The organism is uncultured Streptococcus sp., assembly GCF_905372115.1.
Taxonomy (GTDB): domain Bacteria; phylum Bacillota; class Bacilli; order Lactobacillales; family Streptococcaceae; genus Streptococcus.
In genome coordinates this window covers 1-114,537 of the sequence record NZ_CAJPNR010000002.1, presented here as the reverse complement: position 1 = coordinate 114,537, position 114,537 = coordinate 1, and the positions used below count along the sequence as shown (strand labels likewise).

At 43.9% G+C, this 114,537-nt stretch carries 108 protein-coding genes, 1 tRNA gene and 3 pseudogenes (1 of these 112 only partly in view); 77 read left to right on the top strand and 35 right to left on the bottom strand.

The window, feature by feature from the left end:
• Positions 1–1,372 carry the 5' portion of a DUF1846 domain-containing protein gene (locus QZ169_RS01475; RefSeq protein WP_295504406.1) on the bottom strand. It extends 113 nt beyond the left edge of the window, so 1,372 of the gene's 1,485 nt are visible here — the first part of the coding sequence; it begins with the start codon at positions 1,370–1,372; its stop codon lies off the left edge, out of view.
• 119 nt (positions 1,373–1,491) lie between these two features.
• On the bottom strand, positions 1,492–2,556 hold the full coding sequence (gene pepA, locus QZ169_RS01470; protein WP_295504405.1) for a glutamyl aminopeptidase: 1,065 nt from the start codon (positions 2,554–2,556) through the stop codon (positions 1,492–1,494).
• Positions 2,557–2,726: 170 nt separating this feature from the next.
• On the opposite strand from pepA, the gene QZ169_RS01465 reads away from it, so the two are divergent.
• The 3 genes from QZ169_RS01465 to ytpR are packed head-to-tail and all read left to right on the top strand — an operon-like array spanning position 2,727 to position 3,969.
• Positions 2,727–3,014, top strand: a complete 288-nt coding sequence (locus QZ169_RS01465; protein WP_004190230.1) for a DUF4651 domain-containing protein — start codon at positions 2,727–2,729, stop codon at positions 3,012–3,014.
• On the top strand, positions 3,011–3,328 hold the full coding sequence (locus tag QZ169_RS01460; protein WP_295504403.1) for a thioredoxin family protein: 318 nt from the start codon (positions 3,011–3,013) through the stop codon (positions 3,326–3,328). Before QZ169_RS01465 ends, QZ169_RS01460 begins: the two co-directional genes overlap by 4 nt.
• A 14-nt stretch (positions 3,329–3,342) precedes the next feature.
• Positions 3,343–3,969, top strand: coding sequence for a YtpR family tRNA-binding protein (gene ytpR, locus QZ169_RS01455; protein ID WP_295504402.1), 627 nt, complete (start codon positions 3,343–3,345; stop codon positions 3,967–3,969).
• A 500-nt stretch (positions 3,970–4,469) separates the two neighbouring features.
• Here ytpR and QZ169_RS01450 read toward each other — a convergent pair whose 3' ends face one another.
• Complete coding sequence (locus QZ169_RS01450; protein ID WP_295504401.1) at positions 4,470–5,057, bottom strand: hypothetical protein; 588 nt, start codon at positions 5,055–5,057, stop codon at positions 4,470–4,472.
• A 128-nt stretch (positions 5,058–5,185) separates the two neighbouring features.
• Between QZ169_RS01450 and QZ169_RS01445 the strand changes: the two genes are divergently transcribed.
• The 6 genes and pseudogenes from QZ169_RS01445 to QZ169_RS01420 all read left to right on the top strand — a co-directional run bounded on the left by QZ169_RS01445 (position 5,186) and on the right by QZ169_RS01420 (position 12,072).
• Entirely contained in the window at positions 5,186–5,581 is a 396-nt protein-coding gene (locus QZ169_RS01445) for a single-stranded DNA-binding protein (RefSeq protein ID WP_002896737.1), read from the top strand.
• Between the two features lie 282 nt (positions 5,582–5,863).
• Positions 5,864–5,938: pseudogene (locus QZ169_RS01440) on the top strand (DUF202 domain-containing protein); the annotation flags it as partial.
• Between the two features lie 216 nt (positions 5,939–6,154).
• Positions 6,155–6,436 carry a co-chaperone GroES gene (gene groES, locus QZ169_RS01435; RefSeq protein WP_295504400.1) on the top strand — a complete coding sequence of 94 codons (282 nt, stop codon included), beginning with the start codon at positions 6,155–6,157 and terminating at the stop codon, positions 6,434–6,436.
• A 23-nt stretch (positions 6,437–6,459) separates the two neighbouring features.
• Positions 6,460–8,082, top strand: coding sequence for a chaperonin GroEL (gene groL, locus QZ169_RS01430; RefSeq protein ID WP_295504399.1), 1,623 nt, complete (start codon positions 6,460–6,462; stop codon positions 8,080–8,082).
• A gap of 466 nt (positions 8,083–8,548) precedes the next feature.
• Positions 8,549–10,393, top strand: a complete 1,845-nt coding sequence (locus tag QZ169_RS01425; protein WP_295504398.1) for a Cna B-type domain-containing protein — start codon at positions 8,549–8,551, stop codon at positions 10,391–10,393.
• Positions 10,394–10,968: 575 nt separating this feature from the next.
• On the top strand, positions 10,969–12,072 hold the full coding sequence (locus QZ169_RS01420; RefSeq protein WP_295504397.1) for a hypothetical protein: 1,104 nt from the start codon (positions 10,969–10,971) through the stop codon (positions 12,070–12,072).
• Positions 12,073–12,164: 92 nt separating this feature from the next.
• On the opposite strand, the gene QZ169_RS01415 is transcribed toward QZ169_RS01420, so the two are convergent.
• A tRNA-Lys gene (locus tag QZ169_RS01415) sits at positions 12,165–12,237 on the bottom strand.
• A gap of 265 nt (positions 12,238–12,502) precedes the next feature.
• The gene (locus QZ169_RS01410; RefSeq protein ID WP_295504396.1) at positions 12,503–13,771 is read right to left on the bottom strand and encodes a replication-associated recombination protein A; all 1,269 of its coding nucleotides are present in this window, start codon (positions 13,769–13,771) and stop codon (positions 12,503–12,505) included.
• 87 nt (positions 13,772–13,858) lie between these two features.
• Between QZ169_RS01410 and QZ169_RS01405 the strand changes: the two genes are divergently transcribed.
• The 5 genes from QZ169_RS01405 to QZ169_RS01385 all read left to right on the top strand — a co-directional run bounded on the left by QZ169_RS01405 (position 13,859) and on the right by QZ169_RS01385 (position 17,109).
• Positions 13,859–14,329, top strand: coding sequence for a DUF3013 family protein (locus tag QZ169_RS01405; RefSeq protein WP_295504395.1), 471 nt, complete (start codon positions 13,859–13,861; stop codon positions 14,327–14,329).
• Positions 14,330–14,338: 9 nt separating this feature from the next.
• A complete protein-coding gene (locus QZ169_RS01400) occupies positions 14,339–14,791 on the top strand; it encodes an NUDIX hydrolase (protein ID WP_295504394.1) in 453 nt (150 codons plus the stop codon).
• Entirely contained in the window at positions 14,788–15,258 is a 471-nt protein-coding gene (locus QZ169_RS01395) for a GNAT family N-acetyltransferase (RefSeq protein WP_295504393.1), read from the top strand. The genes QZ169_RS01400 and QZ169_RS01395 overlap by 4 nt, the downstream gene beginning before the upstream one ends.
• A gap of 144 nt (positions 15,259–15,402) precedes the next feature.
• Positions 15,403–16,356 (top strand): 50S ribosomal protein L11 methyltransferase, encoded by a 954-nt coding sequence (gene prmA / locus QZ169_RS01390; protein ID WP_367113034.1) that lies wholly within the window; start codon positions 15,403–15,405, stop codon positions 16,354–16,356.
• A complete protein-coding gene (locus tag QZ169_RS01385; RefSeq protein ID WP_295504391.1) occupies positions 16,357–17,109 on the top strand; it encodes a 16S rRNA (uracil(1498)-N(3))-methyltransferase in 753 nt (250 codons plus the stop codon).
• A gap of 43 nt (positions 17,110–17,152) precedes the next feature.
• Here QZ169_RS01385 and QZ169_RS01380 read toward each other — a convergent pair whose 3' ends face one another.
• A complete protein-coding gene (locus QZ169_RS01380) occupies positions 17,153–19,564 on the bottom strand; it encodes a bifunctional 2',3'-cyclic-nucleotide 2'-phosphodiesterase/3'-nucleotidase (protein ID WP_295504390.1) in 2,412 nt (803 codons plus the stop codon).
• Positions 19,565–19,878: 314 nt separating this feature from the next.
• Between QZ169_RS01380 and QZ169_RS01375 the strand changes: the two genes are divergently transcribed.
• From QZ169_RS01375 to dtd, 8 genes are all read left to right on the top strand, one after another.
• The gene (locus QZ169_RS01375; RefSeq protein ID WP_295504389.1) at positions 19,879–20,007 is read left to right on the top strand and encodes a hypothetical protein; all 129 of its coding nucleotides are present in this window, start codon (positions 19,879–19,881) and stop codon (positions 20,005–20,007) included.
• Between the two features lie 66 nt (positions 20,008–20,073).
• The gene (locus QZ169_RS01370; RefSeq protein ID WP_295504388.1) at positions 20,074–20,466 is read left to right on the top strand and encodes a DUF1310 family protein; all 393 of its coding nucleotides are present in this window, start codon (positions 20,074–20,076) and stop codon (positions 20,464–20,466) included.
• Positions 20,467–20,511: 45 nt separating this feature from the next.
• The gene (locus QZ169_RS01365) at positions 20,512–20,913 is read left to right on the top strand and encodes a DUF1310 family protein (RefSeq protein WP_268682789.1); all 402 of its coding nucleotides are present in this window, start codon (positions 20,512–20,514) and stop codon (positions 20,911–20,913) included.
• 94 nt (positions 20,914–21,007) lie between these two features.
• Positions 21,008–21,400 carry a DUF1310 family protein gene (locus tag QZ169_RS01360; RefSeq protein ID WP_295504386.1) on the top strand — a complete coding sequence of 131 codons (393 nt, stop codon included), beginning with the start codon at positions 21,008–21,010 and terminating at the stop codon, positions 21,398–21,400.
• 45 nt (positions 21,401–21,445) lie between these two features.
• Entirely contained in the window at positions 21,446–21,838 is a 393-nt protein-coding gene (locus QZ169_RS01355) for a DUF1310 family protein (protein WP_295504383.1), read from the top strand.
• A 131-nt stretch (positions 21,839–21,969) separates the two neighbouring features.
• Positions 21,970–22,824 carry a hypothetical protein gene (locus tag QZ169_RS01350; protein ID WP_295504379.1) on the top strand — a complete coding sequence of 285 codons (855 nt, stop codon included), beginning with the start codon at positions 21,970–21,972 and terminating at the stop codon, positions 22,822–22,824.
• Positions 22,825–22,942: 118 nt separating this feature from the next.
• Positions 22,943–25,162 carry a bifunctional (p)ppGpp synthetase/guanosine-3',5'-bis(diphosphate) 3'-pyrophosphohydrolase gene (locus tag QZ169_RS01345; protein WP_049543311.1) on the top strand — a complete coding sequence of 740 codons (2,220 nt, stop codon included), beginning with the start codon at positions 22,943–22,945 and terminating at the stop codon, positions 25,160–25,162.
• Positions 25,163–25,218: 56 nt separating this feature from the next.
• A complete protein-coding gene (gene dtd / locus QZ169_RS01340; RefSeq protein ID WP_295504375.1) occupies positions 25,219–25,662 on the top strand; it encodes a D-aminoacyl-tRNA deacylase in 444 nt (147 codons plus the stop codon).
• Between the two features lie 93 nt (positions 25,663–25,755).
• On the opposite strand, the gene QZ169_RS01335 is transcribed toward dtd, so the two are convergent.
• A complete protein-coding gene (locus QZ169_RS01335) occupies positions 25,756–26,553 on the bottom strand; it encodes a DUF4037 domain-containing protein (RefSeq protein WP_295504372.1) in 798 nt (265 codons plus the stop codon).
• A 500-nt stretch (positions 26,554–27,053) separates the two neighbouring features.
• On the opposite strand from QZ169_RS01335, the gene QZ169_RS01330 reads away from it, so the two are divergent.
• Positions 27,054–27,668, top strand: a complete 615-nt coding sequence (locus tag QZ169_RS01330; RefSeq protein WP_295504370.1) for a CPBP family intramembrane glutamic endopeptidase — start codon at positions 27,054–27,056, stop codon at positions 27,666–27,668.
• A gap of 45 nt (positions 27,669–27,713) precedes the next feature.
• Here QZ169_RS01330 and QZ169_RS01325 read toward each other — a convergent pair whose 3' ends face one another.
• The 3 genes from QZ169_RS01325 to QZ169_RS01315 all read right to left on the bottom strand — a co-directional run bounded on the left by QZ169_RS01325 (position 27,714) and on the right by QZ169_RS01315 (position 29,346).
• Positions 27,714–28,139 (bottom strand): EVE domain-containing protein, encoded by a 426-nt coding sequence (locus tag QZ169_RS01325; RefSeq protein ID WP_295504368.1) that lies wholly within the window; start codon positions 28,137–28,139, stop codon positions 27,714–27,716.
• The gene (locus QZ169_RS01320; protein WP_295504365.1) at positions 28,132–28,593 is read right to left on the bottom strand and encodes a MarR family winged helix-turn-helix transcriptional regulator; all 462 of its coding nucleotides are present in this window, start codon (positions 28,591–28,593) and stop codon (positions 28,132–28,134) included. The genes QZ169_RS01325 and QZ169_RS01320 overlap by 8 nt, the downstream gene beginning before the upstream one ends.
• Before the next feature lie 105 nt (positions 28,594–28,698).
• Positions 28,699–29,346 (bottom strand): metal-dependent transcriptional regulator, encoded by a 648-nt coding sequence (locus QZ169_RS01315; protein ID WP_295504363.1) that lies wholly within the window; start codon positions 29,344–29,346, stop codon positions 28,699–28,701.
• A gap of 228 nt (positions 29,347–29,574) precedes the next feature.
• Here QZ169_RS01315 and QZ169_RS01310 point away from each other — a divergent pair, with 228 nt between their 5' ends.
• A complete protein-coding gene (locus QZ169_RS01310; RefSeq protein WP_295504360.1) occupies positions 29,575–32,148 on the top strand; it encodes a GBS Bsp-like repeat-containing protein in 2,574 nt (857 codons plus the stop codon).
• Between the two features lie 84 nt (positions 32,149–32,232).
• Positions 32,233–33,330, top strand: a complete 1,098-nt coding sequence (locus tag QZ169_RS01305) for a DUF3114 domain-containing protein (protein WP_295504358.1) — start codon at positions 32,233–32,235, stop codon at positions 33,328–33,330.
• Between the two features lie 20 nt (positions 33,331–33,350).
• On the opposite strand, the gene tpx is transcribed toward QZ169_RS01305, so the two are convergent.
• The 4 genes from tpx to QZ169_RS01285 form a co-directional block, all read right to left on the bottom strand.
• A complete protein-coding gene (tpx, locus tag QZ169_RS01300) occupies positions 33,351–33,842 on the bottom strand; it encodes a thiol peroxidase (RefSeq protein ID WP_002896683.1) in 492 nt (163 codons plus the stop codon).
• Between the two features lie 151 nt (positions 33,843–33,993).
• A complete protein-coding gene (ssaB, locus tag QZ169_RS01295) occupies positions 33,994–34,923 on the bottom strand; it encodes a metal ABC transporter substrate-binding lipoprotein/adhesin SsaB (protein ID WP_223310438.1) in 930 nt (309 codons plus the stop codon).
• Positions 34,924–34,942: 19 nt separating this feature from the next.
• Positions 34,943–35,791, bottom strand: a complete 849-nt coding sequence (locus QZ169_RS01290) for a metal ABC transporter permease (RefSeq protein WP_009659779.1) — start codon at positions 35,789–35,791, stop codon at positions 34,943–34,945.
• Position 35,792: 1 nt separating this feature from the next.
• Positions 35,793–36,512, bottom strand: a complete 720-nt coding sequence (locus QZ169_RS01285) for a metal ABC transporter ATP-binding protein (protein WP_295504351.1) — start codon at positions 36,510–36,512, stop codon at positions 35,793–35,795.
• 149 nt (positions 36,513–36,661) lie between these two features.
• On the opposite strand from QZ169_RS01285, the gene QZ169_RS01280 reads away from it, so the two are divergent.
• Both QZ169_RS01280 and QZ169_RS01275 read left to right on the top strand, forming a co-directional pair.
• Complete coding sequence (locus QZ169_RS01280) at positions 36,662–38,554, top strand: M13-type metalloendopeptidase (protein WP_295504349.1); 1,893 nt, start codon at positions 36,662–36,664, stop codon at positions 38,552–38,554.
• A 231-nt stretch (positions 38,555–38,785) separates the two neighbouring features.
• Complete coding sequence (locus QZ169_RS01275) at positions 38,786–39,682, top strand: hypothetical protein (protein ID WP_002910768.1); 897 nt, start codon at positions 38,786–38,788, stop codon at positions 39,680–39,682.
• Positions 39,683–39,771: 89 nt separating this feature from the next.
• Here QZ169_RS01275 and QZ169_RS01270 read toward each other — a convergent pair whose 3' ends face one another.
• Positions 39,772–40,968, bottom strand: coding sequence for an ROK family protein (locus QZ169_RS01270; protein WP_295504347.1), 1,197 nt, complete (start codon positions 40,966–40,968; stop codon positions 39,772–39,774).
• 204 nt (positions 40,969–41,172) lie between these two features.
• On the opposite strand from QZ169_RS01270, the gene QZ169_RS01265 reads away from it, so the two are divergent.
• From QZ169_RS01265 to QZ169_RS01240, 6 genes are all read left to right on the top strand, one after another.
• Positions 41,173–41,490 carry a PTS sugar transporter subunit IIB gene (locus QZ169_RS01265; RefSeq protein ID WP_295504346.1) on the top strand — a complete coding sequence of 106 codons (318 nt, stop codon included), beginning with the start codon at positions 41,173–41,175 and terminating at the stop codon, positions 41,488–41,490.
• A gap of 8 nt (positions 41,491–41,498) precedes the next feature.
• A complete protein-coding gene (locus tag QZ169_RS01260) occupies positions 41,499–41,816 on the top strand; it encodes a PTS lactose/cellobiose transporter subunit IIA (RefSeq protein ID WP_002898520.1) in 318 nt (105 codons plus the stop codon).
• A 5-nt stretch (positions 41,817–41,821) separates the two neighbouring features.
• Positions 41,822–43,183, top strand: coding sequence for a PTS sugar transporter subunit IIC (locus tag QZ169_RS01255; protein ID WP_125346852.1), 1,362 nt, complete (start codon positions 41,822–41,824; stop codon positions 43,181–43,183).
• Positions 43,184–44,962: a beta-galactosidase family protein gene (locus QZ169_RS01250; RefSeq protein ID WP_295504341.1), complete on the top strand. Its 1,779-nt coding sequence runs from the start codon at positions 43,184–43,186 to the stop codon at positions 44,960–44,962.
• 9 nt (positions 44,963–44,971) lie between these two features.
• Positions 44,972–45,901 carry an aldo/keto reductase family oxidoreductase gene (locus tag QZ169_RS01245; RefSeq protein ID WP_295504339.1) on the top strand — a complete coding sequence of 310 codons (930 nt, stop codon included), beginning with the start codon at positions 44,972–44,974 and terminating at the stop codon, positions 45,899–45,901.
• A 118-nt stretch (positions 45,902–46,019) separates the two neighbouring features.
• On the top strand, positions 46,020–47,435 hold the full coding sequence (locus QZ169_RS01240) for an LPXTG cell wall anchor domain-containing protein (RefSeq protein ID WP_295504337.1): 1,416 nt from the start codon (positions 46,020–46,022) through the stop codon (positions 47,433–47,435).
• Between the two features lie 48 nt (positions 47,436–47,483).
• On the opposite strand, the gene QZ169_RS01235 is transcribed toward QZ169_RS01240, so the two are convergent.
• Positions 47,484–48,464: a nuclease-related domain-containing protein gene (locus QZ169_RS01235; RefSeq protein WP_295504334.1), complete on the bottom strand. Its 981-nt coding sequence runs from the start codon at positions 48,462–48,464 to the stop codon at positions 47,484–47,486.
• A gap of 210 nt (positions 48,465–48,674) precedes the next feature.
• Here QZ169_RS01235 and QZ169_RS01230 point away from each other — a divergent pair, with 210 nt between their 5' ends.
• Positions 48,675–49,544: a glycosyltransferase family 2 protein gene (locus QZ169_RS01230; RefSeq protein ID WP_295504331.1), complete on the top strand. Its 870-nt coding sequence runs from the start codon at positions 48,675–48,677 to the stop codon at positions 49,542–49,544.
• A 71-nt stretch (positions 49,545–49,615) separates the two neighbouring features.
• Here QZ169_RS01230 and QZ169_RS01225 read toward each other — a convergent pair whose 3' ends face one another.
• Entirely contained in the window at positions 49,616–50,392 is a 777-nt protein-coding gene (locus tag QZ169_RS01225) for a glycyl-radical enzyme activating protein (protein WP_185755048.1), read from the bottom strand.
• A 124-nt stretch (positions 50,393–50,516) separates the two neighbouring features.
• On the opposite strand from QZ169_RS01225, the gene QZ169_RS01220 reads away from it, so the two are divergent.
• From QZ169_RS01220 to QZ169_RS01125, 20 genes and pseudogenes are all read left to right on the top strand, one after another.
• Complete coding sequence (locus QZ169_RS01220; RefSeq protein ID WP_002910752.1) at positions 50,517–51,260, top strand: DeoR/GlpR family DNA-binding transcription regulator; 744 nt, start codon at positions 50,517–50,519, stop codon at positions 51,258–51,260.
• 16 nt (positions 51,261–51,276) lie between these two features.
• Complete coding sequence (locus QZ169_RS01215; RefSeq protein ID WP_295504326.1) at positions 51,277–52,248, top strand: sugar-binding transcriptional regulator; 972 nt, start codon at positions 51,277–51,279, stop codon at positions 52,246–52,248.
• A 114-nt stretch (positions 52,249–52,362) separates the two neighbouring features.
• A pseudogene (locus QZ169_RS01210) lies at positions 52,363–52,843 on the top strand (hypothetical protein).
• A 333-nt stretch (positions 52,844–53,176) separates the two neighbouring features.
• The gene (locus QZ169_RS01205; protein WP_002916106.1) at positions 53,177–53,515 is read left to right on the top strand and encodes a PTS lactose/cellobiose transporter subunit IIA; all 339 of its coding nucleotides are present in this window, start codon (positions 53,177–53,179) and stop codon (positions 53,513–53,515) included.
• Positions 53,516–53,519: 4 nt separating this feature from the next.
• Positions 53,520–53,831, top strand: a complete 312-nt coding sequence (locus tag QZ169_RS01200; protein ID WP_002896658.1) for a PTS sugar transporter subunit IIB — start codon at positions 53,520–53,522, stop codon at positions 53,829–53,831.
• A gap of 17 nt (positions 53,832–53,848) precedes the next feature.
• The gene (locus QZ169_RS01195; protein ID WP_295504323.1) at positions 53,849–55,150 is read left to right on the top strand and encodes a PTS sugar transporter subunit IIC; all 1,302 of its coding nucleotides are present in this window, start codon (positions 53,849–53,851) and stop codon (positions 55,148–55,150) included.
• A 168-nt stretch (positions 55,151–55,318) separates the two neighbouring features.
• The gene (locus QZ169_RS01190) at positions 55,319–57,760 is read left to right on the top strand and encodes a glycyl radical protein (protein ID WP_295504321.1); all 2,442 of its coding nucleotides are present in this window, start codon (positions 55,319–55,321) and stop codon (positions 57,758–57,760) included.
• A 14-nt stretch (positions 57,761–57,774) separates the two neighbouring features.
• Positions 57,775–58,443, top strand: coding sequence for a fructose-6-phosphate aldolase (locus QZ169_RS01185; RefSeq protein WP_295504319.1), 669 nt, complete (start codon positions 57,775–57,777; stop codon positions 58,441–58,443).
• Between the two features lie 46 nt (positions 58,444–58,489).
• Positions 58,490–59,584, top strand: a complete 1,095-nt coding sequence (locus QZ169_RS01180; RefSeq protein WP_295504316.1) for a glycerol dehydrogenase — start codon at positions 58,490–58,492, stop codon at positions 59,582–59,584.
• Between the two features lie 165 nt (positions 59,585–59,749).
• Positions 59,750–62,251 (top strand): leucine--tRNA ligase, encoded by a 2,502-nt coding sequence (gene leuS, locus QZ169_RS01175; RefSeq protein WP_295504313.1) that lies wholly within the window; start codon positions 59,750–59,752, stop codon positions 62,249–62,251.
• 178 nt (positions 62,252–62,429) lie between these two features.
• On the top strand, positions 62,430–63,119 hold the full coding sequence (locus tag QZ169_RS01170; protein ID WP_295504311.1) for a VIT family protein: 690 nt from the start codon (positions 62,430–62,432) through the stop codon (positions 63,117–63,119).
• Positions 63,120–63,363: 244 nt separating this feature from the next.
• Positions 63,364–64,560 (top strand): phosphoglycerate kinase, encoded by a 1,197-nt coding sequence (gene pgk / locus QZ169_RS01165; RefSeq protein ID WP_295504309.1) that lies wholly within the window; start codon positions 63,364–63,366, stop codon positions 64,558–64,560.
• A gap of 318 nt (positions 64,561–64,878) precedes the next feature.
• Positions 64,879–69,444, top strand: coding sequence for an antigen I/II family LPXTG-anchored adhesin (locus tag QZ169_RS01160; protein WP_295504307.1), 4,566 nt, complete (start codon positions 64,879–64,881; stop codon positions 69,442–69,444).
• Positions 69,445–69,616: 172 nt separating this feature from the next.
• Positions 69,617–70,282: a CHAP domain-containing protein gene (locus tag QZ169_RS01155; RefSeq protein ID WP_295504305.1), complete on the top strand. Its 666-nt coding sequence runs from the start codon at positions 69,617–69,619 to the stop codon at positions 70,280–70,282.
• 183 nt (positions 70,283–70,465) lie between these two features.
• Positions 70,466–70,990, top strand: coding sequence for an aromatic acid exporter family protein (locus QZ169_RS01150; RefSeq protein ID WP_002903432.1), 525 nt, complete (start codon positions 70,466–70,468; stop codon positions 70,988–70,990).
• Positions 70,991–71,070: 80 nt separating this feature from the next.
• On the top strand, positions 71,071–71,436 hold the full coding sequence (locus QZ169_RS01145; RefSeq protein ID WP_295504302.1) for a MerR family transcriptional regulator: 366 nt from the start codon (positions 71,071–71,073) through the stop codon (positions 71,434–71,436).
• A gap of 31 nt (positions 71,437–71,467) precedes the next feature.
• Positions 71,468–72,814, top strand: a complete 1,347-nt coding sequence (gene glnA, locus QZ169_RS01140) for a type I glutamate--ammonia ligase (protein ID WP_002896640.1) — start codon at positions 71,468–71,470, stop codon at positions 72,812–72,814.
• Between the two features lie 54 nt (positions 72,815–72,868).
• Positions 72,869–73,288, top strand: coding sequence for a GNAT family N-acetyltransferase (locus QZ169_RS01135; protein WP_295504300.1), 420 nt, complete (start codon positions 72,869–72,871; stop codon positions 73,286–73,288).
• A 45-nt stretch (positions 73,289–73,333) separates the two neighbouring features.
• Positions 73,334–73,543: pseudogene (locus QZ169_RS01130) on the top strand (TetR/AcrR family transcriptional regulator); the annotation flags it as partial.
• Positions 73,527–74,273: a DNA alkylation repair protein gene (locus QZ169_RS01125; RefSeq protein ID WP_295504298.1), complete on the top strand. Its 747-nt coding sequence runs from the start codon at positions 73,527–73,529 to the stop codon at positions 74,271–74,273. The pseudogene QZ169_RS01130 and the gene QZ169_RS01125, both read left to right, overlap by 17 nt.
• Before the next feature lie 27 nt (positions 74,274–74,300).
• On the opposite strand, the gene QZ169_RS01120 is transcribed toward QZ169_RS01125, so the two are convergent.
• The 3 genes from QZ169_RS01120 to QZ169_RS01110 form a co-directional block, all read right to left on the bottom strand.
• The gene (locus QZ169_RS01120; RefSeq protein WP_295504296.1) at positions 74,301–75,983 is read right to left on the bottom strand and encodes a ribonuclease J1; all 1,683 of its coding nucleotides are present in this window, start codon (positions 75,981–75,983) and stop codon (positions 74,301–74,303) included.
• 3 nt (positions 75,984–75,986) lie between these two features.
• The gene (locus QZ169_RS01115) at positions 75,987–76,217 is read right to left on the bottom strand and encodes a DNA-dependent RNA polymerase subunit epsilon (RefSeq protein WP_002903426.1); all 231 of its coding nucleotides are present in this window, start codon (positions 76,215–76,217) and stop codon (positions 75,987–75,989) included.
• A gap of 347 nt (positions 76,218–76,564) precedes the next feature.
• Positions 76,565–77,617 (bottom strand): SDR family oxidoreductase, encoded by a 1,053-nt coding sequence (locus tag QZ169_RS01110; RefSeq protein ID WP_295504294.1) that lies wholly within the window; start codon positions 77,615–77,617, stop codon positions 76,565–76,567.
• Positions 77,618–77,749: 132 nt separating this feature from the next.
• Between QZ169_RS01110 and QZ169_RS01105 the strand changes: the two genes are divergently transcribed.
• The 11 genes from QZ169_RS01105 to QZ169_RS01055 all read left to right on the top strand — a co-directional run bounded on the left by QZ169_RS01105 (position 77,750) and on the right by QZ169_RS01055 (position 86,849).
• Positions 77,750–78,214 (top strand): MarR family winged helix-turn-helix transcriptional regulator, encoded by a 465-nt coding sequence (locus QZ169_RS01105; RefSeq protein WP_000225125.1) that lies wholly within the window; start codon positions 77,750–77,752, stop codon positions 78,212–78,214.
• A gap of 9 nt (positions 78,215–78,223) precedes the next feature.
• A complete protein-coding gene (gene tsaB / locus QZ169_RS01100) occupies positions 78,224–78,910 on the top strand; it encodes a tRNA (adenosine(37)-N6)-threonylcarbamoyltransferase complex dimerization subunit type 1 TsaB (RefSeq protein ID WP_295504292.1) in 687 nt (228 codons plus the stop codon).
• Positions 78,907–79,359, top strand: coding sequence for a ribosomal protein S18-alanine N-acetyltransferase (gene rimI, locus QZ169_RS01095; RefSeq protein WP_295504290.1), 453 nt, complete (start codon positions 78,907–78,909; stop codon positions 79,357–79,359). Before tsaB ends, rimI begins: the two co-directional genes overlap by 4 nt.
• Positions 79,349–80,359, top strand: a complete 1,011-nt coding sequence (tsaD, locus tag QZ169_RS01090; RefSeq protein ID WP_295504288.1) for a tRNA (adenosine(37)-N6)-threonylcarbamoyltransferase complex transferase subunit TsaD — start codon at positions 79,349–79,351, stop codon at positions 80,357–80,359. The genes rimI and tsaD overlap by 11 nt, the downstream gene beginning before the upstream one ends.
• A 9-nt stretch (positions 80,360–80,368) precedes the next feature.
• Complete coding sequence (locus tag QZ169_RS01085) at positions 80,369–81,064, top strand: AzlC family ABC transporter permease (protein WP_295504286.1); 696 nt, start codon at positions 80,369–80,371, stop codon at positions 81,062–81,064.
• The gene (locus tag QZ169_RS01080) at positions 81,054–81,392 is read left to right on the top strand and encodes an AzlD domain-containing protein (RefSeq protein WP_295504284.1); all 339 of its coding nucleotides are present in this window, start codon (positions 81,054–81,056) and stop codon (positions 81,390–81,392) included. Before QZ169_RS01085 ends, QZ169_RS01080 begins: the two co-directional genes overlap by 11 nt.
• Positions 81,393–81,515: 123 nt before the next feature.
• Positions 81,516–82,262: a class I SAM-dependent methyltransferase gene (locus tag QZ169_RS01075; protein ID WP_295504282.1), complete on the top strand. Its 747-nt coding sequence runs from the start codon at positions 81,516–81,518 to the stop codon at positions 82,260–82,262.
• Between the two features lie 123 nt (positions 82,263–82,385).
• Entirely contained in the window at positions 82,386–82,928 is a 543-nt protein-coding gene (locus tag QZ169_RS01070; RefSeq protein ID WP_295504280.1) for a PadR family transcriptional regulator, read from the top strand.
• Between the two features lie 212 nt (positions 82,929–83,140).
• The gene (locus QZ169_RS01065; RefSeq protein WP_295504279.1) at positions 83,141–84,313 is read left to right on the top strand and encodes an MFS transporter; all 1,173 of its coding nucleotides are present in this window, start codon (positions 83,141–83,143) and stop codon (positions 84,311–84,313) included.
• Positions 84,314–84,328: 15 nt separating this feature from the next.
• Complete coding sequence (locus QZ169_RS01060) at positions 84,329–86,029, top strand: ABC-ATPase domain-containing protein (RefSeq protein ID WP_295504277.1); 1,701 nt, start codon at positions 84,329–84,331, stop codon at positions 86,027–86,029.
• Positions 86,030–86,108: 79 nt separating this feature from the next.
• Positions 86,109–86,849 (top strand): MerR family transcriptional regulator, encoded by a 741-nt coding sequence (locus tag QZ169_RS01055; protein WP_295504274.1) that lies wholly within the window; start codon positions 86,109–86,111, stop codon positions 86,847–86,849.
• 30 nt (positions 86,850–86,879) lie between these two features.
• Here QZ169_RS01055 and QZ169_RS01050 read toward each other — a convergent pair whose 3' ends face one another.
• Both QZ169_RS01050 and QZ169_RS01045 read right to left on the bottom strand, forming a co-directional pair.
• Positions 86,880–87,335, bottom strand: coding sequence for an 8-oxo-dGTP diphosphatase (locus QZ169_RS01050; protein WP_295504272.1), 456 nt, complete (start codon positions 87,333–87,335; stop codon positions 86,880–86,882).
• Positions 87,336–87,379: 44 nt separating this feature from the next.
• Positions 87,380–88,555 (bottom strand): NAD(P)/FAD-dependent oxidoreductase, encoded by a 1,176-nt coding sequence (locus QZ169_RS01045; protein ID WP_295504269.1) that lies wholly within the window; start codon positions 88,553–88,555, stop codon positions 87,380–87,382.
• 300 nt (positions 88,556–88,855) lie between these two features.
• Between QZ169_RS01045 and QZ169_RS01040 the strand changes: the two genes are divergently transcribed.
• Together QZ169_RS01040 and QZ169_RS01035 are read left to right on the top strand one after the other, a co-directional pair.
• Complete coding sequence (locus QZ169_RS01040; protein ID WP_002896624.1) at positions 88,856–89,350, top strand: DUF536 domain-containing protein; 495 nt, start codon at positions 88,856–88,858, stop codon at positions 89,348–89,350.
• An 89-nt stretch (positions 89,351–89,439) separates the two neighbouring features.
• Positions 89,440–91,194, top strand: coding sequence for a glycerophosphodiester phosphodiesterase (locus QZ169_RS01035; RefSeq protein WP_295504268.1), 1,755 nt, complete (start codon positions 89,440–89,442; stop codon positions 91,192–91,194).
• A gap of 117 nt (positions 91,195–91,311) precedes the next feature.
• Here the strand turns inward: QZ169_RS01035 and QZ169_RS01030 are convergent, their stop codons facing one another.
• The 7 genes from QZ169_RS01030 to QZ169_RS01000 all read right to left on the bottom strand — a co-directional run bounded on the left by QZ169_RS01030 (position 91,312) and on the right by QZ169_RS01000 (position 96,296).
• Positions 91,312–91,611 (bottom strand): YbaB/EbfC family nucleoid-associated protein, encoded by a 300-nt coding sequence (locus tag QZ169_RS01030; RefSeq protein WP_002919734.1) that lies wholly within the window; start codon positions 91,609–91,611, stop codon positions 91,312–91,314.
• A gap of 77 nt (positions 91,612–91,688) precedes the next feature.
• A complete protein-coding gene (locus QZ169_RS01025) occupies positions 91,689–92,840 on the bottom strand; it encodes a site-specific integrase (RefSeq protein WP_295504265.1) in 1,152 nt (383 codons plus the stop codon).
• Entirely contained in the window at positions 92,827–93,087 is a 261-nt protein-coding gene (locus tag QZ169_RS01020; protein WP_002919731.1) for a DUF3173 family protein, read from the bottom strand. The genes QZ169_RS01025 and QZ169_RS01020 overlap by 14 nt, the downstream gene beginning before the upstream one ends.
• A gap of 71 nt (positions 93,088–93,158) precedes the next feature.
• The gene (locus QZ169_RS01015) at positions 93,159–94,409 is read right to left on the bottom strand and encodes a replication initiation factor domain-containing protein (protein ID WP_295504262.1); all 1,251 of its coding nucleotides are present in this window, start codon (positions 94,407–94,409) and stop codon (positions 93,159–93,161) included.
• Between the two features lie 316 nt (positions 94,410–94,725).
• Complete coding sequence (locus tag QZ169_RS01010; RefSeq protein ID WP_295504261.1) at positions 94,726–95,469, bottom strand: cell division protein FtsK; 744 nt, start codon at positions 95,467–95,469, stop codon at positions 94,726–94,728.
• Between the two features lie 12 nt (positions 95,470–95,481).
• Positions 95,482–95,952 carry an RNA-binding protein gene (locus tag QZ169_RS01005; protein ID WP_295504259.1) on the bottom strand — a complete coding sequence of 157 codons (471 nt, stop codon included), beginning with the start codon at positions 95,950–95,952 and terminating at the stop codon, positions 95,482–95,484.
• A gap of 47 nt (positions 95,953–95,999) precedes the next feature.
• Complete coding sequence (locus QZ169_RS01000) at positions 96,000–96,296, bottom strand: hypothetical protein (RefSeq protein WP_032913012.1); 297 nt, start codon at positions 96,294–96,296, stop codon at positions 96,000–96,002.
• Positions 96,297–96,545: 249 nt separating this feature from the next.
• Here QZ169_RS01000 and QZ169_RS00995 point away from each other — a divergent pair, with 249 nt between their 5' ends.
• Both QZ169_RS00995 and QZ169_RS00990 read left to right on the top strand, forming a co-directional pair.
• Positions 96,546–97,220 (top strand): epsilon-antitoxin, encoded by a 675-nt coding sequence (locus tag QZ169_RS00995; RefSeq protein ID WP_295504256.1) that lies wholly within the window; start codon positions 96,546–96,548, stop codon positions 97,218–97,220.
• A gap of 374 nt (positions 97,221–97,594) precedes the next feature.
• A complete protein-coding gene (locus QZ169_RS00990; protein ID WP_185756512.1) occupies positions 97,595–98,008 on the top strand; it encodes a glycosyltransferase in 414 nt (137 codons plus the stop codon).
• Between the two features lie 38 nt (positions 98,009–98,046).
• Here QZ169_RS00990 and QZ169_RS00985 read toward each other — a convergent pair whose 3' ends face one another.
• Positions 98,047–100,335: a Xaa-Pro dipeptidyl-peptidase gene (locus QZ169_RS00985; RefSeq protein ID WP_295504253.1), complete on the bottom strand. Its 2,289-nt coding sequence runs from the start codon at positions 100,333–100,335 to the stop codon at positions 98,047–98,049.
• A 104-nt stretch (positions 100,336–100,439) separates the two neighbouring features.
• On the opposite strand from QZ169_RS00985, the gene gla reads away from it, so the two are divergent.
• From gla to fni, 8 genes are all read left to right on the top strand, one after another.
• Complete coding sequence (gla, locus tag QZ169_RS00980; protein WP_002914417.1) at positions 100,440–101,303, top strand: aquaglyceroporin Gla; 864 nt, start codon at positions 100,440–100,442, stop codon at positions 101,301–101,303.
• Positions 101,304–101,366: 63 nt separating this feature from the next.
• Positions 101,367–102,650, top strand: coding sequence for a DUF308 domain-containing protein (locus QZ169_RS00975; protein ID WP_295504251.1), 1,284 nt, complete (start codon positions 101,367–101,369; stop codon positions 102,648–102,650).
• Between the two features lie 95 nt (positions 102,651–102,745).
• Complete coding sequence (locus QZ169_RS00970) at positions 102,746–103,480, top strand: CppA N-terminal domain-containing protein (protein ID WP_295504249.1); 735 nt, start codon at positions 102,746–102,748, stop codon at positions 103,478–103,480.
• The gene (locus QZ169_RS00965; RefSeq protein WP_295504247.1) at positions 103,477–104,412 is read left to right on the top strand and encodes a serine hydrolase domain-containing protein; all 936 of its coding nucleotides are present in this window, start codon (positions 103,477–103,479) and stop codon (positions 104,410–104,412) included. The genes QZ169_RS00970 and QZ169_RS00965 overlap by 4 nt, the downstream gene beginning before the upstream one ends.
• 150 nt (positions 104,413–104,562) lie before the next feature.
• The gene (gene mvk / locus QZ169_RS00960; protein WP_295504245.1) at positions 104,563–105,441 is read left to right on the top strand and encodes a mevalonate kinase; all 879 of its coding nucleotides are present in this window, start codon (positions 104,563–104,565) and stop codon (positions 105,439–105,441) included.
• Complete coding sequence (gene mvaD, locus QZ169_RS00955) at positions 105,423–106,370, top strand: diphosphomevalonate decarboxylase (RefSeq protein ID WP_295504243.1); 948 nt, start codon at positions 105,423–105,425, stop codon at positions 106,368–106,370. The genes mvk and mvaD overlap by 19 nt, the downstream gene beginning before the upstream one ends.
• Positions 106,360–107,379: a phosphomevalonate kinase gene (locus QZ169_RS00950; RefSeq protein ID WP_295504241.1), complete on the top strand. Its 1,020-nt coding sequence runs from the start codon at positions 106,360–106,362 to the stop codon at positions 107,377–107,379. Before mvaD ends, QZ169_RS00950 begins: the two co-directional genes overlap by 11 nt.
• On the top strand, positions 107,360–108,367 hold the full coding sequence (gene fni / locus QZ169_RS00945; RefSeq protein ID WP_295504239.1) for a type 2 isopentenyl-diphosphate Delta-isomerase: 1,008 nt from the start codon (positions 107,360–107,362) through the stop codon (positions 108,365–108,367). Before QZ169_RS00950 ends, fni begins: the two co-directional genes overlap by 20 nt.
• Before the next feature lie 39 nt (positions 108,368–108,406).
• Here fni and QZ169_RS00940 read toward each other — a convergent pair whose 3' ends face one another.
• The 5 genes from QZ169_RS00940 to pflB form a co-directional block, all read right to left on the bottom strand.
• Positions 108,407–109,681 (bottom strand): hydroxymethylglutaryl-CoA reductase, degradative, encoded by a 1,275-nt coding sequence (locus QZ169_RS00940; RefSeq protein WP_295504236.1) that lies wholly within the window; start codon positions 109,679–109,681, stop codon positions 108,407–108,409.
• Complete coding sequence (locus QZ169_RS00935) at positions 109,678–110,856, bottom strand: hydroxymethylglutaryl-CoA synthase (protein WP_295504234.1); 1,179 nt, start codon at positions 110,854–110,856, stop codon at positions 109,678–109,680. The genes QZ169_RS00940 and QZ169_RS00935 overlap by 4 nt, the downstream gene beginning before the upstream one ends.
• 145 nt (positions 110,857–111,001) lie before the next feature.
• Positions 111,002–111,469 (bottom strand): threonine/serine exporter family protein, encoded by a 468-nt coding sequence (locus QZ169_RS00930; protein WP_002916038.1) that lies wholly within the window; start codon positions 111,467–111,469, stop codon positions 111,002–111,004.
• Positions 111,470–111,473: 4 nt separating this feature from the next.
• Positions 111,474–112,250 (bottom strand): threonine/serine exporter family protein, encoded by a 777-nt coding sequence (locus QZ169_RS00925; protein WP_002901514.1) that lies wholly within the window; start codon positions 112,248–112,250, stop codon positions 111,474–111,476.
• Positions 112,251–112,409: 159 nt separating this feature from the next.
• The coding region (gene pflB, locus QZ169_RS00920) for a formate C-acetyltransferase (protein WP_295504231.1) at positions 112,410–114,537 on the bottom strand (2,128 nt) is incomplete at its 5' end.

Sequence of the window (114,537 nt, the reverse complement as noted above, 5' to 3'; positions counted from 1 at the left end):
CGCTGCCCTTGAGATTACCGAGTTGCTGCATAGCATTTGCTGCATCTTGATTTTCCATGGCTGTGATTGCCAGAGCCATTAAGATTTCGTTTGAGTGGAGGCGAGGATTGCGGCTGCCCAGATGATTGATTTTCAGGCCTTGGATTGGCTTGACATACTCAGGTTCAATCAGCTTGGTCTCTTTGGCAATATTGGCTAATTTCTTTATGGCATTAATCAATACAGCTGCCGTAGGACCAAAGAGTTCAGAGGTTTTACCGGTTACGATTTGACCGTTTGGCAATTCCAAGGCCAGAGCTGGCTCACCAGTGCTTTCAGCCTTGGTACGAGCAGCAACTGTTACCTTACGGTCCAGCGGTGTGATACCCAGATCGTTCATCAAGAGTTCGATTTTCTTGACAGCAGATTCAGAAACGCGCTCTGCCTTGAAGTCCAGAATGGTCTGGTAGTAGCGACGGATGATTTCCTGTTGAGATGCTTCAATGGCAGCCTCATTGTCCACAATAGCAAAGCCGACCATGTTGACGCCCATGTCTGTTGGAGAAGCATAAGGAGACTTACCTAAGATACGTTCTAGCATGCGCTTGAGGACTGGGAAAATCTCAATATCACGGTTGTAGTTGACTGTGGTCTTGCCATAAGTCTGCAGGTGGAAAGGGTCAATCATGTTGACATCGTCGAGGTCTGCTGTCGCTGCCTCATAGGCTAGATTGACCGGATGGTGCAGGGGCAGATTCCAAACGGGGAAGGTTTCAAACTTGGCGTAGCCTGACTTGATGCCATTGATTTGGTCGTGGTACATGTTGGACAAGCAAGTAGCCAATTTACCAGAACCAGGACCAGGTGCAGTCACTACGACTAGATTACGGCTAGTTTGGATGTAGTCGTTTTTCCCCATACCTTCAGGTGAGATGATATGGTCCATGTCGGTCGGATAGCCCTTGATCGGGTAGTGGATGTAGGAGTCAATCCCATTTTTTTCTAGCTGAGAACGGAAGAGGTCAGCTGCTGGCTGGCCAGAATACTGGGTGATGACCACTGAGCCTACATAAATATCCAGCTCGTTAAAGGTATCGATTAGTCGTAGCACTTCCTGGTCATAGGAAATACCCAAATCACCACGCGCCTTAGAGTGCTCAATGTTGTTGGCATTGATAGCAATGACAATCTCCACTTGGTCCTTGAGCTCTTTGAGCAGTCTGATTTTATTGTCTGGCTCATAGCCTGGCAGGACGCGGGCAGCATGGAAGTCTTCCAGCATTTTACCGCCGAATTCCATGTAAAGTTTGCCCTCAAATTGATTAATGCGCTCCAAGATATGGTCGCGCTGCAGGTTTAAGTATTTCTCAGAATCAAAAGCAATTTTTTTCATGTATATGTTCACCTCTGCTAAGCATTATAACAAAATTTTCTTCAAATTGGAAAGTTGAAAGGGAAAGTATTAGACAAAAGAGATAGCAGCCCGAATGAAGAACGGACTGCCTTTTGAAATTAATAGTTGGTAATCGTGTCCACCGTTGAGCGATCCAGCTTTTTGACCAAAGCTTGCAGGAAGGCTTGGGCTTGCAGGAAATCGTCCATGGCATAGAGAGTTTGGTGGGAATGGATGTAGCGGGCGCAGACACCAATGGTAGTAGATGGTACGCCGCCGCTTTGGAGATGGGCAGCACCAGCGTCCGTTCCGCCCTTGCCACAGTAATATTGATACTTGATGCCAGCTTCCTCAGCAGTTGTCAAGAGGAAGTCCTTCATAGCTGGCAGCATGAGATGACCAGGATCAAAGAAGCGAATCAACGTTCCGTCTCCGATGGCTCCTTGACCACCATAGATGTCGCCCGCTGGGGAGCAATCTACAGCCAGAAAGACCTCAGGAGCAAATTTTGTTGTTGAAGCATGAGCACCACGCAGGCCAACCTCTTCTTGAACATTGGCACCGACATAGAGTTGGCTGCCTAGTGGTTGACCAGACAAGGCTTGAGCCAATTCGCTGACCATAAGGACGCCGTAGCGGTTGTCCCAGGCTTTGGAGATGATGTTCTTGCCGTTAGCTGTGAGAATAGCAGAGCTGTCTGGCACGATCGTGTCTCCTGGCCGAATGCCGTAGCTTTCAGCTTCCGCCTTATCTGCAAAGCCACCGTCAAAGACAATATCAGCAATTTGTGGCATAACTGGTCCGCCAGATCCGCGCGTCAGATGAGGAGGGACAGAGCCTGAGATAAGAGGGATTTCCCGACCTTCACGGGTAAAGAGTTTGAAGCGTTGGCTGCTAACGACCAGGGGGTTCCAGCCGCCGATTTCCACCACGCGGAAGGTCCCGTCCGGCTTAATCTCGCTGACCATAAAGCCAACCTCATCCATGTGGGCCGCTACCAATACACGGGGAGCATTTTCAGCTTGAGAATGCCGAACCCCGAAGATACCGCCCAGACCGTCGGTGACGACCTCATCAACATGGGGAGCGATTTTTTCTCGCAGGTAACTGCGAACAGGTGCCTCGTGACCCGAAATAGCAGAAAGCTCTGTTACTTCCTTGATTTTTGAAAATAATGTTGTCATAAACTTACCTTCTTTCTGCCCCCTATTTTATCACTTTTTGCGGTAAATGAGTAGGAAAATCTTATAGCTTGCCTGAATCAAGAGGACTGCCCGCCCAAGAATCCAGCTTCTCCCAGGAAAATCTGGAATATTGTTTGTCGCCTCTGCTCTTTTGTGTTAAAATATTCTACATGAAAGCTAAAAAAATCATTTTAACCACAACTGCCCTCTTGGGGGCTGGAGCGCTGGCTTTTGGGGCAGCCAAAGTCGTACAGGAACAGAAAAGACTGCGTAATCGGGAGGAAATCGTCGAGCTTGTGCGAGATTTCTTTTCCAGTCAGGGTACTATTTCCTGCCTTTATGTCAAGCTCTACGAGTCCACAGATGACCGCTTGGTTGGCGGTCTGGTCTTAGAGGACGACCGCCATTTTGCTTTTGTCTATGAAAATGGTCAGCTAAGCTACGAGGAAGAAGTATGATTGTTCCTGTAAATATAGAGGAATTGGCTTCTTATGTCAATGATGGGGAGAAGACTGTCTTCTTTTTCACGGCTGACTGGTGCGGAGATTGCCGATTTATCAAACCTTTTCTGCCAGAGATAGAAGCGGAAAATCCTGACTATCGCTTTATCCAGGTGGACCGGGATGCCTATTTGGATCTGGCCAAAGAGTGGGACATTTACGGGATTCCCAGCTTAGTAGTGCTAGAAAAGGGACAGGAGATTGGCCGTCTGGTCAATCGTGAACGCAAGACCAAGGGTCAAATCAATGAATTTTTAGCGAGTATAAGATAAAAAGGGAGCGTAAAATGATTTTTACCTATAATAAAGAATATGTCGGCGACGTGCTGATGGTTATTGCTGCGGACAATCAAGGAGCTAAACTGGCGGCTGAGCGCAAGGGACGGGTAGCGCGTGTTTACCGTGAAGATAATGACCAGACTGTAGCTTGGAATATTTTTGAGCAGTCTGACCTTTTTGAAATAGCAGAGCGCGGCCAGGTCTTTTTGACAGATGAGCAAGTGGCTATTCTCAATCAGGAGCTGAGCAAGGCAGGCTTCCCAGCGGACTTGGTTAATGACAGCCAACCGAAGTTTGTGGTTGGCCAAATCGTTGATATGGTAGCTCATCCAGATAGTGACCACCTGAATATCTGCCAAGTGCAGGTAGCTGCTGATAAGACTGTTCAAATCGTGGCCGGTGCTCCTAATGCCAAAGTCGGCCTCAAAACGATTGTGGCTCTGCCGGGTGCCATGATGCCCAAAGGGAATTTGATTTTTCCTGGAGAACTTCGAGGCGAAAAGAGTTTTGGTATGATGTGCAGCCCACGGGAACTTCAGCTGCCGAATGCGCCTCAAAAACGCGGCATCATTGAATTAGCCGATAGCGAACTAGTTGGAACTGCCTTTGACCCAGCCAAGCATTGGCAGGGATAAAGGTGAGGAATTAACATCATAAAAAGCTCAGAAATGGGCGAGGTATCCTAATAACATCCGAAATATAAAATAGAGCGAATTGATTTGTGTAGTCGTTTCGCTCTTTTTTTTTATAGTAATAAATTTAGCGTTATAAATCTATCTCATGCTAATGGTAGAGAAGATAAATAATTAACAGATGAAAAATCAATCTAACACAATGATGAGTATAATGAATCTGCTTCTTACTCATTTTTCTGTCATAGAAAAAGCTTACTGAGATTAAAATTAAAAGTATAGATATTAAAGCTTTCAGTAAAAAATTGAAGAAAAATAAATTCAGAAGAGTTAGGAAAAATAAAAACAAACTGATGATTAATGAGATTTTGGAGCTACTCATTTTCTTTTTATAAGCGAAATAGGTTGAAAATAATAAAAGAATGGAGTAAACAAAAGCTATATAATTCATTAGATATCCTCCGTAATCTAAAGTGTTTTGTCTTAACAATCACCACATTGTCTCAAAAGAAGACGCTGTCGCTATTACTTTGTGAGTCGGTTGTTGATTGAGGAGTGGCTGTGGGGCTCTGGTTTGGAGTGCTGTAGTTGTATTGGTAAATAAGGTTGTTTAGGCCTTGGTCTTCCAATACTTTGAGGCGCTTTCTCTTGAAAACAATGCCGATGAGTTGGCTGTCAGGATAGGCATAAATCTTGTGGCGGGGATGGTTAAAGGCTGCAAAGTCATGGAAACCGTCCTCCATCCAAAGACTAATCTCGGATTCTTCACTGTCTCGGCTGTAGCGAGCATGACTAATCTGCTGCATGGGAATGCAGTAGGTGGCTGCTGATAAGAGTCCGCTATAATGGTAGGTCACATAGTCGTGGTCAAAGGAGAGGATAGTCGCATGAATGCTTAGCCTGCGAATAGCAAAGATAAGGAGTAGTAAGAAGAAAGCAGCAACCAGCAGACTAAGGGCAAAGAAAATAGTGTCTTTGTAGGGGTTGGAGCTAGTCAGATAGTCTACGGCAGTCCAAGCAGAAAAGCCTCCGAACCAAAGAGAAATCAGTATAAAAAGAAGATTTTTCACAGGCGAATGTTTAATGGTCATCGGAGCCTCCGTTGTACAAGTCAAGTAGGAAAGGGACAGAAGCTGCAATTTTCCTTTTTATCCATACTATACCACATTTTTTTCATTTTTTGTCTCCTATTACGAATGATAAGTTAGGAGGATATAAAATGTATAATAAAGTAATTGTAATCGGCCGGCTGACGGCTACGCCTGAACTGCACAAGACTGCGAATGAAAAATCTGTGGCCCGCGCAACGGTCGCGGTTAATCGCCGTTATAAATCTCAGAGCGGTGAGCGTGAGGCGGATTTTGTAAATGTGGTTGTCTGGGGGCGTCTAGCTGAGACTTTAGCCAGCTATGCAAGTAAGGGCAGCTTGATTTCTCTGGATGGTGAGCTGCGGACTCGTCGCTATGAAAAGGAGGGGGCAACTCATTATGTGACAGAGGTGCTCTGTCATAGCTTCCAGCTGCTGGAAAGTCGGGCTCAGCGTGCCCTGCGTGAAAATAATAGCGGAGCTGATTTGGCAGATTTGGTGCTGGAAGAGGAGGAACTTCCCTTTTAAGCAAGGAGCAAAGACTGGGAAATGACCTTGCTCTAAAAAATCATCATTCAGTTTTGCAGGATGCAAGATCTGTTTGACTGAAAGTCTATTTCTATCAAGCTTTTAAAAGTTTAATTATGATTGTCGAGGTGGGACCAAGAATCAAAAATCATGGATTTTTTAGATTCTGTCTCGCCTCTTTTATTATAGCCGTTTCTGGAAAGATTTTGCTTTTTGGCGGCTTTGTAATATAATAATCCTATATGTTTCATAAATGCGCTTGCGGTATAGGGGGTGAAAAATGGTATCTATAGAGGACGCCTAAATCTGCAAAAAGTGATTGATGATTTTGAAGCAAAACTAAAACTTGCAAGATAGACATTCCCCCCTAAAGACAAGTCTGAGAGGATTTTAGCTCGGACTTGTTTTTTATTTTTTTTTTGACTTTAGGAGTAAGTAATGCAAAAAAATAAAATTTTTCTTTCATCTAGCCGGTTTTTTTCTTGACTATTTCTGACCAAGTGATAAAATAATAACTATAGATTAGCACTCGATAGTTTAGAGTGCTAAAAATTCAATCTTTGGAGGAAAACCATGTTAAAACCATTAGGAGACCGTGTGGTCCTGAAAGTAGAAGAAAAAGAGCAGAAAGTTGGCGGATTTGTCATTGCAGGCAACGGCCAAGCAGCGACTAAGACATCAGAAGTTGTCGCAGTCGGTCAAGGCATTCGTACTTTGAACGGTGAGCTGGTAGCCCTGAGCGTTAAGGAAGGGGACAAGGTTCTCGTAGAAAGCCATGCAGGCGTGGAAGTTAAGGACGGAGATGAAGCTTATCTCTTAGTCAGTGAAGCCAATATTCTAGCAGTTGTCGAGTAAGATTAGAAGAGAGGAATAATAAAATGGCAAAAGATATTAAATTTTCAGCAGATGCAAGAAGCAGTATGGTTCGTGGGGTTGACATCTTAGCAAATACGGTCAAGGTAACTTTGGGCCCTAAAGGCCGCAATGTCGTTTTGGAAAAATCCTTTGGCTCACCGCTTATCACCAATGACGGTGTAACCATTGCCAAGGAAATTGAACTGGAAGACCATTTTGAAAACATGGGCGCTAAGCTGGTGTCAGAAGTTGCTTCAAAGACCAACGATATCGCTGGTGATGGAACAACAACAGCAACTGTTTTGACACAGGCTATCGTCCGCGAGGGGATTAAAAATGTTACAGCTGGTGCTAATCCAATCGGTATCCGCCGTGGGATTGAAGCAGCCGTTGCGACAGCTGTTGAAGCCCTGAAATCTAACTCAGTACCAGTTTCTAACAAGGAAGCTATTGCTCAGGTTGCTGCCGTATCTTCTCGCAGCAAGAAAGTCGGTGAATATATCTCTGAAGCTATGGAAAAAGTTGGAAATGACGGTGTCATTACTATCGAAGAGTCCAAAGGAATGGAAACTGAGCTGGATGTGGTTGAGGGGATGCAATTTGACCGTGGCTACTTGTCTCAATATATGGTAACTGACAATGAAAAAATGGTAGCCGAACTGGACAATCCTTACATCCTGATTACTGACAAGAAAATTTCTAACATTCAAGAGATTCTGCCATTATTGGAAAATATCTTGAAAACCAACCGTCCGCTTTTGATTGTGGCGGATGATGTGGACGGAGAAGCTCTGCCAACGCTGGTTCTTAACAAGATTCGCGGAACCTTTAATGTCGTGGCTGTTAAGGCACCTGGCTTTGGCGATCGTCGTAAGGCTATGTTGGAAGACATCGCTATCTTGACGGGCGGTACAGTGATTACAGATGATCTTGGCCTAGAGCTCAAAGATGCTACGATTGAAGCGCTTGGACAAGCTTCTAAAGTCACTGTTGATAAGGACAGCACTGTGATTGTGGAAGGTTCTGGAAATCCTGAAGCTATTGCTAACCGTGTGGCAGTCATTAAGTCACAGATTGAAAGCAGCACTTCTGAGTTTGACCGTGAAAAACTGCAAGAGCGTCTGGCTAAATTGTCCGGTGGTGTAGCTGTGATTAAGGTCGGAGCTGCCACAGAAACAGAACTCAAAGAAATGAAACTCCGCATCGAAGATGCCCTTAATGCAACGCGTGCAGCGGTAGAAGAAGGAATCGTATCCGGTGGTGGTACGGCCTATATCAACGTTCTGAACGCTGTCGCAGGTCTTGAGTTGGCAGGGGATGAAGGAACTGGTCGCAACATTGTTCTTCGCGCCTTGGAAGAGCCTGTTCGTCAAATCGCTTTGAATGCAGGCTTTGAAGGTTCAATCGTCATTGACCGTCTGAAAAACTCTGAAGCTGGTACAGGCTTCAATGCCGCGACTGGCGAATGGGTTAACATGATTGAGGCTGGAATCATTGACCCAGTTAAGGTGACCCGTTCAGCCTTACAAAATGCCGCTTCTGTTGCTAGTCTTATCTTGACAACCGAAGCAGTGGTGGCTAATCAACCAGAACCAGCTAGCCCAGCTCCAGCTATGGATCCAGGCATGATGGGCGGTATGATGTAGAAAAATAACGGGATTATATACTCGTATAAATTAGATATAATTTTTGTCTTATATTTATCAATTAGAAAACTGAGCATATTTGTTCAGTTTTTTTATTGTGACTAGTTATGTAGCAAGCATTAATAATTATGCTTATCTTTAAAAACAAATTTATATATATGAATATTTATGGTCATATAATTCATATTTGTTCATTTATTATGCAGCCAAATATTACATTTTTGTTTCAAGAAAATACAAGGAGATGACGGAGGAAACTGTTTTCAATTCTTATATGACAAGGTTTTTGGAGAAATAAAATGGTTTACAACCTGTGTACCAAACCGGAACCGGTTAAGGTAATTAGTTGACTTATGGTCAATCGTATGCTAGTCTAATATATGTAGTAAATTGGAAATGTAAAGAAATCTTAATGTTTTTTACATGTTCAGTAAAAAGGAAAAAAGGAAAAATGGAGGGATTATTTATGAAAAAAATATCTCATACTATTGCGCGCTTTTTCTCAGTAGCCTTTGTGCTCCTCTTTAGCCTGTTTTCTAGCAGTCAATCTGCCAGAGCTAACACGGTAGATGATGTTATCACATCAATCAATGTCTACAATCAGAAAGGTGAAGAACTGACTGACGGCCTTTCCCCTTGGGAAAAATTTCAAATTGACGCAAATTTTGCCTTCAATTATGGCAAGGTTCAGCCAGGAGATACTACTACCATTGGACTTCCTGCTGAGTTTGCCTTGGAGGGAGCTGATTTTGAAGTCAAAGATGATGACGGCAATCTCGTAGCGACAGCTGTTGTTGATGCAAGCTCTAAGCAGCTTACACTGACTTATACAGACTATGTCCTGACTCGCTCTCATATTGAAGGGAAAGTTCATCTCTTGGCTCGCGTTGATCATACAGTAGCTAGAGATAAAGGTTCAATTCCTCTGAAACTTATCGTTGGCAAGAAGATCATTGAGTATGGAAAAATCGACTATAAAGGTCTTCCTGGCCAAGCAACTCCTTATACTTTCATAAAATACGGCTGGAATAATGCGGATAATATCAAGAGCATTACTTACAGTCTGAATATCAACCAACAAAATCAAGAGCTGGATAATGTTGTTATTTCAGATACTCTGGGCTTTAATACCGGAGAAATTGATCTTAGCAGCTTCCAAATTCTTAAAGGTTCATGGGTTGTTGACCCAGCTGATAACTCTTATCGACTAAGTCAGCAACGCGAGGATGTGACAGCAAATTATACGATTAATCTTGCTGCTGACAAGCGTTCCTTTACCATTAACATGGGGCATATCGGTGCCAATGAAGGCTTCTATGTTCGCTATCGTGTTAACTTCCCTACAGTTCCGGCTGATGGAACAGTCTTCCCGAATGAAGCAATCATGCGAGCAGACAATATCGAAGAACAAAAATCATCAGTTGCTGTCCGTTACCAACGTGCGAACGGCTATGCACATGGGGATGTCTATGGTGTGCAGGTGACTAAGAAAGATGAAGCTGGTAAAGCCTTAGCAGGTGCTGAATTCACATTATACGATGAAGATGGTGTGACAATTGTTCAAAAAGCAACCAGTGATGCTAACGGGATTGCTTCTTTCAGCAACTTGATTAAGGAGCATTATCTGATTAAGGAAACCAAGGCACCAGAAGGTTACCAACTGTCAGATGAAGAGATTCAGGTCAATGCGGCTCAGCTCAAAAATTATGGTTCTGGTATTATTTACAAAGACTTTACCAACCGTAAGGCATTGGTTACCGCTTCAGGTACCAAGACTTGGAATGATGACAACGATAAAGATGGCAAACGTCCAGACAAGATTACCGTTCGTCTCTATGCAAATGGCGTTGAAGTCGATCATAAAGAAGTTGGTCCGAATGATAAGGGTGAGTGGAAGTATGAGTTCACTGACTTGCCAGCGACTGGTGAAGATGGAAAAGATATTGTCTACTCAGTTACTGAAGACCGTGTTTATGGCTATACAGCTACTGTTGATGGTATGAACATTACCAATACACCAGTTCCAGGAGTTCCGCAACCGCCGAAACCTAGCTCGGACAATAGTTCTAAGAGCAGCTCTAGTTCAAGTAGCTCAAGCAGCAGTAGCACGACTTCTAGCTCAAGCAGCACTACAGGAAGCACTGTTGTGATCATCGAATCAGGCGATGGTACTGGCGGAGGAAATGCCTCTAATGTTGGAACCAAGAAAGTTCTCCCTAAAGCGGGTGAGAATGCTAGCTGGATCATGATTGCTGCTGGAGTAGCTCTAGTAGGCTTGGTAGGCTTCGTTGTCTTCCGTTCGAAGAAGTAACTTATTTCATCTCTGTTCCCTTAAGGGACAGAGATTTTTTATTCCAACTCCGAATTAGCAGTGGTCGCTTTTTAGAAAGAAGAATTAAGAATGTTTTTTACAATCAGTCACTATCTTGTATCCTTTTGTTAATCAAGACTGTGATGTTCCGTAATATAGTTGTTTTAAAATAAAAAGCAACTAAGATGTTTCCTAGAACAAATTAGTTGTTCAGAACTACGGGGAAAGCCGCTTGGATATGCAAGCGTGAGGCATATCAAAACTTGATATATAATCTTTCTTAATTCCTAAATCAAAAAAATTATAAGACATCCTTAGGAATATGCTCGGTGTGTGACCATCTTTATCAGGTTTTCGTCAAACATATTTTGCTTCAGTCTTCTCTCGTAGTTTTTTCTATGCGATGCCCCTTCTTTTTGTGCCTAAAGGAAGGGGATTTTTTGTGTGGAAATGATCTAGAGGATTAAATGTATACGTTCTCAATTATCTTCTTTTTTGTTATACTTGTACTAGAAATCTGAGGAGAAGATTCACTCAATTTGAGGAACCAACATTTGGAATAAGGAGATATAAAAATGTCAGAGGAACTATTGAAAGAGACAGTTATTGAACTGAGTATTGCGGATAATTGGGAAGAGGCAAAAATGGAGTGGACAAAAGCCGAACTTGTAAAAATTGATGCTGATAGAAAACAAAGTTGTTTATGCGGTCATAAAAGCCTCAAGAAGGTATTTGCTATTACTAGGAATGATGTCTCTGGGATAGAGCTTTCTCCAATCGGTTCTTCCTGTATTGAGAAGTTTGAAAATGAAGAACTAACTAAAAGTATAAAGAGAGCAGAAAAAATTTATAAATTAAAAAAGAATCTAAAGTTTGAAGATCTTCGTGAAGTGATGGATGAAGAGATGCTGGAAGATTTTTATAGTAAGGGTTATTTTAAAGAGGATAAAGAAAATGAGTTTAATCCATGGAACGATTATATTCTTTTTAAAATGGCTTTAAGCAGAAAAAATGAGGAACGTCAGTTGGCGTATAATAAGATTGAGCGTATCATTTATGTCATAAATGATTATCTTCATCCAGAACTTAATGAAATATTTGATATTGAAAGCTACAAAGAAAAATTGAAACAGTGGAGGAAGGAGGCGAAGCAAGAGGAGCAGGAGGCTGAGAAGAGGAATAGAGTTGCTAAACAAAAAGAAGAGGAGAGGCTTGCTCGGTTGCGGGAACAAGAGGAAATTGAACGGAAAAATAAGTTAGAAGAGGAAAGGAAATTAGAGGAGGAGCGGCTCCAAAGAGAAGAGGAGATAAAGCTGCTAAAACGGAAGAACCTTTATGAGAGCTTTGAAGAATTAAAAAAATGGCTACAACAACAAGGAAACAGTATAAGAAGCGAATATGAAGAAAAGCTGAGTAATTTAACAGATATTGCTGAAAAAGTAAAGGTATTAAAGGAGCTAAAACAATCAGAATTGAAGCAATCCCAAGAAGAAGCAAAGAAAGATGAAGAGCTGGTATTAGAGGCATTAGAAATGAGGGAAAAGATAAAGGCTCTATATTCAGTCACTCCTAGAGCTAGGAAATGCTTGGAATACCTAGATGCTAATGTACATACAAATAAAGGACACTTGATCTATATGACAAGATTTTTAAAAGAGATAGAGGAAGGGAAGCTGTGATATACGTTTTAAAATTGAGAAAGATTTGAATAACCAATAAAAGTACAAACAAAAAAGCCTTGTAAATCAAGGCTTTTCCTTATCTATTTCTATGCCCCCTGCAGGGATCGAACCTGCGACCCACGGATTAAGAGTCCGCTGCTCTGCCAGCTGAGCTAAGGAGGCAATAGAAAAAGCTGTATTGGTGCCGGACCTTCACGATTTGTATTGAACCCGCGCAATTAAGCAGGTGGGCAACTCGCTCTAACTGAAGCTGCTTCCGCGTGACACGGCTTGCATGCTGTTAGAAGTCTTTTGTTTCCCTAATAATACAAAAAATAGTCGGTCAACACTTAAGTGTGAAGTCGTACACCACAGCGTTTCTATAATTATGATACCATAAATTTTGAAAAATTCAAGAGAAAAATGTGATTTTTTGCAAACGATGTCATCATTTTTTTAAGTCATCAATCTTATCCTTGGTCATTCCAAGGGCTCGCTCGTATTTGCCATTCTCATTAGGAGTGAAATAATTGGCGTCTTTTATCTTGTCGGGTAGATAGTCCTGCCTGACCCAATTGCCAGGATAGGAGTGAGGATAGAGATAGTCCTGTGCATTGCCCAATTCCTTGCTGCTGGCATAGTGGCCGTCTCGTAAATGGCGGGGAATAGGAAGATTTCCATTCTTTCGTAAGTCAGCTAAGGCCTTGTCCATGGCTAGATAGGCTGAGTTGGACTTAGGAGATAGAGCCAGATCGATAACAATATTGGCAATAAGGATACGGGCTTCAGGAAAGCCAATCCGCTGGGCAGCCTCCAGAGCTGTAACGGTATGAACTTGAGCGTCTGGATTTGCCAGTCCAATATCTTCGTAAGCGATAACGGTCAAGCGTCGAGCTAGGCTAGGCAGGTCTCCTGCCTCAACGAGGCGAGCTGCGTAGTGGAGACTGGCATTGACATCGGAGCCACGGATGGACTTCTGCAGGGCAGAGAGGACATCGTAATGGCCGTCTCCGTCCTTATCCATGGTGATATAGCTCTTTTGCAGGCTGTTTTCCATGACATTGAGCGTGATGTGGCGAATGCCCTTGTCATCTTCTGGGGTAGAGAGTACGGCTAGGTCCAGCGAGTTATAGGCGGAGCGCAGGTCTCCGTTGGTAGAGATAGCAATGAAATCCAGAGCTTCATCATCTAGCTCCACTGGGAAATCAAATCCTCGCTCCTTATCCGTCAAGGCTAGCTGAATGGCTGTCCAGATGTCTTCGTTGCTGAGGGGCTCAAGCTCAAATATCTGAACCCGGCTGCGGATGGCAGGGGTGACAGAAAAGAAAGGATTTTCTGTCGTTGCTCCAATCATGATGACTAGACCGCTTTCTAAGAGCGGCAGTAGAAAGTCTTGTTTTGTTTTATCTAAGCGGTGAATCTCATCCAGCAGGAGAACCAGGCCGCCAGAAAATTTAGCCTCTTCAGCAATCTCCTGCAGGCGTTTCTTGCTATCTACGGTGGCGTTAAAGGTACGGAAGGCATATTTAGTTGTGCCGGCAATAGCTGAGGCGATGGAGGTTTTGCCGATACCGGGTGGCCCGTAGAGAATCATCGAGGACAGGCGGTTAGCTTCAACCATACGGTGGATGATTTTTCCAGGTCCGACCAGATGCTGCTGGCCGATGATTTGATCAATGCTGGTCGGCCGCATGCGCAGGGCGAGGTTTTCTGGCATAAGATTTCCTTTCTGCAAGTGTTTTTCTTGGCTTTTTGTGTTACTATTGTAGATAGTAATATTTTATCACAATGAAAAGAGGAAATCATGGCTAAGTACGGTTTTTTGGAGATATTGGACGAGGAAATGGGGAAGAGCTTTCCTTTTGACTATGAGATAAACTGGGACAAGAAGAATCATGCAGTGGAAGTAGCCTTTCTCCTTGAGGTTCAAAATCCAGGCGGGATTGAGACGGTTGATGCTGAGGGTAATGCCTCAGCTGAGGATATTTATTTTGAGGAAGCCGTGCTTTTCTACAATCCGGTCAAGTCTCGTTTTGAGGCCGAGGACTATCTGGCTACCCTGCCCTATGAGCCTAAGAAGGGGCTGTCACGGGAGTTTCTGGCTTATTTCGTAGATTTCCTAACCCAAACGGCTGAGTCTGGCCTTGATGCGCTCATGGACTTCTTAGCAGATCCAGAGGCAGCAGAGTTTGAGATAGCTTGGAATGCTGAGGCTTTTGAAAATGGCAGAGCGGATTTGATTGAGACTGACTTTTATTCCTATCCGAGGTATTAGGAGGTGCTTATGGCAAATGCTGAAGGACTAGATTTGCTGCACAAACAGATGGAGTTTTCTGGCTGCAAGATTGCCTTGATCAGTGATGACAAGTTGTTGACTATCTTGCGAGACGATATTTCAACCATTCCTTGGCCCAATATGTGGGAGTTGCCGGGCGGTGGCCGAGAGGACGAGGAAACGCCTTTTGAATGCGTACAAAGGGAGGTTTTTGAAGAGCTTGGTTTGAAGCTTGAAGAAGCGGATATTGTCTGGGCTAAGGAATATCAAGGAATGCTTGATCCAGACAAAACCTCTATTTTTATGGTGGGAACCATCACTCAGGATGAATTTGTCAGCATCGTCTTTGGCGATGAGGGACAGGCTTATCAGATGATGGATGTGAGCCAGTTCTTATCAGATGAAAAGGTTATTCCGCAGCTGCAGGACAGGTTGAGAGATTATTTGGAGGTACGAGCATGATTCATATTGAGCGGGCAGGAGCTGAGGATTTAGAGACCATTATTGCCATTCAGCGAGCGAGTTTTAAGGCTGTTTATGAAAAATATCATGATCAATACGACCCCTATCTGGAGGAGCGAGAGCGGATTCGCTGGAAGCTGGTTGAGCGGCCTAATAGTTTTTATTATTTTGTCAAAGACGACGAGAAGATTCTGGGCTTTATTCGCTTGAATACAAATGACGAACAGACAGCAGGCTGGATTGGGACAGTGGCGATTTTGCCAGAGTACCAGAATAAAGGATATGGCTCTGATGGGCTTGGTCTGATAGAGGAGAAATTCTCCACCGTTATGCAATGGGATTTGTGCACGGTTTTCCAAGATAAAGGCATGGTGGCTTTTTATGAGAAAAACGGCTATCATCAGACCCATACGGAGCCCGAAAAAGAGGGCATGGATATGGTCTATATGACGAAAACAATGAAATAAACAAAGAAAGGATTGTTCAGTTAAATTTCTAAACTGAACCTGCCCTAAACACTGTGTCAAAAAAGATAAGGTTCTCATAGACGCAAGCGTCGTCAGAGAATTTCCTATTTTGGTCTTAGGTTTTACGGGCTTGGTATTTTAATGATGGACACTTGGCAAGAATTAACGATTGAAGTGAAGCGGGAGGCGGAGGAAGCGGCCTCTAATATTCTGATTGAGCTGGGCAGTCAGGGTGTGGCCATTGATGACAGTGCAGATTATCTGGGGCAGGTCGACCAGTACGGCGAGCTTTTTCCAGAAGTGGAGCAGAGCGAACGGGTCCGGATTACCGGCTACTACCCGGATTCGGTGGATATAGAGGCCATTGCGGCCAAGGCTAATGAGCGTTTGGCTGAGCTGGATGACTTCGGATTAAAGACGGGAGATATTCAGCTGACTCGGCAGGAACTGGCTGAGGAAGACTGGGCGGATAACTGGAAGAAATACTTTGAGCCGGCTCGTATCACCCATGACTTGACAATTGTGCCGTCCTGGACGGAGTATGAGGCGACAGCTAGTGAGAAGATTATCAAGCTGGATCCTGGTATGGCCTTTGGTACAGGCACTCATCCGACGACCAAGATGAGCCTCTTTGCGCTGGAGCAGGTCTTGCGGGGCGGAGAAACGGTGTTGGATGTGGGTACAGGCAGCGGCGTCCTCTCCATTGCCAGCTCTCTCTTAGGCGCTAAGGACATCTACGCCTATGATTTAGATGAGGTAGCGGTTCGAGTGGCGCAGGAAAATATCGAGCTTAATCCAGGTATGGAGAACATTCATGTGGCGCCAGGTGATCTTCTCCGAGGCGTAGAAATCGAGGCGGATGTCATTGTTGCCAATATCTTGGCCGATATTCTCATCCATCTGACAGATGATGCTTATCGTCTAGTCAAGGATGAGGGCTATCTGATTATGAGTGGGATCATTTCTGAGAAGTGGGAAATGGTGCGCGAGTCAGCAGAAGCAGCAGGATTTTTCCTGGAAACGCATATGATTCAGGGTGAATGGAATGCCTGTGTCTTTAAGAAAACGCAGGATATTTCAGGCGTGATAGGTGGTTAGATGCAACAGTATTTTATAAAAGGAAATCCTCAGTCTCCTCTGGTGGTCACGGATAAGGACACGGCCAAACATATGTTTTCAGTCATGCGGCTCAAAGAGGGCGACCAAGTTACGCTGGTCTTTGATGATGGCATAAAACGGCTGGCTCGGGTATTGGATCCCAGCCAGCAGAGTTTGGAAATCTTGGAGGAGCTAGCAGACAATACCGAGCTGCCGGTTCAAGTGACCATTGCTTCCGGTTTTCCCAAGGGTGACAAGTTGGAGTTTATCACTCAAAAGGCAACAGAGCTGGGAGCCAGTGCTATCTGGGCCTTTCCAGCTGACTGGTCGGTGGTTAAGTGGGATGGCAAAAAGCTATCCAAAAAGAGTGAAAAGCTGGAGAAAATTGCCCAGGGAGCAGCAGAGCAGAGCAAGCGAAACTTGATTCCGGAGGTTCGGCTCTTTGATAAAAAGGCAGCCTTTCTGGCGGCTTTGGCAGACTTTGACCGCATCATCGTGGCCTATGAAGAATCGGCCAAAGAAGGGGAAACTGCAGCTCTAGTCCGGGCTCTGTTGGGCTTGGCAGCCGGCGCAAAAGTCCTCTTTATCTTCGGACCGGAGGGCGGTCTCTCGTCAGAAGAAATAGCAGTTTTTCGCCAAGCAGGGGCTGTCTCCGCTAGTCTAGGTCCACGTATCCTGCGAGCTGAAACCGCTCCGCTTTATGCCTTGACTGCAGTCAGTGTTTTGTTGGAATTGAGCAAGGACAGTCTTTAAAAAGTAAAATCAGCAGCTATTTTGGCTGCTGATTTTTTAATCATTATTGTCTTTCACGTTTTTTAAAGGCGAAGATTCCTGCAAGTCCAGTCATGACAAGTCCCAAGATTCCGAGTGAGGACGTCTTTTCTCCGGTTGCTGGGAGGCTTTCTGCTCCTGTCTGTCTGTGAGACGCTTGCTTGTTTGTGCTAGGGTCAAGAGCAGTCAAGACAGGGAAGTCTACTTTGCTATGCTGCAGGTTGGCTGCTTCGACTGCGATAGTCGGAGAGCTTGTCTGCTCAATAGGCACTGATTCAGTTTTCGGTGCGACGTAGACGAATTTGTATTCGCCAAATCCTTCTTGGGCAGAAGCTGCTAGATAGACGATGTCTCCGTCAGTACCAATCAAGTTCTTGGCCTTATCAGCTGTCAGGAAGCGCAGGTCCAGTCCCTTGATGGTGTCAGCGAAATGCCAGTTCTGATCTGCACTTGGATTGATGTTTTTGACAGCCAAGATATAGTTGATGATAGCTTGGCGGTTTTCCAGATTGAGCAGACGGTTGAGGCTGGCTTCTCGAACACCAGGGAAGTTACCGTTAGACCGGTAGTTGTTGGTCACGACGATAAATTCCTGATTTGGGTCAATCTCTTTGCCTTGATATTTTAGATTACGGACCCGGCTGGCATTTGGGTTGGCCAGTTTGCCTTCGCGGTCGTATTTGTTCGGCTGGGTGATGTCAAACTCATAGGTAACACCGTCGATAACATCAAAGTTATAAGTCCGGTAGTCAGTATTGACCAGATTTTGCGGTTGGCTATTGTTTGGGTCAATGGTATTGAATTGGCCAGCTGACATTTCTAACCATTCTTTGAGCTGGGCACCGTTGACCTTGAGGATAGCAGTGACATTGTCATAGAGATAGAGGTCTGCTACGTTCTTGATGGCAATAGGACCGGCTGGAATGTCTGTGTAGGCCGTTGCATCTCCGCGAGTTCCTGCCTTGAAAGGAGCTGCTGCAGACAGGATAGGAAGATTGGCTTCAGGCGTGCCAGCCAGCTCTTGCTTAGCATACCAAAGTTGGGCATTGTTGACGATTTGCACGGATGGATCGTCTTTGACCAGAGCAAAGTAGCTGGTAATCGGCGCAGTCGTAGTGCCGACTTGCTGGCGGACATAGTTGATAGTTCCTTGATGGGATTCCTTAGCAATGTCAATGACGCGCTGATCTGCTACATTAGACTTGGTATCTACCTTGCGGATGGAGCCTTTGCTGTCAGTGACTTTCCATTTGCCATCGGTATAATTTAGTTTGAGGTCAATGACGCCCAGATGGTCGCCGTATTTTCCAGCCATGGTTACTGGAGTGCCATTGATTTTACCGTTGACACCGTCTACTCCAGGGTATTTTTCGTAGAAGCCAGATCCATTTCCACTTGGAAATTCTGCGTGGGAGTGGCCCGTTACAACAGCATCTACACCTGGCAGACTGGCGATTTGATAGCCTTCATTTTCCTCTCCTTTTTCATACTTGTCATCTCCGATACCAGAGTGAGAAAGTACCAAAGTGATGTCTGCACCTGCCTTGCGCATCTCAGGAATGATATCTCGAATAGCCTCAACGGAGTCACGAACGACCACTTTTCCTTCTAGGTTTGCCTTATCCCAGTTGAGAATCTGCGGCGGGACAATCCCAGTAACACCAATCTTGACAGTCGTCAAACGGCCCTGAGTATCCGTAAAGGTCTTTTCGATGATTTTGTAAGGCTGATAGATGAATTTACCAGTCGCTGGATCCAGCACATTGGCATTGACAAGAGGCATGCCTGCTGTCTCGATTACGCGGTCCAGATAGTCCAGACCGTAGTTGAACTCATGGTTTCCTAGCGTACCAGCTTCAAAGCCCAGAGCTTGCAGGGCAGCGTACATAGGGTGCTGCTCGCCTTTCTCCACAGGATCCACGATGGCCTTATAGGTTCCCAGCGGCGTTCCTTGGATAGTATCGCCATTATCTACCAAGAGGACATTTGGATTTTCTTTCTTTGCTTTCTCGATCAGCACAGCTGTTTTAGCCAGTCCCAAGGTCTCTACTGGCTTGTCCTGATAGTAGTCGTAGTTGACCAAGTTGGTATGGAGGTCGGTCGTTGCCAAGATACGAACATCAACAGTCTGTCCCTCCACGGGCTTAGTATCCTCAGTAGCCGCGACATTGCGAGCCATAGCCATCAGAGCATCAGTATTTCCACTGGTATTTTCTGGGGAAATAGCAGAGCTAGGCTCCGTGCTCTCTGGTGTCGCAGTAGCTTCAGTAGGACTTGCAGCAGTCGTTGGTTTTGCTTCCGCCACGCTGCTTTCTACTGGAGCAGGATTAGCAGTGACTGGTGCAGTATTCTCATCAGCCTGAACAGTATTTACAGCTGCCGCAAGAGCCGCTGCGCTCAAAAGCACAACCGTTTTTTGAAGGGATGATTTAGACATAATATCTCCTTTGTTAAAATGAATTTCAGACTTATATTATACTATATTAAAACGCTCTCATCAAGAGAAGATCATAAATTAAAACTTAATAAAATTGACTGGAAGCTTCATAAGTTGCAAATATGAGAATATAAACTAAAACAGAATGCTCCAAGATTTACCACTATTGTATCCGTTTTCATATTTTGGTATAATAGTAGTGAGCTCACTTAGGTAAGTCGGAAAGGAAAATAAAACGGAAAAAATCAGACTGCCTAAGCCGGGAAGCGTATCTGCATTCTTTGCCTGATAAGGAGAGGAGGTTCGCCATGACTATGTCTGCCTTATTTGAGTTGTTTGTCGCCCTTTTAGGCGTGGCATCTACTTGCTACCTTGTCTACGCTTATTGTCAATTTATCAAGGAAGAAGTTCATCACTTTCTTCGCCACAACCCGCCCGTTTAAGGCGGGTTTTTGCTTTTGGGAAAATATATTATATAATGAAACTGACAAAGATTGAGGAATGTTTATATGTTTAAGAGAAGAAATAGGATTATGGGGCTTATTGGCCTAAGTGTATTGATATTGCTGGGAGGGGGTCTCTACCTAGCTCATAAAAATCAAGAATTTCAAAATGAAATGTTCAGAATTGTTCATAGTAAGGAAGTGAAGAATCTAATAGAAAAGAAATTAAAAAAATTAGATCCTCATGCTTTAACGGATAAGGGGAAAATTCAATCCTATAAAATTGATGATAGGAACATTCGTCACAATCCAATGGGAGGCATTATGTTTGATATTGTCATTAATGATGACCCTGATATTGTTGGGTCAACAGGCCTTAGAAAATATGGAGAGAATGAGGACATACGAACTGTTGGTATGGATAGGTCAAAAGGTCTTCAGAAGTTACTAGAGGAGTGATGGCCAAATAGTCATAAGGAGATTTCTTTTTTTAGAGGTGAATACATGAAGAAAAAACATAAAATTATCTTATCGATTATCAGCTTGTTTGTGGCTGCTTGCATAGGAGTAGGTCTCTACCTAGCTCACAAAAACCAAGAATTCCAGAATGAAATGTTCAGAATTGTTCACAGTGAGGAAGTGAGGGAGTTGATTGAAGAAGATTTAAAAAGAAAGGATCCTAATGCGTTAACAGACAAAGGGAAAATTCGCTCTTATAAAATAGATGATAGCTCCATTAAGCATAATCCGATGGGAGGGATTATGTTTCATATTATCATTAATGATAGTATAAGTATGGTTGGGAAGACTGGTCTTCAAATGGATGGAGAGAATGGGAAAATTCGTACGGATGGTATGACTGAATCAGCAGGTTTGCGGGCGTTGTTGGAAAGTGACGATAAGTGATTCAGTATTCTAGTTGTATCGAAAATCTCTTACTTTAATTGGAATTGCAAAACCTATACAACATACTAAATTATAATAGTCGTAGGAGTGTCTCATGAAGCAAAAGAATAAAATTATCTTATCAATTGTTAGCTTGTTTGTGGCTGCTTGCATAGGAGTGGGCCTCTACCTAGCTCATAAAAACCAAGAATTTCAAAATGAGATGACAAGAATTGTCCACGGTGAGGAAGTAAAGAAATTGATTGTGGAAGAATTAAAAGCAATCGATCCTAATGCTTTAACGGATAAGGGGAAGATTCGCTCTTATAAAATAGATGATGCGAGTATTCGTCATAATCCTATGGGGGGTATTATGTTTCATGTTATTATTAATGATGATTCGGATGCTGTATTTAAATTTGGTATAAGGAAATACAGTGAAGATGGTAGAATGAGTTTAGTTGGCGGTACTCTTACGGAAAAACTTCAACAGTTATTAGAGGAGTAATGACCAAAGAGTCATAAGGAGATTTCTTTTTTTAGAGGTGAATATATGAAGAAAAAACATAAAATTATCTTATCAGTTGTTAGCTTGTTTGTGGCTGCTTGCATAGGAGTAGGTCTCTACCTAGCTCACAAAAATCAAGAATTCCAGAATGAGATGACAAGAATTGTCCATAGTGAGGAAGTGCGGAAGCTGATTGAAGAAGATTTAAAAAGAAAGGACCCGAATGCTTTAACGGATAAGGGGAAAATTCGTTCTTATAAAATTGATGACAGGAGCATTCGTCATAATCCAATGGGAGGCATTATGTTTCATGTTGTCATTAATGATAGTATAAGCATGGTTGGGAAAATGGGAATTCAAAAAGATGGCGGAAGTGAGCAATTAAGTTCAGTTGGTATGAGTGAATCGGCAGGTTTGCAAGCGTTGTTAAGTGAGTGATTGACAGATAGTCAAGTCGATTAACTGCTAGGAGCATGAGTCCACGATAAATAATAACCTTGCCCCATGAGAATGCTCTTCCCTTTGGAAAGCAAATTTGAGATGATTTTATTAAAAGGAGGCTTAGAATTTTGAAACAAACGATTTTTAATGCTTCACTGGAAGAAAGTATGAACCTAGTAACGGACAAGTATATCAAAACTTCACTAGAGGATTTTAATGAAAAAGGTTATGGGAAAAAGATTTTGGGATTTTTTACGGTGCAATTTTTTCTATTTTTATTCTTTCTTCTAAGTATTTCTCTTGGTTCTAAAAAATTGCAGTTTTTCTCATTGAATATAGGCTTAATAAACGGTATTGTATTTGGTTTAGGATTTATCATTCTTTTTTCCTACTTAAATGATGTGAGGAAAATAAAGAATCAGTCAGTTTTATCTTACTACTATTTCAATAAGTGGATGTATCTTATGATTACAATCCTCTATACGCAATTTTTAGTAATAGGAATATCAGGTGCAGGAATGATATTAGGTGGAATTTTATCTAGTGTGTTGTATACTTCCTTTTTCATCATCTTTTTTATTGGATTATTTCAAAGCTTCCAGAGAAATACACTTGAAATTTTGTATAAACAGCGAAATTATTCAAATCCAACGGCTGATTTCATCAATCGCTTTGTTTTGTTTGCTAAAAAGTACGGTGGACTCATTATTTTAATATCAATTATTTTACGTATTGTTTTTCCAAATTCTGATAGTATCCAACAAGATGGAATTATTAATTCAATTGGGAAGGCCATTATTCCACTATTTTTTCGTCCTTTTATTTATTTTGGGTATGCTTTAGCAGTTGACAATTTCCAAGGTTTCTATCTTCAAAAATACTTAGAAGATTACCGACAGCTATCAGGATACTCTGTTGAAGAATGGTATGGAAAAGATTCTCAGAGATATAAGAAATCATTGAATCAGAAAGATATCATCTGATAGTGTTACATTTCACCACAACCCGCCCGTTTAAGGCGGGTTTTTATATGAACCGTCTTCTAGGTTTTCATATTGGGTTAAAAGTGATAAAATAGTAGGCAGGAATTGGAGAGACGAGATGCCAAAAGAAGTGAATTTGACGGGCGATCAGGTATTGGCCCTTACGAGAAAATATCTGGCTGCAGAGGATGTGGCTTTTATACAGAAAGCTTTGATCTATGCGATTGACTGTCACAGTGGGCAGTTTCGCAGGTCAGGTGAGCCTTATATTGTGCATCCTATTCAGGTGGCAGGGATTTTGGCCACGCTCAAGCTAGATGCAGTAACGGTTGCCTGCGGCTTCCTGCATGATGTGGTAGAGGATACCCGTGCGACGCTGGATGATTTGGAAAGAGAGTTTGGGACGGATGTGCGCGTGATTGTGGATGGGGTTACCAAGCTGGGGAAGGTCAAGTACAAATCCCACGAGGAGCAGCTGGCGGAAAACCATCGTAAGATGCTGATGGCCATGTCGGAGGATATTCGGGTTATTTTGGTCAAACTGGCAGACCGTCTCCACAATATGCGGACGCTGAAGCATCTGCGCAAGGATAAGCAAGAGCGGATTTCTCGAGAGACAATGGAAATTTACGCACCCTTGGCTCATCGCCTAGGGATTTCCAGTGTCAAGTGGGAGCTGGAGGATTTGTCTTTCCGTTATCTCAATGAAGTGGAATTTTACAAAATTTCCCACATGATGAAGGAGAAGCGTCGGGAGCGTGAAGCTCTGGTAGAAGAGGTGGTTCAGAAGATTGAGACCTATGCTGGCGAGCGCAATCTGCACGGTAAGATTTATGGCCGGCCCAAGCATATCTACTCGATCTATCGCAAGATGCAGGACAAGAAGAAGCGTTTTGATGAGATTTATGATTTAATCGCTATTCGCTGTATCTTAGATACCCAGAGTGATGTTTATGCCATGTTGGGCTACATTCATGAGCTTTGGCGGCCGATGCCGGGGCGGTTCAAGGATTACATTGCCAACCGCAAGGCCAATGGTTACCAGTCTATCCATACGACCGTTTATGGACCCAAAGGTCCGATTGAGTTTCAGATTCGGACCAAGGAAATGCATGAGGTCGCTGAGTATGGGGTTGCGGCTCACTGGGCTTACAAGAAAGGTGTCAAGGGACAGGTAGACAGCAGAGAATCAGCCATCGGGATGAACTGGATCAAGGAGCTGATGGAGCTTCAAGATCAATCCAATGATGCCAAGGACTTCGTTGATTCGGTCAAGGAGAGCTATCTGGCTGAGGAAATCTACGTCTTCACACCGGATGGAGCGGTGCGCTCTCTGCCTAAGGACTCGGGCCCCATTGACTTTGCCTATGAGATCCACACTAAGGTCGGTGAGAAAGCCACGGGAGCCAAGGTCAATGGCCGGATGGTTCCTCTGACAACCAAGCTTAGGACAGGTGATCAGGTGGAAATCATCACCAATGCTAACTCCTTCGGACCGAGCCGCGACTGGCTCAATATTGTCAAGACCAGCAAGGCCAGAAATAAAATCCGTCAGTTCTTTAAAAATCAAGACAAGGAGTTGTCTATCTCCAAAGGGCGGGAGCTCTTGCAGGCTCAATTCCAGGAGCATGGCTATGTAGCCAATAAGTACATGGACAAGAAGCACATGGAAGAAGTGCTGCAGAAGACCAGCTATAAGACTGAAGAGGCGCTTTTTGCGGCGATTGGCTTCGGTGAAATTGGTGCCATTAGCATTTTCAACCGTCTGACAGAAAAAGAGCGCCGTGAGGAAGAACGGGCCAAGGCCAGAGCAGAAGCGGAGGAATTGGTTAAGGGCGGCGAAGTCAAGGTCGAAAACAAAAAAGACACCCTCAAGGTCAAGCACGAAGGCGGTGTGGTTATTCAGGGGGCGTCTGGTCTCCTCATCCGGATTGCCAAGTGCTGTAATCCTGTACCGGGTGATGATATTGTCGGCTATATTACCAAAGGACGAGGTGTAGCCATTCACCGGCAGGACTGCATGAATCTCAAGGCCCAGGAAAATTACGAGCAGCGGCTGATTGATGTGGAATGGGAAGACAACAACACGACCAAAGAGTACACGGCCCACATTGATATATACGGGCTCAACCGCTCTGGTCTCCTCAATGATGTGCTACAAGTCCTGTCCAATACCACCAAGAATATCTCAACAGTCAATGCTCAGCCAACCAAGGATATGAAATTTGCTAATATCCACGTTTCTTTTGGCATTGCTAATCTGTCCATGCTGACGACGGTGGTGGATAAGATTAAGAGCGTGCCGGAGGTCTACTCGGTCAAGCGGACTAATGGTTGATCTATTTCAGAAATCATTATCTAGCTATAAGTTACCGTTAAATCAAAGGAAAAGATATGAAAATAGTGATTCAGCGCGTAAAACGTGCTCAGGTCAGCATTGACCAGCAGCTGCACAGCAGTATTGGACAAGGTCTCCTGCTCCTAGTAGGCGTAGGGCCTGACGATAGTCAGGAGGATATGGATTATGCAGTCAGGAAGATTGTCAATATGCGGATTTTTTCCGATGCTGAGCGCAAGATGAACCTGTCTATCAAGGACATTGCTGGAGAGATTTTGTCGATTTCTCAATTCACTCTGCATGCAGATACCAAAAAGGGAAATCGGCCAGCCTTTGTCAAGGCTGCTCCGCCAGAGATGGCTAGCAATTTTTATGACGCCTTCAATCTTGCCTTGCAGCAGGAGGTGCTGACTCGGACGGGGATTTTTGGGGCAGACATGCAGGTAGAACTAGTCAATGATGGCCCAGTGACCATTATCTTGGATACAAAGAATCGCTGATAAGAAGCATGAAAAGGAGCTTGAACACTAATGTTCAAGCTCCTAATTTTTTTAGCTTCTGCAGCAATGAATGTATAGTTTCCGACAACATTACTAAAAACAATCAATATTTTCTTGAGGAATGACTTGTTTGATGGTCGCCACTAGCTGATTGATAAGCTTTCTAGCTTCAGCGGGCTCTGTGTAGAGCTTTTGAAAATAAGTCTGTATATTTTCTTCGAAATACTGAGGCAATAGCATGCAGTTGGTTTTTGCAAACTCTAGCATTCTCTTTTCTCCAGGGTGAGTCTGTTCGTTTAGGGCGAAGAGCAAGTCAAAATAGGAAGCAAAAAATTCACTGCTACGGTGATTGATACTGAGCAAGTCCTGACGCTTTAGCGCTTTTTCTATTTGTTTGGAGAAAGCTGGCATGGCTTGATCGAGTAAGAGGAGCTGCTTCTTAATAATATTCTTTTTGAGTTCAGCTGGATAAGGTTGTCTGTACTTGTTCTGAAGTGCTTCATAGCGACCATTTCGGTCATAGACGATTTTGCTGTGGAGCAGATTGTGCCACATACAGGTGGTGTAGGCATGCTGGGCTTGGTGGTCTAGGACGACAGTCTGCAGGTCTTTATCAAAGCTATCCAGTGTACGGTAAATGAGCTCAATTTCGATCTTGCTCTTCAGCACACAGTCATCCTCTAGTTCCCAAAACTGATTGCCGATTTCCATGTAGGAGCAGTACTTGCTGAGGATATCGCGTCGAGTCGAGGGAGCAATGGAATCTGTCAAGTAGATATAAACATCATAGTCTGAGTCTTTGTCAAAATGCTGTCCAGCACGAGAGCCACCGAGAACAATAGCTTCCACTTGGCCTAGCTGGGCAAATTCTTTAAAGAGTTGTTGTGGCATAATTTTTCCTTACTGATTTTTGACATCATTGTAGCAAAATGTAAGCGGGTTGGCAAGAAGGAAAAAACAGTTTTTGGCATGGTACTAAGCCTGCAAAATTGAAACCCCGAGGGGTAGGAAGTGGATGAGCAGGAGTTGGAAGTATTTGACTAAAAAGAAAATGATCTAGGATCGATAGGCTGAACATTTGACTTTGTGTGATAAAATTTTAGGAGTTTTTTCTTTCTTTAACTCATTGTCGGTTTTCTATTTTTTTAAACTCATCGCCTTATTTTTATCTGCAACTTTTCTTAGATTTTGAGATAGGCCTTTAAAGAGTTTTTTGACATCATTTAGTCCAAAAATGAGAAGCATAGTAAGCAAGTGGAAGTGGCAATAATCTTTGATTTGTTTATGTTTATGATTCCTATCATTCTTTAGAAATATTTTAGAATTACTTTATAAATTCTTGAAGTTTGTCTTGTATAATCATATTAAAGAAAAGAAAGGAGTCTCTTATCATGGACAATCTAGTTCAACAGATGCTGAATGCTCTGATTCAAATTGCTTTGTTTGCTTTTCTTCCTTTTGTTTGGTGGTTGATAAATGCTAGAAGAAAAAGTCCATTTTTAGAATGGCTTGGCTTAAAACCACTAAAAGATGCTGGCAGCCGAAAGATCTGGCTGTGGATTTTGCTAGGTTCGCTATTTTTCTTGGTTCTTTCGTTTTTGCTACTATATACTACTGTAAAAGGTCTTAAGACAGCGACTTCAAACTTTTCAGGCCTCGGCTTCCAAGCCTTGCCAGCTATTCTGATCTATAGTCTGTTTCAAACTGCTCTGCCAGAAGAACTGCTCTTCAGAGGTTTTCTTTTAAAGAGAATGGCTAGCCGCTTATCCTTTGTGGTAGCCAACACCATACAAGCTGCTCTTTTTGGTCTACTGCATGGCCTGATGTTTATAACAGTGCTCTCTTGGCAGCAGACCCTGCTCATCATTTTGTGTACGGGTGGCATCGCTGCCTATATGGGCTTTGTCAATGAAAAGAAATCTGATGGCTCCATTTTAGCAAGCTGGATTATGCATGCTCTAGCCAATGTAGTTGTGGGTAGTTTATCGGCTTTTATGCTGATTTGATGACAGGTGAGTAAAGGTTTAGGTGTAAGTCAAACGAAGCTGCTTTTACTGATGTGCAGTGCTTTCTAGTTTCATTTGCTCAAAAACATAAAGGAAGAAGTCCTTCGAAACTTCGAAATGTCCGTATCTTATCTGAGAAGCATATTGGCGCCACTGAGGATGTTGTCGGACCTGGTCAATGGGGCAGTCTTTGACAGGCTGGTAGTAGCTGACATCTCGCAGAAATGGGACAAAGCCTTCGAACATCTCTACTTGGTAGGCAGTGTCATCTAGAATCTTGCCAATTGCTGTAAAGGCCTGCAATTTTTCCTGACCATTCAGCTGATACTTGGGACTGTAGTACAAAAGAAAGTCCCCCTTTTTCATTCGGTTCAGCGGTGCTTTCTTACCATGGCAGACTTGGCAAAATCCACCTTCTACACCTCTTAGTACATGTTCTTTTGATACGACACCAATCCAAAATCTAGTCATTTTCTGCCTCCAGTTCTATTAAGAGTTTGTTTAATATTTCTGTTTTATCTTCTAATTTTCCAAAGAATGCCTGATCAATACCTTCTACTAGAGGAAGGGCTTGGTTGACCTTTTGCAGCCCCGTATCCGTTAGAAGTATGATGTTGGCGCGGCTGTCCTTGGGATGGACTTCCCGCATGATCAAACCTTTCTTGACCAAGAGGCGGATGATTTGGGATACGGTCATAACATCCATGTCAGAAAATCGGGCAATATCGGTCTGACTAACCCATTCTTGCTGACGCAGAAGCGCTGCAAGAGTGGTCAGAACGACAAATTGGGGATGGGTCAAATCAATCGTTCTCAGTTTGTTTTTTATCAGCCCATGCCACTTGTGGTAGGCACGGATAAAGAGCAGACCGGTTGATTTTTTGTATTCATCCTTGTAGATGGAGTTAAACTGAGATTTTTCCATTAGCTTTCCCTCTAGATATTTTGTAAGTATGCTTATTATATTCTAGCATCTTATTTTTGTCAATAAAAACCCAGCTTAGACTAAAAAGTCTGAACTGGGTTTTGTTTATAGTTTTTCTACATAAATCTGCTGGGCAATCATAGGATTAATTTGGATTTCTTGGGTTTCTGTCTTAAGAAAATAGACCTGAGCGAAAGAATCGTATTGGATGAAAGTGATGGTTTGGCCGATTTGCAGGTTGTATTTTTCCAAGTATTTGAGTAAGTCAAAGTCGTCATGCACCCGTTTGATGATATAGTCGCCAGGAGCAGAAGCCTCTTCCAGAGTCAGTTGGTTTTCTTCGTCCAGAAGCTCTCCCTTGGCCGGTATGGTGCCTCCGTGAGGACAGGTCTTGGGGTGCTGGAGCATGGCATCCAGACGCTCAACGAAGCGCTCAGAAACAGTGTGCTCTAGGACTTCGGCTTCCTCATGGATTTCATCAGTCGAGTAGCCGAGATGGTTGACCAGAAAGACCTCAATCAGTCGGTGCTTACGGTAGAGGTCGGAAACTAGCCTTAGACCCAAATCAGTCAGCAGGTAGCCGGCTTTTTTATCCTTGACCAGAAGTTCTTCCGCCAGCATTTTTTTCATCATTTCCGTCACAGCCGGAGGTGAAACCTGCATGAGCTGGGCGATTTCTTTATTGGTGATTTTTTTGTGGCGGCTGCCAATCTCATAGATACACTTGAGATAGTCTTCTTTATTTGGGGTCATCTTGCATCCTCGCTGAACTTTCTATCATTAGTATAACAAAAATCGCTGCAAGAATACAGTGTCTAAGCCTTTCTTTGATGTTTAGATTTTCTTCATTCGCTTGTAATCGTTTTGCGATTATTATATAATCAAAGCGTACGATTTAAAAAATAAAAAGTAAAAATTCTTTAGCTGGTTTGCAGAAAATTTGGCTTGCTTTTTACTTTTTTGCAAAAGGAGAATCCTATTATGAAAAAAAGACGAATGATGGCGTCTCGAGCAGAGAAGTTTATTCGTTTTGGCATCCGCAAATGCAGTCTGGGAGCAGTCTCTGTAGCGATTGCGACTGGTCTGGCCTTTCTTGGAAGTGGAGCGGTTCAGGCAGATCAGCTAGCACCTAGTCAGACAGCTGACAGTGTCGCTGTCAGCCAGGCTGTGGAGAACCAAGCAAGCACAGCTGCAACTCCAACTGTAACAGAAACCAGTCTGTCAAGCATGGATAAGGCTGCACCAGCACCGGAGGCTGTTAGTCCTGACGCTGGTCAGGTATCTACGTCTTCCGGTATCAGTGCTCAGTTTACTTCTTCTGATCCTGTAGAAAATGCCCGGCCGAAAAGTGATACTGTAGCTTCTACAGAGAATCAACCTGCTGTAGCTGAGAACTCAGAAAAAAGTGATGCTTCTAATCAGCCAGCGCAAGCAGCTTCTGCTACAGAGCGCCCCTTGGCAGCAGCAGAAGTCAAAAAGCCACAAGGAAAGATTACCATTCAGAACAACAATTCACAGACAGGTGAATTTGATATTGTCGTGTCCGATATTGTCGCACCGGATGGCCTGAAGGCGGTCTACCTACCGACTTGGTCCAGCAAGGATGACCAGGACGATGTGCAGTGGTACACCGCTGAACGGCGGGCCGATGGGACCTATTTCAAGCATGTCAGCTACCGCAATCATAAGAACTCCTTGGGCGAGTACAATGTTCACCTCTATTTTGTGAATGATGCAGGCCAGCTGCAGGGTGCAGGTTCGGCTAAGACAGAGGTTACTCGCGCCCAGCCACAGGGTAAAATCACCATTCAGAACAACAATCCGCAGACAGGTGAATTTGATATAGTCGTTTCTGATATTGTTGCCCCGGATGGCCTGAAGGCGGTCTACCTACCGACTTGGTCAGCTGTTAACGACCAAGACGACGTGCAGTGGTACACGGCCGAAAGACGTGCTGATGGGACCTATTTCAAACATGTCAGCCACCGCAACCACAAGAACTCCTTGGGCGAGTACAATGTCCACCTTTATTTTGTGAATGATGCAGGCCAGCTGCAGGGTGCAGGTTCGGCTAAGACAGAGGTTACTCGCGCCCAGCCACAGGGTAAAATCACCATTCAGAACAACAATCCGCAGACAGGTGAATTTGATATTGTCGTGTCAGATATCGTCGCCCCAGATGGTCTGAAGTCTGTTAGTCTTCCAACTTGGTCCACCAATAACGACCAAGACGATGTTCAGTGGTATACAGCCGAAAGACGCGCCGATGGGACCTATTTCAAACACGTCAGCTACCGCGACCACAAGAACTCCTTGGGCGAGTATAATGTTCATCTCTATTTCGTGAATGATGCAGGACAGCTGCAGGGTGCAGGTTCGGCTAAGACGGTAGTTACTCGCGCACAGCCACAGGGAAAAATCACCATTCAGAACAACAATCCGCAGACAGGCGAATTTGATATTGTCGTGTCAGATATTGTCGCACCGGATGGCCTGAAGGCGGTCTACCTGCCGACATGGTCCAGCAAGGATGACCAAGACGATGTGCAGTGGTACATCGCTGAGCGCCAAGCTGACGGTACCTACAAAAAACATGTCCGAGCTCAGGATCATAAGTTTTCAGTAGGTGAGTACAAGGTTCATCTTTACTATCTGAACGAGGATGGCCAGATGCAAGGTGCAGGTGGCGAGAAGCTGATGGTTTCTGTAGCACCTGAAAACATCCGTGCGACTGGAAAAATCAATATCCAAAACAATAATGCTCGAACAGGAACTTTTGATGTAGTTGTGACAAATGTCTCCAATCCAGGCGGAATTCAAGCAGTATATCTGCCAACTTGGTCCACAGATAAGGATCAGGATGATGTCAAGTGGTATTTGGCCCAAAAGCAGGCAAATGGCACCTATAAGATCACGGTCCGAGCTAGTGACCATAAGCTTTCTACCGGCGAGTACAAGATTCATCTTTACTATAAGCAGGACAATGGTCAGCTCATCGCTGTTGATGCTACTATGACCCAGGTCTCCATAGCAGTTTACAATACTCCATACTACTCACAGCGTGATGGTCGCTGGGGCGGCAGGAAGTATGGTCCTTACAGCATGGATGCGACAGGATGCGTGCCGACAACGCTAGCCATGGTTATTTCTGGGATTACTGGGACAGAAGTGCTTCCGACAACTGTTGCGGATTACCTATATAACCATACCAATGAATTTAATAAAGATGGATTTGGCACCAGCAGCCGTGGTATAGTCCGAGCTGCCCAGCACTGGGATCTGACGACTGAGACCCTGTTTACAGCTTCTGCAGTCAAAGAAGTGCTTTCGCAGGGGCATCATGTCCTAGGTGCCGTTGGTACTAGCATCTTTGCCCATTATCCAGTCACCCATGAGCTAGTTCTTAAAGGCTATGACAATGGAAAAACCTATGTCCGTGACCCTTATAATGCAGCTAATAATGGCTGGTATCCAGTAGACTATCTCTTTGGGGTCAAGAGTGTCGATCCGACGGATAATACAGAAGGTTCCCCCTTTATTGCCATCAAAGGATAAGAAATTCGTGAATAAGAAGACCGCTCGTTGCTTGACGGGCGGTTTTCTATGTAGGTATAATAGAAAAAAGAAAGGAGGGGAGCCATGTGTCCGAAAGAAGGGAAAGAACATCTCTTTCAGCAATTGCAATCAATCGGTTGGTCTCAAACAGCGCTGGAACGAGTTTTTGAAGAGATTGGTGAGCAAGGGAAAAAAGTGCCAGAAGAAGGAGATTACCTGCAGGAGGCTCAGCTTTTTGGCAGTCCTTTCTTTCAAGAGCTCTGGCAGGCTGAGCAGGCTCAGATCAGCAGGTTAGGAGCTCAGGAGTTGCTGGTTTTGGCTATGAATCTTGTTAATATGCCTGAGGAGTTGAGTGGAAACAAGGCAGAGACGGATTTTTTGCTGGCTCGGATTGCTCCAAACCTAACACCACATGATGGCTTTTGGCAGATTTTTTCAAGCACCTTACGACAGGCTTTCCCGGCAGATGATTTCAGCCAAAGGGATGGCAATCAAAAGCTCAAAAGGCAGCTACATCAGTTTCGCTATGTCATTTCCTGCCAGCAGGCCCAGTGGGTCAGAGATCACTACCGTCAGATTGGTATGACAGATGCAGAAGCCTTGGCCTCCTATCTAAAGGCTTTTCCAGCGCTGCCTTATAACTTTCAAGAATCCTCTCGCTTGCATAATAAAGCCTATATTGATAAGATGTCTAGTCAAGCTATCTATCCGGATGGTCAAGCAAGTCAGGCCAATATAAAAATCCTGATTGATTTTCATACAGAGTTTATTTTGGATCAGACAGGTCGTTTTCTCAATATTATCGATCCAGAGGGGGCTAGCCAAAATGGTATTGTGAATGGCGCCAGCTTTAACTACGGTGAGCATAACCGGCCGGGTAATCAGGCTTCTCATACCCGCTACGATGTCAAAACGCCTCCAGTCTGGGATCCTCGCTTTCGCAGGCTTGTCATTGAAAATGGCGGCCGCAAGTTCAAATCACCTCAGAATAATCGTGGTCCGCTGGGCTATCGTTCAGCTAAGAGCCCTTATGCTCGAAAGGGGCGGAGTGCTTATAAACAGGTAAAGGCAGAGATTGCTCGGTTCAAGAAATTGCTGGATCGACCATCCTTTCTCTTGCGTTCATGGGCTTGGTTCCGTCAGTTTTGGCAGAAGTTTTTCGCACAAAAAAATACGGACTAGCAAATCCGTATTTTTATCTCTTACAAGCTCTTAACTGCGGCGATAGCTGCTTCGAAGTCAGGCTCGGTATTGATATTGTCAACATATTCAGCGTAGGTCACAGTGTTGTTTTCGTCCAAGACAAGAACTGCGCGAGCCAAAAGGTGCCATTCATTGATGAGGACAGCATAGTCACGGCCGAAAGAATGATCGAAGTAGTCAGAGAGCATGACAGCATTCTCAATGCCTTCAGCAGCACACCACTTGCCTTGAGCAAAAGGCAAGTCAACTGAAACCGTGATAACAACGGTATTATCTAAGTCAGAGAGTTCTTGGTTGAAACGGCGGGTCTGAGTTGAGCAGACACCAGTATCGATAGATGGGATGATGCTCAGGACTTTCTTTTTGCCAGCAAAGTCAGCCAGAGTTTTCTTTGAAAGATCAGTTGCTGTCAAGCTAAAATCGTGGGCAGTGTCGCCGACTTGCAGTTGCTTTCCAGTAAAGGTTACAGGGTTTCCGAGAAAAGTTGTCATAGGAAGTCTCCATTCATGTTTGATAGCTTCATTGTACAGCGAATAGTGATTTTTTTCGAATAATTTGACCGGAAATTTGAGAGAGACTCCATGTGAAGCTCCTTCTCCAAAAATAAAGAGGTTAGGATTTTGTCTTCCTAACCTTTTATCGTTATTTGGCCAATCCTTCAGAAATTTTATCCAGATTGTATTTCATCATGCTGTAGTAGCTGTCTCCTTCTTCTCCCTTTTCAGCGATTGAGTCTGTGAAGATTTTAGCGTGGATTGGGATGTTAGTGTCTTTAGAAACAGTCTTCATCGGACGGTCGTCCACACTTGATTCGACAAAGAGAGACGGCACTTTGGTCTTGCGTAGTTTTTCAAGCAAGCTTTTGATTTGGTCTGGAGTCCCTTCTTCTTCAGTGTTGATTTCCCAGATATAGGCTGATGGCACATTGTAGGCTTTAGAGAAGTACTTGAAGCAGCCTTCACTGGTCACAATCATTTTCTTTTCTTCAGGGATGTTGTTGAATTTCTCTTTGGCTTCCTTATCCAAAGAGGTCAGTTTTTCCACATAAGCTTTGAGATTTTTCTCGTAAGTGGCCTTATTGTCAGGGTCTTTTTCAATCAAACGCTTAGCAATATTTTGCGCATAGATGATGCCGTTTTCCAAGTTGAGCCAAGCATGGGGGTCTTCCTTACCCTTTTCACTTTGACCTTCAAGGTAAATGACGTCAACGCCATCGCTGACAGCATAGTAGTCCTTGTTTTCTTCCTTATTGGCATTTTTGACCAACTTGGTAAACCAAGCATTACCGCCAGTTTCCAGATTGATACCGTTGTAGAAGATGAGATCCGCTTGAGAAGTCTTTTTGACATCTTCAGGCAGGGGCTCATATTCATGGGGATCTTTGCCGACTGGTACAATGCTGTGCAGATCAATCTTATCGCCAGCTATATTTTTGGTAATATCAGCGATAATTGAGTTGGTCGCAACAACCTTGAGCTTGGACGAGTCACTGGACGCGTTCTTCTGATCGGAGCAGGCAAAGAGAGTGCAGACTGCTAGCAAAAGCAGGGATAAAAAACCTAATTTTTTCATGGGATTCCTCCATTAAATTTTATTTTAGTTTAGGTTGGTTTTTAAGTTTTAAATAGCGTTGCTTAGGGGCAATAAAGAAAGAGATGAGAAAGATGAGGGCCGAGGTCAGGACAATGCTGGATCCTGCAGCGACATTAAAGCTATAGCCGATAAAGAGTCCCAGCACAGAAGCCAGAGCTCCCAAACCCGAGGACAGCAGAATCATGGTTTTCAAACTATTGGCATAGAGGTAGGCCGTTGCTGCCGGCGTTATCAAGAGAGCGACAATCAGAATGGTTCCCACGCTCTGCATAGCTGTCACAGAGACCAAGGTCAAGAGAATCATCAGCAGATAGTGGTAGAAGCTGACCGGCATGCCCATTGCTTGAGCCAGCAAGGGGTCAAAGGAAGTAATCAATAGCTGTTTGAAAAAGAGGGTGATGATTAAGAGCACAGCTATTCCGACTCCGATACTAATCCACATATCAATATCCTGCACAGCCAAGATATTCCCGAAGAGAATATGAAAGAGGTCGGTGGAGCTATTGGCAACGCCGATCAGAATCACACCTAGAGCTAGGAAGGAAGAAAAGGTAATCCCAATGGCCGTATCGCTTTTGATAATGGAGTTGCCCTTGATGTAGGTGATAATAATCGAGGCCAAAAGTCCGAAGGTGATGGCTCCGATAAAGAAATTAATCCCTAAAATGTAGGACAGGGCCACACCGGGCAGAACCGCATGAGAGATAGCATCCCCCATGAGCGACATGCCGCGCAGAATGATAAAGCAGCCGACAGCCCCAGCAACAATCCCAATGACGATGGCTGTGATGAGGGCATTTTGCAGGAAGTGAAAGTCCCGCAGCCCTTGGAAAAATTCTAAAATCATTCTAGGCACCTCCATTCATAAAGAGCTGGGAGCCGTAAGTCTTTTTCATATTGTCCTTGGTAAAGCTGGTCTCGGTAGGACCAAAGGCAATCAGCTTACGATTGAGCAGGATAACTTGGTCGAAATAATCAACAACCTTGCTCAAGTCATGATGGACAATCAGGATAATCTTGCCTGCGGCTTTGAGACTGCGCAGGGTAGACATGATAATCTCTTCACTGACAGAGTCAATCCCGACGAAAGGCTCGTCCAAAAAGATACAATCCGCCTCTTGAACCAAGCAGCGAGCAATCAAGACCCGCTGGAATTGGCCGCCAGATAGCTGGCTAATCTGGCGCTCTGCCAAGTCTTCTAAACCGACAATTTTCAATGCCTCAGCCACCTTTTTCCAATGGGAATTCTTTAGCCCCTGAAAAAGCTTGAGCTGAGGGTAAAGTCCCAAAGAGACACACTCTTTGACTTTGATAGGAAAATGATAATCAATATTGATCTTTTGCTCTACATAGGCAACCCGCTGGAGAGAGTTCTGCAGTGGCTTTTGATCCAGCAGAGTCTGGCCTTGGTGGTCAATAATCCCTAGCATGCCCTTGAGCAGGGTGGATTTTCCGGCTCCGTTAGGACCGATAATCCCAGTAATGGTTGGCTCCTTAATGGTTAATGAAAGGGGCTCAAGAGCCAGCGTATCCTGATAGCTGACAGTCAAATCTTTAATCGTAATCATCTCATACACCTCCATTGTTTTAATATACATTAAAACAAAAATTAAGTCAAGTTAATTTTTAATAAATATTTAAAATTAATATAAGAAATGTTTGAAAAAACAAGTAGATTTTGATAAGGTTATATCAAAAGCATGAAAGCGAGAAGAAGATGACACGACTACAAGATGATTTCTATGATGCGGTTAATGGTGAGTGGGCTAAGACGGCGGTTATTCCTGATGATAAGCCAGTGACGGGCGGTTTCATGGATCTGGCAGATGAGATTGAGGAACTTATGCTCGCAACGACCGACAAATGGCTGGCTGGAGATGGAGTGCCAGAACATGCCATTCTGAAGAACTTTGTTGCTTACCATCGCTTGGCAGCGGATTATGATAAACGGGAAGCGGCAGGGATTGAGCCAGCGCGTGCTTACATTGATGAAATTCGCAACCTAGCGTCTTTTGAAGACTATGCTTCTAAGATTGCTGATTTTGAACTGGCTGGTAAGCCGACTTATTTCCCCTTTGGTGTGGCGCCTGACTTTATGGACGCCCGTATCAATGTCCTCTGGGCAGACGGACCGGGAACGATTTTGCCTGATACGACCTACTACGCGGAGGACCATCCGCAGAAGGATGACCTGCTTGAAAAATGGCGCAAGGCTCAGGAAGATTTGCTAGCTAAATTTGACTTTACGGAAGAGGAAATCAAGGATCTTTTGGATAAGGTCTTGGAGCTGGATGCTGTTTTTGCTCAGTATGTTCTGTCTAGTGAAGAAAGCTCCGAGTATGCGAAACTCTACCATCCTTATCATTGGGAAGATTTCAAGGCCTTGGTACCAGAGTTGCCTATGGCGGATATTTTTACCAAGTTGATCGGTCAAGAACCCGACCAAGTCATTGTGCCAGAAGAGCGTTTTTGGCAGGCAGCTAAGGATATTTATACAGCAGCTAACTGGGATAAACTCCATGCTCTGCTGATTCTCTCTGCGGTCCGCAATACAACACCTTACCTAACGGATGACATCCGTGTCTTGGCAGGAGCTTATCATCGTGCTCTATCAGGGACTCCTCAGGCTCAAGACAAGAAAAAAGCGGCATTTTATCTGGCCCAAGGTCCCTTTAATCAAGCTGTTGGTCTCTGGTATGCCGGTCAGAAGTTCTCGCCAGAAGCTAAGGCTGATGTGGAGCAAAAAGTGGCGACGATGATTGAAGTTTATAAAAATCGCCTGGCCCAGAATGACTGGCTGACACCAGAAACTCGGGACAAGGCTATTGTCAAGCTTAATGTCATCAAGCCTTATATTGGCTATCCTGACGAGCTGCCTGAGCGCTATTCCTGCAAGGTCGTGGATGAAAAGCTGACTCTCTTTGAAAATGCTCAGAAGCTGAGTCAGATTGATATTGCTTACAGCTGGAGCAAGTGGAATCAACCGGTGGATTACAAGGAATGGGGAATGCCAGCCCATATGGTCAATGCCTACTATAATCCGCAGAAAAACCTGATTGTCTTTCCAGCGGCTATCCTGCAGGCGCCTTTCTATGACTTGCACCAGTCCTCGTCAGCCAATTACGGTGGTATCGGAGCGGTCATTGCCCATGAGATTTCTCATGCTTTTGATACCAATGGAGCTTCCTTTGATGAAAATGGCAGTCTTAATAATTGGTGGACGGAGCATGACTACCAAGCCTTTACCGAACGGACTCAAAAGGTCATTGACCAGTTCGAAGGGCAGGATTCCTATGGTGCTAAGGTCAATGGCAAGCTGACCGTTTCAGAAAATGTGGCAGATCTGGGCGGTATTGCAGCAGCCCTAGAAGCAGCCAAGAAAGAAGCTGATTTCTCTGCTGAGGAATTCTTCACTAACTTTGCCCGCATTTGGCGAATGAAGGGTCGAAAGGAGTATATGAAGCTCCTGGCAAGCGTCGATGTTCATGCGCCAGCCAAGCTTCGGACCAATGTGCAGCTGCCAAACTTTGACGACTTCTTTACAACCTTTGATGTCCAAGAGGGAGACGGCATGTGGCGGAGTCCAGAAGAGCGGGTGGTCATCTGGTGATGCCGAGATAAGAGTACTTATCGAATCCTGCTCAAATCAAAAATAATCGAGTTCGTTTCAATAGTCTGCTTTTGTTTGTGAAAGCAGGCTATTTTGTCAAAGAATTTATAAAGCGTTTACATTTCTATGACCTTGTGCTATACTGTAGTTGATAACAAAAAAAACAAAATATCCAAATAGAATAGATTTCAAAGTGTTTATTAATGAATAATAAAGAAAAGAGATATTCTTATGGTAAAACGATTCATTAGTTCAAATGCTTCAGAAATTTTAAATATGACTGCGCCGGAGCTGAAACAGAGCATCAAGGCCAGTGAGGGCCGCGTTATCCTGTCTGAAAACGTGGCTTTTAAAGAATCTTATATCGGTGATGTGACCAATGCAGAGATTGCTCGGTCTTTTGGTGCTGACTTGATTTTGCTGAATGGGATTGATATCTTCCAGCCTTTTGTGGCTGGTCTGGACGCCAAGGAAGATTTTGTTGAGGAGCTGCACCGCTTGGTTGGCCGTCCTATCGGTATCAATCTAGAGCCGGTGGACAGTCAGGCCCAGATGGCAGGAGAACGCCTGATTATCGATGAGGGGCGTCAGGCTAGTCTAGCGACCATTCAGCGAGCAGAAGAGTTGGGCGTTGACTTTATCTGCCTGACGGGTAATCCGGGAACTGGTGTCACCAATCAAGCCATTATTGACACCATTCGAGTGGTCAAGGAGAATTTTTCAGGCCTCCTGATTGCAGGCAAAATGCATGCTTCGGGTGTGGATGAGCCGGTAGCAGACCTAGAAGCAATCGCTCAATTTATCGAAGCTGGTGTTGATATTGTCCTAGCACCGGCAGTCGGCAGTGTGCCAGGCTTTGATGAGCAGGACTTGAAGCAGATTGTCCGCCTGGCCCATCAAAAGGGGGCTCTGGTTATGAGTGCGATCGGTACCAGCCAAGAGAGTGCTGATGAAGATATTGTCAAGCAAATGGCTATCCGTAACAAAATCTGCGGTGTAGATATCCAGCATATCGGAGATTCCGGCTATGGCTGTCTGGCTCCGGTTGAAAATATCTTTGCCATGAGCAAGGCTCTCAGAGGACAGCGCCACACCATTTCCATGATTTCACGTTCGATTAATAGATAGTAAAATGAGATAGACTTTTTAGGGGGAAGCTCCTAGAAAGCCTGTCTCTTTTTTTGTAAAAAAAAAGACCGAGATTCTTGTCTCGGCCTTTATAGGTTTCCTTTTTTATCTAAAAATTCATGATAGACACAGAGGCTGACTGCAGAGCGGGCAATGCTGTATTTAGAGTAAGGGATAATGACAATCTCTGCTTGTTTTTGCTTTGGAAAGAGAGGTACTTCCTGCTCTAACTGAGCCAGAACCTGCTCGGCAATCACCGGATAGGAGAAGAGCTGGCCGTCCAGATAAATCCTTTCGCTATCAATAAGCTGGCAGAGATTGGAAATGGAAATGGCCAGATAGCGGCAGGCAGTATGAATCAACTCAATGCTGCCCAAGTCTCCTAAGCGATAGGCGGTCATCAGACTTGTCAAATCAATGTCATTGACGTCCTCTACAAGGGTCTTTAGGAGCGAGGTCTGGGAAGCCCGATACAGGATAGCTGCTTTATCAAGCAGAGCACTCTCGCTGGCATAAACCTGCAGGCAGCCGTGCTTGCCGCAAGGACAGCGCTCGCCTTCAGGATTGATGACGGTATGTCCCACCTCCCCGATAAGATAATTTTCCTGACTGTAAATGCTGCCCTTGTACATGTAAGAGCAATGAATACCTCTGGCGACATGATAGACGATAAAATTACAGTCTGTCGGATGATAGCTAAAGAGGCGTTCAGCCATTGTCAAACAGTGGGACTTATTGGCAAAGTAGACAGGAAGGTCAAAGGCTTCTTGAATAGTCTGCAAGTTAATCTGTCCCCAGTGGGGGTTTTTAGAAATAATAAAATCACTCTCAGAGAGATTCACATGCCCCGGCAGCCCGAGGGCAATCGCTGAGATGGAGTATTTGCTGTTCTTCTTCAGAAAATCTTGAATGAGTCGGATGATTTCCTGGTCAGACGGGCCGCCTGTCACCTCGACCTGATAAGTCCGAATGCTGCTTTCTGCAATCTCACCGGTATTATCAGCGATGACCATAGCCAGCTGTTTTTCAGAAATCTCAAAGCCCAGATAGTAGCGGCTACGAGGCGCAATATCTAGCAGGGTTTTTTTGCGGCCTACACTCTCGTCATTGAGCTCGCCCAGCTCCAGTACCAAGCCTTCCTTGATCAGTTCATTGATGATACTGCCAGTCGTGGCTGGTGTAATCTGAGTTTCTTTTGAAATATCAATCCGAGAAATCGGTCGTTTGGCATAGAGCTGATCCAGAACAGTTGCCCTTAGCTCGTTTTGTTTTCTAGTTCGTGTCATCTTGTTTCCTCTGCTGCTATACTATCAAAAAAAGCTAGAAATCTCAAATGTAAGCGTTGACATAGTACAGAAAAATAGTTATAATGTTTATAGAATATTAATAACATAGTGAAAAATATTCTATTTCTGGATTTTTGTTTATATATTGAAAATAAATGGCAAGTGTCGTTGCAGGCTAGGTCAGATTCATAAAGGAGGATGCCGATGGAAACAAAACAAATTATGTTAGTCTGTGCGGCTGGGATGAGTACCAGTCTCATGGTCAATAAAATGCAGAAAGCTGCAGAGGAGCGAGGCTTGGCTGCGACGATATTTGCGGTGCCAGTGTCAGAAGCAGAAGACTATCTAAGCGAGAAAAAGGTTGATGTCCTTTTGCTGGGGCCTCAGGTCCGCTATCTGCTGGAGGATTTACAGGAAAAATTAGCTTCAAAAGGTATTCCGGTGGATGTTATCCCTATGACGGACTACGGAATGATGAAGGGGGATAGGGTCCTGGATTTGGCAGAGTCGCTCATGAAGTAGGTACTTTTATGGAAAATAAAGATTCCTTAGAGGTCGCGATGACCCTCATTATGTATGGCGGAGAGGCCAAGTCTTGTGCTATTGAAGCCATTGCTGCAGCTAAAAAGCAGGACTTTGACCGAGCTCAGGAGAGACTGAGTCAGGCTCAGAAGGCCCTGCTGCAAGCTCATCACGCTCAAGCTGAAATGCTGAGCAAGGAGGCACAAGGAGAGAAGACAGAACTTAGTTTATTTATGGTGCATGGGCAGGATCATCTCATGACCAGTATCGCCTTTGTTGATTTGGCAAAGGAGATTGTTGATTTACATAAAAAATTTGATGAATAGGAGAAATGCAGATGAGTAGTTTGGTTGATAAATGGCAAGCGCGTCTCATGCCTATTGCCAATAAAATCGGCAACCAGAAATTTCTGGTTGCCCTGCGGGATTCCTTTATTGGGACCATGCCTGTGATTATGACGGGCTCTTTCGCCCTCATGGTCAATGCTTTTCTATCTGACTTGCCAGGACAGTTCGGCTGGACCTGGATTTCCTCTACCTTCCAGTGGCTGATTGATATTAACTGGCTGGTATTTAAGGGCAGTATTCCTATCGTTACCCTCTTGTTCCTCTTTACCTTCGGGGTCAATATCGCTAAGATTTATAATACTGATAAGGTGTCTGCCGGTCTGGTAGCTGTTGCTTCCTACATCATTACCATTGGTGGCTCAGTTACTAAAACCTTTGAGTTGGCTGGCAAAACACCAGGGCTGAGCAAGGCGATTTCAAAACTTCCAGAGCTAAAACTTGACGGCAGTAACCTGTCTGTGACGATTAACAGTGTCATTCCAGGTGACCAGATTAGTGCGCGTGGCTACTTTACTGCTATTCTGATTGGCTTTGTATCTGTCATCATCTTTTGTAAGGTCATGAATCGTAACTGGACGATCAAACTTCCAGATTCCGTTCCGCCAGCTATCATGAAGCCGTTCTTGTCTATCATTCCGGCTGCGATTGCCATGTATGTCGTGGGGATTGCGACCTACCTCTTTAATCTGGTGACAGGCGAGCTGTTGATTGACTGGATTTACAAGATTCTTCAGGCACCGCTTCTCAGCTTGTCTCAAAGCTTCTGGGCTGTGCTGCTCATTGTCTTTCTCAATAAGATTTTCTGGTTCTTCGGACTGCACGGCGGTAATGTGCTGGCACCAGTCATGGCCAGTCTCTTTGGTGTGACAATGCTGGCCAATCTGGAAGCTTATCAGGCTGGACATGCGATTCCTTACATGTGGACGGATAATTCTTTCGGTGCTTTTGTCTGGTTTGATGCGATTGGGGTTGCCATTGCCATTCTCTGGCAATCTCGGAACAAGCACTATCGCGAAGTGGCTAAGTTAGGAATTTTCCCAATGATCTTCAACATCGGTGAGCCGGTTATGTACGGTCTGCCAATCGTTTTGAATCCAATTATGTTTATTCCATATGTCCTTACGCCAATGGTTATGGTAACAGTAGCCTACTTTGCAACCTCTATGGGCTTGGTTGCGCCGGTTACTCAAAACGTTACTTGGGTAATGCCGCCGATTCTCTACGGTTTCTTTGCGACAGCCTTCGACTGGCGGGCAATTATTCTTTCGCTGGTTAACATCGCTATTTCGACCGCTATATATCTGCCCTTTGTCAAGATGGCAGATAAACAGGAGGAGCTTGGATAGATGGCAAGATTTGAAATTAAAGAAGAATTTTACCTGGACGGCAAGCCTTTTAAGATTTTATCGGGAGCTATTCAGTATTTCCGGCTTCATCCAGACCAGTGGCGAGATACCCTTTACAATCTTAAAGCTTTAGGCTTTAATACGGTAGAAACCTATATTCCTTGGGCATTGCATGAACCTCAGGAAGGGCAGTTTGAGGCAGAGGGCATGCTGGATTTTGAAGCATACTTCAAGTTGGTTGAGGAGATGGGGCTTTATCTCATTGTCCGTCCGACGCCCTACATCTGTGCAGAGTTTGACTTTGGCGGCCTGCCAGCTTGGCTCTTGAGATATCCTTCGATGCGCCTGCGGGTCAATCATCCGCTTTTTCTGGAAAAGGTCAGTCATTTCTATGACTGGCTCTTTCCCAAGCTTCTGCCCTATCAGAGTGATCAGGGCGGACCTATCCTCATGATGCAGGTGGAAAATGAATACGGTTCTTACGCCGAGGACAAGGCTTACATGCGCAGCATTGCGCAGATGATGAAGGTCCGTGGAGTTACGGTTCCCCTCTTTACTTCTGATGGGACATGGATAGAGGCTTTGGAATCTGGGACCTTGATTGAGGATGATATTTTTGTGACGGGGAATTTCGGATCTCAGCCCAAGGAAAATACAGACAATCTGCGAGCTTTCATGGAACGCTATGGCAAGAAATGGCCACTTATGTGTACAGAGTTTTGGGATGGCTGGTTCAGCCGCTGGAGCGAGGAAATCGTTCGGCGTGAAGCCGAAGATTTGGCTCAGGATGTCAAAGAAATGCTGCAGCTGGGCAGCATGAACCTCTTCCTCTTGAGAGGTGGGACAAACTTTGGCTTTATCAGTGGCTGTTCAGCTCGAAAGACCAAGGATTTGCCACAGATTACCTCCTACGATTTTGACGCACCCATTACTGAGTGGGGGCAGCCGACCGAGAAATACTACGCTGTTCAGCGGGTGACCCACGAGGTCTTTCCAGAGCTTGAGCAGATGGAGCCTATTAGCCGACAGGCTAAGGCCTATGGCAGTTTTCCACTGCTTGGTACTGCAAACCTGCTGGATGTGGCAGCGGATATCACAGAGGAAATTCTGCTGGATTATCCGCAGCCTATGGAGCAGATTGGGCAGAATCATGGCTATATCCTCTACCGTTCCGATATCAAAAATCAATACCATGAGGAAAGGCTCAAGGCCTTGGAGACTCATGACCGCTGTCATTTCTATGTCAATCAGGAGCACCTGGCTACTCAGTATCGTGAAGAAATCGGTGATGAAATGCTCTTCTCAGCTGATACCGAGCGGATTCAGATTGATGTGCTGGTGGAAAATATGGGGCGGGTCAACTATGGTTACAAGCTGGGCGCACCCAGTCAATCCAAGGGAGTCAAGGGCGGTATCATGATTAACCACCAGTTCCGTAAGGGCTGGAAGCATTATGCGCTCAAGTTTGACCAGGAAATGCTGGCCAAGCTAGACTGCTACTCAGCTCCACCGGAAAGAGTCAAAGCACCGACCTTCTATCGCTTTGAAGCAGAGTTAGATGATATCGCTGATACTTTTATTGACTGCTCTAAGTATGGGAAGGGGTGTATTTCGGTCAACGGCTTCAACCTTGGCCGCTACTGGAATGAAGGGCCAATTCACTATCTCTATGTGCCGTCTGGCTTGCTTAAGGAAAAGAATGAATTTATCGTCTTTGAAACTGAAAATGTCAAGATTGAAGAGTTGACCTTGCTTGACCATCCAGTCTATAAGAAATGAGGTGTTGCGATGAAATATATAACAGTCGGGAATGAACTGGAGGGAGCCAGTCAGCTGATTTTGGGCTGCATGCGACTGGCAGAGCATGATCCTAAAGAGGTCGTTTCCGTTCTTGAAACAGCAGTAGAAGTGGGAATTAATTTCTTTGACCACTCAGATGTTTATGCTGGCGGCCAGTCTGAAGCCAAGTTTGCGCAGGCTCTTCGTACGGCTAAGATTCCCCGGGACCAAGTTCTCATCCAGTCCAAGTGCGGACTGAGGGATGTTCACACCAACTACCATTTTGACTTTTCTAAGGATTATATTATTCGTTCGGTTGAAGCCAGCTTGGAGCGTTTGCAGACAGACTATCTGGATGTGCTCCTCCTACACCGGCCAGATGCTCTTGTGGAGCCGGAAGAGGTAGCTGAGGCTTTCTCACAGCTGCACCAGGCTGGGAAGGTCCGCCATTTCGGAGTCAGTAATCAAAATCCTTATCAGATCGAGCTGCTGCAGAAAAGTGTGGAGCAGCCCTTGATTGCTAACCAACTGCAGTTTGGCCCAGCCCATACTCCGATGCTGGATGCTGGGCTCAATGCCAATATGCTCAATCCTTTGGCAATCGTCCGGGATGGTAGTGTGCTGGACTATTGTCGATTGCATCATATCACGATTCAGCCTTGGTCACCATTTCAGGTTGACTTGAACCAGGGACTTTTTATGGAGCATCCTAAATATGCTCCGCTTACAGAAACTCTGCATGCCTTTGCGTCAGACTATCAAGTTTCCTTTGAAGCCTTAGTTCTCGCCTGGATTTTGCGTCATCCGGCACAAATGCAGCCGATTGTTGGCTCCATGAATCCGCAGCGAATTCGCTCAATGGTGGCTGCTTTTGATATTGAGCTCTCTCGGGCTGACTGGTATAAGATATACAAGAGCGCAGGGAATCCTCTGCCCTAAGCTTGTTTTTGCAGGGAGATTATTTTTTATTCAGAATCAATGAAGGCTAAGAGCAGTGAATCAGTCTGCTTGTTTCATTGATTAAGCTAGATTCTGTGCCTTATGAAAGGAGAATGATATGAATAATAAGTTTTCTTGGCAAGCCCTAGCAAAATCTGCTTCTGCTGCCAAGTATGGGAGCGGCTTACTGCTATGTGCTTCCCTCTTGTCCGTAGCAGCTTTGACGTGCGTCTCAAGAGTTGAAGCAGAAGATGTTGCGCCTGCCCCTGCCGCAGTAGCTGAAAGGCCGGCTTCTTCGACGGCGCAAGCAAGTCCTGAGGTTGAAAATCCAGCTGTGGCCGAACCCCAAGCAGCTCCTGCAAGTCAGGCCGAATCAGCTGCAGCTGCTAGCGAGTTGCCAGCCAGTCAGGTCATGTCCAATGAGCAGAAGCAGCGCGCCATTGCTCAGATGGGAGCCAATCAAGGGGATGTCTGGGTTTGGTCGGAGGAAAATGTCGTTGAAGAAAATGGGGAGCGTCAAAAGCGCGGTCCTAATGGCGGCCCTGGCCAATTTAATGGCGGTGCTGTTGTGTTAGGCGGTCGGCCGACTTATGACCCAGCAGCTGATTGGTACTACCTAGCTTATAAAGGCGAAGGGATGACCGACGAAGAAGCACAGGCTGTCTTTGACAAGGAACGCGGCAAATGGATGAATGAATTTGATCCTTGGGGCGTTGTGATGGAAATGACGGACAATAAGGCCAGCAATGCTTGGGCGGATATTCGGAACATGCAAGCTTTTGTGCTCCGGAAGGATTCCAATGTCTGGGAGAAAATTGTGGATCACCCTCAAGGGGTTCAATGGGTTTCTCAATTCAAGGGAAATATGTCCAGCAACGTAGGAGATGCCCGGCAGGAAGCCTTGGCTGGCGGGGGAACAGCTATTGAGGTCTTACCTAAGCAGGATCGGGTTGCCCACTGGGGTTCTGATCAGGCTCGTGATATTCCGAATCCTCAGACCATTCGGGCTGTTCTGGTTTCTGTCGAAGCGCGTATTTCTGAAAAATCTGACCCAGATGCCAAGCTTGGTATTCAAGTTGGCGGTGACTGGAAATTTGCTGAAGAAGTGAGTAAGCCGCTCTGGTATCCAGGAGCTGGTTTGGCTGGTATTCAGCGACTGACCAAGGATTGGGCTCGTTACTATTTTGTAAGCCTCACTGGTATTCAAGATGCAGTCGAAGAAAGGGCCATTTCACAAGATGAGTTTATGAAGAGTATCGTGCCGCTGGCCGATATGGAGCAAGCCGCCCAAAATCAAGCTCAGCAGCCAACCCCTGCAAGACCTGATCCAAAGGGTAGCCAAGCGGAAAATCTGACCTACAAAACAAGCGGCAAGACGGGCCCTCAAGCAGCGTCTCAACAGCCAACTCTTCAACAAGCTTCTTCCAAACAACTGCCTAAGACCGGTAGTCAAAGCAGCCTATTGACCAATCTGCTTGGACTCGGGCTCTTAGGACTGGGTGCTAGCTTCCTTGGCTTGAAGAAAAAATCTTAGTTTTGCAAGCTAGAGGGAAAATAATCTACAAAAAAGCAACAGCAGATTCTAGCTGTTGCTTTGTGTTTGGTTTAGGTTTTGCACGACAGGCTGTCCAAGGTTAGGTGCTTGCGCAACCTGCTCGGCAATCGGACTGCAGACAGGCTCTTGGTATTTTTGAGTAAAGCGGCATCTTGGGAAGTTGGAGCAGCCCCAAAATTTCTGACCGGCCTTAGAACCTTTGGCTGCTGTACGGAGCACCAATCCATGCTGGCAGCGAGGGCAGATCTTTTCTGCTTCTCTACGCTGTTTATTCTGGGCAATGCTGTTAATATGGCGCTCTTTGATGACCTGCTTTCGCTTGGTCAAGGGCAGGAGCATACGATAGAGGTCGTCAATCTGCTCGGGTGACAGGCAGACTTGACTTTGGCAGGCCTGCCTGTCAATTGCCCCAATCACTTGCCAGGTCTGAATAACCTTATGCCTGTCACTGTTTAGATGGATTTCCTTAAGCTGACAGTCATTGCCAAAGACGATATAGGAATATAGATTTGGCGTGTATTGGTTGAGATAATAGCTGAGCCATTTGAGATGGACTTTATTTTGAATAATGGGATTGAAAAAAGAATGCTTGTAAGATTTTCCGCGGCCTCTGGAAAGAACCTGAGTCCAGTATTGCTGATTTTCTGAGCCGAAGATCCAGCCCTTGTAGTTTTTTGACTCAAAAATGTAAATTCCAGATGGATGAATCAGCAGTGCATCAATCTCAGTGGTAGTGCCATCTTCTTTGAAGATGTAGAGATTGTACAAAATCTTTTTATAGCCATAGAGCTGGTTCAAGACCTGACCAAGCTGGTACTCTCCCTGTTTTCCCTTGTTGTATTTGAGTTCCCAAGGGGCAGTCTGAGTTTGCTGGAAATAGTCAGGCTCTTGGCTTTGGCTGGACGACCAATCCGAGTCCGTATCTTCCCTGTCATCGAGTAGCTTATAACTGATAAAAAAGACGATGCCAAAGACAGCCACAAATGCGACGAAAAAGAATCCAATCATTTCCTAATCTCCCTTAAAATCCCTAATTCGAGTATAGCACAAAATAAAGAACGAAAGATTTTTATAAGTGTAAAAACACAGCAATTGAACAATAGATTAAAATATGTCTAAAAATAGAAAGTTATCCTTTAAAAACTTATTTTCCAAAAACACCTCACAAACCTAAAAAATCATGTATAATAAAAAGACAGGAAAAGAATAGGAGTTATCATGTCTCAGGAATTAATCAGTGTTATCATCCCTGTTTACAATGTTGAGCAGTATTTAGCAGAATGTGTGAACAGCGTCTGTCGTCAGACCTATCAAAATCTGGAGATTATTCTAGTCAATGATGGTTCAACAGATGCTTCGGGCCAGATTTGCCAAGAGCTGGCTGACCAGGATGCGAGGATTCGTCTCATTCATCAGGACAATCAAGGCTTGTCCGGTGCCCGCAACACAGGGATTGAGCACTCTAGTGCAGACTATTTGATTTTTGTTGATTCAGATGACTGGCTGCCTGAGCAGCATGTTGCCCGCCTTTATGAAAAGCTCAAGGAGTACGATGCGGATATTGCTATCGGTCATCATTGTAGCTTTCGTGCAGAGGATTCAGCCTTCCTCTACTATTCGACAGAGCATTTTGAAACCCTCTATACGCGAGAAGAGATAATCGAGGAGTATCCTAGACGGCGCATGCTAGACGGTGTCTTTCTCTGTGCTTGGGCTAAGCTCTATAAGCGTGAGCTTTTTGATAAAGTACGCTATCCAGTCGGCCGAGTGGCTGAAGATGCCTTCACAACTTATAAGCTTTATCTTCAGTCAGAGAAGATTATCTATCTCAATGAACCGCTCTATTACTATCGCTTGCGGCCAAATAGCATCTCCATGACTTGGAATGAGCAGTGGTTTCGAGACTTGATTGTAGGTTTCGAGGAGCAGCTAGCCATTCTAGGTAAGCTGGGCTATGACCTGAGTTTCTACTACAAGTATTACACCTTCCTGCTCCAGTATTGTCGTGACAGCGCTGCAGCCGTTGGCATGCAGTCCAGTCGGGTCTATCAGGAAATTGAAAGCAAACTCAAACTATTTGGAGAATAAACAAAACAAGCCACCTTCCAACCGCAGGGTTGACAGCGTGGCTTGTTTTTTGGTGTTTGAAAAATTAAAGACTAAAAATAACAATTAATGTCATGCTTCAAAAAGACATCTTGGTATTCAAATAAGTCTTCAGGGTGCAAGGCCTTGACATCTTCCATGGCATACTTTCGGCCAAGTAATTTGTATTTATTTTCGCCAAATTGATGGAAAGGCAGCAGCTGGACTTGATCGATGGATAGTTCATTAAACAGAGTCGCAAACTGCTCCGCATCTTCTAAAGAGTCGTTAAAATCTGGAATGACAGGAATTCGGAGAACAATCGTCTTTTGATGAGTGAAGGCGTAGTGGATATTCTGAACAATTAATTCGTTTTTTACTCCAGTCACCTTGCGGTGGTTGACAGAGTTATAATGTTTCAGGTCTGTATAGATAAAATCAACGTATTGGATGAGATCCACGAATTTTTCGTGTTCTACAAAGGCAGTTGTTTCGATAGCAGTATGAATCCCTTTTTCCTTAGCTGCTTTGAGAATGGCTTTGGCAAATTCAAACTGGGCGAAAATCTCTCCGCCAGATAAGGTCAGGCCGCCGCCAGATTCTTCATAAAAATCTCTGTCCTTTAGGACTTCGTTGATAATCTCCTCGACGCTTCTCTCCTCCCCCATAGTGATGCTTTTTTTGGTAGTGGCATCCAGCATAGGCTCGGGTCTGAATTGCTGTGATTCTGGATTAGAGCACCAAGGGCAGCGTAGAGGACAGCCCTTGAGGAAAACCGTTGTACGAATCCCTGGTCCATCATGAATACTGAAATGTTGGATGTTGAAAATAATTCCTTTTGTTGTTTCCATACTCAGGCCTCCTTTGGATACAATCATTATAACTTATTTTAGAAAGAAAAACAATTACGAATGAAACTATTTTTTGTTTTATTTTTAAGACGTCTTTTGTTACAATAATAGTAGAGGTGATAGAATGGAACGTTTAGATGAAATTGTTAAATTAGTATCTGAATTTGAACGAATCGATGTCAATACTTTGTCTGACCGCTTAAAAGTGTCCAAAGTAACGATTCGCAAAGACTTGGATAAGCTGGAAACCAAAGGTCTGTTGCGCAGAGAGCATGGCTATGCTGTTTTAAATAGCGGCGATGATCTGAATGTTAGGCTTTCCTTTCATTATGATACCAAGCGCCGAATTGCCCAGGAAGCAGCAAAAATCGTTCATGATAATGAAACCATTATGATCGAATCAGGATCGACCTGTGCTTTACTAGCTGAGGAAATCTGCCGAACGAAGAAGAATGTCAAGATTATTACCAATTCTTATTTTATTGCGGATTATATAAAACAAACTGATTCTTGTAAAATTATCTTACTGGGCGGAGAATTTCAGAAAGATTCTCAAGTGACAGTAGGGCCTCTTCTCAAGGAAATGATTCGGTTTTTCCATGTAGAACATGCCTTTGTCGGAACAGATGGCTATGATGAAAATCTAGGCTTTACAGGCAAGGATCTGATGCGGAGTGAGGTTGTGCAGTATATGTCAGAGGCATCTGACCAGATGATTGTCTTGACGGACTCAAGTAAGTTTACCAGAAAAGGAATAGTTAAGAGATTTGGCTTCAAGCAGATTGCCCAAGTGGTGACTGACAAGGCGATTCCTAAAGGGGCTGTTGAGCGCTTGAAAGCTGCCGATATCAAGCTGACTCTGATCTAGCAGAGAAGGAGATAAGATGAAAAATGAAAGAAAAAAACTATTGGCAAAAATTGCTTATCTCTACTATATCGAAGAAAGAAGCCAGTCTGACATTGCGGCTGAGACAGGGATTTATCGCACCACCATTAGCCGAATGCTGGCAGAAGCTAAAAAAGAGGGCATTGTAAAGATTGAGATTGAAGACTTTGATACCCGCTTGTTCCATTTGGAAAACTATGTAAAAGAAAAATATGGGCTCAAGGGAATCGAAATTGTCAGTAATTTAGTGGATGAATCTCCAGCAGACCTGGAAGAGAGGTTGGCTCAAGCTGCTGCAGCTATGCTGCGCAGCCTGATTAAAGACAATGATAAAGTAGGATTTTCTTGGGGCAAGAGCTTGAGCCTTTTAGTAGAGCACTCCAGCAACAAGCATTTGACAAATGTTCATTTCTTTCCTTTGGCAGGTGGTCCCAGTCATATCCATGCTCGCTATCATGTGAATACCCTCATCTATAGCATGGCTGGAAAATACCATGGGGACTGCCGTTTTATGAATTCCACGATTATTCAGGAGAATGAGCAACTGACAAATGGAATATTGGCTTCTAAATATTTTGAAGATCTGAAAAGCAGCTGGCAGGAGCTGGATGTGGCTGTGGTTGGTATTGGCGGGCAGGTTGATACGAGAAATCGTCAATGGTTGGACATGCTGACCTCAGAGGATTTTCTTGCTCTAGAGAGTCAGGATGCTGTTGGAGAAATCTGCTGTCGCTTCTTTAATAAAAAAGGGGATATGGTCTACCAGCATTTGCAAAATCGAACGATTGCCATCTCTTTGGAAAATTTGAAAAAAGTGCCGCTTAGTCTAGCCTTTGCCTATGGCAGTCAAAAATCTGCTGCTATCTTAGCGGTGTTGCGAGCGGGCTATGTTAATCATTTGGTCACAGATGAATCGACGATTCTAAAAATGCTAGAACTGGATGGAGATAGGAGTTTCCTCACTTCTTGATGGCAGTAGAATCTCAGGTGAAATAAGATTTCCAAAACTAAATTCAGGAATCCTATTTTTTAATAGTTAATTAGCAGCTATGTATGGAGGTGGATTGTTGATTTGAAAAAGCTTATGAAACAAAAATTAAATAATTTAGCCACAGGAGAGCTAGTCGCTGTGCTGGTATTTTGGATGAATTTTTTCCTGCTCAAAAAATGGATTCTTACTACTGGAGCTTTGATTTCTATTTTTTTCTCCTTGTTTGTACTGAGTTTTATTCTGATACAGGGCTCTGTTTTTTTGGTGGATTTTGATAAAAAGGATTTCCAATCCAGTATTTGCTGAAATATATACAGGCAAGATTTACAGGATACTAAAGAGCTTAGACCTTATTTTACTGGGTGTGGGAGCCCCGATAATCATTTTTAATTCCAGTGATTTTTCCACATTCATAATCTCTTTAGCAATTTGGTTTTTTGCTGTCATCGAGTGGATTAATTATTTTAAATTGCAATTATCCTACAGTCTGAATCCTGCCGTTTTATTGAAATACATCTTCCAGAGGAAATTGCGGAAAAGTAAAATAGCAAAGGAAATTGAGAAAGCCGTTTAAAAAGATAAGTTTCGGTTTCTTAAAATAGCATATATGAGGAAGTAGAAGCGAATAGCTGCTGCTTCTTTTTTTTTTGTCGAATCTGCTTATCGTTCGTATCTAATAGAGTGCCTTTCATTCGCAGATGAATACAGCTGTATAGGAGTTATTTTTTATGGAGGAGACTTTTTGTTTGCACAAATGTGCGAAAAAATTTAAATAAGCTAATTTGTTCTATAATATATTGACGGACTGAGATAAAGGTGATACATTCTAGTTACAAACAAAAATAAATCACTTTCAAACAAAAGAACAGGTTTTTGTTAATTATAAAGATAGGAGCGATTGTAACATATGGAAATGATTGTAGCAGATCAAATTATCATGGGCCTTATCCTAGATGCCGGTGATGCCAAGCAGCATATTTATCAAGCTTTATCACTAGCTAAAGATGGTAAGTTTTCAGAATGCGATGAGCAGATTGAGCTTGCAGATAAGGCGCTGTTAGAGGCCCATAACTTGCAGACCAAGTTCCTAGCTCAGGAAGCTGGAGGAACGAAAACAGAGATTACAGCGCTGTTTGTCCATTCTCAAGATCATTTGATGACCAGCATTACAGAGATTAATCTCATCAAGGAAATCATCGACTTGAGAAGAGAATTACAAGGGAAAAATGAATCATCAGGAGGATGAAAAGATGGTTAAGATTGGTTTGTTTTGCGCGGCAGGTTTTTCAACAGGAATGTTGGTCAACAACATGAAGATAGCTGCAGCTGAAAAAGGGCTGGAAGCTGAGATTGAAGCCTACTCCCAGGCTAAGCTGGCTGATTATGCAGCGGATCTGGATGTCGCTTTATTGGGCCCGCAGGTAGCCTATACACTAGATAAATCTACAGCTATTTGCGACAGCTGCCATACTCCGATTGCAGTTATTCCGATGGCTGATTACGGTATGCTAGATGGTGAAAAAGTGCTAAACCTCGCTTTGAGTTTGTTGGATAAACATTAAAATCAAGGAGCTTCGTTATGTCTAAAGTGGATACTCAAAAAATCATTGCGCCGATTATGAAGTTTGTCAATATGCGCGGGATTATCGCCTTAAAAGACGGTATGTTGGCAATTTTGCCTCTTACAGTTGTGGGAAGTCTATTCTTGATTGTAGGGCAATTGCCGTTTGAAGGCCTAAATCAAGCCATTGCTGGTGTGTTTGGGGCAGACTGGACAGAACCGTTTATGCAGGTTTATTCAGGAACCTTTGCCATTATGGGGCTGATTTCTTGTTTTTCAATCGGCTATTCTTATGCCAAGAACAGCGGTGTAGAGCCTCTGCCGGCAGGAGTGCTGTCTCTTTCTTCTTTCTTTATCCTTTTGAAATCCTCCTACATACCAGAAAAGGGTGAGGCGATTGGGGATGCGATTGCCAAGGTCTGGTTTGGCGGTCAAGGAATCATTGGGGCCATTCTCATTGGTCTGGCAGTTGGCAGTATCTATACGATTTTCATTCAAAAGCATATTGTTATCAAAATGCCAGAGCAGGTTCCTCAAGCGATTGCCAAGCAGTTTGAAGCCATGATTCCAGCTTTCGTTATTTTCTTGCTGTCGATGGTTGTTTATATTATTGCTAAGATAGCGACTGGTGGCGGTACCTTTATTGAGATGATTTACGATGTCATTCAGGTGCCTCTGCAAGGTCTGACGGGCTCTCTGTATGGAGCTATCGGTATTGCTTTCTTCATTTCTTTCTTATGGTGGTTTGGCGTTCATGGGCAGTCCGTTGTCAATGGTGTCGTAACAGCCTTGCTGCTGTCAAATCTAGATGCCAATAAGGCCTTACTTGCTGCAGATAAGCTGTCTGTCAGTCAAGGCGCTCATATTGTGACCCAGCAATTTTTGGATAGCTTTCTTATCTTATCGGGCTCAGGTATCACTTTCGGAGTGGTCGTAGCCATGCTCTTTGCCGCCAAGTCCAAGCAGTATAAGGCTCTGGGGAAAGTTGCTGCTTTTCCGGCAATCTTTAATGTCAACGAGCCAGTTGTCTTTGGCTTTCCGATTGTGATGAATCCGGTCATGTTCCTGCCCTTTGTTTTGGTACCGGTTCTAGCCGCTTTGATTGTCTACATGGCGATTGCGGTCGGCTTTATGCAGCCATTCGCAGGTGTGACTTTGCCTTGGAGTACGCCGGCTATCATTTCTGGCTTTATGGTTGCTGGCTGGCAAGGGGCAGTCATTCAAATTGTCATCTTAGCCATGTCCGTCTTTGTCTATTTCCCATTTGTGAAGTTTCAGGATAAGATTGCCTACAATAACGAGTTGAAAAATGAAGAGTAATCTGATTTTGATGGATAAAAACACAAAAGTTTCTTGGTTCAGATGGCACAAATGTGCAAAAAATCTTTAATTTAGTAATCGCCTATAAATGATTGAATTCTAGAATTTTGCGTGTTACAATAGTTACGAAAGAAATAAATTAAATTTCATAAGAAAGGTCGTGGCCAAATGATCCAAGTAAAAGAAGTAGAAAAAACAACAATAAAAACAGACTATTTTGGCAGCTTAACAGAGCGGATGAATAAATATCGGGAAGATGTTTTAAATAAAAAGCCCTATATTGACGCAGAGCGTGCTGTCCTAGCTACCAAGGCTTATGATAAGCATAAGGAAAAACCAAATGTGTTGAAGCGTGCTTACATGCTCAAAGAGATTTTGGAAAATATGACGCTTTATATCGAAGATGAAACGATGATCGTCGGCAATCAGGCTTCATCTAATAAAGATGCGCCTATTTTCCCAGAGTATACTTTAGAGTTTGTACTCAATGAACTAGATCTTTTTGAGAAGCGGGACGGAGACGTCTTCTACATCACAGAGGAAACCAAAGAGCAGCTCCGCAGCATCGCTCCTTTCTGGGAAAACAATAACCTCCGTGCTCGAGCAGGGGCTCTACTTCCAGAAGAAGTTCAGGTTTATATGGAAACTGGCTTCTTTGGTATGGAAGGAAAGATGAACTCTGGGGACGCCCACTTGGCGGTCAACTATCAAAAACTCTTGGCCTATGGGCTGAAAGGTTTTGAAGAAAAAGCGCGTGCAGCTAAGGAAGCCTTGGATTTGACCGATCCGGCTAGTATTGACAAATACCACTTCTATGATTCCATTTTCATCGTTGTGGATGCTGTGAAAGCTTATGCGGAGCGTTTTGTTGCTTTGGCCAATCAGCTGGCTGAAAAAGCAGAGCCTAAGCGCCGTCAGGAGCTCTTAGAAATCGCTAGAATTTGTTCTAAAGTTCCGTATGAGCCAGCATCAACCTTTGCTGAAGCTGTTCAGTCTGTTTGGTTTATCCAGTGTATCCTTCAGATCGAGTCCAACGGACATTCACTCTCTTATGGCCGCTTTGACCAGTACATGTATCCTTATGTCAAGGCAGATTTGGAAGCTGGACGTGAGACCGAGGCTAGCATTGTAGAACGCTTAACCAATCTCTGGATTAAGACGATTACCATTAATAAAGTGCGCAGTCAGGCTCATACCTTCTCATCAGCGGGCAGTCCCCTTTATCAAAATGTGACAATCGGGGGTCAAACGAGAGATAAGAGAGATGCAGTCAATCCACTTTCCTACCTTGTGTTGAAATCTGTAGCTCAAACTCATCTTCCTCAGCCGAATCTGACCGTTCGTTATCATGCAGGCTTGGATGCTCGCTTTATGAATGAGTGTATCGAAGTCATGAAGCTTGGTTTCGGTATGCCAGCCTTCAATAATGATGAAATCATCATTCCGTCCTTTATTGCCAAAGGCGTTTTGGAAGAAGATGCATACGACTACAGTGCTATCGGCTGTGTGGAAACTGCTGTGCCTGGTAAATGGGGCTACCGTTGTACAGGTATGAGCTACATGAACTTCCCTAAGGTGCTCCTGATTACTATGAACGACGGTATTGATCCAGCATCTGGCAAGCGCTTTGCGCCAAGCTTCGGTCATTTTAAAGATATGAAGAGCTTTGCTGAGCTGCAAACGGCTTGGGACAAGACCTTGCGCCATTTGACCCGCATGAGTGTCATCGTGGAAAATTCTATTGATCTGTCTCTTGAGAGAGAAGTGCCGGATATCCTATGCTCAGCTTTGACAGATGACTGTATCGGGCGCGGTAAGCATTTGAAAGAAGGCGGAGCTGTCTATGACTATATTTCCGGCCTTCAAGTCGGTATTGCCAATCTATCAGACTCATTAGCGGCCATCAAGAAGCTGGTCTTTGAAGAAGGCAGGCTGACTCCGGCTGAACTCTGGCATGCACTTGAAACAGACTATGCAGGTGAGCGTGGTAAAGAAATTCAAGAGATGATGATTCATGATGCACCAAAATATGGTAATGATGATGATTACGCAGATAAGTTAGTGACAGATGCTTACGATATTTATGTGGATGAAATCGCTAAATATCCAAATACCCGTTATGGCCGTGGTCCAATTGGCGGTATCCGCTACTCTGGAACATCTTCTATTTCAGCCAATGTTGGTCAAGGTCGCGGTACCTTGGCGACACCAGATGGCCGTAATGCCGGGACACCGCTCGCTGAAGGCTGCTCTCCTTCCCACAATATGGACAAGAACGGCCCGACCTCTGTATTGAAATCTGTTTCCAAATTGCCGACAGATGAAATCGTAGGAGGCGTTCTGCTCAATCAAAAAGTGAATCCTCAGACCCTGTCTAAGGAAGAAGATAAAGTGAAACTTATTGCCTTGCTTCGTACATTCTTTAACCGTCTGCATGGCTATCATATCCAATACAATGTCGTTTCTCGGGAAACCTTGATTGATGCTCAGAAGCATCCTGAAAAACACCGCGATTTGATTGTTCGCGTTGCAGGCTACTCTGCTTTCTTCAATGTGCTTTCCAAGGCGACACAAGATGATATTATCGGGCGTACGGAGCACACATTGTAAAAGAGGTCCAATTTATGGAATTCATGCTTGATACCTTAAATTTAGAGGAGATAAAAAAATGGTCGGAAGTCCTCCCCTTGGCGGGAGTGACTTCTAATCCGACCATCGCAAAAAAAGAAGGAAAAATAGATTTCTTTGAACGGATTCGCGCCGTTCGGGAAATCATAGGAGAAGGTCCATCTATCCATGTGCAGGTTGTTGCCAAGGATTATGAGGGAATCTTGAAAGATGCTGCTGAAATTCGAAAAAAATGCGGCGATGCTGTCTACATTAAAGTTCCGGTTACACCGGCTGGGCTGGCAGCTATCAAAACTCTTAAACCAGAAGGTTACAAGATTACAGCGACAGCCATTTATACAACCTTTCAAGGGCTATTAGCCATTGAAGCGGGGGCTGACTATCTTGCTCCTTACTATAACCGCATGGAAAATCTCAATATTGATTCAGATGCTGTCATCAGCCAGTTGGCTCAGGCGATTGAGCGGGATCATTCCGCCAGCAAAATATTAGCAGCTTCCTTTAAGAATGTTGGCCAAATCAATCGTGCTTTTGCTGATGGGGCCCAAGCCATTACAGCAGGACCTGATGTCTTTGCAGCAGCCTTTGCCATGCCGTCTATCGCTAAGGCAGTAGATGACTTTGCTGCTGACTGGTCAGCAATTCACAATCAGGAATACATTTAAAAGGCATATATAATGCTCTATCTATAAAAAAAGAAAGAGGTGTTCTATGAGAATTTTTGCAAGCCCGTCTCGTTATATTCAGGGAGAAAATGCCCTGTTTGAAAATGCAAAACAGATTCTTCAGTTAGGCAGCCATCCAGTCTTGCTTTGTGATGATATGGTTTACCAGATTGTTGGGGAAAAATTCCATGACTACCTTACCCGCTATGGTTTTCATGTGCTGCATGTCGCTTTTAACGGAGAAGCTTCTGGTGGTGAAATTGATCGGGTCGTTGCTCTGGCTGAAAAAGACGGAGCAGACTTGGTTATTGGTCTAGGCGGTGGGAAAACGATTGACAGTGCGAAGGCGATTGCAGATATACTAGGACGTCCTGTGGTCATTGCGCCAACCATTGCCTCTACAGATGCCCCAACTTCAGCACTTTCTGTTATCTATACAGAAGATGGAGCCTTTGAAAAGTACATTTTCTATAGTAAAAACCCTGAACTCGTCTTGGTGGATACGAAAGTAATTGCTGGAGCGCCAAAACGACTTCTGGCTTCTGGGATTGCAGATGGTTTAGCGACTTGGGTAGAAGCGCGTGCTGTCCAGCAAAAAAATGGCACTACCATGCTGGGACAAAGACAGAGCCTAGCTGGTGTAGCGATTGCGAAGAAGTGTGAAGAAACACTGTTTGCAGATGGCCTGCAGGCTATCGCAGCCTGTGAAGCGAAAGTCGTGACTCCAGCTCTGGAAAATATCATTGAAGCCAATACCCTTCTCAGCGGCGTCGGCTTTGAGAGCGGAGGTTTGGCGGCAGCCCATGCTATTCACAACGGCTTTACGGCTCTCACAGGCGATATTCACCACCTGACCCACGGCGAAAAAGTTGCCTATGGAACCTTGACCCAACTCTTCTTAGAAAACCGACCTAAAGAAGAATTGGAAAAATATATTCGCTTCTATCAAAAGATTGGTATGCCGACAACTCTGAAAGAAATGCATTTGGGAAATGCCAGCTATGAAGATTTGCTCAAAGTTGGTCAACAAGCGACGATTGAGGGTGAAACCATCCATCAGATGCCATTTGAGATTTCAGCTTCTGACATTGCAGGTGCCATTCTAGCAGTCGACCAATATGTCAAGGATTTGGATAAATAAAAGCAAAATACAAAACAAGCCACCTTTCAACCGTAGGGTTGATAGCGTGGCTTATTTTTTGGTGGAGAGCTCCCTTGTCTGATGTGTCTGGCAGTCATGAAATTCCGTCTTTCAAAATCCCTTGAAAATGGTATAATAGAAACAGTACAAAAAATGGAGAAAAGAATGGCTTATTATAATCACAAAGAAATCGAGCCCAAGTGGCAGAAATATTGGGCAGAGCACCATACATTTAAGACAGGTACGGACAAGGACAAGCCTAACTTTTATGCGCTGGACATGTTTCCTTACCCATCAGGAGCAGGGCTCCATGTAGGGCATCCGGAGGGCTACACGGCGACAGATATCCTCAGCCGCTACAAGCGCGCGCAAGGCTACAATGTCCTCCACCCTATGGGCTGGGACGCCTTTGGTCTTCCGGCTGAGCAATACGCCATGGATACAGGCAATGACCCAGCTGACTTTACAGCGGAAAACATTGCCAACTTTAAGCGTCAAATCAACGCTCTTGGCTTCTCCTATGACTGGGACCGAGAAATCAATACAACTGACCCCAACTACTACAAATGGACCCAGTGGATTTTCACCAAGCTTTACGAAAAAGGCCTGGCTTATGAAGCTGAAGTGCCAGTAAACTGGGTTGAAGAGCTGGGAACGGCTATCGCCAATGAGGAAGTTCTTCCAGACGGAACATCTGAGCGTGGTGGTTATCCAGTTGTCCGCAAGCCTATGCGTCAGTGGATGCTGAAAATCACAGCTTATGCAGAACGTTTGCTCAATGACTTGGAGGAGCTGGACTGGCCTGAGTCTATCAAGGATATGCAGCGCAACTGGATTGGTAAGTCAACCGGTGCTAATGTAACCTTCAAGATTAAGGACACAGACAAGGACTTCACTGTCTTTACCACCCGTCCGGACACTCTTTTTGGTGCAACCTATGCTGTTTTGGCTCCAGAGCATGCTCTCGTTGATGCCATTACAAGTGCAGAACAAGCCCAAGCAGTAGCAGACTACAAACATGCAGCCAGCCTCAAATCCGACCTAGCTCGGACTGATTTGGCTAAGGAGAAGACCGGTGTCTGGACAGGAGCTTATGCCATCAATCCTGTCAATGGCAAGGAAATCCCAATCTGGATTGCCGACTATGTGCTTGCTAGCTACGGAACAGGGGCTATCATGGCTGTTCCTGCGCATGACGAGCGCGACTGGGAGTTTGCTAAGCAGTTTAACTTGGAGATTATTCCTGTTCTAGAGGGTGGAAATGTTGCTGACGCTGCTTATACAGAAGACGGGCCGCACATTAACTCTGGCTTCCTAGATGGCTTGGACAAGGCTACCGCTATTGAAAAGATGGTTGCTTGGCTGGAAGCAGAAGGTGTAGGAAATGAAAAAGTCACCTATCGTCTGCGCGACTGGCTCTTTAGCCGTCAGCGCTACTGGGGTGAGCCGATTCCAATCATTCATTGGGAAGATGGGACTTCAACGGCTGTTCCTAAAAATGAACTTCCACTTGTCCTGCCTGTAACCAAGGATATCCGTCCTTCTGGTACTGGTGAAAGCCCTCTGGCCAATCTGACTGACTGGCTGGAAGTGACTCGGGAAGATGGTGTCAAAGGACGCCGCGAAACCAACACCATGCCTCAATGGGCTGGTTCCAGCTGGTATTACCTGCGTTACATTGACCCGCACAATAATGAGAAATTAGCAGACGAAGAGCTGCTCAAGGCTTGGCTGCCAGTTGATATTTACATCGGTGGTGCGGAGCATGCCGTGCTCCATCTTCTCTACGCTCGGTTCTGGCATAAATTCCTCTATGATATCGGAGTGGTTCCGACCAAAGAGCCTTTCCAAAAACTCTTTAACCAAGGGATGATTCTGGGAACTAGCTACCGTGATAGCCGCGGTGCTCTAGTGGCGACAGACAAGGTGGAAAAACGCGATGGTTCTTTCTTCAACATCGAAACGGGAGAAGAACTGGAGCAAGCACCAGCCAAGATGTCTAAATCTCTGAAGAATGTGGTCAACCCAGACGATGTAGTGGAGCAATATGGTGCTGATACACTGCGTGTCTATGAAATGTTCATGGGGCCGCTGGATGCTTCTATCGCTTGGAGCGAGGAAGGTCTGGAAGGCAGCCGCAAGTTCTTGGATCGGGTTTATCGTCTCCTTAACTCTAAGGAGCTGGTCTCTGAAAATAGCGGGGCTTTGGACAAGGTCTACCATGAAACAGTCAAGTCTGTCACAGAGCAGATTGAGGAGCTCAAGTTTAACACAGCTATTGCCCAACTCATGATCTTTGTCAATGCAGCCAACAAGGAAGAAAAACTCTATGTCGAATATGCTAAAGGTTTCATTCAATTGCTTGCGCCTTTTGCACCGCACTTGGCTGAAGAACTCTGGCAGGCAGTCTCTCAAACTGGCAAGAGCATTTCCAACGTAGCTTGGCCAACTTATGATGAAAGCAAGCTTGTCGAAGCAGAGGTCGAAATCGTAGTTCAAATCAAGGGAAAAGTTCGTGCTAAGCTAGTCGTAGCCAAGGATCTGAGCCGTGAGGAACTGCAAGAAATCGCCTTAGCTGATGAGAAAATTAAATCCGAAATTGCCGGCAAAGAAGTTGTAAAAGTGATTAGTGTGCCGAATAAACTAGTTAATATCGTGGTGAAATAATACGTTTGCTACAGCATTATAGTGATTATAAAGAAAGGAGTCGTTTAAAACGGCTCTTTTTTCAATGCCTTTCTTCTCTTAAATAGTAGAACTTTTCTCATTTTTCGATTTTCTCTTGTATTAGTTACAGATTTTATTTATAATCATTATAAATAAAAGAGAAGAGAAAATTTAAATAGTGGAAGAACATAAAATTGATACGAACTTTAGTGGTCGGCTGAATATATTGCGGGCCGGGGTTTTAGGAGCTAATGACGGCATTATTTCCATAGCAGGTGTGGTTATTGGGGTGGCTAGTGCGACGGACGATATCTGGATTATATTTCTATCTGGTTTAGCGGCAGTCTTTGCGGGTGCCTTTTCTATGGCTGGTGGAGAGTATGTTTCTGTTTCTACTCAAAAGGATACAGAAGAAGCTGCTGTTGCCAGAGAGCGAGAGCTTTTAGAGAAGAATCCCGAGATCGCTAGGCAGTCTCTCTATGCTGCCTATGTTCAAAATGGTGAGTGTGAGACTTCTGCCCAGCTCATGACCAATCGGGCTTTTCTCCAGGATCCGTTGGAGGCTTTGGTGCAGGAAAAATATGGGATTGAGATTGAGGAGTTCACTAATCCCTGGCATGCTGCCGTATCAAGCTTTTTAGCCTTTGCTGTTGGTGCGCTTTTTCCTATGATTACCATTATCCTGCTTCCAGCCACTATCCGTATCTGGGCAACCGTTCTGATTGTGGCCTTGGCTCTTTTGGGAACGGGCTACACCAGCGCTAGATTAGGCAAAGCACCGCTCAAAAATGCCATGATTCGGAACCTCGTTATCGGTCTTTTAACCATGGCGGTCACCTATGCAGTAGGGCAAGTCTTTGCAATTTAGTAATGAGAAGAGTTAAAGTCAGTAGTTTTACTGGCTTTTTGAGTTGTCAAACTTAGAGAAAAATCCAGCTTTAACTATTGTCTGAATGAGTTCAGCGCACTTTTTTCTATTCTCTAATTCCAAAGTTCGAGAAAAAGAAGTGCGTGGCACTTCTTTTTTGTGAAAATTTTCCTTATATCAAGAAAACTTTTGGAAAATATGATATAATAGTTGCGTATAAAATATGAAAAGGAGTTTTTGTAACATGGCAAAACTTACTGTTAAAGACGTTGATTTGAAAGGTAAAAAAGTCCTCGTTCGTGTAGACTTTAACGTACCATTGAAAGACGGAGTGATTACGAATGACAACCGTATCACTGCTGCTCTTCCAACTATTAAATACATCATTGAGCAAGGCGGTCGTGCAATTCTCTTCTCTCACCTTGGACGTGTCAAAGAAGAAGCAGACAAAGAAGGTAAATCACTTGCACCAGTAGCTGCAGATTTGGCTGCTAAATTGGGTCAAGACGTTGTTTTCCCAGGTGTCACTCGTGGTGCTGAATTGGAAGCAGCTATCAATGCTCTTGAAGATGGACAAGTTCTTTTGGTTGAAAACACTCGTTTTGAAGATGTTGACGGCAAGAAAGAATCTAAAAACGATCCAGAACTTGGTAAATACTGGGCATCTCTTGGAGACGGTATCTTTGTAAATGATGCCTTCGGTACAGCTCACCGTGCACACGCATCTAACGTAGGTATCTCAGCAAACGTTGAAAAAGCAGTGGCTGGTTTCCTTCTTGAAAATGAAATTGCCTACATCCAAGAAGCGGTTGAAACTCCAGAACGTCCATTCGTAGCTATTCTGGGTGGTTCAAAAGTATCTGACAAGATCGGTGTTATCGAAAACTTACTTGAAAAAGCTGATAAAGTCCTTATCGGTGGTGGTATGACTTACACATTCTACAAAGCACAAGGTATCGAAATCGGTAACTCACTTGTAGAAGAAGACAAATTGGATGTTGCGAAAGCTCTTCTTGAAAAAGCAAACGGCAAATTGATCTTGCCAGTTGACTCTAAAGAAGCAAATGCTTTTGCGGACTATACTGAAGTGAAAGACACTGAAGGCGAAGCAGTGGATTCAGGCTTCCTTGGTTTGGATATCGGTCCTAAATCTATCGCTAAATTTGATGAAGCGTTGACTGGTGCGAAAACTGTTGTCTGGAATGGCCCTATGGGTGTATTTGAAAACCCAGACTTCCAAGCTGGTACAATCGGTGTTATGGACGCTATCGTGAAACAACCTGGCGTAAAATCAATCATCGGTGGTGGTGACTCAGCTGCTGCAGCCATTAACCTTGGCCGTGCAGATAAGTTCTCATGGATTTCTACTGGTGGTGGTGCATCAATGGAACTCCTTGAAGGTAAAGTATTGCCAGGACTTGCAGCACTGACTGAAAAATAAGCAGTAAGTTTGGAATTTTTAATCTTGTAGAGAACAAGTACAAAACTGTAATAAGGAAAGACTAGTGTAAGCTGGTCTTTTTCTTGTATTTTCATTGTTCATTTGAAGGAAGATAGAGCAAAGAAGAACAAAATAGGCAATATATAGATGCATGTCTAAATTTATTCTAAGGTAAATAAAAGGAGCAAAAAATGCTTGCAAAACGAGGGAAAACTTGATAGCATTAAGATACATATTTATTCTGATGTTTAAAGAGAGTCAAAATGAGAAAGAAACTTCCTATTGGTGGTTCCCATTACTTTTTGATTTTCTGAAGGCATGGGAAAACTGCTGACTGTAAAAGTTGGCAGAGGGAGGAGAAAAATGAAGAAGAAAGAAGTTTTTGGTTTTCGGAAAAATAAGGCTGTTAAAACTTTATGCGGTGCTGTTCTAGGTGCGGCTTTTTTAACGTCAACGATACAAGCAAGAGCAGATGAAGTAGTATCTGATACCAATGGCCATATCAATACTGAAATAGCGAGCACTGGAAATGCAGCGACCAATCTGCCTCAAGCTCAAGGACCAGCCAGTCAGGCATCTAAAGAGAGTCAGGCGCGAGCAGGTCAGGCAGATGGCGGTGTGACAGTGACAGTTCCAACAGCTGATTTAGATGAAAGCGCCAAAAAAGCTCAAGAAGCAGGCCTGACAGTGGTCAAAGACCCAGCTGTTGACAAAGGAGCAGTCCAGACTGCTCAAGAAACAGCAGACAAAAAAGCGGAGATTGCAGCAGATTATCAGGCTCAAGTAACCGAGATTGACGCCAAGGTCAAGGAGTACAAAGAAAAAGTATCAACTTACGAGGTGGAAGTAGCTCGGATTACAGCAGAAAACAAAGCGACAGCGGAGCAATACGCTAAAGATTTGGCTGCTCATCAAGCAGAAGTGGCTCGAATCACAGCAGACAATGCTCAGCTGAAAGCAGCTTATGAAGCTGCCCTTAGTAAATACAAAACAGATCTAGCAATGGTTCAAAAGACCAATGCTGATAATGCGGCAGCTTACCAAGTGGCTAAAGCAGCCTATGATGCAGAATTGGCCCGTATCCAAAAACTGAACGCAGAAACAAAGGCTAATTATGATGCAGCTCTGGCGGCTTATGCAAGTGAGCTGGATCGCGTTCAGAAGGCGAATGCGGCGGCTAAGGCACGGTATGAAAAAGCTTTGGCTGACACTGAAGCTGCCAATGCTAAGATTGCTGCTGATAATGAAGCTATTAAACAGCAGAATGCGGCTGCAAAAGCGGCCTACGAGGCAGCACTTGTCCAATATCAAACAGATTTAGCAACTGTCCGAAAGACCAATGCTGATAATGAAGCGGCATATCAAGCGCCTCAGGCAAATTATCAGGCAGAATTGGCCCGTATCCAAAAGGAAAATCAAGATAAAAAAGCTCAATATGAAGCAGATTTAGCAGCTTATGAAGCGAAAAAGACTCAAATTGAAGCAGAAAATGCAGCAGCTCAAAAAGAATATGAGCAAAAGCTAGCAGAGAATCAAGCTAAGAATGCCACTATAGCAGCTGAAAATGAAGAAATCAAGAAGCGTAATGTTCAAGCCCAAGCAAACTATCAAGCTCAGTTGGCCCAGTATAATGCTGATTTGGCTGTCTATAACACAAAATTAGCCAAGTATCAGCAAGATAAGGCTAAATATGATGCTGAACAGGCCAAGATTAAGGCTGGTCTGGCTCTCGCAGAAACAAAGAAGACTGAAGACGGTCATTTGAGCCGTCCAATTGCGCAAAGCCTGGTTTTCAAATCAGAACCTAATGCTGATCTGTCACTGACTACAACTGGTGAGTTTGTCAGCTATGCTGGCATGGAAGCCGCTGTGAAGAATACTGCAGAGTTTTCTAAGAAACTCTTCCAGTTGGATAACTTCAAAGTAACAGATATTCAAAATGCTAACTATCAGACCAATCAGCAGGAAATCTTTGGTACAGTTGGCAAGTATGCAGGTTACAGTTCTAACGTAACAAGCGGTAAAGGCCCGACTGAATGGTCTTCTGTTTTGCTGAGCCGCGGTCAGTCTGCAACAGCAACCTATACAAATCTTCAGGGAACTTATTATCGAGGGAAAAAAGTTTCTAAAATCGTCTATACCTATACTCTTGATCCAAGTTCCCAATTTAAGCACGATAAGGCTTGGTTAGGTATTTTTAAAGACCCGACAATGGGAGTTTTTGCTTCAGCTTATACAGGAAATTTTGAAGATGCAACCTCTCTCTTTGTGAAGACGGAATTTGTCTTTTATGATGATAAAGGCCAACCTATTAATTTTGATCAGGCTTTGATGTCCGTGGCTTCCCTCAACCGTGAAGCTAATTCTATCGAAATGGCCAAAGATTATACCGGAACTTTCAACAAGATTTCGGGTTCATCTATTGGTGAAAAGAACGGCCAAATTTATGCGACTGAGTCTGAAAACTTCAAAAAAGGAGTTGGCGGATCTCGCTTTACCATGTATAAGAATGCTCAGCCGGACTCAGGCTGGGACACTACAGATGCTCCTAACTCATGGTATGGAGCAGGAGCGGTAGAAATTTCTGGCACAACCAACAGTATGACGATTGGAACAATTTCCTCTTCTGAAGTGTTAGGCCAGCCAGAGGCTACTGATCCACGTAGGGCTGACAAACTAGCTCCTAAGAAGCCAAATATTTGGTTTGCGATTAATGGTGATGTCCGAGCGAATGATCTGCCAATCATCACAGTAGAAGAACCGGAAGCGCCAGTAGCTCCTACAGCTCCTGCAGCGCCAAGTGAAGAAGCGCTTAAGCCTTTGGATCCAGCTCCAACTACACCAACACCGAAGGCTCTTCCAACACCTCCGGCAGCACCGACTTATGAAAAAGATCCGACGCCACCGACGCGTACACCGGATACACCAGAGCCTAGTAAGCCATCTGAGCCAAGCTATGAAGTAGAAAAAGCTGTCCGGCCAGCAGTGGTAGAACCGACCTATGAAAAAGAGCCAACACTTCCGGCAGCACCGACTTATGAGAAGGAGCCGGAAGCGCCAACTCCTACACCAGATACACCGGAGCCTAATAAGCCGGTAGAACCAACTTATAGCCCGCTGCCAACCTCACCAGCAGAGCCTGTTTATCAAAAAGAGCCAGCAGGGCCCGTAGCTCCGACTGTGCATTATCATTATCATCTCTTGCAATCTCAGCCGCAGATTCATAAAGAGATTCAAAATGACCAAGGCATCAATATTGACAAGACTCTGGTGGCTAAGCAGTCCGTCGTTCAGTTTGCCTTAAAGACAGAAGCTCTTCCAGCTGGGCGAAGTGAGACGACATCTTTTGTCATTGCTGATCCATTGCCAAGTGTTTATGAAGTTGACTTAGAAGCAACAAAAGTTGTTAGTGCAGGCTTTGATATCAGCTATGACAAGGCTAGCCACACAGTGACATTCAAGGCAACTGCAGCAACGCTAGCTACTTATAACGCTGATAGGACCAAAGAAGTTGCTACGCTCTTTCCAACGGTAGTCGGTCGAGTACTCAATGATGGCGCAACTTATACTAACAATTTCACCCTGACAGTCAATGATGCCTATGGTGTCCGCTCAAACGTTGTACGCGTGACCACGCCAGGCAAGCCTGATGATTCAGACAATCCTAGCAATAATTACATCAAGCCAACCAAGGTCAATAAAAACAAGGCAGGCTTGGTGATTGATGGTAAGGAAGTCTTAGCTGGTTCAACCAATTACTACGAGCTGAACTGGGATTTGGATCAGTATAAGGGTGACAAGTCATCTAAGAGCACAATTCAAAAAGGTTTCTACTATGTAGATGACTATCCGGAAGAAGCACTTGAACTTCGTCCGGAATTAGTCAAGCTAGTAGATGCGGATGGCAAGGCTGTAGCAGGTGTGACAGTAACTCACTATGAGAGTCTTGAAACAGCACCTACTGCTGTTTGGGAGCTCCTTCAAAAGGCCAATATCACTGTTAAAGGTTCTTTCCAACTCTTTGCAGCAGACGATGCCCAAGCATTTTACGATCAATATGTCGTAGCAGGTAAGTCTTTGACCATAACAAGCCCTATGGCAGTCAAAGAAGGAATGGGTCGCACAGGCGGTAAATTCGAGAACCGGGCTTATCAAATTGACTTTGGAAATGGTTATGCGACAGACGTAGTCGTGAACAATGTTCCTAAAATCAGTCCTGAAAAAGATATTACATTGAGTCTTGATCCAACAAGTGCAGAAAACTTGGATGGCAAAGAACTGACTTTGGGACGGCATTTTAACTACCGTCTCATCGGCGGCTTGCTCCCTGCTAACCACTCTGAAGGTTTGACAGACTATAGCTTTGTGGATGATTATGACCAACGAGGAGATGAGTATACGGGTGCTTACAAAACCTTTGCCAAAGTGGACATCACGCTCAAAGATGGTAAGGTGATAAAGGCTGGTACAGATTTGACTGAGTATACAGCTGCGAATCTTGATCTTGAGAAAGGCTTGATTTCTATTCGTTTCAAGGAAGAATTCTTAGAGACTATTTCTCTGGATTCAGCTTTTCAGGCTGAAACCTATCTACAGATGAAGCGGATTGCTGCGGGGACTTTTGAAAATACCTACATCAATACTGTCAACCACGTAGTCTATGCTTCAAATACAGTTACAACAGTCACTCCTAAGTCACAGCATCTGATTGTTTCGGATGTAAACGATCCAAGCAGAGCTAATCCAACTCCAGTGGCTAAAAAGATTCCTGTTTCTCTTCTGCCAGAAACGGGAGCCAAAGATGCAGTCTATCTGCCATATCTAGGTTTAGCAACCATTATTGGTGCTTTAGGTCTAGGAAAATTGAAAGGTAAAGAAGACTGATAATAGATGAGGCTAGGGAATCCCTAGCCTTTTTATCTTTAAAAATACTGCAAAATCTCATGTAGCAAAAGTCTAAATCATTTGTAACATGACAAAAACATAACTCTAAAAAAACTGACATGTAAATGAGGTATGATTTTTTTATCATCAAATTATACGGAGAAAAACAGTTATGAAAAAAGCATTTGCTAAAGCAACTCTTGGTTTAACTTCTACAGCTTTTTTGGCGACAATCGGCGCTCAAGCTGTTCATGCAGATTCTTATGTTGTCCAGCAGGGGGACTCTTTTTTTGCCATTGCTAGCGCCAATGGGATGAATCCTTACGAACTTGCTGCCAATAATGGAAAATCAATTTTTGATACGATTAACCCAGGAGATGTGCTGCAAGTAAATGGCACAGCTTTAGCGCAGACTTACAATCTTTACAGTGCTCCAGCTTATGAAGCGACAAGCGATGCTGCTTTGGTATCTGATACTGAAGATGTTGTCTTAAATACGCCAACTGACTATGGCAATTCTTACCCAATCGGCCAATGTACTTGGGGCGTGAAAGAAATGGCTCCTTGGGCAAGCAACTGGTGGGGCAATGCTAATACTTGGGCAATCAATGCTGGTGCTCAGGGTTATACAACAGGAACTGTCCCAGTAGCAGGGGCTATTGCAGTTTGGGATGGCGGTGAATACGGACATGTTGCTTATGTGACAGATGTGCAAAGCGACAGCTCTATCCAAGTCTTGGAAGCGAACTACAATCGCCAAAAGCAGATTAACAACTATCGTGGCTACTTTAATCCGAATGAATTTATGGGTGGAGTTACCTACATTTATCCAAATTAAAGATAATAAAAACGAGGCTGGGATAAAGATTATCTCAGCCTGCTTTGTTTTATAGGAGAGAGTTCTTGATGCGCTAGCTGATAGGGCTTTTTCTTTGTGTAGGAAATCTCCTAAGCAGAAAGAGTTTTTTTGAGACGAAATATGTTAAAATGAAGAGGGGGAGGATTTCCTGGAAGGAGACTAATGAGTTATTTCAATAAGTACAAGTTTGATAAATCGAAATTTCGTCTGGGCATGCGTACCTTTAAAACCGGTCTGGCTGTCTTCATCATCCTATTGCTCTTTGGGCTTTTTGGTTGGAAAGGCCTGCAAATCGGTGCTTTGACGGCAGTCTTTAGTCTTCGTGAGGATTTTGATAAGAGTGTCCACTTCGGAACATCGCGAATCTTGGGAAACAGCATCGGTGGTTTTTACGCTCTGCTATTTTTCATTGTCAATAGTGTCTTTAAGGAGCAGTATTGGGTCACCCTCCTTTTGGTGCCGGTCTGTACCATGCTGACAATCATGACCAATGTTGCTATGAACAACAAGGCTGGAGTCATTGGCGGGGTATCTGCTATGCTGATTATTACCCTGTCCATCCGGCCGGAAGATACCATCTTGTATGTCTTTGCCAGAATATTTGAAACCTTCATGGGAGTCTTTGTTGCGATTCTGGTAAATTCTGATATAGATCGGCTGCGAGCCATCTTTGAAAAGAAAAAATAAAATCTGTGTAAGAAAATCTGACATTATTTCTTGACATAAGATTTATTTCGTCCTATAATAGTGCGTAGAGAGGAATTTGAATGAAGGAAAAAGAGTTTCGCCGAAACATGGCAGTCTTTCCCATCGGCAGTGTTATGAAACTGACGGACCTATCTGCCCGTCAGATCCGTTATTATGAAGACCAGAATCTGATTACCCCTGCTCGGAATGAGGGCAATCGTCGGATGTATTCTTTGAATGATATGGACCGCCTTTTAGAAATTAAGGATTATATTTCGGAAGGCCATAATATCGCTGCGATTAAGAGGAAATATGCTGAGCGTGAAGCCAAGTCCCGCAAGACCATTAGTGACAAAGATGTCCGCCGTGCCCTGCATCATGACATCTTGCAGCAAGGCCGTTTTGCTTCTTCTCTGCCAACCTTTGGTCATATGCGTCGACCATAGCTATTTTGTTTGAATTACAAGGAGAAATTTAATGTCTATTACAGCAGCTGATATCCGTCGCGAAGTAAAAGAGAAAAATGTTACCTTTATTCGTCTTATGTTCTCTGATATTTTAGGGACTATGAAGAATGTGGAAATTCCTGCCACGGATGAACAGCTTGACAAGGTCTTATCCAATAAAGCCATGTTTGATGGTTCTTCCATTGAAGGTTTTGTCCGTATCAATGAATCAGATATGTATCTTTACCCTGATCTGGATACTTGGACAGTCTTTCCCTGGGGAGATGAAAACGGCAGTGTAGCGGGTCTGATTTGTGATGTTTACACGACAGATCATGTACCGTTTCTAGGGGATCCTCGCAGTAACCTCAAGCGCGCCCTCAAGCATATGGAAGAGCTGGGCTTCAAATCCTTTAACCTCGGACCAGAGCCAGAGTTTTTCCTCTTTAAGCTGGATGAAAATGGCGATCCGACGCTGGAAGTAAATGACAAGGGCGGTTATTTTGATTTGGCACCGACAGATTTGGCAGACAATACTCGCCGGGAAATCGTCAATGTCCTAACCAAGATGGGCTTTGAAGTAGAAGCTAGCCACCATGAGGTCGCAGTCGGCCAGCACGAGATTGACTTTAAGTATGATGAAGTGCTTCGGGCTTGTGACAAGATTCAGATTTTTAAGCTGGTTGTGAAAACTATTGCTCGTAAGCATGGTCTGTATGCGACCTTTATGGCTAAGCCGAAGTTTGGTATTGCGGGATCTGGTATGCACTGTAACATGTCCCTCTTTGATCAAGACGGAAATAATGCCTTCTTCGATCCAGAAGATCCAAAGGGTATGCAGCTGTCAGAAACAGCCTACCATTTCTTGGGTGGTTTGATTAACCATGCTTATAATTACACAGCTATCATGAATCCAACGGTCAACTCATACAAACGTCTGGTTCCTGGATATGAAGCACCAGTTTATATTGCCTGGGCAGGACGCAATCGTTCACCGTTGGTGCGCGTGCCAGCCTCTCGTGGTATGGGTACTCGCTTGGAGCTGCGTTCGGTTGATCCGATGGCCAATCCATATATCGCTATGGCAGTTCTCTTGGAAGTTGGCCTGCACGGTGTCGAAAATAAAATCGAAGCTCCAGCCCCAATCGAAGAAAACATCTATATCATGACTCCAGAGGAGCGTAAGGAAGCAGGAATTACAGACTTGCCATCAACTCTTCATAATGCCTTAAAGGCCTTGACAGAAGATGAAGTTGTGAAAGCAGCACTTGGCGAGCATATCTATACAAGCTTCTTAGAAGCTAAGCGCATTGAGTGGGCTAGCTATGCAACATTTGTCTCTCAATGGGAAGTGGATAATTATCTAGATTTATACTAAACTTAGAGCAGGAGGATTGGCATATCCCCTGCTTTTTCATGGAGGAGGAGAAAGATGGAAGAATTTCATGATTTTATCAAGCGGGTTTTCGATGAGCAATATAAAGCCTGTTTTGGTCCAGATATGCTTGAAAAACTTGAACCTCAAGATTATTATTTAAGGCGGGAGGAAGATGGCCAGTTAATTGCCTTGCTCCATGCCCAACAGGTGTTGGAAAATATTCATGTCAAGGCTTTGGTGGTGGATAAAGAACATCAGAAAAAAGGTTTGGGAGCCAGTCTGCTGGTAGAATTAGAAGAAAAGGCCGTAGAAGCTGGAGTAACTAGCATTACCTTGTCCACTAAATCTTATCAGGCCAAGGATTTTTACATCAAGCAAGGTTATGAAATCTACGCCAGTCTATCAGATGTCCCACAAAAGGACATTACCAAATATCATTTTATCAAGCGATTAAACGAAGCCATTTTCAAATAGATGGAAGTCAATTTGGCTTCTGTTTTCTTGTGCTATAATAGTGGTAATTCTTTCTTTCATTTGAGAGAACAATTAGACATTTTATCTAAAGAAGGGAAACTTGTCTCTATTGATCTGGATATGGCAGCTCACATGATTTCAGGTGCCTTGAACGAGTTGTCTCTTTTTCTGGAAGAGAAAAAGTAAGAAGTAGAAGTCAGAGGAGCAGTGAGAAGTCTGTTAAGGGGATTTAGAAATTATGGCGAAAAAGGTTAAAGATTATTATGATTTGGTTTATGCGGAGGATTTGAGTCGTCGCTTGCAAGAAGTCACAGATAAGTTTGAATCTAAGCATTTTATGTCTCTAGTTGAAAGCGACTTAGAGGCTTTGGAATTTACTCAGCGTCAAGAGCTGCTGGCAAAGAGTATCAAAGAATGCTTGCCGCTTTCTTATGCTGATTCTCTTAAGGTTTTTGAGCAGATACTCGGTCCAGAGTTAGAGGGTGGCTTGGGCATGTTTTCAGAAGGGTATTGGTTGTGGCCGATTGGCAAGTATGTGGAACTTTATGGGAGCCAAGAATTTGACTTAAGCGCGGCCTTCAGTAAGGAATTAACTAAGCGATTTACTGGAGAATTTTCCATGCGGCCCTTGCTGGCCAATTATCCTAAAGCTACCATGGATTTATTGCTAAAGTGGAGCCAAGATGAGAATATGCGCGTCCGCAGGTTAGCCAGCGAGTGTATGCGGATTCGTCTGCCTTGGGCTAAGAAGCAGACAGTGGTCTTAGATTATTTTGATGAATTTAGCGCTATTTTAAGGAATCTAAAGGATGATTCGGATAAATCAATCCAAAAAAGTGTCGCTAATAATCTGAATGATTTATATAAAGAAGATCCTGAAAAGTTTGAGAGGGTGATTGGATCTTGGCAAAAGGAAGAATTGAGTCCGAGTTGCGCTTGGATTATCAAGCATGCCTCTCGAACAAAAAATAAAGCAAAAAAATAAGCTTTGCTAATCTAGCAAAGCTTATTTTTAGTTGTCTTCGTCTGGTGTAAGCACCATCGGAATAATAATGGGTTCGCGCTCGGTGCTTTCGTAGAGGAAAGGACGCAAGGCGTTGACGATAGCGCCGCTGACAGATTGGACGCTGGCGTCTTTATTCTTGAGTGCAATGCGAATGGCATTGAAGAGGATACGCTGGCTTTGGCGAATGAGATCTCCTGATTCGCGCATGTAGATAAAGCCGCGGCTGAGAATATCTGGACCGGCTAAAATCATCTTGGACTCAAAGTCAACCGTCGCAACAGCCAGAACCACACCGTCCTCTGACAGGTCTTTACGGTCGCGCAGGACTGCAGCTCCGATTTCACCAATGCGGTTCCCATCAACATAAATATCCTGAGCGTTGAAGCTGCCGGCAATACGGGCTGAGTCAGCTGTCAGAGCTAGCACATCACCATTGCTCATGATGAAGATATTGTCTTTTGGCACTCCAGTATCAACGGCTAGACCTGCATGGACTTTCTGCATACGGTATTCACCATGGACTGGCATGAAATATTTAGGCTTGATCAAGCGAAGCATGAGTTTCTGCTCTTGCTGGCCACCGTGTCCAGAGGTGTGGATGTTGTTAATCTTACCGTGAATCACTTCTACACCAGCCTCGGAAATGATGTTAATCAGCTTGTTAACGCTGGTCGTATTACCAGGGATAGGACTGGATGAGAAGATGACTGTATCACCAGGTTGCAGCTGAACCTGACGGTGAGTACCATTGGCAATCCGAGATAGTGCTGCCATCGGCTCACCCTGACTTCCGGTACACATAATCAGCACTTCGCCAGCTGGATAGTCCTTGAGTTCATTTGGCTCGATGAAGGTATCTTTGGGAACCTTGATATAGCCCAGCTCAATCCCGTTGACAATAGCCTTTTCCATGGAGCGGCCAAAGACCGCAATCTTACGTCCGGTCTTGACAGCAGCATCTGCTGCCTGCTGGAGCCGGAAGATGTTCGAAGCAAAAGAGGCGAAAATAATCCGTCCATGTATGCCTTCGATAATCTTCATGATAGATTGCCCGACCACTTTTTCGGAATTGGTAAAGGTTGGAACTTCAGCATTGGTCGAGTCAGATAGGAGACAGAGAACGCCTTCCTCGCCCAGAGCGGCCATGCGGTGCAAGTCGGCTGGCTCACCGACTGGTGTAAAGTCAAACTTGAAGTCACCTGTACAGACAATCTTACCCTGCGGCGTATGAATGACAATCCCCAAGGGCTCTGGAATAGAGTGGGTTGTCCGGAAGAAAGTCGCCTTCAGATTTTTAAAGGTCAACTCTGTGTTTTGATTGATTTCATAGAGTTTGGCATCGCGCAAAAGTCCATGCTCTTCTAGCTTGCCCCGAATGAGGGCTAGGGCCAAAGGACCCGCATAGATAGGAACATTGGCCTGCTTGAGCAGGAAAGGAATACCGCCAATGTGGTCCTCGTGCCCGTGGGTGATGAGGACAGCTTTTACGCGGTCAATATTTTCCACGATATAAGAGTAGTCGGGAATGACATAGTCAATTCCTAGTAGGTCGTCTTCTGGGAACTTGATACCGGCATCCACGATGATGATTTCATTTTGGTATTCAATCCCGTAGGTGTTTTTACCGATTTCGCCTAACCCACCAATCGCAAAAACGCCAACTTCTTTGGGTTTTAAGGTATATGCCATGGGTTAGAACTCCGTCAATTCAAAAGTGCCTGACTCTTTTTCATATTCGAGGTGTTTGTCAGACAAGAGCTCGATAAATTCAATATTGTAAGGGGTATTTTCTTCGACTAACTTACGAGCCTGAATGCGTCCTTCCAATTCATTAGCTGCTTCAATCTCTAAATAAAGGGCACGTGTCTTTTCACGGCGCGGACTGCGCTCTTTTGTTTCCTGATAAAAAACTTTGTAAATCATAAGATTCCTTTCTGTGATAAGGTCTAAAAAATAAAAGAAGGCAGGCGTTAGCGCATTTCTTCATATGATAAATTAAAAATGATAAATGGAAAGTGAGCAATTGCTGTGACTTCTGATAGGGCTTACTCAAATGAAGAGGCTAAAATGCTGTTTTAGCCTTGTATCTTATGGAAAAGTAAGAGTAATGAAATTGACCTGATGTTTAATTATTATTGTAATTATACCATAGAATGAGCTTAGGAAGCAAGTCGGGACGGTGAATTTCAGAGACGGTTTTTCAGCCAAAGCGGCTTGACAAAAAGAAAAATCAAGCGATGAACATTTGGTCACTTGATTTTGAGGGCTGCTTATTTGGCGAAATAGCCGTGCTTGCGGTACCAATCTACCACGTCAGCTAAGCTTTCTTCGAGAGGGCGATGCTGTCCGCCTAGCTCGCTCTCGGTTTTGGCAAAGCTAAAATTACTTTTGAGATATTCTTCGGCCATGAGATGAGCGAGCTCATTGGTAACCAAAATTGGTTTTTTGGTGAGCCGGTGGTAGAGCTCACTTGCTTGGGCATAGATTTTGACGAAAAGAGGGGAGATCTTGCGCTTGGGGGCGGGAACGCCAGTGATTTTTTTCAGTATTTGGTACAATTCTGTCATGGTCACTTGCCGTCCAACTGCCAGATAGCGCTCCTTTGAGCGTCCGTATTTCATGGCGCGGAGATGAATATCTGCTACATCTCTAGCATCCACCATATTATAGCTAGCCTTTAAGATACCTGGAAGTTTTTGCTCTACAAAATTGATAATCAGCTGCCCACTGGAGGTCGGACCAAGGTCTCTAGGACCCAACATTACACTCGGCAAGATAAAGCAACCGAAAACATCTGAATGCTTGTCCAAGAAATCACGAACGGCCTCTTCACTCAAAATCTTGCTGCGATAGTAATCAAAAGGAGTATCTTTTGAGCGAGACATGCTTTCATCGATTAGCTGATTGGCCTCACCTTCCAGTACGACACAGGAGGAAGTATGGACAAATTGGCGGATACCAGCCTCGTAAGCAGCTTCTAGGAGGTTATTTGTGCCTATAATATTAGTGTCGTAGAGCTCCTGCCAGTGCTTGCCGCCTTTATAATTATCGCGGAAAAAAGCAGCGGTATGAAAGAGGCTGTCGCAGCCTGCTAGATAGTCACGATAGCTTTCGGGCTCTAAAATATCCCCCTTGACAATCTGGATAGGCAGGTCGGCAAATTGTTTGCGCGCTTTTTCCTCGGAGCGAACGAGAGCGGTCACTTGAATGTTTTCTTTTAGCAGAGCACGCACGAGATTATTTCCTAAAAGACCGGTCGCACCAGTCACAAAAGCGTGGGTCATTGTTCTAGCTGGTTTTTGATTTGTAGGGTTTGGGGTCATCCGTTTTTCCTCCTTTTGCAAATAGATGATATATCATCTATTTAAGATTTTATATTTTTTAACTAAAATTGTCAACAATTTACCTAATCTAGTGTAAAATAGTATAGAAGTGATTTTTGAAAGGAGAGCAGCGTGGTAGCAGAAGGAATTCGATTTGGCTATTTGTTTAGAAGTGCAGAGAGCTTAGCGACGAGAGAATATGGGAAGTTGCTAGAGCCTTTGGGAATTACGCCCAATCAAAGCGAGGTCTTGCTCGTTTTGGGCGAACATGCTCCGCTGTCTCTCAAGGGCTTGGGGGAATCCCTGATTTGTGAAGAAAAAAGCCCTAGTCGCTTGGTGCAGGCTTTGATTAAAAAAGGCTTGGTCAAGAAGGAAATTTCTAGCAAGGACAAGCGCAGTTCTCGCTTGAGCTTGACTGCTGCTGGAGCGGATTTGCTGCCCAAGATTGCTGAGCAAGAAGCGATTTTTGGAAAACACTTGGCGCAGCAAGTGCCTAATTTGGAGGCTTTTAGCCAGATTTTAGAGGAATTTTTGGTAGATAGTTTCTACGAAGACAAATTAAAACGCCGCTCACTTTGGCGGCAAGAGGAAAAATAGAGGATAAGCATGAAGATTGCAGCTTTTGATACGTCAAGTAAGGCGCTGACGCTCGCGATTTTAGAGGACGAGACCTTGCTGGCGCAGATGACTTTAAATATAAAGAAAAACCACAGCATTACCCTGATGCCGGCTATTGATTTTCTGATGAATAGTCTGGACATGAAGCCGACGGATTTGGATCGTATCGTAGTTGCTCAGGGTCCGGGCAGCTACACAGGTCTGCGAATGGCGGTGGCGACAGCCAAGACTCTGGCTCATACCCTCAAGATTGAGCTGGTTGGTGTGTCTAGTTTGCTGGCTTTAGTCCCAGAGCAGGCGGAAGGTTTGGTCATTCCCATCATGGATGCCCGCCGAAATAATGTCTATGCTGGCTTTTACCAGTCTGGTCAGGCTGTGCGGCCGGAAGCTCATCTGCCTTTGGCAGAGGTTTTGGAAATAGCTGGCGCTGCTAACCAGTCAGTCACCTTTGTCGGAGAGACAGCAGCTTTTACGGAGCAGATTGAAGCGGCTCTTCCTCAGGCTGCCATTCAGCCAAGCTTGCCAAACGCGGTGGCTGTTGGTCGTCTCGGTTTAGACCTGCCAGCCCAGTCCATTCATGACTTTGTTCCTAACTATCTCAAGCGGGTAGAAGCCGAGGAAAATTGGCTCAAGAATCACAAGGAATCCAGCGATTCTTACATTCAGCGCCTATGATTAAGTTGAGAAAATGGAGCGACAGCTCGGATGTGGACGTGGCAGTTCTAGCAGAAGAGCTGGAACAGCTCTTACTTGCAGTCTATGCGGTCAGCCCTTGGACTGTGGGTCAATTGGAAGAGGTCCTGCTCTCGGATGTGTACAGCTGTGCGCTAGCAGAAGATGGGAGTCAGCTTGTCGGCTTTTTAGTCTGGCAGGATACAGACTTTGAAGCAGAAGTTCTGCAGATTGCTGTATTGCCTAACTATCAGGGGCAGAAAATCGCGACAGCCTTGTTTGACTTTTTGCCAGCAGACAAAGAAATTTTCCTCGAAGTGAGGGAGTCAAACAAGCCAGCTCTGCTATTTTACAAAAAAGAAAAATTTGAAGAAATCGCGCGGCGGAAGGCCTACTACCATGTACCGGTGGAAGATGCGATTGTCATGAAAAGAGAGATCCATGAAAGATAGATATATTTTAGCTTTTGAGACATCTTGCGACGAGACCAGTGTGGCGGTTCTGAAGAATGAGACGGAGCTTTTGAGCAATGTCATTGCCAGCCAGATTGAGAGTCACAAGCGTTTTGGCGGAGTGGTACCGGAAGTGGCCAGCCGTCACCATGTGGAGGTTATTACGGTTTGCATTGAGGAGGCCTTGGCAGAAGCAGGGATTAGCGAGGAGCAAGTTACAGCGGTGGCCGTTACCTACGGTCCTGGTCTGGTTGGGGCGCTTCTGGTCGGCTTGGCAGCGGCCAAGTCCTTTGCCTGGGCTCATGATATTCCCTTGATTCCGGTCAATCATATGGCTGGACACCTGATGGCAGCCCAGAGCGTGGAACCTTTGGAATTTCCCTTGCTGGCTCTCTTGGTCAGCGGCGGTCATACTGAGCTGGTCTATGTCAGTCAGGCTGGTGACTATAAGATTGTGGGTGAGACCCGCGATGATGCGGTCGGAGAAGCCTATGATAAGGTCGGTCGAGTCATGGGGCTGACCTATCCAGCAGGCCGGGAGATTGATCAGTTAGCTCATGAGGGACAGGATATTTATGATTTTCCGCGGGCCATGGTCAAGGAAGACAATCTGGAATTTTCTTTTTCCGGTCTCAAGTCGGCCTTTATCAACCTGCATCACAATGCCCAGCAAAAAGGAGAAGCCTTGTCTAATCAAGACCTGTCAGCAAGCTTTCAGGCAGCGGTTATGGATATTCTCATGGCCAAGACTAAGAAAGCCCTGGAAAAATATCCAGTCAAGACTCTAGTCGTGGCGGGCGGTGTTGCGGCTAATCAAGGCTTGAGAGAACGCTTGGCTGCTGAGATTCAGGATGTTAGGGTGATCATTCCGCCTCTGCGCCTTTGCGGTGACAATGCTGGTATGATTGCTTATGCCAGTGTCAGTGAATGGAACAAGGAGAATTTTGCCAGTTTGAACCTCAATGCTAAGCCAAGTCTGGCTTTTGAAACGATGGAGTAAAGGAGAAGAATGCGAGGACAGACATTTAAACAAGGGGCACAAGCGGCGGTGCCAACGGCTCTGGGCTATATTGGGATTGGTCTAGCCTGCGGCATCATGGCGGCGCCCTATATGAATCCCTTGGAGATGGGACTGATGAGTATTCTGGTTTATGCAGGCAGTGCCCAGTTTGCCATGATTGGTTTATTTGCCCAGCAGGCGCCTGTCTTGGCCATCGCACTGACTGTTTTTCTCATCAATATTCGGCATCTTTTGCTTTGTCTGCATGCGTCAACCTTTTTTCGGAAGTCTAGCTTGATGCAGAATATTGTCATTGGCTCTTTTTTGACGGATGAATCTTATGGGGTCTTGATGGGAGAGCGGGCACATACAGAGGAAATCGCTGCTAGCTGGATGATGGGTAACAATTTCATGAGTTATGCTTCTTGGATTTTGGGTACTATTTTAGGAACTGCCCTCGGTGCCCTTCTGCCCAATCCTGAGAGCTTCGGCCTGGACTTTGCCCTAGTCGCCATGTTTATTGGCATTTTCTCTTCTCAGTTTACAATCATGCTGCGCCGGGTCAAGATAAAGAAGCTCTTTTTCGTCTTGGGCGTGGTGGGTCTTGCCTACTTGCTCATGACCATGCTGCTTCAAAATTCGCTGGCGGTGCTTTTTGCAACCTTGCTAGGCTGTACAGTGGGGGTGCTTTTGGATGATAAGTAAATATATTTTGCAGGCTATTCTTTTGTCAGCCCTGGTCACTTGGATTCCGCGGGTTTTGCCCTTTATCCTAGTCAAGTACAAGGGGCTTCCGCCCATGGTAGAGCGTTTTCTCAAATATCTGCCAGTTTCCATTATCTTTGCCCTTATTTTATCCAGTGTCACCAATGCTAAAACAGGTCAGTTGCCGAGCTTTAAATGGCTGGATTTAATGGCCGTTTTACCGACTAGCTATGTGGCTTTTAAGTATAAGAACTTAATTACAACTGTTGTGTTTGGTGTAGTCTTGGTGGCCTTGCTGCGCTATCTAGCTGGATTTCTTGGCTTGTAAAGAAGACACAAGACAGATTGAATCGTTCGATTCGGTCTGTTTTTCTGCTAAATTCTAAGAATTGTCTGAAAATATAATATTTTATGCTATAATGGAACCAATCAAAATTATGGAGGTTCGGAAATGGCAGAAGCAGGTCATAAATTTTTAGCAAAATTAGGAAAGAAACGTCTTCGTCCCGGTGGCAAGCTGGCAACAGACTGGCTGATTGAGCAGGGGCAGTTTTCCAGCGATAAGAAAGTTCTAGAAGTCGCCTGCAATATGGGGACCACAACGATCGAGCTAGCTAAAACATATGGCTGCCAAATTACTGCAGTTGATTTGGATAAGGCTGCGCTGGCTCAGGCTAAGCTTAATGGAGACAAGGCTGGTGTGAGTGAACTCGTCACATTTGAGCAGGCTAATGCTATGAAGCTGCCTTATGATGACAATTCTTTTGATATTGTTATCAATGAAGCCATGCTGACCATGCAGACGGATAAGGGGAAGGCCAAATGTATGGATGAGTACTACCGGGTGCTGAAGCCAGGTGGAGTGCTCCTCACCCACGACGTCATGCTCAAGCAAAAAGATGAGAATGTCCGAGAAGAGCTATCTCGTGCGATTAATGTCAATGTGGGGCCTCTAACCGAGGGATCTTGGATTCAGCTAGCACGTTCTCATGCTTTTGACCGTGTGGACACCTTTGTCGGTGAAATGACCTTGATGAGCCTTCGAGGGATGATATATGACGAAGGACTGGGCGGCACTCTGAAAATCTGCTTCAATGCCCTTAAAAAAGAGAACTACGGCCAGTTTATGAAGATGTTTAAGATGTTCCAAAAAAATCAGGAAAAACTGGGCTTTATTGCCATGGTTTCCTGGAAATAGAGAATTAACCTTCTGGACTTGATCTAGGAGGTTGTTTTTTTGTTTGTTGGAGTACTTGACATCTTTTATGAAAGTTGTTATAATTTTTTAAGAATATTCAATGTTGACTATAGGTGTGAGATGATGACAAAATTATTAGTATTAGCTATCTTGGATATGAAAGCAATGTCGGGTTACGATATTCAGCAAATGATGCAGACAACAGATGCTCAAAGATGGGGAGCTGTTCAAGTAGGCTCTATCTATCATGCTCTAAAGAAATTAGAGCATAAAGGATATATTACTATTTCTAGTGTTGAGCAGACAGGTCATCGCCAAAAAGTGGTTTATCAGATAACTGATCAGGGAAGAGTCTATTTAAAAGAACTTGTTCGTGAAGCTTTGGAAAGCCCAGCCCTTACTTATCCCTCGGCTTTATATGCCGGTTTGTCTTTTTATGAGCAATTATCAGATGATGAGGTGAGCTTAGCCCTGCAGGAGCAGGAAAATAAGTTAGATCGGGAAGAAATGCTTATTTTGCAGGGATGGGAACAAAAACGAGAAGCTTTGAACAATCAAATATCGCCTATGGTACAACTAATTTTTGATCATATGCTGGCGATGGTTCGTGCCCAACGAGATTTTATCAAGCAGGCTCAAGACTATTTGCAAACTGAAGAGAAGTAGAGGGTTAGAAAACATTCTAACTCTTAAAAACTACTCTCATATTCAATTTAGAATATACAAAGAGGAGTAAAAATGAATGATTATCAAAAAAGGATACTGTTGTTTCAGAGTTTTAGACAGTTAACTGAAATGATTGTTATCGGTGGTGGAGGAAGCTGGCAATGGTGGTTTGACAATGCAATCTAAAGATTTATATATTGAAAGGAATCACTATGAAAAAACAAGAAAATTTAAATACCAATCGAAAAAAAGCTTTATTTGTTGTCACTTTAGCCGTTTTTACAGACATGTTTATTCATGGTATGATTGTGCCAATCCTACCAATTTACGCAGGTTCTTTAGGGATTTCCCAGACAGCTTTGGGCTTTCTATTTGGAAGCTATGCTTTAGCCCTATTAATCACAACTCCTATTTTTGGAATGATTTCTGATAAGCTTGGTCGTAGAGGGCCGATGCTTTGGGGAATTCTTGGTTTGGCAGCTGCAACTCTACTCTTTGCTTTTGCAAATACTTTTTGGTTTTTGCTTTTAGCTCGTATTTTACAAGGTTGTGCTGCTGCAATCACATGGACAGCTGGTTTGGCTCTCTTGGCAGATTTTTATCCATCTGAAGAGAGAGGGCAAGCTATGGGAATTGCCTTATCAGGCCAAGCTATAGGGATTCTTGTTGGCCCAAGTCTGGGCGGCTGGCTCTATCAAATCGGTGGTTATATGTTTCCATTTTTTGTAGCAGCAGGTGTGGCTGTTTTAGATGGTTTGCTGCGTCTTCTTTTATTGAAAGAAGAGCCGCATAGAGAGAAACAAACAGAACAGCAGCCATTTGAACTGTTAAGAAATCAGCAGTTTCTATTGATAGTCGGTGCTGTCATGATTGGTGCTGCGGTTCCAAGTGCCCTGCAGCCGACTTTACCCGCTAGATTTGAAGCAGTATTTCATGCTACACCACTTGTTATAGGATTACTTTTTGCTGTGCCTACGATTGCTTATGCAGTCATTGCTCCTCTGATTGGGAGACTCTCTACAAAATTAGGTCATGCAAGGATGACCGTTCTAGGTTTCATTATCACTGCGCTAGCTATGGCATTTGTCACTCTTCCTAGCAATATCTATTTAGAAATAGCAGCTTTGAGTCTGATTGGCATCGGTATGGGAATGATTCTTGCACCTAGTCTGCCTCGTATGGCTGATTTAGCTCAGGAAAAAGAAAATGCTAGCTATGGTTTCACATTTGCGATTTATAATACAGCTTATTCTGTCGGCATGATGATGGGCCCTGTATTGAGTGGTCTTTTATCTGAAAACTTTGGTCTGCAATGGGCTTATGTTATTTTGGCAGGTGCCATCGTTCTTTATATGCTGGTTTTTGCAAGTCGATTAAATCATTAAAAAGGAGGTTTCGTTTTGAAAGAATATAAAAAACTTCAGCAGTTATTGCTGTCTATAGATGGGCAAAGCTACTCAGGTTATAAAAGAATAAAAGGTTTTTATCGGTTTCCTGATTATATTTTAGCGATTGATCATGTTCAGGTAGATCCCTACGCTCCACCATCAAAGATGAGAATTCTTATACAGCGTGAAACAGTGGACATTCCCAAAGAGTACATCAATCAAAAGAATAAGAGAATTGCTGTTTCGGATTTTTTAACACGAAACTTTTATAAACAAAGCCAAAAATTTAATCATTCAGTAAAAGGGACAGGTACCAGCGGTCTCATTATGATTGACTGCTGTGGCCAAGAAATGTTGGAGCGAACAGCTGTTTTAATAAAAGATAATCAGATTGAAGTTCGTTTTGAAGTTGGTCTACCAGCTGCTGGGAGACGCATTTTAGGAAAAGCGGCAAATCGAATTTTTCAAGATATTCTTCCAGAAATCATTAAGCAAGCTCTTTTCTATCGTCATCTAAATCAGACAGCTTTACGAACTCAGATTGATCTTATTTTGGATCAAAAATATCTCAGAGAAGAATTACCTAAACAAAATTTAGTCTCGTTTATAGCAAATGGATCAATTTTACCAAGAGAAAGCGGAATTTCAGATAAGCCTTTGATAGGAGCCAAACCTTTTCAAAGTCCGGCTAATCTGGAAATAGAATTTCATTTACCAAGCGGAAAAACTGTGACTGGCATGGGCATAAAAAAAGGAATTACCTTGCTCGTGGGTGGCGGTTTTCACGGAAAGTCGACAGTTTTGCAGGCACTTGAACGTGGTGTTTATAACCATATTCCTAATGATGGTCGTGAATTTGTACTAACGGTTTCTGATGCAGTAAAAATTCGTGCGGAAGATGGCCGCTCTATTCAAAAGGTAGATATCAGTCCCTTTATTAATCATTTGCCTGGTAATAAAGTTACAAAACAATTTTCAACCATGAATGCCAGCGGCAGTACTTCGCAGGCTGCGAATGTTGTGGAAGCATTGGAAGCTAGGGCATCTTTGCTTCTCATTGATGAAGATACATCGGCTACGAATTTTATGATTCGTGATAGAAGGATGCAGCAGCTGATTGTCAAAGAAAAAGAACCAATCACACCTTTTGTTAATAGAGTACAATATCTCTATAAAGATTTAGGGGTATCAACTATTTTAATTATTGGCGGCTCAGGCGATTATTTTGAAATTGCTGACAGAGTTATTATGATGGATGAATACCTACCTAAAGATGTCACGGCTAAGGCAAAAAATATTGCAGCAACTGATTCTTATAATCGGGAAGATTCTGTGGAACCCTTTGAAATCCTTAGTAGGCGGGTTCCTCTTAGTTCTAGTTTCCCTTTATCTGGTAAGGAAGATCGTCTAAGAGCTAAGGGAAGACTGCATCTTCTTTATGGTTGGGAAACGATTGATTTATCTGGATTAGAGCAGTTAGTTGATGACAGTCAAACTAATGCTCTTGCTGTTATGTTAGCCTATTTTAAAAATCGTTTTTTAAATGACCATTCTTCTTTATCAGAAGCGATTGAACAACTTTATCAACACATTGAAGAATTTGGATTAGATGCTGTCTCACCTTATACTGGACATCCCGGCAACTTAGCTTTACCAAGAAAACAGGAATTTTATGCCACGCTTAATCGTTATCGAGGTTTGAAAATAAAGTAACATTGTAGAAAATTTTCTAAAAAAGCTTGACCCTCCCCTTAGGTCATGGTATATACTAGTTAGGCAAGGAGGCAATTACATGTATCAGATCAAAGAAGCAGCACAACTGTCAGCTGTCTCTGTAAAAACCCTGCATCATTATGATAAAATCGGACTGTTAGTCCCAGCCAAATCAGAAAATGGCTATCGGACATACAGCCAAGCTGATTTAGAGAGGCTGCAGGTCATCCTTTACTATAAGTATCTTGGTTTTTCTTTGGAGAAAATAGCAGAGCTGCTGAGTCAGGATGAACAGGCTTTATTGCCGCATCTGGTTAGGCAGTTAGAGTATTTGCAGCAGGAAAGAGACCGCTTGGATACCTTGATTTCCACCTTGCAAAAAACCATCCAAGATGAAAAGGGAGAAAGAAAGATGACAATGAAAGAAAAATTCGCAGGTTTTACCTACGAAGACAATCACAAATACCATCAAGATGCTGTCGAAGAATACGGTCAAGAAGTCATGTCAGAAGCATTGGCTCGTCAAAATGGACGGGAAGAAGAATCTGCCGCAGCTTTCAATCAAGTTTTTCAAAGTCTGGCAGAGAATATGCAGCAAGGCTTGCCAGTTGAAGCAGCAGAAAATCAAGAGCAGGCAGCGCGTCTCTTGCAAGCCATTCGCACTTATGGCTTTGACTGCTCACTGCAAGTCTTTGCCCACATCGGTCAGGGCTATGTCCACAATCCAGAATTCAAGAAGAATATCGATCAATTTGGACCGGGCTCTGCCCAGTACACAGCAGATGTGATTGCAGTTTACGTTCGGACAAATGCGAAATAAATAGGCTAGGAATTTCCTAGCCTAGAATTTCTACTTCAAGTCATAAAGCCAGTCGTCATCGTCTTTATAGTAAAAGAATTCACTTAAATCGTCTTCTAAAAAAACACGCAGCATATCAGACATGTCACTTGTTGCTAGCTTTAAATGGGACAGATTTTTAAAATCTTCCCACCAGACCTTTCCTTCATCTGAGGATTGCAGTACACCAGAATAGTGCCTTGTCTTATAGAGCAGGACGACATAACGAAAATCTTTATCATCATACCAATCCTTTATGCCGCAAAGTTGAGGCTTGGATATGGTTAATCCAGTTTCTTCTTTGACTTCTCTGATAACTGCATCGGTAAAAGATTCTCCACGCTCTACATGCCCGCCAGGAAAAGTGATGCCGGGCCAGTCAGACTTCACTCGTTCTTGGACGAGAACTTTTTCTCCGTCATAAATCATGCACATATTGACGAATTCTACATTTTCCAGTCGATTCATTTGTTTCTTCCTTTTGTTTGAGATGAATGGTGGAATCTAAACAATCACTCATAATGCAAGCTTCCTGCCACCCAGCCGGTGCAGAGGGCGGAGGTGATGTTAAAGCCGCCCGTGTGGGCATTGATGTCTAGGACCTCTCCAGCGAAGTGGAGGCCGGGAACCAGCTTGCTTTCCAGAGTTTTAGGATTGATTTCTTTGAGGCTGACACCGCCCTTGGTGACAAAGGACTTGGCCAGGGACATTTTGCCAGTGACAGGGATGGGCAGTTCTTTGACTTGCATGATGAGGTCCTCTTTTTCACTGATATGGAGTTGTTTGACTTTCTCGGGAAAGGGCTGGGCAAAAAAGTCTGCCATTCGTTCGGGTAGGAGGATTTTCAGACAGTTCTTCAGAGATTTTTCCCGATGTTCTTCTAAAAAATCTGCCAAATCCTGCTTCCTCATCTGCGGCAGAAGATCCAGATAGATAGTTTCGCCGCCTTTGACAAAGCTAGACAAGCGCAGGGCTGCCGGACCTGATAGGCCAAAGTGGGTAAAGAGCAGGTCGTGGGTAATGACATGCTTTCCGTAGCTCAGGGTCACATCGTCTAGCGAAATCCCCTGAAGCGCTTTGTGAGGAAAGTCAGTCAGAAGAGGACTTTCAGCAGCTTCCAGGTCAGTCACTGTGTGCTTGAAGTGTCGGGCAATATCGTGGCCAAATCCTGTCGAGCCAGTTGAAGGGTAGGACTTGCCGCCAGTCGTCACAATCAATTTCTGGCAGGTCCAAGTCTGGTCGCTGGATCTGACAGTAAAAAGCTCATCAGTTTTTTTGACGGAGACAATTTCAGTATTGGTGATGACAGTGCCGCCCAGCTCTGCAATTTTCTTTTCCAAAGATTCGATAATGGTGCGGGACTTGTCTGTCGCTGGGAAAACACGGCTGTGGTCTTCGACCTTGAGTTTGACACCGTTTTCTGTAAAGAAGTTGATGATATCATGGTTGTCAAACTGGGAAAAGACGCTGTAAAGAAAGCGCCCGTTACCGGGAATTCCGGCCATGAGGTCATCTAGGTTTCCGTTGTTGGTCACATTGCAGCGCCCGCCACCTGTACCAGCTAGTTTCTTGCCCAGTCGTTTATTTTTCTCGAGGAGCAGGGTCTTCTGCCCGTGGAAAGAACTGGAAATGGCAGCCATCATGCCAGCCGGTCCTCCTCCGATGATGATTGTGTCGAAATACTTCATTGGTCTTTTCCTTTCGTGGAGAGTGGTTTCTATCAGTTAGTCAGAAATCTTGTGCTTCCTTGGTGAGCAGGATTTGCTATCTTGTAGACGTTCTTGGAAGGTTGTAGCTGAACATCTCTAGGCTTCTAAATTCATTTGATTTTTTCATTTCTTTTACTAGACTAATCTGTCTCATTGTATCATAAAAAAGGGCTAAAAAGATAGGAGTCAGGCTCAAAAAATATTGTGAAATTTGACAGTTAAGGCTTGATATGATAAGATTTAGGTATCTACAAACTAGAAAAAGTTTTTGAGGAAATTATGGCAATTGAAAAGACAGTCAGCGAGTTAGCCGAGATTCTTGGAGTTAGCCGCCAGGCGATTAACAATCGTGTCAAGGCACTGCCGCCAGAAGATACGGAAAAGAATGAAAAAGGAGTCACGGTGGTGACCCGCAGCGGCTTGATTAAGCTGGAAGAGATTTATAAGAAAACTATTTTTGAAGATGAACCTGTTAGCGAAGATGTGAAGCAACGCGAGCTGATGGAAATCTTGGTTGACGAAAAAAATGCTGAGATTGTGCGTCTCTATGAGCAGCTTAAGGCCAAGGACAGCCAGTTAGCTAAGAAAGATGAGCAGTTGCGCATCAAGGATGTCCAGATTGCTGAAAAGGACAAACAGCTGGATCAGCAGCAGCAGCTGACAGCCAAGGCTATGAATGAGCGTGAAACCTTACTGTTGGAGTTGGATGAAGCCAAGGAAAAGGTGCAGGAGCAGGAAAGCAAGGGCTTCTGGGCACGTTTATTTGGAAAATAAAAACAAGGTTGGGACATCTGTCTCAACCTTGTTTTAAATAAGAATCGCTTTTAAGCAAGTTTTGTATCGTTCACAAATAAAGGAGAAAAATGAAATCACAAAGACTGGGACTTTTACGTCTCTATCGCAATCTTGATAAAATTCTGTTGCTCTTTTTCACAGTCTTTATGCTCATGGAGCTGGCCTGGGTGCCTTTCAACTCCTTTGCGGCAGAGACTCTGCTCAAGCAGACAGGCTACCTCTTCTTATCTTATACGAATGCCCTGAAGGTTTTGACTTCAAATGTCTGGGTTGGCTTGGCCTTTCTAGCGCTTTTTGCAGCCAATCTCTTTGTCGCTTATTTTCAGATTGGACTGATATTTATGGGGCTCCGCAATCTTCTGGACGAGGAAGAACGAAGCGCCTTTCAGTTTATTAAGAAAAGTTTCAAAGACAGCGGCTCGCTGATTTGCTACGCTAGGCCCAGCAAGGTCCTCTTTATTGCACTGTATATGGGCTTTATCTTTCCCTTTCTGCGGCAAATTCTCAAAATCTACTACTTAAATAAAATTCTGATTCCAGAATTTATCGTGACCTATCTCAAGACGGCCTTATGGATGAAATTATCAATCTATGCTTTAGGTTTTCTGCTTTTTTTGATAGCTGTCCGCCTAATGTTTGCCCTGCCCAAACTCTTTTTTGAGCATTTCCGCCTCCGAGATGCGATTAGGTATAGTTTGGAGAAGACCAAGGGGCACTTGATTCGCTATACTTGGCAGCTCTTTTGGATACTGGCTAAGAGCTTTCTCTTCTTTCTTTTGAGCAGTATTCCGATTTTAGTGTTGCAGCAGTATGCGGATGGCCAGTCCAATCAGATAGCCTTGATAGCAGCGGTTGTCAATTACTGCCTCATCAAGCTGGTTTATTACTTCATGGTAGCCTACTTTTTGATTAAGTTTGTGGCTTTTCTGACAGACAGCAAGCTGTCTGAATATCGCTACAGAAAAGGCCTGCCTCTCATGCGTTGGTTTATCCTTTTGGTCACTAGCTCTGTCTTTGCCCTTGAAGGATTTGTCTATCTCAATCTTCCCTTGGAAAATGTCCCTCTGACTATCTCACACCGTGGAGTTTCGCAGGGAAATGGTGTCCAGAATACAGTTGAGTCGCTAGAGAAAACCGCCCTGCTCAAGCCAGATTATATCGAAATGGATGTTCAGGAGACCAAGGATGGCCAGTTTGTCATGATGCACGATGCCAATCTAAAAGCCTTGGCCGGTGTCGATGCCAGACCGCAAGAGCTGACTCTGCAAGAGCTGATGGCTTTAGATATTTCAGAAAATGGACACACTGCCAAAATTTCCAGCTTTGATGCTTATCTCAAACGAGCTAATCAAATGGGGCAACGACTCTTGATAGAAATCAAGACCAGTAGCTTGGACTCAGCTGATATGATGGACCGTTTCCTGAGCCAATACGGAGCCAATATCAAGGTTTATGGCCACCAGATTCAGTCTTTGGACTATCAGGTTATTGACAAGACAGTCCAGTATGATAAGAGCATACCGACCTTCTTTATCCTGCCCTACAATACTATTTTCCCACGGACACAGGCTTCCGGCTATACGATGGAGTATTCGACCCTCGATGAAAACTTTGTCGATAAGCTATGGACGACGGATAAGAAGCTTTATGACTGGACCATCAATGATGCAGACAGTATCGGTAAATCCTTCCGCTTGGGCGTTGATGGCATGATTACCGACGATTTGGAGCTGGTGCAGAGCTCTATCAAGGAGCTGCAAAATAATCCCGACTATGCCCTGCTTTTGATGAGTAAGGCAGCGGATTTGCTTAATTTTGTGTAGTGGACTAGTGAGAAAACGACTATAAATCAAAAAAGACTGAGATTCTTCAGTCTTTTTTGCTGGTTCGAGTATTGCTTGACTTATGTTTAGTCAAGTTTGGAAGGTTATTTATCTTGCTTAAAATGGCAATTTGCCTGCGAAAGCGCCCATTTTCTTCTGAGTAGCATCATCAATCTGAGCCAGCGCGTGATTCAGGGCTTGCGCAGTCATCTCTGACAGAGTTTCTAAATCTTCAGGATCCACAACAGCTGGATTGAAGTCAATGCTGACTACCTTTTTATCGCCAGTCAGTTTAGCAACGACTAAATCTTGGGCTGATTTGCCGGTAAATTCTGTTGCAGCCAGTTCTGCCTGTCCTTTTTCCATTTGTTTTTGAAGCTTTTGTGCTTGCTTCATCATGCTTTGCATGTTCATCATAATAGTTTTAAGATTCCTTTCGTATCAAGGGGTTAGACCTTGATTGTAAATTTTTGTTGCCTTATTTTGCCTTATTGTTAAAAATTTTCAAAGGCAGAGGCTATTTCTTTTTGCTGAGTTGGGAATAAATGTGAGTAAACATTTATTGTGGTGTTAATAGAACTGTGTCCTAATCGTTTCATCAAAGTAAAGAAAATGTAGTCTTTACCTTCTCCATTTCGTAAGCCTTGAGAAACTAGAAATGCAGCATGAGAATGTCTGAAGTCATGATTACGTATCAACTTTAAATTATCAGGTAGGCGTTTCTTTAGAATTGCTTTGAAATTTGATACATTTGGTCCAGTCAACACTTCAGGAGTGGTCTGATAAATCTGCAAACTATTAGGATTGCTTGTAAACTCTTGTAACAATTCATATTGCTGATTTTTCCATTGTTTTAATTCTTTCACGAAGGCACGATGGATATAAATTCGCCGATTAGATTGTGTTGTTTTCACTGTTCCAATATGCACTTGACCATTTCGGTAATAAGCAGAGTATTTGACATCAATATAATTTTCATCAAGATTGACTTGTTCCCAAGTTAAGGCAAGAGCTTCCCCAATACGCATTCCTGTATACATCAAAACACGATACAACAGTTGGAAAGAATATTCATTCTCTTCAAAAAGTGAATCAAATTGTTTGAACTGTTCAGGTGTATAGTACGCCATTTCTTTATGTTGCTGTGTTAATCGTCTCAATCCATTACAAGGATTATCTTGCCGAATATGATTAGCGACTGCTACATCAAACATTTTATGGACAAAAATCATTTGCTGGTTAACGTGAGAGTTGGTCAATGTTCCGCCTTTTACACTTGGTTGACTTTTGAGCCAGTTGCGATACTCTTTGATATCTGTCAAAGAGACAGCTCTCATATCAGCATTCTTAAAGTACCTTGACATGTAAACACGGTAGTAGGACTCTTGGCTATCGATTGTCCCTCTCTTATTGCCACGCAGTTCATCTTCTTCCTGTACCAAGGTATACAAATAGGAAATTGAGATTTTATCCTTGTGGCTAATTTGATGAAGTTTATTGATGCGATAGTCAGCTTCATACCTTTCAGCTTCTTTCCGAGATTTAAAATCTGTTTTTCTGTGACGCTTTTGATTGCCAGTTACGGCATTATAGCCATCACTTATATCAACCCTCCATTTTTTATTTTTTTGTCTAGTTACTACCATTTTGAACTCCTTCATCAATAGTAGTACCTTCCAGTACAGTGTCTATTATATCATGTTTAGGTGTTAAGTCAAAACCAAGAATATGTTCAATCGATTTTAAGGGAACCCGTCCGACACGTTTATTATCGTACCAAGAAAAGCCATTTTGGACTAAGTCAGCTTTGGCTTTACGAATTAGACTTTGAGCTTGTGATTTAGAATATCCTGTTAGTCGCATAATGTCTTCTTTCGTCACTAATACAATCATATTGTTCTCACTTTCTTTACTGCATGAAATATGAGATAATGGCAATAGGGGTAAGCTACTGCCTATCTCTTCTAATCTGCAACATCACTCTTTTGCTTCTTGGCGGAATCTTTAGGAGTGATGTTGTTTTTTTGGTAAAAGATTTGTAAGGCATCTTCAAAAAAATCTTCAAAATTGAGTTTCTCAAGTTTCTCACCAAATTTATTTAACCATATCCCTACATCTGGGTTGGGAGTGTAGTTGGTCTCATACTCTTGAATTAGCCTAATGATAAAGTGATTACGGGCTTTTGTCCCCCAGATTTCTTCAACTTTTTTCAGAAGAGGAAAGAACCCACTCCCCTTCATTAAATAAGAAATGGTTGATAAAAGGTCATTATTTCGGGAGATCAAAGATTCAAGTTCTGGGAAGTTACCAAATCCTTTAAGCAAGTCACTAGTGAATGGTAAAGACTGACCAGTCTTGGTGTCATGAAAACAATACTTGTCAATCATTTTATTAACAATGAGCTTGCTCAAATCTTGAGGGCTATCAATATCAAGAAGTAAGGCTAGTATTTGATTGCTATAAGTTCCTTTGTAAGAAGCTTCCATACGGACCCAAGAATTGCAATACTTAGTTAAGTGCATATAGCGACCTTGATTGTCTAATTGTTCCTGATACTTGTTATAGATACGCAACAGAGCATTTACATTCTTTTTCTTGCTACCAATATATATCGTTTGCGCCTGACCATTTACTTCTTGAGCGCTAATGTTAGAAACATTTTTACATCCCTTGTGATTGGTAATGATATATCGCTTACCTTTCATACTTTGGTAAAGTTCATTGACAGACATTGGATAATTAAAGTAATCAACAGCAAGGTCAATACGAGAGAGGCGCAAGTCATAATAGTCAGCGTACAGCATTTGTGCTATATTGTGAACGTCAATTGCTTCACTATAATAGTCTTGATAGGAGGCTTTATAGTGAGACAAAGCCGATGCAGAAAATTTCAGGATAATCCCCATAGTGAAATTAGTTTGATGCCAAGCAATCGCAAAGTAATAGGGGAGATTCTGAAAGGCAAATCCGTCAGTATAGCCTGCTGGTGAGGTTTTCAGTGGAACATAATCTCCAAATAGAACTGGGAGGGATAGCTTTTCTGCCACTGTTTCAGATAGCGATAAAGCAATTTGATGCCAATTATCTGGGTATTCTCCCACAGTATCTTCTGTCGGTTTGATGACAAATGTAGCTTCATCGATGCTAGTCATGATGACTGGCTTGCGGTTATTGTTTTTTTGAAGATACTCTTCAATTTCATTTTTATAAGACATAGTCTCCTTCTTTCAGTCCGCCTAATGAGTGAAAGTTAACATGGCGGTAAGGATTGTTTTTGTTAACTATTGCTTGAGTAGCGAAATTCCTATATTTTAATTATTCCACTATTTCAAGGAATAAGCACCCTAAGTTTTATCAAGTATGAAAAGACTTGATTTGAGAGCTTTTTAAAGTAGAGAGAAGTTCTTTACCTAAAGTGAGATTTCTAAAGCAAAGAATTTAGGTGACAATGGAACGGGGGTTATTACATGTCCCCCGTATAACAGCCAGCTAAAGCTGGCGAGGCTGTAGGCCTGATCCTCCGCTTTTGAGCTACGGGGCAACAGCCTCTTCATCAAGAAAATAGCAGTCTGAACGTTGAACAGCCTCCCGAATCAGTTTTTCTAAAGGAGGTATATTGTGACTTGGTACAAGTATATGACGACTATCTTGCCCATCTATCTTCATGTAGCCGACACCTCTTGGATTGTTTCGCACAATGTCATCTTTTTCATCAGAGAAGAGCATTGAGACCGTTTCTTTAGATAATTTGCCTAGTGCAATTACTGTACCTATAGAATCACGTGATAACCCCAAGCTTGCTTTATGGGCATCTTGCTGGGAAATAATGACAAAAATTGAAAAGGACCGTCCTAGTTGAATAAGGCGAGTATAGTCTTTAATAGCTTGTTCACGCTCCTTTTTGTCTAGGCTATTTTGCCACGCATTGAACTCATCGAAGCAAACCACTACAATTTCTCTGGATCTATCGATTCCTTTTTGGCGATTTTCAAGGATTTTTAATCCTAGAGTAAGTAATTCTGAAACCTCATCAAATCGCTTAAATCCTTTACAGCCATTTAGAAAGGCAAAGTCGGTATCAGCTTTGTAATCACCAATAAGGAACGTTGCTTCTGGGTAGGTACAAGCAAACCTTGCTAAAAAGACCTTTGTTGCATAGGTCTTACCTGATCCTGAGGAGCCTACCAAAAGAGCGTGAGGTACACGCTCAACTGGTATATCCCAGAAAAAATGATTTCTGTACTCAAATAGATTTTTATCAAGAAAGCATTTCATCTGTTAATACTCCTATTTAGAAGTGTAAGAAAACTGAATTCCCAAATTTAGATAATACTGATTGTTATACCGTAACCGTTTTCCAAATTGAGGCGTAACAGAAAGCCACTGCCCTTTGTCTGACCAGCTTTCATAGGTTGTAGATTCAGCTAGGTATTTGTTAAACTGTATTAGAAAGACTTGTTGAACATAGCTTTCTTCATTGATATCAGGTTCCTTTGATAACAAAATTGGAAAACTAACAAGGTGAGAGCTATTGTCATCGTTACTTTTCAAGAATCGAATGTAGCGACTATCAATAAGAAGTTTTTGACCTGAAACAGTGGAGCTTTCTTCAATTACCTGTTCAATATCTGCTGTGATTGTTGGAAGGTTTAACTGAAGCGCCTGAGCCTGTTTCTGCTTTTCTCTAATTTCACTTACCCTAAGAGCTAAATAAAGAAATCCAGCAAATAAGATAATCAACCAAGATATAAACGACATATAATAATTCCTTTCTAAGGATAAGGGGAGATACTCCCCATTACCCATTAAACCAATTCAATAAAAGCAGACTTAGCTTTTATTGAAAGCGCAGCACGATTTCCACTGGTATATGCATTGATAGAAACATTTTCAAGAATGATTTCTACTTTTTCGTCGAAGAATGATGCGAAGTCAGAAGTATTTACCAAATCAACTTTGATATTAGTTTGACTGAAACGACCATCTAAAGTTCGTGCCCCGATAGATAATTGTGTTTGACCTGTGCTTAGACCGGACGAAAAGTCTTTAACCTCTGAGGCACCGATTAAACGACCTTGTATTGATATCTGTGTAGCTTCCATGAGCCACCTCTTTTCTAACCATTTTATAAACACATCAATAAATTTATGGCTTTTCAAATTTATTGAAGATATGTAATTTTGTGTGATAGCTATCTCACACTAACAGAATAGCACACAAATAATTCGGTCACACACTAACGTTCAAGCACTGATTTAATTGGCTTTTTCTACCTTCACTAACGTAATAAAAAGCTCTTGAATTTATTCATTTGTCATGCTAAGATAATAAAAAATAAGTGAGGTGCTATTATGTCTATAAATATTATTGACCAACAAGAAAAATTATTGTTAGCGTGCGTTACATTGAACTTTGTTGAAGATTTAGAAGAATTCAAAGAATTCCGAGAACTATCAGCTGAAGAAAAAGGTTATAAAGCTATCCTAGAATACGTAGCTGATATGATTGATAATGAAGTAAGTGACAAAACTCTGGAAAAAGTCTATCAAGGACATCCTTCTACGAAAAAAACAATTATCACTGATAGAACATATAATGCGATTTTTGATAATGAATTATTTAATGAATTAGGTGAAAAAATTTACGAGGGCATTCAAAACAATGATAAAGTAATTATGGATAAGGTTACGGATATTATTGAACATAGGATTGAGAATAAAGAATTTCCTAAATTGTTAGACCGAATGAAGAAATCAAATAGTCGTCACTTTGCTCTTCCGTTGCTTCTTCAAAATGAAAAATTACTTACGGATGTTCTTGAACATCTACCACTGGTTGAAAAAATTTTTGAATCAGAAGATAATCTTAGATTGTTTTGCCAAGTAGCTGAACGATTGGATTTATTTAAGATTGTTGATGAATTGGATTTATTTAAGATTGCTGATGAATGGGAAGATTGGGATAATTTAGAGCAGTATATTAAATCTGTTCAAACTCGAAACGGATTTGATAACTATCTAGAGTAGGACAAAAAGAAAACTCTTCTTACATTAAATTGTAGGAAGAGTTTTTCGATACAAAGAAGATACTACCATTGTCTATTTTTTGTCTTATTGATATAAATTTAAGTGATTTGAGTTTAATTTAGTGAATCAAGAAAGGCTTTAAATCAATATTTTTGACGATTGCAAGACTTAAAAAATCGTGGAACAAGTTTTGCATGTTCATCATAAGATTATCTTTCCTTTCTCTCGCAAGGGCTAAGCCCTCGGTAATCTTCACTCTTCAAATTATATCATTTTTTGGAAAAGTGGCAAGAAGAACATTTCTAAGAGGTTTGACAAAAATTTAGCATTTATAGTAGAATGGTCATGAATCTATATATCAAGGAGAAAACAACTTGAAAAACAAGAAGATAAAAGGTTTGCTGTTGGTAGTGCTCTCATCCCTCTTCATCCTAATTGGCTGCAGCGGCAGCCCCAAAATTCAGGGAAAATGGAATGTACAGGATGCTAGCGGTGAACAAAAGACCATTGAAATAAAAGACAAGACTATCATTGTCAACGAAGAAGAGTATGAGTACACTCAAAATGCAGTTGGTTTTAAGAATGGGGTGAGTTATTATGGCCTGACTCGGAAAGATAATGGCGGAACATTTTCTATCGTCTTTCCTGAGAAAGATAAAAATATTGCTATTATGCTAATTCCTGATTCAGACGATGACTATCTCACAGGCAGTATGCTCTTTGCTATGAACCGCAAGGAAAAGCCAGATTATAAAAAATATGCAGAGGAATATCTCAATCTACGATAAAAGAAAAAGCGCTGAATTTCAGCGTCTTTTAGGTTTTATTAAAGTAATGTCATAGTCGGCAAATCCAGACTAGATTGCTCCAAATCTACCGTCAGCTGATAATCGGTCTTATCACGGACGGTATGCTCAAAGTCTGTAGTGTAGAGGACGAGGCGCAGTTGGTCGCCTTTTTTTATTTTATAGATGGTTGGTTGCAGTTCAAAGGAAAATTCCAGCCATTGGTCAGGAGTGACTTCTTCGACAGTCAGTAGGTTGGTCCGGTTTTGCAGGTTGATGAAGCCTTTGGTGATGACGCGATGAGGCGTTTCAGTATGGGGGAGTTCAACCAGATTGTCTAGCATATAGTAGCGGCCGTTGTCCATGACTCTAGGCTCAATAGGCGTAGGAATCGGTGCGAGGCGTTTAGCTGGTCCGAAGTCCAGCAATTGAGCAGAAATCAGTCCCTTATTGGTGCTGGATTTGAGGCGAAGATTGAGCTGGCTCGCTCCGTTGAGAAAGAGGTCCTTTTCCAAGGTCCAGTCCAGAGTAATCTGGTTGACCTTACCGTCAAAGAGCTCAGTCTTAAAGCTTTGGTAGTTTTTGGCAAAACGATTATAGTCTTCTTCTGGATATTGATTTTGGATAGATTGGCAGTCTTGGCCTAGTTGGAGATGAAGATTCTGCTCTTGTCCACCGAAGTCTTCCAAGGTCAGCCAACTTTGAGCTTGGCTATTGTCCTGCCAAATGACTGCTGGCAGTTCGAAGTCTGATTCACATCCCAGCAGTTTCTTGCTCAGCAGAGCATTGATAGACTCACGGAAGTCGATGGACTGCCAGTTGTTCATGTAAACATGGGCACCGTTATGGAAGAAAAGATGCTTTTTGATGTGGGGCGGTAAGGCCCGAAACATATTATAGACATGGAGAGGCTTGACATTCCAGTCTTGAGAGCCATGGGTGAAGACGACTTCGGCCTTGACCTTATCTGCGTAGAGCAGGTAGTTGCGGTCATGCCAAAATTGATTGTAATCTCCGGTTTGCCGGTCTAGGTCTTTGCGCTGCTGCTCTAGGCTTCGCTGATAAGCGTCGTTGTTGCGCAGGTAGTCACCAGCTCTCAGATTGCGGGAGTAGGTCAGTTCGGTCAAGGATTCAAAATCCTCTCCTGGATAGCCGCCAGGACTTGTGACAAGGCCGTTTTCGCGGTAGTAGTTGTACCAAGAAGAAATCCCAGCTTCGGCGATAATGACTTCCAGCCCATCTACGCCAGTCGTTGCCAGCCCGTTGGACATGGTGCCTAGATAGGAGATACCGGTCGTAGCCACTTTTCCGTTGGACCAAGTAGCCTTGATTTCCCGCTGGCGGGTGTGGTCGGTGAAGGCTCTGCAGCGGCCGTTGAGCCAGTCAATAACATTCTTGTAGGCCTCAATCTGCTGATAGTCTCCGCTTGTCATCAGACCTTCAGAGTCTTTGGTTCCTACGCCAGACACATAGAGATTGGCAAAGCCGCGGGGCAGCAAGTAATCATTGAGCGTGTAGGTGCTGATATGACCCAGTTTTTCCTCGGCTTCAGAGACTTCTTGGGCAGGAGCCAGCGAATCCAGTTGGAGCAATTTGAGCTCAGGATCTTGGACTGTGATTTGATGGGGTTCTTTTTTTACTAAGTCCACATTCATATCATGGAGAGCCTTGTCACTGGCGGGGTCATTGGTTCCTTGATGATAAGGAGAAGCGGTCATAACTGCAGGAATTTGTCCTTGATAGCGGGGCCGGATAATGCTGACCTTGATGAGGTCCGGACAACCGTCTCGATCAGTATCCACGCGTGATTCCACATAAACCACCTCTCGGATAGCATCATGGCTGGAAAAGGTTGCCAAGCTCTTACCGTTGAAGTAGTGGTGGGTATTGTCCTCAGGAATCAAACCCTCGCTGACTAGCTTATCAATCAGCAAATTACCATTTTTTGTCCGAGTGTTGAGCAGTTGGTAGAGATTTTCCAACAAGTCTCCAAATGTAATGGGAAAGCCTGTTTCTTTGCGAAAGGCCTCAACATCTGTAAAATCAATAAAGGGTAAGAACTCAAGCAGCTGAAAGGCCACAGTATAAAAGACAGGTGCTGTCAGTTCTCTGTCAGACTGGCAAAAGCTCAGCAGGTCTGTTTGGCTATCAGCAGCCCAGGATTTTAAGAGATAATCTGTATTTTTATAAGTGAAAAAGCTGGTGCGGAGAAAATCTTCAAGATTTTCCTTATCAGAGCGATTGCTGTCATAAAAAAAGCCTAATTCAGCTAATTCTATCAACATATTTTCCCGTTTCGTTCTTACATAACTATACTGATTAAAACGCATATTCTTCCCTCTTTTTCTTATTTTTATAAAAAATGACCTTTACATTATCCATTATACTTGATAAAATAGAGTTTGTCTAAAAAATATTTAAGGAGTATCACTAAATGGATTTCGAATGGGTCGTTAAATACGCCACAGAATTTTTAGGAACAGCTATCCTCATTGTCTTGGGGAACGGAGCTGTTGCCAACGTTGAATTAAAAGGAACTAAGGGACACCAGAGCGGTTGGTTAGTCATCGCTGTCGGATACGGTATGGGGGTTATGATTCCAGCTTTGATGTTTGGTAATGTGTCCGGTAACCATATCAACCCTGCCTTTACTTTGGGACTTGCTGTCAGCGGTTATTTCCCTTGGGCACAGGTTGCGCCATACATTGCAGCGCAGATTTTGGGAGCTATCTTCGGACAGGCCTTGGTCGTTGCGACCCACCGTCCTTACTATCTGAAAACAGAAAATCCTAACAATATCTTAGGTACTTTCTCTACTATCTCTAGCCTAGACCATGGCACACCTGAATCACGTAAAGCAGCCTTGTTCAATGGTTTTATCAATGAATTTGTTGGTTCTTTTGTTCTTTTCTTTGCTGCTCTAGGCTTAACTAAGAACTTCTTTGGGGCAGAAGCGTTACAATATTTGAAACCATTTATTGAGCAATCTGGTCAGCAGTTGACAGATGCAGCAGTGAAAGCACAAGTGGCTCCGCATACTGCAGCTGGTCTTTCAGTCGCTCACTTGGCACTTGGTTTCTTGGTAATGGCTTTGGTAACCTCTCTAGGAGGCCCTACTGGACCAGGACTGAACCCAGCTCGTGACCTTGGACCTCGTATCCTCCACTTCATCCTGCCAGAATCTGTTTTGGGCAAACACAAGGGCGATTCAAAATGGTGGTATTCTTGGGTTCCAGTTGTGGCACCGATTCTTGCAGGTATCACAGCAGTCCTCTTGTTTAAAACAATCTACGGATAAGCACATAAGATCAGAGTTGGGGGATTTCCCCAACTCTTTTTTCGAACGATAGAAGAGGTAAAGATGGAGATGCAAGTATCAAAATTTCATAAGGTCAGTGGCCGCAGAACCTTACTCTTTGGTTTTTTAGCCCTTGTTTTTGGCCTGATTATCATTGTCAATGGCTTCAGATTTACCAAGCTGGCCTTCGATTTTATTTCGCTTTATCTGACAGTTGTTGGCTTGGTAAATATTGTTCTTCATGTTTTTACGCGCAAGAAAGAAGGGGCTGTCTGGCATAGTCTGCTTCAGATTGCAGTCGCCATGGGTATCAGCTGGCTCAACCGAATCAGTGATGTGCCTGTCAATATTGTGATTATTAGTTTGGGTAGCTACCAGCTCTTGACTGCCGGTATTTACGGAATGACCTATCTGCTTTATCGGCAAAATCATGTCAAGGGAGGTTTGCGCTATCTATTTGATACCATTCTCTATGGTGGGATTGGGCTGACCAGTATTCTTTCGCCTGCGACCGACGGACACTTACAGTTTTTGATTTTGGGAATCTATTTGATGATGCTGGGAATGTCCAATATCCGGGATGGCCTCTTTTTCGACAATGACCGTGAAAAACATCGGCTGCGTAGGCAAATTCGTATTAACCTACCTATTATTTTTGCAGCCTTTATTCCAGTAGAAAATCTAGAGCGCTTTAATCGACTGATTCAGGGAGATGCAGCTTCTGATCGTAAAAATGTTTATAGTCTTGTTAAGAATAGAGAGAAAAAGGCGGACTTAGAGGTCTTGGTCCATACTTCAAAGACAAGTTTATTAGGGGGCATTGGTCATGTAGATATTTGCTATCAGGGACAAGTGATTTCTTATGGCAGCTATGATGTTTTTTCTGAGCGATGCAAGGGCATGATTGGAGATGGTGTTCTCTTCAAGGTTCCTAAAGACGCCTATATTGAGCTTTGCAAAAAAGAAAGCAAGAAAACACTTTTTGGTTATTCTTTGGCTTTGACGGATAAGGAGAAGGAGGCGGTTGAGAAGCGCCTGGCTGAAATTGATCAGCTGTTGGTAGAATGGGAGCCGCCAGCGGAACTGAAAAATGGCCAGCCAACATACTCCTACAAGTTGAAGCATGAACTAGGAGCGCAGCTATATAAGTTTAAAACCAGTCGTTTCAAGACGTATTTTGTCCTATCGACCAACTGTTGCCTACTAGCAGATTCGATTATTGGGCAGGCAGGGACAGATATTCTGGATATTCGTGGTATTATCGCGCCCGGTACCTACCAGTCCTATCTGCAGTACGAGTTTGAGTCCGCTAGAGGCTTGGTCATTGCTCAGACCGTTTACCAATAAATCCAAGGCCTTCTTGTTTTAAAAATTGTTTATTTGCGCATAATTTCTTGTCAAAAAGATGAAAATCCATTACAATAAAATGGTTTGGAGGAATTATGAGCGCGAATCATATTATTAGAATTATCCCTGTATTAAAAATCAATAATCGTCATTTAAATCAAGAATTTTTTGTAAATCAGCTGGGTATGAAGCCCCTTTTAGAGGAAGCTGCTTTTCTGTCTTTAGGAGATCAGACTAAGACAGAGAAACTGCAGCTGGAAGAATCACCCAGTATGCGGTCTCGGCGAGTTAAAGGCCCTAAAAAATTAGCCAGAATCGTTGTCAAGGTTGCAGATGCTAAAGAAATCGAGTCGCTATTGGCTCAAAAGCCTGCTTGGACAAAGCTGTATCAAGGAGAGAAAGGCTATGCTTTTGAAGCCCTGTCGCCAGAGGGTGACCTAGTTCTCCTGCATGCAGAAGAGAATAGAGCAAATCTTCAAGAAGTCACGGCAGCGCCTGAATTTGAAAAGCAAGAGGACTTCATCGGTCTTAGCCAATTTGAGATAGAGACGGTAGAAATTCGTGTACCTGATGCCAATGCAGCCCAAGAATTTTACAGCAAGATTGAACATGCGCTGGATTTTCTGACCTTTACAGAAGCAGAGGGACAAGACTTGCAGGCAGACAATGCCCTAACTTGGGACTTGACCATGCTCAAAGCTCAGGTCAATCGTTTAGAAACAGCTTCTCTGCGTCCTGTCTTTGAAGGGCAGGGGGTCTTTGTACCCAAGTCGGATAAGTTCCTGCTGAGTCAGGATTCTAGCAAGATTGAATTGTGGTTTGAAGCATGACTCTAGAAAAAATCATCAGTAAAATCCAAGAACAGCTGAAAGACGGTATCTATCCCGGTGCTAGTCTGGCCTTGTATCAAGCTGGCCGGTGGCAGGAATTCTACTTTGGCCTAGCAGATCCGCAAGAAAAAAAGGCCACTCAAGCGGGTTTGGTCTATGACTTGGCTAGTGTCAGCAAGGTGGTCGGAGTTGGCACTCTGGCAGCCTTTTTGTATGAGCAGGGCAAGCTGGAGCTGGATTTGCCCTTGCAGCATTACTATCCGGCCTTCCATCGAGAAGATGTGACCTTGCGTCAGCTCTTGACCCACACATCTGGGCTGGATCCCTTTATTCCCAATCGTGATCAGCTGACAGCTCCCGAGTTGAAAGAAGCGCTCAATCATTTGACAGTGCTTGAAGATAAGACCTTCCGCTATACGGATGTGAATTTTCTGCTCTTGGGCTTTATGTTTGAAGAAATCTACGGTCAGTCTTTGGATCAGATTTTTCAAAGTCAGATTTTCCAGCCTTGGGGTTTGACTGAGACAGGTTTTGGATCAGTTCCAGGAGCTGTGCCGACCGTTCGCGGTGTCCAGGATGGTCAGGTTCATGATCCCAAGGCGCGTGTGTTGGGAGTCCATGCTGGCAGTGCTGGCTTATTTTCAACTCTCAGGGATTTGGAAATATTTCTGGAACATTATCTGCAGGATGATTTTGCGGACCATCTGATCCAGAATTTTTCCAAGGAGCCAGGCAAAAGACGAAGTCTAGCCTGGAATCTAGAGGGCAGCTGGCTGGATCACACTGGCTACACGGGAACCTTTATCATGTATAATCGCAAGGGGCAAAAGGCGGCTATTTTCCTATCCAACCGGACCTATGAAAAAGACGAGCGGGCTCAATGGATCTTGGATCGGAACCAGCTGATGGATCTGATAAGAAAAGAACTTTAAAAGACTCCGGCTGCATGCCCCGGAGTTTTATCATGTCTGCCTATATAAATATCGGTCTCTAGCCCCAGTGATTTTCTCTTAATAAAAATCGCTTTTTTTGCCAAAGTATATTAAAATAAGATAGAGAGAATCTACAGACAAGAGAAGACTATGACAAAAGAAATCGGTGTCGGCAAGGCACACAGTAAAATTATTTTAATGGGAGAGCATTCGGTTGTCTATGGCTATCCGGCCATTTCCCTGCCTCTTAATCGTATCGAAGTGACCTGTCAGGTCTTTCCGTCTGAGCGGGCCTGGACCCTCTACGCCGAGGACACGCTGTCTATGGCTGTTTTTGCCTGTCTGGAACATCTCGGTCGGCAGGGATCTAAGATTCGCTGTCAGGTGGAGTCTATGGTCCCTGAGAAGAGGGGAATGGGTTCTTCAGCCGCAGTTAGTATTGCGGCTATTCGGGCTGTCTTTGACTACTTTGAGGAAGAACTGGATGACCAGATACTGGAGATTCTAGCCAATCGGGCTGAGATGATTGCCCATATGAATCCCAGCGGCCTTGATGCCAAGACCTGCCTCAGTGATGTAGCTATTAAGTTTATCCGCAATTTCGGTTTCAGTGAAATTGAGCTGGATTTGGATGCCTTTTTAGTCATTGCAGATACGGGCATTCACGGTCATACCCGCGAAGCTATCCGTGCTGTAGAAAGTCAGGGTCAAAAGGCTCTGCCTTTGCTGCAGGAATTGGGGAATTTAACGAAAATCCTTGAGAAGGCTATTTCTATCAAGGACCTGATGACAATGGGTCAAGCTATGACCAAGGCTCACGAGAAGCTAGCTAAGCTAGGGGTTTCTTGCCAGAAAGCAGATAAGCTGGTAGCGGCAGCTCTTGAAAATGGAGCTTTGGGAGCTAAAATGAGCGGCGGCGGTCTGGGCGGCTGTGTCATTGCTCTTGTAGGAGAAAAAAGTCAGGCGGAGGCCTTAGCCGCCTTATTGAGAGAGAAAGGGGCCATTAACACATGGATCGAAAGCCTGTAAGTGTCAAATCCTATGCCAATATTGCAATTGTCAAATATTGGGGGAAGAAAGATGCAGAAAAGATGATTCCGTCTACTAGCAGTATCTCGCTGACACTGGAAAATATGTATACCGAGACGCAACTGAGTCCTTTGCCGGATACAGCGACTGGAGATGAGTTTTATATTGACGGTCAGCTGCAAAGCCCGGCAGAACATGCCAAAATCAGTAAGATAATTGACCGTTTCCGCTCTCTAGAAGATGGTTTTGTCCGCGTTGATACCAGCAACAATATGCCAACAGCTGCGGGTCTTTCTTCCAGCTCCAGTGGTCTGTCAGCCCTCGTCAAGGCCTGCAATGCTTATTTTCAGACGGGCTATCAGACGCAAGAGCTGGCTCAGCTGGCCAAGTTTGCTTCAGGGTCGTCAGCTCGCTCTTTCTTTGGTCCGCTAGCGGCCTGGGATAAGGACAGTGGGGCCATTTATCCAGTCAAGACAGATTTGAAACTAGCCATGATTATGTTGGTTCTGCACGATGAGAAAAAGCCCATTTCCAGCCGCGACGGTATGGAGCTCTGTGCTAAAACTTCCACGATTTTCCCAGATTGGATTGCCCAGTCTGCTTTGGATTATGAGGCCATGCTAGGCTATTTACGAGACAATGATTTTGCCAAGGTGGGCCAGCTGACGGAAGAAAATGCTCTTCGGATGCATGCCACGACAGAGAAAGCTTATCCGCCCTTTTCTTATCTGACAGAGGAGTCTTACCAAGCTATGGATGCTGTCAGAAAGCTGCGGGAGCAGGGCGAGCGTTGCTACTTTACCATGGACGCAGGGCCAAATGTCAAGGTGCTCTGCTTGGAGGAAGACCTAGACCATCTGGTGGCTATTTTTGAGAAGGACTATCGGCTTATCGTCTCCAAAACAAAGGACTTGTCAGATGAAGACTAGTGCAAGAGTTCAAACCTGTGGCAAGCTTTATCTGGCGGGTGAATATGCAGTGCTGACGGCTGGTCAGCCGGCCATTATCAAGGCCATTCCTATCTATATGACGGGGGAAATCCAGATAGCGCTTGACTATCACTTGACATCAGATATGTTTGAACACAGCGCTAACCTAGAGCCAGACCCTGATTATGCCCTGATTCAGGAGGCGATAGGGGTTATGAACACTTATTTGCTAGCCTTAGGCTACCAGCTTCAGCCTTTTTCTCTAAAGATTTGCGGCAAGATGGAAAGAGAAGGCAAGAAGTTCGGGATTGGCTCCAGCGGTAGTGTGGTTATTCTGATTCTCAAGGCCATGGCAGCACTTTATGAGCTGGACTTGGAGTCGGAGCTACTCTTTAAAATAGCTTCTTACGTTCTCCTCAAGCGAGGGGACAATGGCTCCATGGGAGATCTAGCCTGCATTGTTTATGAAGACCTGATTTACTACCGATCTTTTGATAGAGAGCTGGTCCGCAAGCGCATGGACAAAGTTGATTTACAGCAATTACTAGCAGAGGATTGGGGTTTTGAAATTCGCAGTATTAAGCCTTGCTTAGCCATGGATTTTCTAGTTGGCTGGACCAAGCAGCCGGCGATTTCTAAGGACTTGGTCAATCAGGTCAAGTCAGCTATTTCAGAGTCCTTTTTGACAGGCAGCAGGACGCAGGTCGATGCCTTGGAGAAGGCTTTATTAGCAGGAGAGAAACTTGCTATTCAGTCTAGTCTGGAAAAGGCTAGTCAGCTCTTAGAAATGCTCAGCCCAGCTATCTATATAGACAGACTGAAGGCTCTAAAGGAAGCGGCAGAGGGACTGAACTGCGTGGCTAAGAGCAGTGGTGCCGGCGGTGGCGACTGCGGGATTGCTCTTAGCTTTGATGCCGCATCTAGCAAGCAACTGATTCAAGCTTGGCAAGCAGCTGGCATTGAGCTATTATACAGAGAAAGGATGGGTCATGATGAGCCAGAATCGTAAGGATGACCATATCAAATACGCTTTAGAGCAGCGTCCAGGTTACAATAGTTTTGATGAAATGGAACTGATTCATCGTTCTTTGCCCAAGTACGATTTGGCAGAGATTGACCTATCTACTCACTTTGCTGGTCGTGATTGGGAGTTTCCTTTTTACATCAATGCCATGACTGGCGGCAGCCAAAAAGGCGGTCAAATCAATGAAAAGCTGGCTCAGGTAGCTGAAAGTTGCGGCCTTCTTTTTGTGACTGGATCTTACAGTGCTGCCTTGAAAAATCCTTCGGATCTTTCCTATCGGGTGGCGGCTGGTCGGCCTAATTTATTGCTGGCTACCAATATCGGCTTGGACAAGCCTTATCAAGCCGCCCAGCAAGCAGTAGCTGATTTGCAGCCCCTCTTTTTGCAGGTCCATGTTAATCTCATGCAGGAATTGCTGATGCCAGAGGGCGAGCGGGAGTTTCGCTCTTGGTGCCAGCACTTGACTGATTATGGTCAGCGGCTGGATCTTCCCCTAATTCTTAAAGAAGTTGGCTTTGGCATGGATCGCTCTACTATCGAAGAAGCGCGCTCCTTGGGGATTCAGACTTTTGATATTTCCGGCCGGGGTGGCACTAGCTTTGCCTATATTGAAAATCAGCGGGGTGGCAATCGTGACTACCTCAATGATTGGGGACAATCTACTCTGCAGAGCCTGTTGGCGCTTCAGCCATTGCGCGATGAGGTCGAACTCTTGGCTAGTGGAGGTGTCCGCCATTCTTTGGATATGATCAAAGCCTTGGTCTTAGGAGCCAAGGCGGTCGGCCTCTCTCGTACCATGCTGGACTTGGTGGAAAATCACTCGGTGGAAGAAGTTATTGATATTGTAGAAGGCTGGAAATCAGATCTGCGTCTCATCATGTGCGCCCTATCCTGCCGAAACTTGCAAGAATTAAAGAATGTTCCCTATCTACTCTACGGTCGGCTAAAAGAAGCTCAGGAACAGATTGACTAAAAAGCATAAAGACATACAAAAAAGGCCATCAAGGCCTTTTTACTTGTCCTGTTTTCGTAAGTCTGCTAGTACTTCCTGAGCAGCAGCGAGATTGAAAATCTTCTTGGCTGTTAAGCGACTGGCTACAGCAGCAATTTCTTCGTCTTGGGCTCCAGCTTGCAATGCTAAGGATTTTGCTTGCAATTTCATGTGACCAGCTTGGATGCCAGTGCTGACCAGGGCTTTGAGGGCGGCGAAGTTTTGTGCCAATCCGGCTGAAACGATGAGGGATGATAAGTCCTTGGCCTGAGGCTGCCCTAGCAAGTCAAAGCTGGCTGTCACTGCGGGATTGAGGCCAATGGATCCTCCCTTAGTTGCAATGGGCATGGGCAGGGTCATCTGACCATGAAGCTGGCGTGTGTCTGGGTCTGCCGTCCAAGTAGAGAGGCCGCGGTAGCTTCCTTCTCGGCTGGCATAGGCATGAGCACCGGCTTCTACAGCCCTCCAGTCATTTCCAGTAGCTAGCACCAAAGCATCAATACCATTAAAGATACCTTTATTGTGGGTAGCTGCTCGGTAAGGATCGACCTGGGCTAGCTTGCTAGCCAGCTGCATTTTATCCGCAAGAAGTTCCGCCTCAGCCTTATCCCGACTGAGAAAGCGATAGTCGATGACACAGCGGGCTGTTACGAGGCTATCTGTTGCATAGTTTGACAGGATAGCCATCAGACTCTTACCGCCAGTCAGCTCTTCCAGAGGAAGGGTGAGGGCCTCCAGCATGGTGTTGAGCATATTAGCTCCCATGGCTTCCTGCGTATCTACAGACAGATAAAAAATTAGGAAGTCATCCTTTTGCTCCAACCAAAGTTCTCTAGCACCTCCACCACGAGCAACAATCGATGGATAGGCTTGGTTGGCCTGTTCCAGTAACTCTTTCTTTTTCCTGAGAACATCTTTGATGACTTGGTCTGCCTTATCAACCTGATAGAGGGCGATTTGCCCAATCATCTGGCGTTTGTGAACCTCTGTCTCAAATCCGCCTGAACGTTTGATAATCTTAGCGGCAAAGCTGGCTGCTGCTACCACAGATGGCTCTTCTGTCACAAATGGAACTTGATAGGTCTTACCATCCACCAAAAAGTCTGGCACCAGAGAGTAGGGTAGGGCCAGAGTGGCCAGTACATTTTCGCTCATCTGATTGGCTGTTTCCAGAGGCAAAGTCTGCTGACTGTCTAGCAGCTGCCAATGTTCATCTTGTAAAAGTCCCTTTTCTTTCAGCATCTGCAGCCGTTCAGTAGGAGTTTTTTTGGAAAATCCAGTCCAGTTTACTTTCATGATGATTTCTCAACTTTGATGTACTTGCGCTGATGCTCTGCAATTTCTGTCAGAGCAAAGCTTTGATTTTCATAGCCAGAGAAGCGAGCATTGCCCTCTGCATCCAGCTCAGCTTCTTCAAAAAAGATGCGCTCGTAGTCTACGATGGAAAGAGCCTGACGCTGGTCTAATTCCTCTAGGCGTGTGTCGGATAGATACTTTTCATAGCCCTCTACCAAATTGGCACTAAAGATTTCAGAGACAGCTCCGCTGCCATAGCCGAAGAGAGCAATCCGATCGCCAGACTTGAGGTTGTCAGAGTTTTCTAAAAGAGACAGGAGGCCTAGGAAGAGGGAGCCTGTATAGATATTTCCAACTTTTTGGCTGTAGAGAATGGAGGCTTCAAAGTTCTCTCTGAGCTGGTCTTGCTGTTCTTGAGGCAGGCTTTTATCCATGATTTTATTGAGGCCTTTGAGGGCCAGTTTTGGATAAGGCAGGTGGAAGCAGTAGGCCGCAAAATCTTTGAGAGCCAGCTTGTGGCGTTTTTGGTACTCCGTCCAAGTTGTCTTTAAGCTATCCAAATACTGCTGGGTTGAATAGAGGCCGTTGACATAAGGTGTTGTCGAGTAATTTGGGCGCCAAAAATCCATGACATCGCGTGTCTGGGCCACATTATCATCATTGAAAGCGAGGATACGAGGATTTCTGCTAATCAGCATAGAAATAGCTCCCGCTCCCTGAGTTGGCTCGCCCGGTGTGTTAATGCCATACTTAGCAATGTCGCTAGCTAACACCAAAACTTTGCTGTCTGGATGTTTTTCGATATGGAGCTTGGCATAGTCCAGTGCAGCAGTTGCTCCATAGCAGGCTTCCTTGATTTCAAAGCTGCGGGCAAAAGGTTGGATACCCAAAAGGCCGTGGACAAAAACGGCTGCCGCCTTGCTCTGGTCAATCCCTGACTCAGTAGCCACGATGACCATGTCAATCTTTTCTTTGTCCTCTTTTGTCAGGATGGGATCTGCTGCCGCGGCTCCTAAGGTAACAATATCCTCAGTCAGAGGAGCAATGCTTAGTTCCTTGAGCAAGAGTCCCTTGCTAAGCTTTTCTGGGTCAGTCCCACGGGCTGCCGCTAAATCATTTAATTTTAAAACATAATTACTGGTCGCAAAACCGATTTTGTCGATTCCGATTGTCATTATAAGACCTCTTTAAATCCTTTTATTCTAGTATATTCCGAAAACTATTTTACCATACTTAGGAATAAAACTCTTACAAAAAACATCTAATCTCAGCTAAATCAGGCTTAAGATGTATTTTCCAAAATAAAAACAGCAGATGGCTCTACTGTTTATTTGCTGTGAGTTTGGTTTGGCGCTTTTTCAAGTAGTGGTAGAGCTTGAGTACGACAGTGCCACTGGCCATGCCAATCGAGATGACCAAGGCTAGAATGACCACCAGAGTGGCGTGAATCATAGCCTGGCTGTAGTCACCAGTGACAAAGAAGGCAGTCGTCCGATAGGAAATGTAGCCTGGGACCAAAGGCGCTAGAATAGCCAAAATAAAAACAACAGCAGGCGTTTTGTAGATGATGCTGAGGATTTGGCTGATGCAGGAACCAAGGATAGCAGCCACAAAGGTTGCTATGATGACGTTGGTCGGTCCTTTGAGCAGAAGGTAGAGTAGCCAAATAGCCATACCCAGCACTCCGCCGGGAATCAGCATACTGCGCTGGACATTTAGAACGATTAAAAAAGTAATGATAGCCAGTAGGCTGGCAACTGCTTGCAGTAAGAAAGTCAAGATTGTCATAGGCTTATTTCATAATAAGGAGGGCGACAGAGGTACCTGCACCGAGAGCAAGAGTGATGAGGAGCGATTCAAAGAGCTTGCTCATCCCAGAGTTGATATGGTTGGTCATGATGTCACGCACAGAGTTGGTCAGAGCAATGCCGGGCACAAAAGGCATGACAGAACCTGCAATAATCAAATCATCTGTGGAGTTAAAACCAGAATAGCGTGTCCAGATATGAGCCAGCAGTCCAAAGACGAAGGCTCCGGCAAAAGCTGTCACAAAAGGGATACGGATATATTTGTCAACATACAAAGAGAAGGCAAAGCCAAAGAAGGTGGCAATGGCAGCCCCCAAAGCATCGTAGAAGTTTCCGCCAAACATGATGGAAAAGAAGGGAGCACTGAGCGTTGCGGCAGCAATCAGCTGCTTGTTGTTATAGGGCAGCTCCTTCACCTTGAGGCGATTTAGCTCATCAAAAGCCTCCTGAAGGCTGATTTCTCCTGTAACCAACTGACGGGAGACCTGATTGACGTCGCAGACCTTCTCGATATTGTAGTTGGTCTTGAGATTGCGCTTCATCCGTGAGACATTTGTATTTTCGATCGAAAAGAAAATAGCCACTGGCATTGCTAAGGCATTGCAGTCGATAATCCCTTGCGAATGAGCGATACGAATCATGGTGTCTTCCACCCGATAAGTCTCGGATCCGCTCTGTAGCAGCAGTGTCCCAGCCAGCATGATGACATCTACCGCCAGATTGAAATCTTTGGCTTCTTCCCTGATACCTTTCTCTGTCATTTCCCCAATCCTTTTCCTAGTATAGCAATAGAACCATTATACCATAAAGCCTCTTAAAAATATCATCAAGTTAGTAGTCACTTGAAGTCTGAAATACAAAAAAGAAGATTGGGGATTTCCAATCTTCTTTCAAATGGTTTGTAAGTCTTTAGTCGTTTATTAGCTCAAAGCATCGTCCATAGAGAGCACTTCGTGGAAGACACGTTGAGTCAATTCAGTCTTTTGCTCTGGAGTCAAGTACTTAGTATTTACACAGTAACCTGAGATACGAACGATAACATCTTCGCCAGACATAATCTTCTCGTAAACATCCTTCAAGTCCATAACGTTCAAGTTAACGTGTTGTCCACCGTTTTCAAAGTAACCATCAAGGATTGTTACCAAGTTGTCTACTTGTTCGTCATGAGTCTTACCAAGCGCACGAGGTGATACTTGAGTTGTCAATGAGATACCGTCAGCTGCGTAACTGAAGTCCAAGCTAGCAAGTGAGTTCAGGTTTTGCAACCAGCCACCTTTTGCTTTGTTAGATGGGTTAGCACCTGGTGAGAAGAATTCCAATTTAGACAAGTTTACGCTGCCATCTTCGTTGAGGTACACTCCTTTATGGACTGGTGAGTTACCAGTTTGTTTAGAGTAAGCAACGTTAGATGTGATAGTCAAGAGTGATACTGTTGCTTCAGCGTTCTTGTAAAGTTTGTGGCTGCGCAGACGAGTTGTGTAAGCTTCTACCAACCATTCAGCCAGTTCGTTTGAACGAGGATCATCTTCACCCCAACGTGGGTATTCTCCGATTGTTTCATAGTCGTAGATATAGCCGTTTTCGTCGCGGATTGGCTTAACGGTTGCATACTTGATAGCAGACAAGGTATCAACAGTGTTGGCAAATCCACAGATACCGAATCCCATGTTAGCGCGTTGGTAAGTTGGCAAGAAGGCCATTTGAACAGCTTCGTAGTTGTACTTGTCAGTCATGTAGTGGATGATGTTCAAGGCATCTACGTAAGTGTCAGTCAACCAGTCCAGAGATTTTTCAAAATTCGCTTTAACTGATTCGAATTCAAGAACTTCGTCACGGATAGGCTCGATGTCAAATACTTTGTAGTCTTTATGAACATCGTCGTAACCGCCATTGAGACCTGTCAGAAGGGCTTTCAGAACGTTTACACGAGCACCGAAGTATTGGATGTTGTGGCGTTGTTCTTCATTTTCAGGGTCAAGTGGAGACACACAGCAAGAGATACAGCTCATTTCACCGTAACCATCTCGAGCCATTGTTGTTACACCTTCGTATTGGATAGAAGAGTGCTTGTGGCTCATGTGCATACAGTAGCGACGGAATGAGTATGGAAGTTTATCAGTCCAGAGAACAGTCAAGTTTGGTTCTGGAGAGTTACCAATGTTATCAAGTGTGTTAAGGAAACGGTAGTCCATCTTTGTAACACGGTGACGGCCGTCGTTCCCCATACCTGCCATAGAAGTAGTGATGAAGGTTGGGTCACCAGAGTAAAGTTGGTCGTAAGCTTTTGTACGAGCAAACTTCACTGTACGAAGTTTCATAACGAAATCATCAACAAATTCTTGGATTTCTGATTCAGTGTAAGTACCGCGAGCCAAGTCACGTTCTGCGTAGATGTCAAGAACGATAGGCACACGTCCAAGAGAAGTAGCAGCACCGTTGATGACACGGCAGACAGCCATGAAGGCGATGTTAGTCCATTGGATAGCTTCTTTAACGTCAAAAGCAGGACGGCGAACATCAACTCCGTAAAGGTCACCAAGTTTTACAACTTCACCAAGTGCTTGGTATTGCAGGTTGATTTCTTCGCGCAGACGGATTGTTTCTTCGTCAATATCAGTCAAACCATTCCAGTCGCGAACTTTTTCAGCCATGAGGTAGTCAGCTCCATAAAGAGCAAGACGTGCGTAAACCCCGATGATACGTCCACGTGAGTAAGCATCTGGAAGACCAGTTACAGTGTGGGCGTGACGAGCACGGCGGATGTTAGAAGTGTAAGCACGGAAGATTCCGTCATTTACTGTAGTAACATATTTAGTAAAGATTTCATGAACAGCAGGATCTGGTTCGTATCCATTTTCTTTCAAAGTAGTTTCAGCCATGCGGATACCGCCTTTTGGCATGAAGTTCAATTTGAAGAGTTCGTCGTTTTGGATACCGTAAATCAGTTCGTTGTCCTTGTCAATGTAACCAGCGTCAATATCAGCGATAGATGCTGGACGAGTGTCCATTGGGAAACGAGTTTCTTCGTAGTGAGCTTTTGTTTCTTCT

What these genes read in the sequence shown, in the direction of transcription:
- pepA (WP_295504405.1), bottom strand. Translation starts at nt 2,556, where the DNA reads ATGACAACATTATTTTCAAAAATCAAGGAAGTAACAGAGCTTTCTGCT.
- QZ169_RS01465 (WP_004190230.1), top strand. Translation starts at nt 2,727, where the DNA reads ATGAAAGCTAAAAAAATCATTTTAACCACAACTGCCCTCTTGGGGGCT.
- QZ169_RS01460 (WP_295504403.1), top strand. Translation starts at nt 3,011, where the DNA reads ATGATTGTTCCTGTAAATATAGAGGAATTGGCTTCTTATGTCAATGAT.
- ytpR (WP_295504402.1), top strand. Translation starts at nt 3,343, where the DNA reads ATGATTTTTACCTATAATAAAGAATATGTCGGCGACGTGCTGATGGTT.
- QZ169_RS01450 (WP_295504401.1), bottom strand. Translation starts at nt 5,057, where the DNA reads ATGACCATTAAACATTCGCCTGTGAAAAATCTTCTTTTTATACTGATT.
- QZ169_RS01445 (WP_002896737.1), top strand. Translation starts at nt 5,186, where the DNA reads ATGTATAATAAAGTAATTGTAATCGGCCGGCTGACGGCTACGCCTGAA.
- groES (WP_295504400.1), top strand. Translation starts at nt 6,155, where the DNA reads ATGTTAAAACCATTAGGAGACCGTGTGGTCCTGAAAGTAGAAGAAAAA.
- groL (WP_295504399.1), top strand. Translation starts at nt 6,460, where the DNA reads ATGGCAAAAGATATTAAATTTTCAGCAGATGCAAGAAGCAGTATGGTT.
- QZ169_RS01425 (WP_295504398.1), top strand. Translation starts at nt 8,549, where the DNA reads ATGAAAAAAATATCTCATACTATTGCGCGCTTTTTCTCAGTAGCCTTT.
- QZ169_RS01420 (WP_295504397.1), top strand. Translation starts at nt 10,969, where the DNA reads ATGTCAGAGGAACTATTGAAAGAGACAGTTATTGAACTGAGTATTGCG.
- QZ169_RS01410 (WP_295504396.1), bottom strand. Translation starts at nt 13,771, where the DNA reads ATGCCAGAAAACCTCGCCCTGCGCATGCGGCCGACCAGCATTGATCAA.
- QZ169_RS01405 (WP_295504395.1), top strand. Translation starts at nt 13,859, where the DNA reads ATGGCTAAGTACGGTTTTTTGGAGATATTGGACGAGGAAATGGGGAAG.
- QZ169_RS01400 (WP_295504394.1), top strand. Translation starts at nt 14,339, where the DNA reads ATGGCAAATGCTGAAGGACTAGATTTGCTGCACAAACAGATGGAGTTT.
- QZ169_RS01395 (WP_295504393.1), top strand. Translation starts at nt 14,788, where the DNA reads ATGATTCATATTGAGCGGGCAGGAGCTGAGGATTTAGAGACCATTATT.
- prmA (WP_367113034.1), top strand. Translation starts at nt 15,403, where the DNA reads ATGGACACTTGGCAAGAATTAACGATTGAAGTGAAGCGGGAGGCGGAG.
- QZ169_RS01385 (WP_295504391.1), top strand. Translation starts at nt 16,357, where the DNA reads ATGCAACAGTATTTTATAAAAGGAAATCCTCAGTCTCCTCTGGTGGTC.
- QZ169_RS01380 (WP_295504390.1), bottom strand. Translation starts at nt 19,564, where the DNA reads ATGTCTAAATCATCCCTTCAAAAAACGGTTGTGCTTTTGAGCGCAGCG.
- QZ169_RS01375 (WP_295504389.1), top strand. Translation starts at nt 19,879, where the DNA reads ATGTCTGCCTTATTTGAGTTGTTTGTCGCCCTTTTAGGCGTGGCATCT.
- QZ169_RS01370 (WP_295504388.1), top strand. Translation starts at nt 20,074, where the DNA reads ATGTTTAAGAGAAGAAATAGGATTATGGGGCTTATTGGCCTAAGTGTA.
- QZ169_RS01365 (WP_268682789.1), top strand. Translation starts at nt 20,512, where the DNA reads ATGAAGAAAAAACATAAAATTATCTTATCGATTATCAGCTTGTTTGTG.
- QZ169_RS01360 (WP_295504386.1), top strand. Translation starts at nt 21,008, where the DNA reads ATGAAGCAAAAGAATAAAATTATCTTATCAATTGTTAGCTTGTTTGTG.
- QZ169_RS01355 (WP_295504383.1), top strand. Translation starts at nt 21,446, where the DNA reads ATGAAGAAAAAACATAAAATTATCTTATCAGTTGTTAGCTTGTTTGTG.
- QZ169_RS01345 (WP_049543311.1), top strand. Translation starts at nt 22,943, where the DNA reads ATGCCAAAAGAAGTGAATTTGACGGGCGATCAGGTATTGGCCCTTACG.
- dtd (WP_295504375.1), top strand. Translation starts at nt 25,219, where the DNA reads ATGAAAATAGTGATTCAGCGCGTAAAACGTGCTCAGGTCAGCATTGAC.
- QZ169_RS01335 (WP_295504372.1), bottom strand. Translation starts at nt 26,553, where the DNA reads ATGCCACAACAACTCTTTAAAGAATTTGCCCAGCTAGGCCAAGTGGAA.
- QZ169_RS01330 (WP_295504370.1), top strand. Translation starts at nt 27,054, where the DNA reads ATGGACAATCTAGTTCAACAGATGCTGAATGCTCTGATTCAAATTGCT.
- QZ169_RS01325 (WP_295504368.1), bottom strand. Translation starts at nt 28,139, where the DNA reads ATGACTAGATTTTGGATTGGTGTCGTATCAAAAGAACATGTACTAAGA.
- QZ169_RS01320 (WP_295504365.1), bottom strand. Translation starts at nt 28,593, where the DNA reads ATGGAAAAATCTCAGTTTAACTCCATCTACAAGGATGAATACAAAAAA.
- QZ169_RS01315 (WP_295504363.1), bottom strand. Translation starts at nt 29,346, where the DNA reads ATGACCCCAAATAAAGAAGACTATCTCAAGTGTATCTATGAGATTGGC.
- QZ169_RS01310 (WP_295504360.1), top strand. Translation starts at nt 29,575, where the DNA reads ATGAAAAAAAGACGAATGATGGCGTCTCGAGCAGAGAAGTTTATTCGT.
- QZ169_RS01305 (WP_295504358.1), top strand. Translation starts at nt 32,233, where the DNA reads ATGTGTCCGAAAGAAGGGAAAGAACATCTCTTTCAGCAATTGCAATCA.
- tpx (WP_002896683.1), bottom strand. Translation starts at nt 33,842, where the DNA reads ATGACAACTTTTCTCGGAAACCCTGTAACCTTTACTGGAAAGCAACTG.
- ssaB (WP_223310438.1), bottom strand. Translation starts at nt 34,923, where the DNA reads ATGAAAAAATTAGGTTTTTTATCCCTGCTTTTGCTAGCAGTCTGCACT.
- QZ169_RS01290 (WP_009659779.1), bottom strand. Translation starts at nt 35,791, where the DNA reads ATGATTTTAGAATTTTTCCAAGGGCTGCGGGACTTTCACTTCCTGCAA.
- QZ169_RS01285 (WP_295504351.1), bottom strand. Translation starts at nt 36,512, where the DNA reads ATGATTACGATTAAAGATTTGACTGTCAGCTATCAGGATACGCTGGCT.
- QZ169_RS01280 (WP_295504349.1), top strand. Translation starts at nt 36,662, where the DNA reads ATGACACGACTACAAGATGATTTCTATGATGCGGTTAATGGTGAGTGG.
- QZ169_RS01275 (WP_002910768.1), top strand. Translation starts at nt 38,786, where the DNA reads ATGGTAAAACGATTCATTAGTTCAAATGCTTCAGAAATTTTAAATATG.
- QZ169_RS01270 (WP_295504347.1), bottom strand. Translation starts at nt 40,968, where the DNA reads ATGACACGAACTAGAAAACAAAACGAGCTAAGGGCAACTGTTCTGGAT.
- QZ169_RS01265 (WP_295504346.1), top strand. Translation starts at nt 41,173, where the DNA reads ATGGAAACAAAACAAATTATGTTAGTCTGTGCGGCTGGGATGAGTACC.
- QZ169_RS01260 (WP_002898520.1), top strand. Translation starts at nt 41,499, where the DNA reads ATGGAAAATAAAGATTCCTTAGAGGTCGCGATGACCCTCATTATGTAT.
- QZ169_RS01255 (WP_125346852.1), top strand. Translation starts at nt 41,822, where the DNA reads ATGCAGATGAGTAGTTTGGTTGATAAATGGCAAGCGCGTCTCATGCCT.
- QZ169_RS01250 (WP_295504341.1), top strand. Translation starts at nt 43,184, where the DNA reads ATGGCAAGATTTGAAATTAAAGAAGAATTTTACCTGGACGGCAAGCCT.
- QZ169_RS01245 (WP_295504339.1), top strand. Translation starts at nt 44,972, where the DNA reads ATGAAATATATAACAGTCGGGAATGAACTGGAGGGAGCCAGTCAGCTG.
- QZ169_RS01240 (WP_295504337.1), top strand. Translation starts at nt 46,020, where the DNA reads ATGAATAATAAGTTTTCTTGGCAAGCCCTAGCAAAATCTGCTTCTGCT.
- QZ169_RS01235 (WP_295504334.1), bottom strand. Translation starts at nt 48,464, where the DNA reads ATGATTGGATTCTTTTTCGTCGCATTTGTGGCTGTCTTTGGCATCGTC.
- QZ169_RS01230 (WP_295504331.1), top strand. Translation starts at nt 48,675, where the DNA reads ATGTCTCAGGAATTAATCAGTGTTATCATCCCTGTTTACAATGTTGAG.
- QZ169_RS01225 (WP_185755048.1), bottom strand. Translation starts at nt 50,392, where the DNA reads ATGGAAACAACAAAAGGAATTATTTTCAACATCCAACATTTCAGTATT.
- QZ169_RS01220 (WP_002910752.1), top strand. Translation starts at nt 50,517, where the DNA reads ATGGAACGTTTAGATGAAATTGTTAAATTAGTATCTGAATTTGAACGA.
- QZ169_RS01215 (WP_295504326.1), top strand. Translation starts at nt 51,277, where the DNA reads ATGAAAAATGAAAGAAAAAAACTATTGGCAAAAATTGCTTATCTCTAC.
- QZ169_RS01205 (WP_002916106.1), top strand. Translation starts at nt 53,177, where the DNA reads ATGGAAATGATTGTAGCAGATCAAATTATCATGGGCCTTATCCTAGAT.
- QZ169_RS01200 (WP_002896658.1), top strand. Translation starts at nt 53,520, where the DNA reads ATGGTTAAGATTGGTTTGTTTTGCGCGGCAGGTTTTTCAACAGGAATG.
- QZ169_RS01195 (WP_295504323.1), top strand. Translation starts at nt 53,849, where the DNA reads ATGTCTAAAGTGGATACTCAAAAAATCATTGCGCCGATTATGAAGTTT.
- QZ169_RS01190 (WP_295504321.1), top strand. Translation starts at nt 55,319, where the DNA reads ATGATCCAAGTAAAAGAAGTAGAAAAAACAACAATAAAAACAGACTAT.
- QZ169_RS01185 (WP_295504319.1), top strand. Translation starts at nt 57,775, where the DNA reads ATGGAATTCATGCTTGATACCTTAAATTTAGAGGAGATAAAAAAATGG.
- QZ169_RS01180 (WP_295504316.1), top strand. Translation starts at nt 58,490, where the DNA reads ATGAGAATTTTTGCAAGCCCGTCTCGTTATATTCAGGGAGAAAATGCC.
- leuS (WP_295504313.1), top strand. Translation starts at nt 59,750, where the DNA reads ATGGCTTATTATAATCACAAAGAAATCGAGCCCAAGTGGCAGAAATAT.
- pgk (WP_295504309.1), top strand. Translation starts at nt 63,364, where the DNA reads ATGGCAAAACTTACTGTTAAAGACGTTGATTTGAAAGGTAAAAAAGTC.
- QZ169_RS01160 (WP_295504307.1), top strand. Translation starts at nt 64,879, where the DNA reads ATGGGAAAACTGCTGACTGTAAAAGTTGGCAGAGGGAGGAGAAAAATG.
- QZ169_RS01155 (WP_295504305.1), top strand. Translation starts at nt 69,617, where the DNA reads ATGAAAAAAGCATTTGCTAAAGCAACTCTTGGTTTAACTTCTACAGCT.
- QZ169_RS01150 (WP_002903432.1), top strand. Translation starts at nt 70,466, where the DNA reads ATGAGTTATTTCAATAAGTACAAGTTTGATAAATCGAAATTTCGTCTG.
- QZ169_RS01145 (WP_295504302.1), top strand. Translation starts at nt 71,071, where the DNA reads ATGAAGGAAAAAGAGTTTCGCCGAAACATGGCAGTCTTTCCCATCGGC.
- glnA (WP_002896640.1), top strand. Translation starts at nt 71,468, where the DNA reads ATGTCTATTACAGCAGCTGATATCCGTCGCGAAGTAAAAGAGAAAAAT.
- QZ169_RS01135 (WP_295504300.1), top strand. Translation starts at nt 72,869, where the DNA reads ATGGAAGAATTTCATGATTTTATCAAGCGGGTTTTCGATGAGCAATAT.
- QZ169_RS01125 (WP_295504298.1), top strand. Translation starts at nt 73,527, where the DNA reads ATGGCGAAAAAGGTTAAAGATTATTATGATTTGGTTTATGCGGAGGAT.
- QZ169_RS01120 (WP_295504296.1), bottom strand. Translation starts at nt 75,983, where the DNA reads ATGGCATATACCTTAAAACCCAAAGAAGTTGGCGTTTTTGCGATTGGT.
- QZ169_RS01115 (WP_002903426.1), bottom strand. Translation starts at nt 76,217, where the DNA reads ATGATTTACAAAGTTTTTTATCAGGAAACAAAAGAGCGCAGTCCGCGC.
- QZ169_RS01110 (WP_295504294.1), bottom strand. Translation starts at nt 77,617, where the DNA reads ATGACCCCAAACCCTACAAATCAAAAACCAGCTAGAACAATGACCCAC.
- tsaB (WP_295504292.1), top strand. Translation starts at nt 78,224, where the DNA reads ATGAAGATTGCAGCTTTTGATACGTCAAGTAAGGCGCTGACGCTCGCG.
- rimI (WP_295504290.1), top strand. Translation starts at nt 78,907, where the DNA reads ATGATTAAGTTGAGAAAATGGAGCGACAGCTCGGATGTGGACGTGGCA.
- tsaD (WP_295504288.1), top strand. Translation starts at nt 79,349, where the DNA reads ATGAAAGATAGATATATTTTAGCTTTTGAGACATCTTGCGACGAGACC.
- QZ169_RS01085 (WP_295504286.1), top strand. Translation starts at nt 80,369, where the DNA reads ATGCGAGGACAGACATTTAAACAAGGGGCACAAGCGGCGGTGCCAACG.
- QZ169_RS01080 (WP_295504284.1), top strand. Translation starts at nt 81,054, where the DNA reads ATGATAAGTAAATATATTTTGCAGGCTATTCTTTTGTCAGCCCTGGTC.
- QZ169_RS01075 (WP_295504282.1), top strand. Translation starts at nt 81,516, where the DNA reads ATGGCAGAAGCAGGTCATAAATTTTTAGCAAAATTAGGAAAGAAACGT.
- QZ169_RS01070 (WP_295504280.1), top strand. Translation starts at nt 82,386, where the DNA reads ATGACAAAATTATTAGTATTAGCTATCTTGGATATGAAAGCAATGTCG.
- QZ169_RS01065 (WP_295504279.1), top strand. Translation starts at nt 83,141, where the DNA reads ATGAAAAAACAAGAAAATTTAAATACCAATCGAAAAAAAGCTTTATTT.
- QZ169_RS01055 (WP_295504274.1), top strand. Translation starts at nt 86,109, where the DNA reads ATGTATCAGATCAAAGAAGCAGCACAACTGTCAGCTGTCTCTGTAAAA.
- QZ169_RS01050 (WP_295504272.1), bottom strand. Translation starts at nt 87,335, where the DNA reads ATGAATCGACTGGAAAATGTAGAATTCGTCAATATGTGCATGATTTAT.
- QZ169_RS01045 (WP_295504269.1), bottom strand. Translation starts at nt 88,555, where the DNA reads ATGAAGTATTTCGACACAATCATCATCGGAGGAGGACCGGCTGGCATG.
- QZ169_RS01040 (WP_002896624.1), top strand. Translation starts at nt 88,856, where the DNA reads ATGGCAATTGAAAAGACAGTCAGCGAGTTAGCCGAGATTCTTGGAGTT.
- QZ169_RS01035 (WP_295504268.1), top strand. Translation starts at nt 89,440, where the DNA reads ATGAAATCACAAAGACTGGGACTTTTACGTCTCTATCGCAATCTTGAT.
- QZ169_RS01030 (WP_002919734.1), bottom strand. Translation starts at nt 91,611, where the DNA reads ATGATGAACATGCAAAGCATGATGAAGCAAGCACAAAAGCTTCAAAAA.
- QZ169_RS01025 (WP_295504265.1), bottom strand. Translation starts at nt 92,840, where the DNA reads ATGGTAGTAACTAGACAAAAAAATAAAAAATGGAGGGTTGATATAAGT.
- QZ169_RS01020 (WP_002919731.1), bottom strand. Translation starts at nt 93,087, where the DNA reads ATGATTGTATTAGTGACGAAAGAAGACATTATGCGACTAACAGGATAT.
- QZ169_RS01015 (WP_295504262.1), bottom strand. Translation starts at nt 94,409, where the DNA reads ATGTCTTATAAAAATGAAATTGAAGAGTATCTTCAAAAAAACAATAAC.
- QZ169_RS01010 (WP_295504261.1), bottom strand. Translation starts at nt 95,469, where the DNA reads ATGAAATGCTTTCTTGATAAAAATCTATTTGAGTACAGAAATCATTTT.
- QZ169_RS01005 (WP_295504259.1), bottom strand. Translation starts at nt 95,952, where the DNA reads ATGTCGTTTATATCTTGGTTGATTATCTTATTTGCTGGATTTCTTTAT.
- QZ169_RS01000 (WP_032913012.1), bottom strand. Translation starts at nt 96,296, where the DNA reads ATGGAAGCTACACAGATATCAATACAAGGTCGTTTAATCGGTGCCTCA.
- QZ169_RS00995 (WP_295504256.1), top strand. Translation starts at nt 96,546, where the DNA reads ATGTCTATAAATATTATTGACCAACAAGAAAAATTATTGTTAGCGTGC.
- QZ169_RS00985 (WP_295504253.1), bottom strand. Translation starts at nt 100,335, where the DNA reads ATGCGTTTTAATCAGTATAGTTATGTAAGAACGAAACGGGAAAATATG.
- gla (WP_002914417.1), top strand. Translation starts at nt 100,440, where the DNA reads ATGGATTTCGAATGGGTCGTTAAATACGCCACAGAATTTTTAGGAACA.
- QZ169_RS00975 (WP_295504251.1), top strand. Translation starts at nt 101,367, where the DNA reads ATGGAGATGCAAGTATCAAAATTTCATAAGGTCAGTGGCCGCAGAACC.
- QZ169_RS00970 (WP_295504249.1), top strand. Translation starts at nt 102,746, where the DNA reads ATGAGCGCGAATCATATTATTAGAATTATCCCTGTATTAAAAATCAAT.
- QZ169_RS00965 (WP_295504247.1), top strand. Translation starts at nt 103,477, where the DNA reads ATGACTCTAGAAAAAATCATCAGTAAAATCCAAGAACAGCTGAAAGAC.
- mvk (WP_295504245.1), top strand. Translation starts at nt 104,563, where the DNA reads ATGACAAAAGAAATCGGTGTCGGCAAGGCACACAGTAAAATTATTTTA.
- mvaD (WP_295504243.1), top strand. Translation starts at nt 105,423, where the DNA reads ATGGATCGAAAGCCTGTAAGTGTCAAATCCTATGCCAATATTGCAATT.
- QZ169_RS00950 (WP_295504241.1), top strand. Translation starts at nt 106,360, where the DNA reads ATGAAGACTAGTGCAAGAGTTCAAACCTGTGGCAAGCTTTATCTGGCG.
- fni (WP_295504239.1), top strand. Translation starts at nt 107,360, where the DNA reads ATGATGAGCCAGAATCGTAAGGATGACCATATCAAATACGCTTTAGAG.
- QZ169_RS00940 (WP_295504236.1), bottom strand. Translation starts at nt 109,681, where the DNA reads ATGAAAGTAAACTGGACTGGATTTTCCAAAAAAACTCCTACTGAACGG.
- QZ169_RS00935 (WP_295504234.1), bottom strand. Translation starts at nt 110,856, where the DNA reads ATGACAATCGGAATCGACAAAATCGGTTTTGCGACCAGTAATTATGTT.
- QZ169_RS00930 (WP_002916038.1), bottom strand. Translation starts at nt 111,469, where the DNA reads ATGACAATCTTGACTTTCTTACTGCAAGCAGTTGCCAGCCTACTGGCT.
- QZ169_RS00925 (WP_002901514.1), bottom strand. Translation starts at nt 112,250, where the DNA reads ATGACAGAGAAAGGTATCAGGGAAGAAGCCAAAGATTTCAATCTGGCG.